Source organism: Leifsonia sp. 22587, assembly GCF_052044215.1.
In the GTDB taxonomy this organism is placed as follows: Bacteria; Actinomycetota; Actinomycetes; order Actinomycetales; family Microbacteriaceae; genus Leifsonia; species Leifsonia shinshuensis_C.
The window spans coordinates 1,049,254-1,161,038 of the sequence record NZ_JBQENB010000001.1; the positions used below are offsets into that span (position 1 = coordinate 1,049,254).

General features: G+C 71.3%; 108 protein-coding genes and 1 pseudogene (1 of these 109 running past the window's edge). 86 read left to right on the forward strand and 23 right to left on the reverse strand.

The features are described 5' to 3' along the window. Nucleotides 1-30: 30 nt before the first annotated feature. The 5 genes from ACTJI1_RS05060 to ACTJI1_RS05080 all read left to right on the forward strand — a co-directional run bounded on the left by ACTJI1_RS05060 (nucleotide 31) and on the right by ACTJI1_RS05080 (nucleotide 4,331). Nucleotides 31-792 (forward strand): CoA transferase subunit A, encoded by a 762-nt coding sequence (locus tag ACTJI1_RS05060; protein ID WP_440741784.1) that lies wholly within the window; start codon nucleotides 31-33, stop codon nucleotides 790-792. Next, the gene (locus tag ACTJI1_RS05065) at nucleotides 789-1,436 is read left to right on the forward strand and encodes a CoA transferase subunit B (RefSeq protein WP_440741785.1); all 648 of its coding nucleotides are present in this window, start codon (nucleotides 789-791) and stop codon (nucleotides 1,434-1,436) included. The genes ACTJI1_RS05060 and ACTJI1_RS05065 overlap by 4 nt, the downstream gene beginning before the upstream one ends. Beyond that, complete coding sequence (locus tag ACTJI1_RS05070; RefSeq protein ID WP_440741786.1) at nucleotides 1,436-1,978, forward strand: MaoC family dehydratase; 543 nt, start codon at nucleotides 1,436-1,438, stop codon at nucleotides 1,976-1,978. Before ACTJI1_RS05065 ends, ACTJI1_RS05070 begins: the two co-directional genes overlap by 1 nt. Before the next feature lie 35 nt (nucleotides 1,979-2,013). Continuing rightward, nucleotides 2,014-2,847, forward strand: coding sequence for an HpcH/HpaI aldolase/citrate lyase family protein (locus ACTJI1_RS05075; protein WP_440742178.1), 834 nt, complete (start codon nucleotides 2,014-2,016; stop codon nucleotides 2,845-2,847). A gap of 164 nt (nucleotides 2,848-3,011) precedes the next feature. Beyond that, complete coding sequence (locus ACTJI1_RS05080; protein ID WP_440741787.1) at nucleotides 3,012-4,331, forward strand: aldo/keto reductase; 1,320 nt, start codon at nucleotides 3,012-3,014, stop codon at nucleotides 4,329-4,331. Nucleotides 4,332-4,684: 353 nt separating this feature from the next. Here the strand turns inward: ACTJI1_RS05080 and ACTJI1_RS05085 are convergent, their stop codons facing one another. After that, complete coding sequence (locus tag ACTJI1_RS05085) at nucleotides 4,685-5,269, reverse strand: TetR/AcrR family transcriptional regulator (protein WP_310130020.1); 585 nt, start codon at nucleotides 5,267-5,269, stop codon at nucleotides 4,685-4,687. Nucleotides 5,270-5,407: 138 nt separating this feature from the next. On the opposite strand from ACTJI1_RS05085, the gene ACTJI1_RS05090 reads away from it, so the two are divergent. Both ACTJI1_RS05090 and ACTJI1_RS05095 read left to right on the forward strand, forming a co-directional pair. Beyond that, nucleotides 5,408-6,766, forward strand: coding sequence for a M16 family metallopeptidase (locus tag ACTJI1_RS05090; protein ID WP_440741788.1), 1,359 nt, complete (start codon nucleotides 5,408-5,410; stop codon nucleotides 6,764-6,766). Nucleotides 6,767-6,805: 39 nt separating this feature from the next. Then, nucleotides 6,806-7,408, forward strand: a complete 603-nt coding sequence (locus tag ACTJI1_RS05095) for a histidine phosphatase family protein (protein ID WP_310130017.1) — start codon at nucleotides 6,806-6,808, stop codon at nucleotides 7,406-7,408. Nucleotides 7,409-7,429: 21 nt separating this feature from the next. Here the strand turns inward: ACTJI1_RS05095 and ACTJI1_RS05100 are convergent, their stop codons facing one another. Continuing rightward, nucleotides 7,430-7,924 carry a GNAT family N-acetyltransferase gene (locus tag ACTJI1_RS05100; RefSeq protein ID WP_440741789.1) on the reverse strand — a complete coding sequence of 165 codons (495 nt, stop codon included), beginning with the start codon at nucleotides 7,922-7,924 and terminating at the stop codon, nucleotides 7,430-7,432. A 68-nt stretch (nucleotides 7,925-7,992) separates the two neighbouring features. Here ACTJI1_RS05100 and dapB point away from each other — a divergent pair, with 68 nt between their 5' ends. Together dapB and ACTJI1_RS05110 are read left to right on the forward strand one after the other, a co-directional pair. Next, entirely contained in the window at nucleotides 7,993-8,799 is an 807-nt protein-coding gene (gene dapB, locus ACTJI1_RS05105) for a 4-hydroxy-tetrahydrodipicolinate reductase (protein WP_440741790.1), read from the forward strand. Beyond that, nucleotides 8,796-9,251 (forward strand): tetratricopeptide repeat protein, encoded by a 456-nt coding sequence (locus ACTJI1_RS05110; protein WP_310130013.1) that lies wholly within the window; start codon nucleotides 8,796-8,798, stop codon nucleotides 9,249-9,251. The genes dapB and ACTJI1_RS05110 overlap by 4 nt, the downstream gene beginning before the upstream one ends. Here ACTJI1_RS05110 and ACTJI1_RS05115 read toward each other — a convergent pair. Further along, nucleotides 9,248-10,033 (reverse strand): annotated as a pseudogene (locus tag ACTJI1_RS05115) (TIGR01777 family oxidoreductase); the annotation flags it as partial. The gene ACTJI1_RS05110 and the pseudogene ACTJI1_RS05115 overlap by 4 nt on opposite strands. Nucleotides 10,034-10,159: 126 nt before the next feature. Beyond that, nucleotides 10,160-10,585: an OsmC family peroxiredoxin gene (locus tag ACTJI1_RS05120; protein WP_440741791.1), complete on the reverse strand. Its 426-nt coding sequence runs from the start codon at nucleotides 10,583-10,585 to the stop codon at nucleotides 10,160-10,162. 178 nt (nucleotides 10,586-10,763) lie between these two features. Here ACTJI1_RS05120 and dapA point away from each other — a divergent pair, with 178 nt between their 5' ends. The 13 genes from dapA to dapF all read left to right on the forward strand — a co-directional run bounded on the left by dapA (nucleotide 10,764) and on the right by dapF (nucleotide 24,700). Then, complete coding sequence (dapA, locus tag ACTJI1_RS05125; RefSeq protein WP_310130008.1) at nucleotides 10,764-11,741, forward strand: 4-hydroxy-tetrahydrodipicolinate synthase; 978 nt, start codon at nucleotides 10,764-10,766, stop codon at nucleotides 11,739-11,741. Between the two features lie 82 nt (nucleotides 11,742-11,823). Further along, nucleotides 11,824-13,500 (forward strand): ribonuclease J, encoded by a 1,677-nt coding sequence (locus ACTJI1_RS05130; RefSeq protein ID WP_440741792.1) that lies wholly within the window; start codon nucleotides 11,824-11,826, stop codon nucleotides 13,498-13,500. Between the two features lie 65 nt (nucleotides 13,501-13,565). Beyond that, nucleotides 13,566-14,057 (forward strand): GNAT family N-acetyltransferase, encoded by a 492-nt coding sequence (locus ACTJI1_RS05135; protein ID WP_310130005.1) that lies wholly within the window; start codon nucleotides 13,566-13,568, stop codon nucleotides 14,055-14,057. Nucleotides 14,058-14,126: 69 nt separating this feature from the next. Next, nucleotides 14,127-17,006 carry a DNA translocase FtsK 4TM domain-containing protein gene (locus tag ACTJI1_RS05140; protein WP_440741793.1) on the forward strand — a complete coding sequence of 960 codons (2,880 nt, stop codon included), beginning with the start codon at nucleotides 14,127-14,129 and terminating at the stop codon, nucleotides 17,004-17,006. Between the two features lie 5 nt (nucleotides 17,007-17,011). After that, nucleotides 17,012-17,635, forward strand: coding sequence for a CDP-diacylglycerol--glycerol-3-phosphate 3-phosphatidyltransferase (gene pgsA, locus ACTJI1_RS05145; RefSeq protein WP_440741794.1), 624 nt, complete (start codon nucleotides 17,012-17,014; stop codon nucleotides 17,633-17,635). Further along, entirely contained in the window at nucleotides 17,622-18,131 is a 510-nt protein-coding gene (locus ACTJI1_RS05150; protein ID WP_440741795.1) for a CinA family protein, read from the forward strand. Before pgsA ends, ACTJI1_RS05150 begins: the two co-directional genes overlap by 14 nt. Before the next feature lie 158 nt (nucleotides 18,132-18,289). Next, entirely contained in the window at nucleotides 18,290-18,601 is a 312-nt protein-coding gene (locus ACTJI1_RS05155; RefSeq protein ID WP_310129998.1) for a helix-turn-helix domain-containing protein, read from the forward strand. Nucleotides 18,602-18,685: 84 nt separating this feature from the next. Next, nucleotides 18,686-18,910, forward strand: coding sequence for a DUF3046 domain-containing protein (locus ACTJI1_RS05160; RefSeq protein ID WP_440741796.1), 225 nt, complete (start codon nucleotides 18,686-18,688; stop codon nucleotides 18,908-18,910). Nucleotides 18,911-19,085: 175 nt separating this feature from the next. Then, entirely contained in the window at nucleotides 19,086-20,159 is a 1,074-nt protein-coding gene (recA, locus tag ACTJI1_RS05165) for a recombinase RecA (protein ID WP_310129995.1), read from the forward strand. 31 nt (nucleotides 20,160-20,190) lie between these two features. Continuing rightward, nucleotides 20,191-21,072 carry a regulatory protein RecX gene (locus ACTJI1_RS05170; RefSeq protein ID WP_440741797.1) on the forward strand — a complete coding sequence of 294 codons (882 nt, stop codon included), beginning with the start codon at nucleotides 20,191-20,193 and terminating at the stop codon, nucleotides 21,070-21,072. A 121-nt stretch (nucleotides 21,073-21,193) separates the two neighbouring features. Further along, nucleotides 21,194-22,837, forward strand: coding sequence for a tRNA (N6-isopentenyl adenosine(37)-C2)-methylthiotransferase MiaB (miaB, locus tag ACTJI1_RS05175; protein WP_440741798.1), 1,644 nt, complete (start codon nucleotides 21,194-21,196; stop codon nucleotides 22,835-22,837). Nucleotides 22,838-22,860: 23 nt separating this feature from the next. Further along, complete coding sequence (gene miaA, locus ACTJI1_RS05180) at nucleotides 22,861-23,811, forward strand: tRNA (adenosine(37)-N6)-dimethylallyltransferase MiaA (RefSeq protein WP_440741799.1); 951 nt, start codon at nucleotides 22,861-22,863, stop codon at nucleotides 23,809-23,811. 10 nt (nucleotides 23,812-23,821) lie between these two features. After that, complete coding sequence (gene dapF / locus ACTJI1_RS05185) at nucleotides 23,822-24,700, forward strand: diaminopimelate epimerase (protein ID WP_440741800.1); 879 nt, start codon at nucleotides 23,822-23,824, stop codon at nucleotides 24,698-24,700. A 113-nt stretch (nucleotides 24,701-24,813) separates the two neighbouring features. On the opposite strand, the gene ACTJI1_RS05190 is transcribed toward dapF, so the two are convergent. Further along, nucleotides 24,814-25,425 carry a class I SAM-dependent methyltransferase gene (locus ACTJI1_RS05190; protein WP_440741801.1) on the reverse strand — a complete coding sequence of 204 codons (612 nt, stop codon included), beginning with the start codon at nucleotides 25,423-25,425 and terminating at the stop codon, nucleotides 24,814-24,816. A 65-nt stretch (nucleotides 25,426-25,490) separates the two neighbouring features. Between ACTJI1_RS05190 and hflX the strand changes: the two genes are divergently transcribed. The 4 genes from hflX to ACTJI1_RS05210 all read left to right on the forward strand — a co-directional run bounded on the left by hflX (nucleotide 25,491) and on the right by ACTJI1_RS05210 (nucleotide 31,085). Next, entirely contained in the window at nucleotides 25,491-27,038 is a 1,548-nt protein-coding gene (hflX, locus tag ACTJI1_RS05195) for a GTPase HflX (protein ID WP_440741802.1), read from the forward strand. 240 nt (nucleotides 27,039-27,278) lie between these two features. Then, the gene (locus ACTJI1_RS05200; protein ID WP_440741803.1) at nucleotides 27,279-28,259 is read left to right on the forward strand and encodes a methylenetetrahydrofolate reductase; all 981 of its coding nucleotides are present in this window, start codon (nucleotides 27,279-27,281) and stop codon (nucleotides 28,257-28,259) included. Next, nucleotides 28,256-30,604, forward strand: a complete 2,349-nt coding sequence (metE, locus tag ACTJI1_RS05205) for a 5-methyltetrahydropteroyltriglutamate--homocysteine S-methyltransferase (protein WP_440741804.1) — start codon at nucleotides 28,256-28,258, stop codon at nucleotides 30,602-30,604. The genes ACTJI1_RS05200 and metE overlap by 4 nt, the downstream gene beginning before the upstream one ends. A 133-nt stretch (nucleotides 30,605-30,737) precedes the next feature. Then, entirely contained in the window at nucleotides 30,738-31,085 is a 348-nt protein-coding gene (locus ACTJI1_RS05210; RefSeq protein ID WP_440741805.1) for a metallopeptidase family protein, read from the forward strand. 7 nt (nucleotides 31,086-31,092) lie between these two features. On the opposite strand, the gene lexA is transcribed toward ACTJI1_RS05210, so the two are convergent. Then, complete coding sequence (lexA, locus tag ACTJI1_RS05215) at nucleotides 31,093-31,770, reverse strand: transcriptional repressor LexA (RefSeq protein WP_310129979.1); 678 nt, start codon at nucleotides 31,768-31,770, stop codon at nucleotides 31,093-31,095. A 246-nt stretch (nucleotides 31,771-32,016) separates the two neighbouring features. Between lexA and ACTJI1_RS05220 the strand changes: the two genes are divergently transcribed. The 11 genes from ACTJI1_RS05220 (at nucleotide 32,017) to ACTJI1_RS05270 (ending at nucleotide 42,149) form a co-directional block, all read left to right on the forward strand. After that, entirely contained in the window at nucleotides 32,017-32,397 is a 381-nt protein-coding gene (locus tag ACTJI1_RS05220) for a LysM peptidoglycan-binding domain-containing protein (RefSeq protein WP_396427071.1), read from the forward strand. Nucleotides 32,398-32,458: 61 nt separating this feature from the next. Continuing rightward, nucleotides 32,459-33,604: a histidinol-phosphate transaminase gene (locus ACTJI1_RS05225; protein ID WP_440741806.1), complete on the forward strand. Its 1,146-nt coding sequence runs from the start codon at nucleotides 32,459-32,461 to the stop codon at nucleotides 33,602-33,604. Next, nucleotides 33,601-34,203, forward strand: a complete 603-nt coding sequence (gene hisB, locus ACTJI1_RS05230; RefSeq protein WP_440741807.1) for an imidazoleglycerol-phosphate dehydratase HisB — start codon at nucleotides 33,601-33,603, stop codon at nucleotides 34,201-34,203. Before ACTJI1_RS05225 ends, hisB begins: the two co-directional genes overlap by 4 nt. Next, nucleotides 34,200-34,841, forward strand: coding sequence for an imidazole glycerol phosphate synthase subunit HisH (gene hisH, locus ACTJI1_RS05235; RefSeq protein WP_310129972.1), 642 nt, complete (start codon nucleotides 34,200-34,202; stop codon nucleotides 34,839-34,841). The genes hisB and hisH overlap by 4 nt, the downstream gene beginning before the upstream one ends. A 60-nt stretch (nucleotides 34,842-34,901) precedes the next feature. Beyond that, nucleotides 34,902-35,648: a bifunctional 1-(5-phosphoribosyl)-5-((5-phosphoribosylamino)methylideneamino)imidazole-4-carboxamide isomerase/phosphoribosylanthranilate isomerase PriA gene (gene priA / locus ACTJI1_RS05240; RefSeq protein ID WP_440741808.1), complete on the forward strand. Its 747-nt coding sequence runs from the start codon at nucleotides 34,902-34,904 to the stop codon at nucleotides 35,646-35,648. Continuing rightward, complete coding sequence (locus ACTJI1_RS05245) at nucleotides 35,632-36,579, forward strand: SseB family protein (protein ID WP_440741809.1); 948 nt, start codon at nucleotides 35,632-35,634, stop codon at nucleotides 36,577-36,579. Before priA ends, ACTJI1_RS05245 begins: the two co-directional genes overlap by 17 nt. A gap of 24 nt (nucleotides 36,580-36,603) precedes the next feature. Then, on the forward strand, nucleotides 36,604-36,822 hold the full coding sequence (locus tag ACTJI1_RS05250) for an SCO4848 family membrane protein (protein WP_440741810.1): 219 nt from the start codon (nucleotides 36,604-36,606) through the stop codon (nucleotides 36,820-36,822). 4 nt (nucleotides 36,823-36,826) lie between these two features. Then, a complete protein-coding gene (locus ACTJI1_RS05255; protein WP_440741811.1) occupies nucleotides 36,827-37,393 on the forward strand; it encodes an HhH-GPD-type base excision DNA repair protein in 567 nt (188 codons plus the stop codon). 317 nt (nucleotides 37,394-37,710) lie between these two features. Beyond that, entirely contained in the window at nucleotides 37,711-41,097 is a 3,387-nt protein-coding gene (locus ACTJI1_RS05260; RefSeq protein WP_440741812.1) for a TM0106 family RecB-like putative nuclease, read from the forward strand. Between the two features lie 115 nt (nucleotides 41,098-41,212). After that, complete coding sequence (locus ACTJI1_RS05265) at nucleotides 41,213-41,617, forward strand: helix-turn-helix transcriptional regulator (protein ID WP_440741813.1); 405 nt, start codon at nucleotides 41,213-41,215, stop codon at nucleotides 41,615-41,617. A 109-nt stretch (nucleotides 41,618-41,726) separates the two neighbouring features. Then, complete coding sequence (locus ACTJI1_RS05270) at nucleotides 41,727-42,149, forward strand: VOC family protein (protein ID WP_310129959.1); 423 nt, start codon at nucleotides 41,727-41,729, stop codon at nucleotides 42,147-42,149. 12 nt (nucleotides 42,150-42,161) lie between these two features. Here the strand turns inward: ACTJI1_RS05270 and ACTJI1_RS05275 are convergent, their stop codons facing one another. From ACTJI1_RS05275 to ACTJI1_RS05285, 3 genes are read right to left on the reverse strand one after another with little or no spacing between them, the layout of a single operon-like run. After that, nucleotides 42,162-43,061, reverse strand: coding sequence for a sucrase ferredoxin (locus ACTJI1_RS05275; protein WP_440741814.1), 900 nt, complete (start codon nucleotides 43,059-43,061; stop codon nucleotides 42,162-42,164). After that, on the reverse strand, nucleotides 43,058-44,464 hold the full coding sequence (locus tag ACTJI1_RS05280) for a cupin domain-containing protein (RefSeq protein WP_440741815.1): 1,407 nt from the start codon (nucleotides 44,462-44,464) through the stop codon (nucleotides 43,058-43,060). The genes ACTJI1_RS05275 and ACTJI1_RS05280 overlap by 4 nt, the downstream gene beginning before the upstream one ends. Further along, nucleotides 44,464-44,730 carry a BatC protein gene (locus ACTJI1_RS05285; protein ID WP_310129953.1) on the reverse strand — a complete coding sequence of 89 codons (267 nt, stop codon included), beginning with the start codon at nucleotides 44,728-44,730 and terminating at the stop codon, nucleotides 44,464-44,466. Before ACTJI1_RS05285 ends, ACTJI1_RS05280 begins: the two co-directional genes overlap by 1 nt. A 224-nt stretch (nucleotides 44,731-44,954) precedes the next feature. Here ACTJI1_RS05285 and ACTJI1_RS05290 point away from each other — a divergent pair, with 224 nt between their 5' ends. From ACTJI1_RS05290 to ACTJI1_RS05300, 3 genes are read left to right on the forward strand one after another with little or no spacing between them, the layout of a single operon-like run. After that, entirely contained in the window at nucleotides 44,955-45,902 is a 948-nt protein-coding gene (locus ACTJI1_RS05290; protein WP_440741816.1) for a MetQ/NlpA family ABC transporter substrate-binding protein, read from the forward strand. After that, nucleotides 45,902-46,966, forward strand: coding sequence for a methionine ABC transporter ATP-binding protein (locus ACTJI1_RS05295; protein ID WP_310129950.1), 1,065 nt, complete (start codon nucleotides 45,902-45,904; stop codon nucleotides 46,964-46,966). The genes ACTJI1_RS05290 and ACTJI1_RS05295 overlap by 1 nt, the downstream gene beginning before the upstream one ends. After that, on the forward strand, nucleotides 46,963-47,622 hold the full coding sequence (locus tag ACTJI1_RS05300) for a methionine ABC transporter permease (RefSeq protein WP_310129948.1): 660 nt from the start codon (nucleotides 46,963-46,965) through the stop codon (nucleotides 47,620-47,622). The genes ACTJI1_RS05295 and ACTJI1_RS05300 overlap by 4 nt, the downstream gene beginning before the upstream one ends. A gap of 25 nt (nucleotides 47,623-47,647) precedes the next feature. Here ACTJI1_RS05300 and ACTJI1_RS05305 read toward each other — a convergent pair whose 3' ends face one another. Next, nucleotides 47,648-48,919, reverse strand: a complete 1,272-nt coding sequence (locus tag ACTJI1_RS05305; RefSeq protein WP_440741817.1) for a citrate/2-methylcitrate synthase — start codon at nucleotides 48,917-48,919, stop codon at nucleotides 47,648-47,650. 6 nt (nucleotides 48,920-48,925) lie between these two features. On the opposite strand from ACTJI1_RS05305, the gene ACTJI1_RS05310 reads away from it, so the two are divergent. Next, the gene (locus ACTJI1_RS05310; RefSeq protein ID WP_440741818.1) at nucleotides 48,926-50,098 is read left to right on the forward strand and encodes a citrate/2-methylcitrate synthase; all 1,173 of its coding nucleotides are present in this window, start codon (nucleotides 48,926-48,928) and stop codon (nucleotides 50,096-50,098) included. A gap of 13 nt (nucleotides 50,099-50,111) precedes the next feature. Here the strand turns inward: ACTJI1_RS05310 and ACTJI1_RS05315 are convergent, their stop codons facing one another. After that, nucleotides 50,112-51,662, reverse strand: coding sequence for a bifunctional phosphatase PAP2/diacylglycerol kinase family protein (locus tag ACTJI1_RS05315; protein WP_440741819.1), 1,551 nt, complete (start codon nucleotides 51,660-51,662; stop codon nucleotides 50,112-50,114). A gap of 56 nt (nucleotides 51,663-51,718) precedes the next feature. Between ACTJI1_RS05315 and ACTJI1_RS05320 the strand changes: the two genes are divergently transcribed. Continuing rightward, nucleotides 51,719-52,162 (forward strand): hypothetical protein, encoded by a 444-nt coding sequence (locus ACTJI1_RS05320; protein WP_310129941.1) that lies wholly within the window; start codon nucleotides 51,719-51,721, stop codon nucleotides 52,160-52,162. 119 nt (nucleotides 52,163-52,281) lie between these two features. After that, nucleotides 52,282-53,565, forward strand: coding sequence for an MFS transporter (locus tag ACTJI1_RS05325; RefSeq protein WP_440742179.1), 1,284 nt, complete (start codon nucleotides 52,282-52,284; stop codon nucleotides 53,563-53,565). Nucleotides 53,566-53,586: 21 nt separating this feature from the next. Here ACTJI1_RS05325 and ACTJI1_RS05330 read toward each other — a convergent pair whose 3' ends face one another. Then, nucleotides 53,587-56,079, reverse strand: a complete 2,493-nt coding sequence (locus tag ACTJI1_RS05330) for an ATP-dependent DNA ligase (protein WP_440741820.1) — start codon at nucleotides 56,077-56,079, stop codon at nucleotides 53,587-53,589. Nucleotides 56,080-56,167: 88 nt separating this feature from the next. On the opposite strand from ACTJI1_RS05330, the gene ku reads away from it, so the two are divergent. Both ku and ACTJI1_RS05340 read left to right on the forward strand, forming a co-directional pair. Further along, a complete protein-coding gene (gene ku, locus ACTJI1_RS05335; protein ID WP_440741821.1) occupies nucleotides 56,168-57,127 on the forward strand; it encodes a non-homologous end joining protein Ku in 960 nt (319 codons plus the stop codon). Continuing rightward, nucleotides 57,124-58,095, forward strand: a complete 972-nt coding sequence (locus ACTJI1_RS05340; protein ID WP_440741822.1) for a DNA topoisomerase IB — start codon at nucleotides 57,124-57,126, stop codon at nucleotides 58,093-58,095. Before ku ends, ACTJI1_RS05340 begins: the two co-directional genes overlap by 4 nt. Before the next feature lie 10 nt (nucleotides 58,096-58,105). Here the strand turns inward: ACTJI1_RS05340 and ACTJI1_RS05345 are convergent, their stop codons facing one another. Beyond that, the gene (locus tag ACTJI1_RS05345; protein ID WP_310134935.1) at nucleotides 58,106-59,524 is read right to left on the reverse strand and encodes an MFS transporter; all 1,419 of its coding nucleotides are present in this window, start codon (nucleotides 59,522-59,524) and stop codon (nucleotides 58,106-58,108) included. 313 nt (nucleotides 59,525-59,837) lie between these two features. On the opposite strand from ACTJI1_RS05345, the gene ACTJI1_RS05350 reads away from it, so the two are divergent. Next, the gene (locus ACTJI1_RS05350; RefSeq protein ID WP_310129933.1) at nucleotides 59,838-60,749 is read left to right on the forward strand and encodes a sigma-70 family RNA polymerase sigma factor; all 912 of its coding nucleotides are present in this window, start codon (nucleotides 59,838-59,840) and stop codon (nucleotides 60,747-60,749) included. Nucleotides 60,750-60,836: 87 nt separating this feature from the next. Here the strand turns inward: ACTJI1_RS05350 and ACTJI1_RS05355 are convergent, their stop codons facing one another. Continuing rightward, nucleotides 60,837-61,178, reverse strand: a complete 342-nt coding sequence (locus tag ACTJI1_RS05355) for a DUF7882 family protein (RefSeq protein WP_310129932.1) — start codon at nucleotides 61,176-61,178, stop codon at nucleotides 60,837-60,839. 92 nt (nucleotides 61,179-61,270) lie between these two features. Between ACTJI1_RS05355 and ACTJI1_RS05360 the strand changes: the two genes are divergently transcribed. Continuing rightward, nucleotides 61,271-62,800 (forward strand): SDR family oxidoreductase, encoded by a 1,530-nt coding sequence (locus tag ACTJI1_RS05360; protein ID WP_440741823.1) that lies wholly within the window; start codon nucleotides 61,271-61,273, stop codon nucleotides 62,798-62,800. On the opposite strand, the gene ACTJI1_RS05365 is transcribed toward ACTJI1_RS05360, so the two are convergent. Next, a complete protein-coding gene (locus ACTJI1_RS05365; RefSeq protein ID WP_440741824.1) occupies nucleotides 62,739-63,407 on the reverse strand; it encodes a MarR family winged helix-turn-helix transcriptional regulator in 669 nt (222 codons plus the stop codon). The two genes, ACTJI1_RS05360 and ACTJI1_RS05365, sit on opposite strands and share 62 nt — an antisense overlap. Before the next feature lie 73 nt (nucleotides 63,408-63,480). On the opposite strand from ACTJI1_RS05365, the gene ACTJI1_RS05370 reads away from it, so the two are divergent. The 6 genes from ACTJI1_RS05370 to ACTJI1_RS05395 are packed head-to-tail and all read left to right on the forward strand — an operon-like array spanning nucleotide 63,481 to nucleotide 68,749. Beyond that, nucleotides 63,481-64,614 carry a polyprenyl synthetase family protein gene (locus ACTJI1_RS05370; protein ID WP_440741825.1) on the forward strand — a complete coding sequence of 378 codons (1,134 nt, stop codon included), beginning with the start codon at nucleotides 63,481-63,483 and terminating at the stop codon, nucleotides 64,612-64,614. After that, entirely contained in the window at nucleotides 64,611-65,597 is a 987-nt protein-coding gene (locus tag ACTJI1_RS05375; RefSeq protein ID WP_440741826.1) for a phytoene/squalene synthase family protein, read from the forward strand. Before ACTJI1_RS05370 ends, ACTJI1_RS05375 begins: the two co-directional genes overlap by 4 nt. Beyond that, complete coding sequence (gene crtI, locus ACTJI1_RS05380) at nucleotides 65,594-67,186, forward strand: phytoene desaturase family protein (protein ID WP_310129922.1); 1,593 nt, start codon at nucleotides 65,594-65,596, stop codon at nucleotides 67,184-67,186. The genes ACTJI1_RS05375 and crtI overlap by 4 nt, the downstream gene beginning before the upstream one ends. Continuing rightward, nucleotides 67,183-67,554 carry a lycopene cyclase domain-containing protein gene (locus ACTJI1_RS05385; protein WP_440741827.1) on the forward strand — a complete coding sequence of 124 codons (372 nt, stop codon included), beginning with the start codon at nucleotides 67,183-67,185 and terminating at the stop codon, nucleotides 67,552-67,554. Before crtI ends, ACTJI1_RS05385 begins: the two co-directional genes overlap by 4 nt. Next, nucleotides 67,551-67,874, forward strand: a complete 324-nt coding sequence (locus ACTJI1_RS05390; protein WP_440741828.1) for a lycopene cyclase domain-containing protein — start codon at nucleotides 67,551-67,553, stop codon at nucleotides 67,872-67,874. Before ACTJI1_RS05385 ends, ACTJI1_RS05390 begins: the two co-directional genes overlap by 4 nt. Further along, nucleotides 67,838-68,749: a prenyltransferase gene (locus ACTJI1_RS05395; RefSeq protein WP_440741829.1), complete on the forward strand. Its 912-nt coding sequence runs from the start codon at nucleotides 67,838-67,840 to the stop codon at nucleotides 68,747-68,749. The genes ACTJI1_RS05390 and ACTJI1_RS05395 overlap by 37 nt, the downstream gene beginning before the upstream one ends. Nucleotides 68,750-68,777: 28 nt before the next feature. Here ACTJI1_RS05395 and ACTJI1_RS05400 read toward each other — a convergent pair whose 3' ends face one another. Then, complete coding sequence (locus ACTJI1_RS05400) at nucleotides 68,778-69,158, reverse strand: glyoxalase superfamily protein (protein WP_310129915.1); 381 nt, start codon at nucleotides 69,156-69,158, stop codon at nucleotides 68,778-68,780. A 149-nt stretch (nucleotides 69,159-69,307) separates the two neighbouring features. On the opposite strand from ACTJI1_RS05400, the gene ACTJI1_RS05405 reads away from it, so the two are divergent. Both ACTJI1_RS05405 and ACTJI1_RS05410 read left to right on the forward strand, forming a co-directional pair. Further along, entirely contained in the window at nucleotides 69,308-70,255 is a 948-nt protein-coding gene (locus tag ACTJI1_RS05405) for a DnaJ domain-containing protein (RefSeq protein ID WP_310129913.1), read from the forward strand. A 58-nt stretch (nucleotides 70,256-70,313) separates the two neighbouring features. Next, nucleotides 70,314-70,703 (forward strand): VOC family protein, encoded by a 390-nt coding sequence (locus ACTJI1_RS05410; RefSeq protein WP_440741830.1) that lies wholly within the window; start codon nucleotides 70,314-70,316, stop codon nucleotides 70,701-70,703. Between the two features lie 28 nt (nucleotides 70,704-70,731). Here the strand turns inward: ACTJI1_RS05410 and ACTJI1_RS05415 are convergent, their stop codons facing one another. Beyond that, nucleotides 70,732-71,025, reverse strand: coding sequence for a hypothetical protein (locus ACTJI1_RS05415; protein ID WP_440741831.1), 294 nt, complete (start codon nucleotides 71,023-71,025; stop codon nucleotides 70,732-70,734). A 96-nt stretch (nucleotides 71,026-71,121) separates the two neighbouring features. On the opposite strand from ACTJI1_RS05415, the gene ACTJI1_RS05420 reads away from it, so the two are divergent. Further along, nucleotides 71,122-71,955: a DUF1295 domain-containing protein gene (locus ACTJI1_RS05420; RefSeq protein ID WP_440741832.1), complete on the forward strand. Its 834-nt coding sequence runs from the start codon at nucleotides 71,122-71,124 to the stop codon at nucleotides 71,953-71,955. Here ACTJI1_RS05420 and ACTJI1_RS05425 read toward each other — a convergent pair. Next, complete coding sequence (locus ACTJI1_RS05425) at nucleotides 71,877-72,383, reverse strand: hypothetical protein (RefSeq protein WP_310129905.1); 507 nt, start codon at nucleotides 72,381-72,383, stop codon at nucleotides 71,877-71,879. The genes ACTJI1_RS05420 and ACTJI1_RS05425 overlap by 79 nt on opposite strands. Before the next feature lie 32 nt (nucleotides 72,384-72,415). Here ACTJI1_RS05425 and ACTJI1_RS05430 point away from each other — a divergent pair, with 32 nt between their 5' ends. From ACTJI1_RS05430 to ACTJI1_RS05460, 7 genes are all read left to right on the forward strand, one after another. Beyond that, a complete protein-coding gene (locus ACTJI1_RS05430; RefSeq protein WP_440741833.1) occupies nucleotides 72,416-72,898 on the forward strand; it encodes a hypothetical protein in 483 nt (160 codons plus the stop codon). Nucleotide 72,899: 1 nt separating this feature from the next. After that, entirely contained in the window at nucleotides 72,900-73,298 is a 399-nt protein-coding gene (locus ACTJI1_RS05435; RefSeq protein ID WP_440741834.1) for an RNA-binding S4 domain-containing protein, read from the forward strand. Beyond that, nucleotides 73,298-74,146 carry a DUF72 domain-containing protein gene (locus ACTJI1_RS05440; RefSeq protein WP_440741835.1) on the forward strand — a complete coding sequence of 283 codons (849 nt, stop codon included), beginning with the start codon at nucleotides 73,298-73,300 and terminating at the stop codon, nucleotides 74,144-74,146. Before ACTJI1_RS05435 ends, ACTJI1_RS05440 begins: the two co-directional genes overlap by 1 nt. A 9-nt stretch (nucleotides 74,147-74,155) precedes the next feature. Next, nucleotides 74,156-74,788, forward strand: a complete 633-nt coding sequence (locus ACTJI1_RS05445) for a CDP-alcohol phosphatidyltransferase family protein (protein WP_310129897.1) — start codon at nucleotides 74,156-74,158, stop codon at nucleotides 74,786-74,788. Continuing rightward, nucleotides 74,781-75,287 carry an FHA domain-containing protein gene (locus ACTJI1_RS05450; RefSeq protein WP_310129896.1) on the forward strand — a complete coding sequence of 169 codons (507 nt, stop codon included), beginning with the start codon at nucleotides 74,781-74,783 and terminating at the stop codon, nucleotides 75,285-75,287. Before ACTJI1_RS05445 ends, ACTJI1_RS05450 begins: the two co-directional genes overlap by 8 nt. Next, nucleotides 75,287-75,976 carry a transcriptional regulator FtsR gene (gene ftsR, locus ACTJI1_RS05455; protein WP_440741836.1) on the forward strand — a complete coding sequence of 230 codons (690 nt, stop codon included), beginning with the start codon at nucleotides 75,287-75,289 and terminating at the stop codon, nucleotides 75,974-75,976. The genes ACTJI1_RS05450 and ftsR overlap by 1 nt, the downstream gene beginning before the upstream one ends. A gap of 133 nt (nucleotides 75,977-76,109) precedes the next feature. Then, entirely contained in the window at nucleotides 76,110-76,661 is a 552-nt protein-coding gene (locus tag ACTJI1_RS05460) for a MerR family transcriptional regulator (protein ID WP_310129892.1), read from the forward strand. A gap of 151 nt (nucleotides 76,662-76,812) precedes the next feature. On the opposite strand, the gene ACTJI1_RS05465 is transcribed toward ACTJI1_RS05460, so the two are convergent. Next, nucleotides 76,813-77,622, reverse strand: a complete 810-nt coding sequence (locus tag ACTJI1_RS05465) for a ParA family protein (protein WP_310134934.1) — start codon at nucleotides 77,620-77,622, stop codon at nucleotides 76,813-76,815. Between the two features lie 79 nt (nucleotides 77,623-77,701). Here ACTJI1_RS05465 and ACTJI1_RS05470 point away from each other — a divergent pair, with 79 nt between their 5' ends. From ACTJI1_RS05470 to ACTJI1_RS05490, 5 genes are all read left to right on the forward strand, one after another. After that, nucleotides 77,702-81,106, forward strand: coding sequence for a pyruvate carboxylase (locus ACTJI1_RS05470; protein ID WP_310129891.1), 3,405 nt, complete (start codon nucleotides 77,702-77,704; stop codon nucleotides 81,104-81,106). 109 nt (nucleotides 81,107-81,215) lie between these two features. After that, a complete protein-coding gene (locus ACTJI1_RS05475) occupies nucleotides 81,216-82,577 on the forward strand; it encodes a nucleotide-binding protein (RefSeq protein ID WP_440741837.1) in 1,362 nt (453 codons plus the stop codon). Nucleotides 82,578-82,719: 142 nt separating this feature from the next. After that, entirely contained in the window at nucleotides 82,720-83,211 is a 492-nt protein-coding gene (gene def / locus ACTJI1_RS05480) for a peptide deformylase (protein ID WP_310129888.1), read from the forward strand. A 24-nt stretch (nucleotides 83,212-83,235) separates the two neighbouring features. Further along, nucleotides 83,236-84,081, forward strand: a complete 846-nt coding sequence (locus ACTJI1_RS05485; protein WP_440741838.1) for an NAD-dependent epimerase/dehydratase family protein — start codon at nucleotides 83,236-83,238, stop codon at nucleotides 84,079-84,081. Between the two features lie 460 nt (nucleotides 84,082-84,541). Then, nucleotides 84,542-85,324 carry an endonuclease domain-containing protein gene (locus tag ACTJI1_RS05490; RefSeq protein ID WP_440741839.1) on the forward strand — a complete coding sequence of 261 codons (783 nt, stop codon included), beginning with the start codon at nucleotides 84,542-84,544 and terminating at the stop codon, nucleotides 85,322-85,324. A 149-nt stretch (nucleotides 85,325-85,473) separates the two neighbouring features. Here ACTJI1_RS05490 and ACTJI1_RS05495 read toward each other — a convergent pair whose 3' ends face one another. After that, nucleotides 85,474-87,297, reverse strand: coding sequence for an AMP-dependent synthetase/ligase (locus tag ACTJI1_RS05495; RefSeq protein ID WP_310129882.1), 1,824 nt, complete (start codon nucleotides 87,295-87,297; stop codon nucleotides 85,474-85,476). A gap of 144 nt (nucleotides 87,298-87,441) precedes the next feature. Here ACTJI1_RS05495 and ACTJI1_RS05500 point away from each other — a divergent pair, with 144 nt between their 5' ends. The 3 genes from ACTJI1_RS05500 (at nucleotide 87,442) to ACTJI1_RS05510 (ending at nucleotide 90,547) form a co-directional block, all read left to right on the forward strand. Further along, the gene (locus ACTJI1_RS05500; RefSeq protein WP_440741840.1) at nucleotides 87,442-88,392 is read left to right on the forward strand and encodes an ROK family glucokinase; all 951 of its coding nucleotides are present in this window, start codon (nucleotides 87,442-87,444) and stop codon (nucleotides 88,390-88,392) included. A gap of 27 nt (nucleotides 88,393-88,419) precedes the next feature. After that, the gene (locus ACTJI1_RS05505; RefSeq protein ID WP_310129879.1) at nucleotides 88,420-89,109 is read left to right on the forward strand and encodes a lysophospholipid acyltransferase family protein; all 690 of its coding nucleotides are present in this window, start codon (nucleotides 88,420-88,422) and stop codon (nucleotides 89,107-89,109) included. Nucleotides 89,110-89,218: 109 nt separating this feature from the next. Then, nucleotides 89,219-90,547: a class II 3-deoxy-7-phosphoheptulonate synthase gene (locus ACTJI1_RS05510; RefSeq protein WP_440742180.1), complete on the forward strand. Its 1,329-nt coding sequence runs from the start codon at nucleotides 89,219-89,221 to the stop codon at nucleotides 90,545-90,547. 110 nt (nucleotides 90,548-90,657) lie between these two features. Here ACTJI1_RS05510 and pknB read toward each other — a convergent pair whose 3' ends face one another. Both pknB and ACTJI1_RS05520 read right to left on the reverse strand, forming a co-directional pair. Beyond that, nucleotides 90,658-92,559 (reverse strand): Stk1 family PASTA domain-containing Ser/Thr kinase, encoded by a 1,902-nt coding sequence (gene pknB, locus ACTJI1_RS05515; protein WP_440741841.1) that lies wholly within the window; start codon nucleotides 92,557-92,559, stop codon nucleotides 90,658-90,660. Nucleotides 92,560-92,645: 86 nt separating this feature from the next. After that, entirely contained in the window at nucleotides 92,646-93,764 is a 1,119-nt protein-coding gene (locus ACTJI1_RS05520; protein WP_440741842.1) for a LysM peptidoglycan-binding domain-containing protein, read from the reverse strand. A 151-nt stretch (nucleotides 93,765-93,915) separates the two neighbouring features. Between ACTJI1_RS05520 and ACTJI1_RS05525 the strand changes: the two genes are divergently transcribed. Then, nucleotides 93,916-94,257 carry an Rv2175c family DNA-binding protein gene (locus ACTJI1_RS05525; protein WP_310129874.1) on the forward strand — a complete coding sequence of 114 codons (342 nt, stop codon included), beginning with the start codon at nucleotides 93,916-93,918 and terminating at the stop codon, nucleotides 94,255-94,257. Nucleotides 94,258-94,272: 15 nt separating this feature from the next. Here ACTJI1_RS05525 and ACTJI1_RS05530 read toward each other — a convergent pair whose 3' ends face one another. Next, a complete protein-coding gene (locus tag ACTJI1_RS05530; RefSeq protein ID WP_440741843.1) occupies nucleotides 94,273-95,403 on the reverse strand; it encodes a polyprenyl synthetase family protein in 1,131 nt (376 codons plus the stop codon). A 78-nt stretch (nucleotides 95,404-95,481) separates the two neighbouring features. Here ACTJI1_RS05530 and ACTJI1_RS05535 point away from each other — a divergent pair, with 78 nt between their 5' ends. The 14 genes from ACTJI1_RS05535 to ftsZ form a co-directional block, all read left to right on the forward strand. Then, the gene (locus ACTJI1_RS05535) at nucleotides 95,482-95,862 is read left to right on the forward strand and encodes a DUF3040 domain-containing protein (RefSeq protein WP_310129871.1); all 381 of its coding nucleotides are present in this window, start codon (nucleotides 95,482-95,484) and stop codon (nucleotides 95,860-95,862) included. A gap of 239 nt (nucleotides 95,863-96,101) precedes the next feature. Beyond that, nucleotides 96,102-96,533: a division/cell wall cluster transcriptional repressor MraZ gene (mraZ, locus tag ACTJI1_RS05540; protein ID WP_440741844.1), complete on the forward strand. Its 432-nt coding sequence runs from the start codon at nucleotides 96,102-96,104 to the stop codon at nucleotides 96,531-96,533. Between the two features lie 117 nt (nucleotides 96,534-96,650). Then, nucleotides 96,651-97,637 (forward strand): 16S rRNA (cytosine(1402)-N(4))-methyltransferase RsmH, encoded by a 987-nt coding sequence (gene rsmH / locus ACTJI1_RS05545; protein ID WP_440741845.1) that lies wholly within the window; start codon nucleotides 96,651-96,653, stop codon nucleotides 97,635-97,637. Then, nucleotides 97,634-98,290 carry a hypothetical protein gene (locus tag ACTJI1_RS05550; RefSeq protein ID WP_310129866.1) on the forward strand — a complete coding sequence of 219 codons (657 nt, stop codon included), beginning with the start codon at nucleotides 97,634-97,636 and terminating at the stop codon, nucleotides 98,288-98,290. Before rsmH ends, ACTJI1_RS05550 begins: the two co-directional genes overlap by 4 nt. Before the next feature lie 17 nt (nucleotides 98,291-98,307). Further along, a complete protein-coding gene (locus ACTJI1_RS05555) occupies nucleotides 98,308-100,050 on the forward strand; it encodes a peptidoglycan D,D-transpeptidase FtsI family protein (protein WP_440741846.1) in 1,743 nt (580 codons plus the stop codon). A 26-nt stretch (nucleotides 100,051-100,076) separates the two neighbouring features. Continuing rightward, entirely contained in the window at nucleotides 100,077-101,621 is a 1,545-nt protein-coding gene (locus ACTJI1_RS05560) for a Mur ligase family protein (RefSeq protein ID WP_440741847.1), read from the forward strand. Then, nucleotides 101,622-103,064, forward strand: coding sequence for a UDP-N-acetylmuramoyl-tripeptide--D-alanyl-D-alanine ligase (locus ACTJI1_RS05565; RefSeq protein WP_440741848.1), 1,443 nt, complete (start codon nucleotides 101,622-101,624; stop codon nucleotides 103,062-103,064). After that, a complete protein-coding gene (mraY, locus tag ACTJI1_RS05570; RefSeq protein WP_310129859.1) occupies nucleotides 103,061-104,176 on the forward strand; it encodes a phospho-N-acetylmuramoyl-pentapeptide-transferase in 1,116 nt (371 codons plus the stop codon). Before ACTJI1_RS05565 ends, mraY begins: the two co-directional genes overlap by 4 nt. After that, on the forward strand, nucleotides 104,173-105,738 hold the full coding sequence (gene murD, locus ACTJI1_RS05575; RefSeq protein WP_440741849.1) for a UDP-N-acetylmuramoyl-L-alanine--D-glutamate ligase: 1,566 nt from the start codon (nucleotides 104,173-104,175) through the stop codon (nucleotides 105,736-105,738). Before mraY ends, murD begins: the two co-directional genes overlap by 4 nt. Next, nucleotides 105,701-106,981 carry a putative lipid II flippase FtsW gene (gene ftsW, locus ACTJI1_RS05580; RefSeq protein ID WP_440741850.1) on the forward strand — a complete coding sequence of 427 codons (1,281 nt, stop codon included), beginning with the start codon at nucleotides 105,701-105,703 and terminating at the stop codon, nucleotides 106,979-106,981. The genes murD and ftsW overlap by 38 nt, the downstream gene beginning before the upstream one ends. Beyond that, nucleotides 106,978-108,048, forward strand: a complete 1,071-nt coding sequence (locus tag ACTJI1_RS05585) for a UDP-N-acetylglucosamine--N-acetylmuramyl-(pentapeptide) pyrophosphoryl-undecaprenol N-acetylglucosamine transferase (protein ID WP_440741851.1) — start codon at nucleotides 106,978-106,980, stop codon at nucleotides 108,046-108,048. Before ftsW ends, ACTJI1_RS05585 begins: the two co-directional genes overlap by 4 nt. Nucleotides 108,049-108,114: 66 nt before the next feature. Then, the gene (murC, locus tag ACTJI1_RS05590) at nucleotides 108,115-109,560 is read left to right on the forward strand and encodes a UDP-N-acetylmuramate--L-alanine ligase (protein ID WP_440741852.1); all 1,446 of its coding nucleotides are present in this window, start codon (nucleotides 108,115-108,117) and stop codon (nucleotides 109,558-109,560) included. A 13-nt stretch (nucleotides 109,561-109,573) separates the two neighbouring features. After that, nucleotides 109,574-110,620 carry an FtsQ-type POTRA domain-containing protein gene (locus ACTJI1_RS05595; RefSeq protein ID WP_440741853.1) on the forward strand — a complete coding sequence of 349 codons (1,047 nt, stop codon included), beginning with the start codon at nucleotides 109,574-109,576 and terminating at the stop codon, nucleotides 110,618-110,620. Nucleotides 110,621-110,763: 143 nt separating this feature from the next. Beyond that, nucleotides 110,764-111,785, forward strand: the 5' portion of a protein-coding gene (gene ftsZ / locus ACTJI1_RS05600) for a cell division protein FtsZ (protein WP_310129849.1). It continues 157 nt past the right edge of the window; only the first 1,022 of its 1,179 coding nucleotides appear in the window; the start codon lies at nucleotides 110,764-110,766; the stop codon falls past the right edge of the window.

The following is a 111,785-nucleotide window of genomic DNA, read 5'->3' on the forward strand; positions in this document are numbered from 1 at the left end:
GCCGCGCGACCTCGACGAGGAGGAGGACGGATGATCGACAAGACGGTGGCGACGGCCGCGGAGGCGGTCGCCGACATCCCGGACGGCAGCACCCTGGCCGTCGGCGGATTCGGGCTGTGCGGCATCCCGAGCGCGCTCATCCAGGCGCTGCTGGAGTCGGGGACGACCGACCTGGAGGTCGTGAGCAACAACTGCGGTGTGGACGACTGGGGTCTCGGGCTGCTGCTCGCCGAGCACCGCATCCGCAAGATGATCAGCTCGTACGTCGGCGAGAACAAGGAGTTCGCCCGGCAGTTCCTCTCCGGCGAGCTGGAGGTGGAGCTCACCCCGCAGGGCACGCTCGCCGAGAAGCTCCGCGCGGGGGGCGCCGGCATCCCGGCCTTCTACACACCGGCGGGCGTCGGAACGCAGATCGCCGTCGGCGGCCTGCCGCGCCGCTATGCGCCGGACGGGTCGGTGGCGGTCGCCAGCGAGCCCAAGGAGGTGCGCACCTTCGACGACGCCGAGTACGTGCTCGAGCACTCGCTCCGGCCCGAGTTCGCGCTGGTGCACGCGGCGAAGGGGGACCGGCACGGCAACCTCGTCTTCCACGCCGCGGCCATGAACTTCAACCCGCTGGCCGCGATGGCCGGCCGCATCACCATCGCCGAGGTGGAGGAGCTGGTCGAGCCGGGCGAGCTCGACCCCGGCCAGGTGCACTGCCCGGGCATCTTCGTGCAGCGCGTCGTCCACGCGCCCGACGTGGAGAAGCGGATCGAGCGGCGCACCGTCGCCGGAGGGAGCGCACGATGAGCCTCACCCGCACCGAGCTCGCCGGCCGCGTGGCGAAGGAGCTCCGCAACGGCCAGTACGTCAACCTCGGCATCGGGATGCCGACGCTCATCCCGAACTACATCCCGGAAGGCGTCGAGGTCATCCTGCACTCGGAGAACGGCGTGCTCGGCGTCGGCCCGTACCCCGCCGACGACGCCGTCGACCCGGACCTCATCAACGCGGGCAAGGAGACGGTCACCGTGAACCGCGGCGCCGCCTTCTTCGACTCGTCGCTGTCGTTCGGGATGGTGCGCGGCGGCCACGTCGACCTGGCCGTGCTCGGGGCGATGGAGGTGTCCGAGACCGGCGACCTCGCCAACTGGATGATCCCCGGCAAGATGGTGAAGGGGATGGGCGGCGCGATGGACCTGGTGTTCGGCGCGAAACGGCTCATCGTCATGATGGAGCACGTCGACAAGGAGGGGCGGCCGAAGATCCTGCGCGAGTGCACCCTCCCGCTCACCGGCACCGGATGCGTGGACCGGATCATCACCGACCTCGCCGTGATCGACGTCACCGACGACGGGCTGGTGCTGCGCGAGACCGCGCCGGGTGTGACGGTGGATGAGGTGGTCGCGGCGACCGGAGCGCCGCTCCGCGTGGACCTGGAGGAGGCGGCCTGATGCGCGAGATCGAGCAGCGCGGGCTCTACTACGAGGAGTTCGAGCCGGACACGCGCTACCTGCACCGGCCGGGCCGCACGGTGACGGAGGCCGACAACGTCCTCTTCACCACCCTGACGATGAACACGCAGGCGCTGCACCTGGACGCCGCCTGGTCGGCCCGCCAGCCGTTCGGGGAGCGGCTGGTCAACTCCATGTTCACGCTGGCGACGATCGTCGGCGCCTCGGTGACCCAGCTCACGCAGGGCACGATCGTCGCGAACCTCGGCTTCAGCGAGGTGAGCTTCCCGCATCCGCTCCACCACGGCGACACGCTGTACTCGGAGACGGTCGTGCTGGCCAAGCGGCTGTCCGCATCCCGCCCAGGCCAGGGCATCGTGACGCTGGAGCACACCGGGCGCAACCAGGACGGGGTGGTCGTCGCGACGGCGACCCGCCAGGTCATGGTGTGGTGCCGGGATGCGGCGTCGGTGCCGTCGGACCCGGCGCGCGACGCGGACGCCCTCGACCCGGGCGCGGCGGAGCCGGACGGGATCCTGTGACGGGGGAGGGGGCGGCGTTCGCTGCGGGCGGGGGCGTGCCGGGCGCGGATGGGCCGGGCGCGGCGCGGCCGTTCCCGTGGGGGCCGGCGCTGCTGTTCTGCCCGGCCGACCGGCCCGAGCGGTACGCCAAGGCGCTGGAGCGCGCGGATGCGGTGATCCTCGACCTCGAGGACGCCGTCGATCCCGCCCGGCGCGCGGACGCCCGGGAGGCGCTGGTCGCGTCGGACCTGGACCCGTCGCGGGTGATCGTCCGCGTCAATCCCGCGAGCAGCGACGACCACGCCGCCGACCTCTCGGCACTGGCGGCCACACCGTACCGCGCCGTCATGCTCCCGAAGGCCCAATCGGTCGCCGACCTCGCGGCCCTCGACCGCTACGACGTCATCGCGCTGTGCGAGACGGCCGCCGGAGTGCTCGCGGCCCCCACGCTCGCTCGGCAGCGGTCCGTTCTTGCACTGATGTGGGGCGCGGAGGACCTCGTCGCCTCGCTCGGCGGAACCTCCAGCAGGCACGCGGACGGGACGTACCGCGATGTCGCCCGCCACGCGCGGTCGTCGGTGCTGCTCGCGGCGGGCGCCGCCGGCATCCACGCCGTCGACACGGTCCATCTCGACATCGCGGACCCGGCCGGTCTCGCGGCCGAGGCGGAGGATGCGGTGGCCGTCGGATTCGCGGCGACCGCGTGCATCCACCCCGGTCAGGTGGAGACGATCCGCGCCGCGTACCGGCCCGATCCGGACGAGGTGGAGGCCGCCCGCGCGCTGCTCGCGGCGGCCGAAGAAGCGGGCGGGGGAGTGTTCCGGTACGACGGCCGGATGGTCGACGGACCGGTGCTCGCGCACGCCCGGGCGGTGCTCCGCCGTTCGTGATGAAACTGTGACCAAGGTTTCCTCCGAGGTTCACCCGTTTCGTCCTTCCCACGTCGGTGGCATGACGTAATCTGCAAGTGTTCACTAGGGAATCGAACGGTCTCGAATCGATTCGAGTGAGCACTGAGGACGAGGCGAGACGGGTACGTCGGGGAGGGGGAGAGATGCCACAGCTGCTTCCCCTGCGCCTGCTCGAGTCGGTCGGGTTGCGGAGTTCGGAGAGCCGGCGGGCTGCGGCTGCCGCGGCCGCATCCGTGGCCGCATCCGCATCCGCTGATGCCGACGCGTCGGCGGTCGACGCTGCGTCTGTTGCCTCCGCACCTTCTGCCGCGCCCGCTGTCGGGGGCGTCGCGGATGGTTCTGCTGCCGCGGCTGCTGCCGCGCCCGCTACCGATGTCGCCGCGGCCGGTTCCGCCGCCGCGTCCGCACCCACTCGGACGGTCGCCCGCCCGAAGGCCCCCGCGGCGCCCTCGCGGCGCGAGCTGGCCCGCTCCGGCACGGCCGAACCGCCGACCGGCGTGATCGACGTCGACCCGGCGATCGAGAGCACCGGCCCGCTGTCCATCATCGCCAAGCGCCGCATCGGCGAGAGCGACATGGCTGTGTACCCGCTGTCGCTGGGCGCGAGCGTCTTCGGCTGGACGGCCGACGGCGACACCTCGTTCGCCATCCTCGACCGCTTCGCCGAGCTCGGCGGCGACTTCATCGACACCGCCGACAGCTACGTCGGGGGCCGCAGCGAGCTGCTGATCGGTTCGTGGATGCGCGAGCGCGGCAACCGCGACCGCGTCGTCGTCGCCACGAAGGTCGGACGCCACCAGGAGAACCCCGGCCTCGGCTCCGTCAGCATCGTCCGCGCCGTGGAGGCGTCGCTCGAACGGCTGAAGACGGACCACATCGACCTGCTGTACTTCCACGACGACGACCCCGAGACGCCGCTGGAGGACAGCCTCGCGACGGCCGAGTGGCTGATCGAGAGCGGCAAGGTGCGCTACCTGGCCGCCTCGAACTTCAGCGCGGACCGCCTGATCGAGGCCCGCATCCTGGCGTCCGCCGGTCTGCCGAAGTTCGTCGCCATCCAGAACCAGTACAACCTGATGCACCGCACCGAGTTCGAGAGCGCGCCGCGGATCGTCGCCGCCGCCCAGGGTCTCGCGGTGATGCCGTACTACGCGCTGGCGAACGGCTTCCTGACGGGCAAGTACCGCACGAAGAGCGACCTGACGGCCGGCGCCCGGAGCGTGCGCGCGTCCGCCTACGTGAACCGTCGCGGCCAGCGCGTCCTGGCCGTGCTCGACCGCATCGCCGCCGAGCACCGCGTGGCACCCGCGAGCATCGCGCTCGCCTGGCTGCTCGCCAAGCGCACCATCGTCGCCCCCGTCGCGAGCGCCAGCCGCCCGGACCAGGTGGACGCCCTGATGGCCGCCGCCGGCATCCGCCTCACCCGCTCCCAGATGCTCGACCTCGACCGCGTCTCCGAGTAGCGCGGCGCGCCGCCCCGCACGGCCGCCGGCGCGTCTGCGCCCGTCCGTAACGTCTGCGCCCGCGTGCCGCGCCGCACACGTTCCGCAACGCCGCAGTCGCGCCGCCCCGCGCATCCCGCCCAGCCGTCTCGCGGCGCATCCCGCGATCGAGGGGCGCGACACGCCGTTATGCGGCGGCCGTGACGGCGAGTTGCGACCCTCCGTTCGCGATGCGGAGGAGCGGCGGATGATGTGGGCGCGTTTGCCCACGTTTGTAACGTCTGCGGCTGCGCGACGGGGCGCAGACGTGACGCAGCGCCGCAGTCAGCAGCGCGGGCGGCGGGCGGCGGGCAGCGGCGGCAGCGCCGCGGTCCCTACGCCTCGCCGAGGATGCGGTCGAGCGCGCGGTGCAGGGCGGCGCCGGCCGCGATCGGGTCGCCGACGTAGCCGCCGGCGAGGGCGCCGTCGCGGGCGAGGATGAGGTCGTCGGCCGCGTCGCCGGGGCGGGGGTGCCCGATCTGGCGGAACAGCTCCTCGATGCGGTCGGCGTACCAGTCGCGGTGGGCCGTGACGGCGACGCGCACCGGGTCGGTCTCGTCGGAGAACTGCGCGGCGGCGTTGATGAAGGGGTCGCCGTGGAAGCCGGGGCGGACCGCCTCGTCGTTGATCGCATCCACCAAGGCCCGGGCGATGTCGCGCGGGTCCTGGTACTTCGTCTCCGCCTCGGCGAACCACTCGCGCACCTGACGGTCGCGGCCCTCGACGTAGGCGATGATGAGCAGGTCCTTCGAGCGGTAGTGCTTGTAGAAGGTGGCCTTGGTGACGCGGGCTCCCGCGATGATGCGGTCGACGCCGACCGTGTGGATGCCCTCCTGGTAGAAGAGCTCGTCGGCCGTCGCGAGGATCTTGACCTTCGACGGCGCGGGCGGCCGGATGGTCGCTCGGGCACTTACGACCATCCGGACGACTCCTTCTGCTGGGGGAGGCGATAGCGCCTCCGGGCTGCGTGTGATCCGAGTATACAGTAGACAGAAGAGTCTGTTTGTCCTCTTTTTCTCAGGCGGGCCGCGGCGGCCCGCTGGCGTAGGGTGGAGGGGATGAACAGCGCAGTCGACCTTCCCCTCGGTGTGGCCGACCTGACGTTCGCCGCATCCGGCGAGGCTCTCGTCCGCCGGACCGTCCTGCCGAGCGGCGTCCGCATCCTCAGCGAGCAGGTGCCCGGCGCCCGCTCCGCGACCCTCGGCTACTGGGTCGCCGTGGGCTCCCGGGACGAGACCGACGGCACGCCGGGGCATCCCGGATCCCTCGGCTCCACCCACTTCCTCGAGCACCTGCTCTTCAAGGGCACGCGGACGCGCACGGCGCTCGACATCGCGGTCTCGTTCGACTCGGTCGGCGGGGAGCACAACGCGATGACGGCCAAGGAGTACACCTGCTACTACGCCAAGGTGCAGGACCGCGACCTCGCGATGGCCGTCGAGGTCATCGGCGACATGCTGACCTCGTCGGTGCTCGACCCGGCCGAGTTCGAGAACGAGCGCGGCGTCATCCTGGAAGAGCTCTCGATGGCGGAGGACGACTCGGGCGACGTCGCGAACGAGCGGATGTTCCAGGCCGTGCTGGGTGCGCATCCCCTCGGCCGGCCCATCGGCGGCCGCCCCGACACCATCCACGCCGCGACGCGCGACGGGGTCTGGGAGCATTACCGCGCCAACTACCGGCCTCAGGATCTGGTGGTCACCGCCGCGGGAGCCGTCGACCACGACCTCCTGGTCGCGGGCGTCGAGAAGGCCCTCGTCTCCGCCGGCTGGGATCTCGACCTCGCCGCGCAGCCGGTGGACCGCCGCGCAGGCGGCGCCGCCGAGATCACCCGTGGCAGCGCGATCGTGACCGTGCAGCGTCCGACCGAGCAGGCCAACCTCTTCGTCGGGATGCCCGGCATCATCGCGACCGACGAGCGCCGCACCACGATGAGCGTGCTCAACTCGGTGCTGGGCGGCGGGATGTCGAGCCGGCTGTTCCAGGAGGTGCGCGAGCGTCGCGGCCTCGCCTACGCCGTCTACTCGTTCTCCGGCTCCTACTCCGACGCCGGCGTCTTCGGCCTGTATGCCGGATGCGCCCCCGCGAAGGCGCGCCAGGTCACCGAGCTGATGCTCGACGAGCTGCGCCGCCTCGCCTCCGACGGTGTGACGCCCGACGAGCTGCGGCGCGCGGTCGGCCAGCTGTCCGGGGGCGCCGCGCTCGCGCTGGAGGACTCCGACACCCGCATGTCCCGGCTCGGCCGGGCCGAGATCACCCTGGGCGAGTTCGCCGACCTGGATGAGAGCCTCCGCCGCCTGCACCTCGTCACCGCCGACGATGTGCGCGACCTCGCCGCCGATCTGGCGGGACGGCCGGTCTCCGTCGCCGCGGTCGGGAGCGTGACCGACGACGTGTTCGCCGGTCTCGCTCCCTGAGCCGCCCCCTTCTGTTCCGTCTTCCGAAAGGTCCCATCCGTGCCCCACTACCTCTACCTCGTGCGCCACGGCGAGCAGCAGGATGCCGAGCACGGCCTGCCGGACGGCCCGCTCTCGCCGCGCGGCAAGCGCCAGGCGCAGCTCATCGCCGAACGGCTCAGCGGCATCCCGTTCACCTCGATGTACCACTCGCCGCTGAACCGCGCGGCCGAGACGGCCGCGATCATGGCGGAGCGGATGCCCGCGCTCGAGCCGCAGCCGTCCAGCCTGCTGTTCGACTGCATCCCGTCGGGGCCGACGCCGGACATGCCGAAGGCGTTCGAGTCGTTCTTCGGTCCGGTCACCGAGGCCGAGATCGAGGCGGGGCGGGCGCAGATGGACGACGCCGTCCACGAGTTCCTCACCCCGGCGATGGGCGACCGGCATGACCTGCTGGTGACGCACAACTTCGTGATCGGATGGTTCGTGCGGCACGTCTTCGACGCCCCGGATTGGCGCTGGCTGGGCCTCAATCAGGCCAATTGCGGTCTCACGATCATCCGCGTGCGCTCGGCGAAGCCCCCGGTGCTCGTCGTGCACAACGACCTCGGGCACCTGCCCGTCGAGCTGCGCACCGGACTGCCGGAGCTCCAGCCGGTCTAGGCCCGGAATGGCCGCGCGGCGCTACGCGAGCCGCTTGCGGAACCAGTCGGTCGCGTTCGGATTGTCGTTGTAGGGCTGGATGCTCTCATAACCGTGGGACCGGTAGAGGCCGCCGGCCGCCTCCAGGCTCGCGTTGGTGTCGAGCACGACCTCGGTCGCGCCGAACCCGCGCGCCCGCTGCTCCAGCTCGGAGAGGATCGCCCGGCCGTAGCCGTTGCCGCGACGGGCGGGGGCGACCCACAGGTGCTTGATCTCGTAGCGGACGATCGGCGCGGCGTCCTCGGTCTCCGCCAGCGGCACGCGCAGCTCGCGGACGCCGCCGCAGCCGACCTCGACGCCCTCGTCGTACGCGAGCAGGAACACCCCGTTCGGCGCCACGAACTGGCCCGGGTCGGGGAAGGCCGTGCGGTACGCGCCCTGCACCGAGGGGAAGGTCTCGGCGCGCTCGGCGAAGTAGTCGGAGAGCATCCGGTGGGCGGTCGCGTCGGTGACGGCGACGTCTGCGAAAGACACCATCGACCCAGGGTATAGCCGCCCCACCGGTCACGGCGTGAAGGCGCAGCCCCGACGGTAGGCTGGGGGACGTGAGCATTCGCGTGGCCGTCGCCGGAGCGACCGGAAAACTGGGAAGCGTGGCGGTGCGCCTCATCGAGCAGGCCGACGACCTGGAGCTGGTGGCCCGGCTCGACTCCCGCTCACCCCTCGACGACATGCTCGGCGCCGACGTGCTGGTCGACATGACCCTGCCGCAGGTGAGCCCGGGCATCGTGGCCTTCGCCGTCGACCACGGGCTCAACGTCCTCGTCGGCACCTCGGGCTGGTCGGCGGACCGCATCCTCGACCTGGAGCGCCGTGTCGCCCAGCACGAGGGCCGGGGCGCGGTCGTCATCCCGAACTTCTCGCTGGGATCCGCTCTGGGAACGGCGTTCGCGACCGTCGCCGCGCGCTTCTTCGACTCGATCGAGATCGTGGAGATGCATGGTGCCGGCAAGGTCGACTCGCCCTCGGGCACCGCGGTCCGCACGGCCGAGCTCATCGGAGCGGCCCGCGCCGCGAAGGGCCCGGTGGAGGCGCCGCACTCGGACCAGCGGGCCCGCGGCCAGCAAGTGGCCAGCGTGCCCATCCACAGTCTCCGGATGCGCGGCGCCGGCGCCCAGCAGCAGGTGATCTTCGGCGGTCCGGGGGAGCAGCTGACGATCCGTCACGACGCCACCGGCGGCGAGGCGTACGAGCGCGGCATCCTGCTCGCGCTGCGTGCCGCGGCGACCGCGACCGGGGTGACGGTGGGCCTCGACCAGCTCATCGACCTCGGTATCGCCGAGCCGAGCGGCGAGCCCCCGCGCCCGACCGTGCGCGACGCCGGCGACGACGGCACCGACCCCACGCGATGAGGAACCGCCTCGCCGCGCTGCTGATGGCGCTGCTGCTCCTCGTCTACCTGGTGCTGGTGACCCAGCGCGCCGTGCTGCTGATCGCGACCGGGGAGCCGGTCGGCGTCGCGATGGGGATCGCGCTGTTCGTGCTGCCGGTGATCGCCGCGTGGGCGATCGGCCGGGAGCTGCTGTTCGGGATGCGCACCGAGCAGCTGGTCAAGCGGCTGGACGCCGAGGGCGGTCTGCCGGTCGAGGACCTGCCGACGCGCGCGAGCGGCCGGCCGTTGCGGGACGCGGCGGACGAGCAGTTCCCGCAGTACCGCGCCGAGGTGGAGGCTGCGCCCGAGAGCTGGCGTGCCTGGTTCCGGCTGGGGCTCGCCTACGACGCCTCGGGGGACCGCCGACGCGCCCGCGAGGCGCTGCGCCAGGCCATCCGGCTGGAGCGCGCGGAGGCGAAGGCGGCGCGCTAGGCCGCGCGCACCTCCACGAGCCGGTCCATCGCATCCTGAACCGTCACGTCGCGGAAGACGAAGCCGTCGTCGAGCAGCTTGCGCGGCACGACCAGCTGGTCGGCGAGCAGCAGCTCCCTGCCGGCGTCCTGCAGGGCGAGCTCGATCGCGAACCGCGGCACGGGGACGAAGTACGGCCGCCGGACCGCTTCCGCCAGCGCTCGGACCAGCTCGCCGGCCGTCGCCGGTGTCGGTCCGGCGATGTTGACCGGCCCCTCGAGCGCGGAGCCGAGCAGGTGCACGAGGGCCGCGGCCTCGTCGTGCAGGCTGACCCAGGGCCAGTGCTGACGGCCGCTCCCCAGCGGACCGGCCAGCCCCGCCTTCGCGATCGGGAGGAGCGGCTTCATCGCCCCGCCGCGTCCGACGACGACGCCGGTCCGGGCGAGCGCGACGCGCGTCGCGGAGGGCGCGAGCCGGGCCGCCGCCTCCCACGCGTCGACGACGTCGGACAGGAAGCCACGGCCCTTGCCCGCGGACTCGGTGAGCTCCTGGCCCGGCCGGTCGCCGTAGTAGCCGACCGCCGAACCGCTGACGAAGACGGCGGGCGGGCTGTCGGCGCGGCGCATCCCCTCGGCGAGGGTGCCGGTCGCCTGAAGGCGGGAGGAGAGGATGCGGCGCTTGGTCGCGCGCGTCCACGGCAGGTGCTGCAGCGAGGCCCCCGACAGGTTGATCACACCGTCCGCCCAGTCGAAGAGGGCGCTGTCGACGGTACGGGCCGCCGGGTCCCAGCGGAACTCGTCGGGGGCGGACGGCTCGCGGCGGACGAGCCGCCGCGCCTCGTGACCCGCCTCGGCGAGCTGCGCNCGCGCAGCTCGCCGCCGATCATGCCGGACGCGCCGGCGAGCAGCACCTTCATGGCCGGGCGGCGATCAGGCGAGCGTCGCGTCGAGGGTGATCGGGATGCCGACCAGGGCGCGCGAGACCGGGCAGGTGCTCTTGGCCTCGTCAGCGAGCCGCTGGAAGTCGTCCTCCGAGAGCCCGGGCACGGTGGCCGTGACCCGCAGATGGCTGCCGGTGATGCCCTGTGCCGGGTCGAAGGTGACGGCGGCGGTCGTCCGGATGCTCTCCGGCGCGTTGCCGAACTGCGCCAGCACGTTGGAGAACGCCATGGAGAAGCAGGCCGCGTGCGCGGCTCCCAGAAGCTCTTCGGGGGTGGTGACCTCGGCGCCGCCCTGCGAACGCGCCTTCCAGTTGACGGCCAGCTCGGCGGCGTGGGACGAGTCGAGGGTGACCGTGCCCGATCCGCTCGTCAGATCGCCGTTCCAGACGGTGGTGGATTCGCTGGTGACTGCCATGGAGACCTCCTCGAGACGCCGGGCCGCCGTGTGCGGCCGGGCGCGACCCACACTACTGACGGGCTCCGACACCGTCACCCCGTGCTGGCCGGATTCCCCACAGGTACGCAGTTACGCCCTCTTTCCACAGACCTGGCGGAAGTGTCGCCCCGCGACGGCGAACCGATAGCCTGGTGCCATGTCATCCCCCGCGAACCCGTTCGGCCAGGTGCTCGTCGCCCTGGTCACACCGTTCACCGCCGACGGCGAAGTGGACTGGGCCGCGGTCGAGAAGCACATCGACGACGTCATCCAGGCGGGCGCCGACGGCATCGTCGTCACGGGCACCACCGGCGAGACGTCGACGCTGACCGACCCGGAGAAGCTGCGGCTGGTCGAGGTCGGCAAGTCGGTGGCCGACGGGCGCGCCAAGATCATCACAGGCGGCGGCTCCAACGAGACCGCGCACGCCATCCAGCTCTACCAGCAGAGCGAGAAGGCCGGGGCGGACGGCGTCATGGTCGTCACCCCGTACTACAACAAGCCGACGCAGGCGGGCATCCTGACCCACTTCCGGATGATCGCCGACGCGACCGACCTGCCGGTGATCCTCTACGACATCCCGGGCCGCACGGGCGTGCCGATCCGCTACGAGACCATCCTCCGCATCGCCAAGCACCCCAATGTCCTGGCCATCAAAGACGCGAAGGGCGACTTCAGCGAGGTCAGCCGCGTGCTGAACCAGACCGACCTGATGTACTTCTCGGGCGACGACGCCAACGTCCTGCCGCACCTGTCGATCGGTGCGAGCGGCCTGATCGGGGTCACCGCCAACATCGCGGCGACTCCGTACCGGCAGATCGTCGACGCGGTCAACGCCGGCGACCTCGCCACCGCGACCGCCGCCCACAAGAAGCTCGAACCGCTGGTGCGGGCGGTCATGACCCACGTGCCGGGCACCGTCGCGGCCAAGTACATCCTCCACGGCCTCGGCCGCATCTCCAGCCCGCGCGTGCGACTGCCGCTCGTAGGCCCGGAGGAGTGGGAGGCCGCCCAGATCGAGGACGAGCTCGACCTGGTGAAGGACATCCCCGGCGTCGACTTCTCGAACTTCCGTCCCGACCGCAACGCGGCTGCGGGCGGCGCGCTCCCGAAGATCGCCGGGACCACTCGCTGACCGCCGCCGCAGGCGGCTGAAGACATTCGCGGGAGCACGAAGCCCCGCACCCACACGCAGAAACACAGAAAGAGGAGGGCACATGCCCAATCCCGTCGCCGAGCCGCCCGCGCTCGAGCCAGGAACGCTCCGCATCATCCCGACGGGCGGTCTCGGCGAGATCGGCCGAAACATGACCGTCTTCGAATTTGAGGGCAAGCTGCTCATCGTCGACTGCGGCGTGCTGTTCCCCGAGCAGGACCAGCCCGGGGTCGACCTGATCCTCCCCGACTTCGCCCCCGTCCGCGACCGGCTCGACGACGTGGTGGGCGTCGTGCTCACCCATGGGCACGAGGACCACATCGGCGCGGTGCCCTACCTGCTGAAGCTCCGGCGCGACATCCCCCTGATCGGCTCCGGTCTGACCCTCGCGCTCGTGGAGGCGAAGCTCAAGGAGCACCGCATCCAGCCGTACACCTTCACGGTGAAGGAGGGACAGGTCGAGCAGCTCGGTCCGTTCTCGCTCGAGTTCGTCGCGGTCAACCACTCCATCCCCGACGCGCTCGCGGTCGCGATCACCACGCCCGCGGGCGTCGTGCTGCACACCGGCGACTTCAAGATGGACCAGCTGCCGCTCGACGACCGGCTCACCGACCTCCGTGCGTTCGCCCGGCTGGGCGAGAAGGGCGTCGACCTCTTCCTCGCCGACTCGACCAACGCCGACGTTCCGGGGTTCACCCCGCTGGAGCGCTCGATCGGACCGGTGCTCGACACGGTGATCGCCCGCGCCCCGCGCCGGGTGATCGTCGCGAGCTTCTCCAGCCACGTGCACCGCGTGCAGCAGGTGCTCGACGCCGCCGCCGCGAACGGCCGCCGGGTGGCACTCCTCGGCCGCTCCATGGTCCGCAACATGACGATCGCCGCCGAGCTCGGGTACCTCAAGGTGCCGGAGGGCGTGCTGATCGACTACAAGAAGGCGGCCGACCTCCCGGACGACGAGATCGTCTACATGTCGACGGGCTCGCAAGGCGAGCCGATGGCCGTCCTGGCGCGCATGGCGAACCTCGACCACCAGATCGAGGTCGGCCACGGCGACACCGTCATCCTCGCCTCCAGCCTGATCCCGGGCAACGAGAACGCCGTGTACCGCGTCATCGACGGCCTGACCAAGCTCGGCGCCAACGTGGTGCACAAGGGCAACGCCAAGGTGCACGTCTCCGGTCACGCGGCCGCGGGCGAGCTGCTCTACTGCTACAACATCCTGAAGCCGCGCAACGTCATGCCGGTGCACGGCGAGTACCGTCACCTGGTCGCCAACGCCCGGCTTGCGATGGACACCGGCGTGCCGGAGGAGAACACGATCCTCGCCGAGGACGGCTCGGTCGTCGACCTCCGCGACGGCGTCGCCCGCGTGGTCGGCCAGCTCGACCTCGGCTTCGTCTACGTCGACGGCTCCAGCGTCGGCGAGATCACGGACGCCGACCTCAAGGACCGCCGGATCCTCGGCGAAGAGGGCTTCATCTCCATCATCGTCGTCGTCGAGGCGGCCTCCGGGCGCATCGTCACCGGGCCCGAGGTGCACGCGCGCGGCTTCGCGGAGGACGACGCGGTGTTCGACGACGTCAAGCCGAAGATCGCCGCCGCCCTCGCGGAGGCCGCGCACAACGGCGTCCGCGACTCGCACGCGCTGTCGCAGGTCGTGCGCCGCACCGTCGGCCGCTGGGTGAACACCAGCTACCGCCGCCGTCCGATGATCGTGCCGCTCGTCATCGAGGCGTAGCGGGCACTGCGGGTGTCCGGCCGGACGTAACCCGCCGGAAACACGGAGGCGCGTAGCGTTCGTGCATGAACGCGTTCCGCATCCGCCCGGCCGTCGGCCAGGATGCCCGCGTGCTGGCCGACATGCTGGTCGAGGCCGCCAACTGGAACCCGGTGCGCTCCCGCACGCGGGTCACGGTGATGGAGGACCCGACCGTCCTGCACTACATCGCCGGCTGGCAGCGTCCCGGCGACTTCGGCTGTGTGGCCGAGGACGCCCGGGGTGTGGCGGTCGGTGCGTGCTGGGCGCGGTTGTTCCCCGCCGACCGGCCGGGCTACGGATTCGTGGCGCCCGGGGTGCCCGAGCTGACCCTGGGCGTCTACCCGCCGTGGCGCGCGCAGGGCGTCGGTCGGGCGCTGCTCCGCGAGCTGTCCCGGGAGGCGGCCGCCCGCGGTCATGCCCGGCTGAGCCTGAGCGTCGAGCGCGAGAACTTCGCGCAGCGGCTCTACGTCAGCGAGGGGTTCGTGACGGTGGCCGCGGGGGAGCGCTCCGACACGATGGTGCGCACAGTCCGCTGACGGAGCGGATTTTCCACATGCAGGCGCGGGATCCGCGCGATGACAGGGGCACGACGTACCGTTGAGCCCATGGCCACGAGCACCAAGTCGAGTTCCCGCGACCGGAACTCCGGCCGCGGCGGATCGACCGCGCGCAAGCCGGCGTCGAAGACCGCGCAGCAGAAGACGGTCGCGTCCCCGGCGGCCGACGCCGGTCCGAGCCCGCTCATCCGCGCCTGGATGGGGCTCGCCCACCTGACCGGCGCCGCCTTCCGCGCCCTCGGTCCCGAGAAGCTGAGCAAGGAGGAGCGGCGCGACGGCTTCCCGTTCTTCCTGGTCCTGCTCGCGATCGCCGGTGCGGTCGTCGAGTGGTTCCTCATCAACGACCAGGTCGCCCGCACGCTCGACGCCTGGACCTTCGGGGGCCTGTTCGGCCGGGTGGCGTTCGCGCTGCCCGTCGTGATGGTGCTGTTCGCCGCCTGGCTCTTCCGCCATCCCAGCTCCGTCCACGACAACACGCGCATCGGCATCGGCCTCAGCATCCTGCTGCTCATGGTCTCCGGGCTGTGCCACCTGTTCAGCCCGCATCCGTCGCCGAGTGACGGGATGGCGGCCCTCGCGCAGGCGGGCGGCGTGCTGGGGTGGCTCATCGCCGCGCCGCTCTCGCTGGTGATCACGCCGTACGGCGCGGGCGCCGTGGTGATCCTGCTCCTCATCCTGAGCCTGTTCATCATCACGAAGACCCCGCCGAACAAGCTCCCCGCCCGCATCCGGGAGCTGTACGCCTACCTCTTCGGCGCGCAGCTGCCGACGGAGGAGGAGCGCCAGGAGGCCAAGGCGGCCGCCAAGGAGAACACCTCGAAGCAGGTGGAACTCGACGGCCTCGATGACGACGAGCCGGAGGCCCAGGGGAATCTGCCCTGGTGGCGGCGCAACAAGTCCCAGCGCGAAGAGGACCCGGAGTTCGACCCCGCAGCCGACGGCCTCACCGACGTGTTCGGCACGCCGCAGCGCGGCAAGGGGGAGTTCGCCACGCCCCTCGAGCCCGACCCGTCGAGCGACCACTACAACACCGAGGTGCTCAGCGAGCTCGCGCACGCCGAGGATGCGCTGCAGCGCTTCACCGGGGAGCAGCCGCCGACCGCCGTCGCACCGCTGCCCTCGCCGGGCGTCCCCGGCGCCGGTGCGGTGCTGCCCGGCTTCCAGGCCGGCGCCGACGACTTCGACGAGGAGGCGGCGGCCCCCGCCCTTCCGCAGCCCGCCGCGCCCTACAACCTGCCGTCCGCGTCCATGCTGTCGGCGGGAACCCCCGCGAAGACCCGGTCGGGCGCCAACGACGAGATCGTCGCCGCCATCACCGAGGTGCTCACCCAGTTCGGTGTGGATGCGAAGGTGACGGGCTACTCGCGCGGCCCGACAGTGACCCAGTACGAGATCGAGCTCGGACCGGGCGTGAAGGTCGAGCGCGTGACGGCGCTCAGCAAGAACCTGTCGTACGCGGTCGCGAGCAACGAAGTCCGCATCCTGTCGCCCATCCCGGGCAAGAGCGCCATCGGCGTCGAGATCCCGAACACGGATCGCGAGATCGTCTCCCTCGGCGACGTGCTCCGCTCGCCGGCGGCCACCAAGAGCGTCCACCCGATGACCATCGGCGTCGGCAAAGACGTCGGTGGCGGCTACGTCGTCGCCAACCTCGCCAAGATGCCGCACCTCCTGGTGGCCGGCTCGACCGGCTCCGGAAAGTCCAGCTTCGTGAACTCGATGATCACGAGCGTCCTCATGCGGGCGAAGCCGTCCGAGGTGCGGATGGTGCTCATCGACCCGAAGCGCGTGGAGCTGACGATCTACGGCGGCGTCCCGCACCTGATCACCCCCATCATCACGAACCCGAAGAAGGCCGCGGAGGCCTTGCAGTGGGTCGTGAAGGAGATGGACATGAGGTACGACGACCTGGCGAGCTTCGGCTTCCGCCACATCGACGACTTCAACCGCGCCGTCGTCAACGACGAGATCGTCCTCCCGGCCGGCAGCGAGCGGAAGCTGAAGCCCTACCCGTACCTGCTGGTCGTGGTGGACGAGCTCGCCGACCTGATGATGGTCGCCCCGCGCGACGTCGAGGACTCGATCGTGCGCATCACGCAGCTCGCACGCGCATCCGGCATCCACCTCGTGCTCGCGACGCAGCGGCCGTCGGTCGATGTCGTCACCGGCCTCATCAAGGCCAACGTGCCTTCGCGCCTTGCGTTCGCCGTTACGAGCGTCACCGACTCGCGGGTCATCCTCGACCAGCCCGGCGCCGACAAGCTGATCGGGCAAGGTGACGCCCTGTTCCTCCCGATGGGCGCCTCCAAGGCCGTGCGCGTGCAGGGCGCGTGGGTCAACGAGGAGGAGATCCAGAAGGTCGTCGAGCACGTCACCCGCCAGGCGCGGCCCGAGTACCGGCAGGATGTCACCGCCGGCGCGGAGAAGAAGCAGATCGACTCCGACATCGGCGACGACCTCGAGCTGCTGCTCGCCGCGGCAGAGCTCGTCGTGTCGTCGCAGTTCGGGTCCACCTCGATGCTGCAGCGGAAGCTCCGCGTCGGCTTCGCCAAGGCGGGCCGCCTGATGGACCTGCTCGAGTCGCGGGAGATCGTCGGCCCGTCCGAGGGGTCGAAGGCCCGGGACGTGCTGGTGACCGCCGAGCAGCTGCCGCAGGTGCTCGCCCGGCTGCGCGGCGAGGAGCCGCCGGCGCAGGCGTCCGCCGCCCCGTCGGGTGCCACGTCCAGCGCTTCTGCGGCCGCTTCGTCGGTCGCGGGCGGAGCTGTCGCCGGCGGAGCCGTCGGCGCGGTGCCGGGCCCCGTCTCCGGCTACGAGGACGGCGGCCACGACCGCTACGGAGTCGATCCTGTGGCGGAGATGACCGCGGGCTATCCTGAGGTCGAGGGCGACTCCGACGAGGACGCCTGGCAGCTGACCGACAGGGAGTAGACCGCATGTCGGTGCCCGAAACGCCCCCGCCCGCAGCGGCGGACGGCGGATCCCCGCGCGTGAGCAACTGGAACCTGCCCAACGCGATCACGGTGGCGCGCATCCTGCTCGCCCCCCTCTTCGTGTGGATGCTGCTGGCGGACGACGGGCAGGACGGCTGGCTGCGGTGGGCCGCCGCCGTGCTCTTCATCGTCGCGATCGCCACGGACGGCGTGGACGGCGCGCTCGCGCGGCGCAACGGGCTGGTGACCGACCTCGGCAAGCTGCTCGACCCCATCGCCGACAAGGTGCTGACCGGCGGCGCCCTCATCGCCCTGTCGATCCTCGGCGAGCTGCCGTGGTGGGTGACGGTCGTCATCCTGGTGCGGGAGGTCGGCATCACGATCTACCGGTTCGTCGTCATCCGTCAGGGCGTCATCGCCGCCTCCCGCGGAGGCAAGATCAAGACCATCGTGCAGTCCGTGGCGATCTCGTTCGCGCTGGTGCCGCTCTGGACGGTCTTCGGCGACTGGATCTACTGGGTCAACGGTGTCCTCATGACGGCCGCTGTCATCCTCACCGTCTGGACCGGATTCGACTACCTCTGGCAGGCGTGGAAGGGCCGGAGGGCGAAGCGTGCCCTCGCCTGACGGTACCGCGTCCACGGTCGCCGTCGTCCGCGCCCTCATCGACCGCGGGCTCACCGTGGCGGTGGCGGAGTCGCTGACCGGCGGCCTGCTAGCGGCGGAGCTCACCAGCGTGCCCGGTGCGTCCGCCGTGGTGCTCGGGGGAGCGGTGGTCTACGCGACCGAGCTGAAGCACGCGCTGCTGGGGGTGGACGGTGCCCTGCTCGATGCGGAGGGCCCGGTGCACCCGGAGGTGGCGCGCCAGCTGGCGGCCGGGGTGCGGGAGCGGCTGGCCGTCGGCGGTCGTCCCGCCGACCTCGGCGTCTCGACGACGGGCGTGGCCGGCCCGGACCCGCAGGGCGGGCGGCCGGTCGGGACCGTGTTCATTGGCATCTCGTCGTCGACCGGGACGCGCGCGGTGGCGCTCGAGCTCTCGGGGGACCGCGACGCCATCCGCCGCCGGACCGTTCGGGACGCGGTCGCGGCGCTCGCGGACGAGCTCGGCATAACGGCTGGTTGAAGATGGCGTATTACCGCGGGAATACGCGGTGTTTCGGTCTCGTTACACCTGCTGCATTCACAAGAAAAGCCCAGTAGCCCTCGATATCGTGAAGCTCAGGGATGCGGTACATTCGTATCCCATCGATACGTCGGCAGGGATAGAGAGGGAGGCTCCGAATGATTCTTGTACGTCAGGAAATCGGCGACGTGCTCAGGGACTTCCGCCTGCAAAAGGGTCGTACGCTCCGTCAGGTCGCGAGCAAGGCGAGCGTCGCGCTCGGATACCTCAGCGAGGTCGAGCGCGGACAGAAGGAGGCGTCGAGTGAGATCCTCGCCTCCGTCGCAGACGCGCTGGAGACGCCGGTCTCGGTCATCATGCGCGAGGTCGGGGACCGCATCGCGGTTCTCGAGGGCCTCGAGCCGGTGATCCCGGACACGGTTCCGGACGAGTTCGTCCAGGCGATGGACACGGACCTGGTCGCCCGCTGATTCCGAACAGACTCGAGGACGCCCCGCCCAGCGCGGGGCGTCCTTCGTTTTCCCCCTTCGTCTTCCCACCCGAAGTAAGGACCCATGAAGCTCAGTGAGTTCCAGCGCGCCGTCTCGGACGAGTTCGGCAGCTCCTACGGTCAGACGCTGCTGACCGACCTCGTGCTCGGCGAGCTCGGGGGCCGCACGGCCAACGAGGCCATCGCCGCGGGACTCCCCCCGCGGGAGGTCTGGATCGCGCTGTGCAAAGAGACCGGCGTGCCGCAGTCGCGCTGGTACGGCGCCGGGAAGCCCGCGCCCAAGCGCTGATCCCGGCCTGCGACACGCCGGTTCCGCTCTCTCGAAGATATGTTCGGAACTGGCTACACTTCTTCACAACGGCAGTCGAAAACCGGTTGTCCACAGATCGCGCGTCCCTCGCTTCAGTGTCGGACGTCACTCCTAGAGTCGAACCGTAGCGAAGCCCACGAAGGAGAACCGCAAAATGCCATCACCCGCAGACCGCGAGAAGGCCCTGGAGACAGCCCTCGCGCAGATCGACCGTCAGTTCGGCAAGGGCTCCGTCATGCGACTGGGCAGCGACGAGCGCGCCCCCGTCGAGGTCGTCCCCACCGGATCGATCGCCCTCGACGTCGCGCTCGGCATCGGCGGCCTCCCGCGCGGCCGCATCGTCGAGATCTACGGTCCGGAGTCGTCCGGTAAGACGACCCTGACCCTCCACGCGATCGCCAACGCCCAGCGGGCCGGTGGCATCGCCGCCTTCATCGACGCGGAGCACGCGCTCGACCCCGAGTACGCCCGCAAGCTCGGCGTCGACATCGACGCCCTGCTGGTCTCCCAGCCCGACACGGGTGAGCAGGCGCTCGAGATCGCCGACATGCTCGTCCGCTCCGGCTCCATCGACCTCATCGTCATCGACTCCGTCGCCGCCCTCGTGCCGCGCGCCGAGATCGAGGGCGAGATGGGCGACTCGCACGTCGGTCTGCAGGCCCGCCTCATGTCGCAGGCGCTCCGCAAGCTGACCGGTGCGCTCAGCCAGACGAACACCACGATGATCTTCATCAACCAGCTGCGTGAGAAGGTCGGCGTGTTCTTCGGCAGCCCCGAGACCACGGCCGGCGGTAAGGCGCTCAAGTTCTACGCCTCCGTGCGACTCGACATCCGTCGCATCGAGACGCTGAAAGACGGCACCGACGCGGTCGGAAACCGCACGCGCGTCAAGGTCGTCAAGAACAAGATGGCGCCGCCCTTCAAGCAGGCCGAGTTCGACATCCTGTACGGCGTCGGCATCTCCCGCGAGGGCAGCCTCCTCGACTTCGGTGTCGAGCACACGATCGTCAAGAAGTCGGGTGCCTGGTACACCTACGAGGGCGACCAGCTCGGTCAGGGCAAGGAGAACTCGCGCAACTTCCTGATCGCCAACCCGGACATCGCCGCCGAGATCGAGCAGAAGATCAAGATCAAGCTCGGTATCGTCGCCGACCCGAACGCGGTGGCCGAGGCCCCGTCGAACGTCGGATCGATCGAAGACAAGCTGCAGGCCCGTAAGGGCGCCTGACGGTGCCCGACACCACCCGGAGGAGCCTCGCGTGGTCGTGAGATTCCCATCGTCGCCCGACGGCGGAACAGGCGAAGACCTGGCGCACGGACCGTCCCGCGAGGGGGCGGCCGGCGCGGGTGACGCAGCTGAGGAGACGGAGCGTCTGGCTCCGGTCACCCCGCTGCGTCGCCCGAGCGCCGGCGCGGACTCCTCACGACGGCGTTCGGGTGGTGACCACCCGTCGCGGAGGAGTGCCCGTGCTCGCGGGGATTCGCCGGTCGTCGCCGAGCCGGTGGAGTTCCCGACGCCGGCGAACGGCGGCTCCCGTGGCTCCCGCGAGCCGAGCGGCACCGGAGCCGGAGGGTGGAACAACACGTGGGGCGCGGAGCCGCAGGCGGCCGCGCCCGTGGTCGAGGAGATCGACGAGGAGACGGAGCGTCAGACCCGCAAGACGACGGGTCTCGCCATCCGGCAGCTCGCTCGGCGCGGCATGTCGCGCTGGGAGCTCGAGCAGGTGCTCACCCGGCGCGAGATCGCGCCCGAGGTGTACGGTCCCGAGCTCGACCGTCTGGAGGCGATGGGCGTGATCGACGACGCATCCCTCGCCGTCTCGCTCGCCTTCACGCAGCACAGCCGGAAGGGGCTGGGCCGGACGGCGATCGAGCAGGAGCTGAAGCGCCGGCACATCGATCCCGAGCTCATCGAGGCGGCGCTGGCCGACATCGGCCAGGACGACGAACTCGAGCGGGCGACGGAACTCGCGATCAAGCGCATCGGGCAGCTCTCCTCGTATGACGACGAGACGGCGCGGCGGCGGCTGCACGGGTTTCTCGCGCGCAAGGGCTACGCCTCCGACGTGGTTCGACAGGCCATGGACGCCGCCTTCGCGGGGCGACGGTCGCGTGGGGGATCGGGCGTGCGCTTCCAGTAGCCGCCGCCGGCGGGGCGCATCCGGCCGGATGCGTCCGGTCAGGCACAGCCGGACGAGGACGGCGCGTGGGCACCGATCATGTCGTCGCGCGCGACCTCGAAAACGTAGACTGGTCGCCATCATGAGCATCCTGGAACAGCGCAGCGTCATCGAGCCCTCCGAGGCGGCGGTCCGGCCCGACGGCCGAGCGCGCACGTACGAGGTGCGCACGTTCGGCTGCCAGATGAACGTGCACGACTCCGAGCGGCTCAGCGGGTCCCTCGAAGCGGCCGGCTACGTCCCCGCGAACGGCGAAGAGGCCGACATCGTGGTCATCAACACGTGCGCCGTGCGCGAGAACGCCGACAACAAGCTCTACGGCAACCTCGGCCACCTCGCCAACGTGAAGCGGCGGCACGAGGGGATGCAGATCGCCGTCGGCGGGTGCCTCGCCCAGAAGGACAAGAACGTCATCCTCGAGAAGGCGCCCTGGGTCGACGTCGTCTTCGGCACCCACAACATGGGCTCGCTGCCCAGCCTCCTCGAGCGCGCCCGGCACAACGACGCCGCGGAGATCGAGATCCTCGAATCGCTCGAGACGTTCCCGTCGACGCTGCCGACCAAGCGCGACTCCTCCTACTCCGGATGGGTCTCGATCTCCGTCGGGTGCAACAACACGTGCACGTTCTGCATCGTCCCGTCGCTGCGCGGCAAGGAGAAGGACCGCCGCCCGGGCGACATCCTCGCCGAGATCCAGGCGCTCGTCGACGACGGCGCCATCGAGGTGACGCTGCTCGGGCAGAACGTCAACTCCTATGGCGTGGAGTTCGGCGACCGTCAGGCGTTCAGCAAGCTGCTCCGCGCCGCCGGTCAGATCGAGGGCCTGGAGCGCATCCGCTTCACCAGCCCGCACCCGGCAGCCTTCACCGACGACGTCATCGACGCCATGGCGGAGACCCCGAACGTCATGCCGCAGTTGCACATGCCGCTGCAGTCGGGCTCCGACCGCATCCTTCGCTCGATGCGACGCTCGTACCGCTCCGAGAAGTTCCTCGGCATCCTCGACCGTGTGCGCGCCAAGCTGCCGGACGCCGCCATCAGCACCGACATCATCGTCGGCTTCCCCGGCGAGACCGAGGAGGACTTCCAGGAGACGCTCCGCGTCGTCGAGGCCGCGCGCTTCGCTTCCGCCTTCACCTTCCAGTACTCGATCCGCCCCGGCACCCCGGCCGCGACGATGGCGGACCAGGTGCCGAAGGAGATCGTCCAGGACCGCTACGACCGGCTGATCGCCCTGCAGGAGCGCATCTCCCTCGAAGAGAACCAGGCGCTGATCGGCCGCGAGGTCGAACTGCTCGTCGCCAACGGCGAGGGACGCAAAGACGCCGACACCCACCGCCTCAGCGGCCGGGCGCGCGACAGCCGGCTCGTCCACTTCGAGGTGCCGGCCGGATCGGACGTGCCGCGTCCCGGCGATGTGGTCACCGTGGGCGTGACGCAGGCTGCGCCGCACTACCTGATCGCGGACTCGTCCGACGGAGCGCCGCTCCGCATCCGCCGCACGCGTGCGGGCGAGGCGTGGGACCGCGCCGAGGCCGAATCCTGCGCCGTCCCGTCGCACGGATCGGCCGGGGCAGCGACGGGCGGTCGCGTGTCTCTCGGGCTGCCCGAGCTGCGCGTCGGCCTCCCGGCGCCGCTCACCCTCACGCCGCGCACCCGCGAGCCGCTCACGTCGCCCGGCGTCGGAACGATGCCGATCTACGACCCGACGGACGGGCAGCGCTGAGCGCGGCACCGCCAGCCGATCCGGTGCAGTCCGTCCCGCTGGTCGCGATCGTCGGACCCACCGGCACCGGCAAGACCGACCTCTCGCTCGCCCTCGCCCGCGCGCTCCAGGAACACGGGCGCGCCGCCGAGGTGGTCAACGCGGACGCGATGCAGCTGTACCGCGGGATGGACATCGGCACGGCGAAGCTGCCGCAGACGGAGTGGGGCGGCATCCCGCACCACCTCTTCGACGTGCTCGACGTGACCGACGAGGCCACCGTGGCGCGCTACCAGCCCGAGGCCCGCGCGACGATCTCCGACATCCTCGATCGGGGCGTCGTGCCGCTGCTGGTGGGCGGATCTGGGCTCTATGTCTCCAGCGTGATCTTCGACCTGGAGTTTCCGGGCACCGACCCGGAGCTGCGGGCGCAGCTGGAGGCGGAGCTCGCCGAGCATGGACCCGGGATGCTGTTCCAGCGGCTGGCGGAACTCGACCCCGACGCGGCCCGGCGGATCGGGTCCCGGAACGGCCGCCGGATCGTGCGCGCCCTCGAAGTCGCGCAGCTCACCGGAACGTCGGTCAGCGGCGCTCTGCCCGAGGAGCCGCGCCCGTGGCACGAGCCGACCGTCGTGATCGGGCTCGCGGCGCCACGCGACGAACTCGTCACCCGCCTCGACGCCCGCGTCCAGGGGATGTGGGACGCCGGCCTGCTCGGAGAGGTCACCGACCTCATACCGCGGGGACTCGACCGCGGCGTGACCGCCCGGCGCGCCATCGGCTACGCCCAGGCCCTGGCGGAACTGCGGGGCGAGCTCGAGCGCGACGACGCCATCGCGCAGACCCAGCAGCTGACGCGCCGCTACGCGCGGAGACAGGTCAGCTGGTTCAAGCGCTACCCGGGCATCCACTGGCTCGACCACGACGACCCGCGGCTGGTCGAGACCGCGCTCGCGCTGGTGGATGCGGCGAGCCGCCCTGCCGCCGATCGCTAGGCTGGTGCGCATGGCGACCATCCACTTCACAAAGGGTCAGGGCACCGGCAACGACTTCGTGCTGTACTCCGACCCGGACGGGCGCCTGCCGCTCACACCCGCCCAGATCGCCGAGATCTGCGACCGGCACTTCGGTGTCGGTGCCGACGGGGTGATCCGCGCGGTGCGGTCCGAGCACGTCGCCGACGGTGCCGCCGCCCTGGCGGAGGACGCCGACGCCACCTGGTTCATGGACTACTACAACGCCGACGGCTCGCTCGCCGAGATGTGCGGCAACGGCATCCGCGTCTACGTCCGCTACCTGCTCGAGACCGGCCTCGCCGAGCTTCCCGAAGGTGGGACGCTCTCCATCGGCACGCGGTCCGGCGTGCGCGACGTGCAGCGCAGCACCAACGGCTTCCAGGTGGACCTCGGCCGCTGGGACCTCGCCGGCGGCGAGCCGCTCGTCCGGGCGAAGGAGCTTCCCGTCGCGCGCCCGGGGCTGGGCATCGACATGGGCAACCCGCACGTCGTTGTCGCCGTCGCGGACGACTCCGAGCTCGACGCCGCCGACCTGTCGTACATCCCGCACCTCGAGCCCGCGCCGGAGCACGGCGCGAACGTCGAGTTCGTCGTGCCGCACGACCCGCTCGTCGTGGACGGCGTCGGCCGCATCCGGATGCGCGTGCACGAGCGCGGCAGCGGCGAGACGCTCTCGTGCGGAACGGGTGCTGCGGCCGCGGCCCTGGCGGTCCGCTACTGGGCCGGCGAGGGCGCCCCGAACCAGTGGCGCGTGGATGTGCCCGGGGGCACCGTGGGCGTCCGCATGTTCCCGACCGAGGACGGCGAGCACGTCGGCCTCTCCGGCCCCGCCGAGCTCGTCTTCACCGGCACGCTCGACCTCGCCTGACCTAGCCCCCCGCCGTCGAGTACACGAAAAGTGCACGCGACGCGCCGTCGAAGCGTGCACTTTTCGTGTACTCGACGGAGGGACGGAACCTGAGGGAGCGAGGACGGCGCGGGTCAGGAGTACGCGCGGGCGCGCAGCACGCGGAAGCCCTTGGCGGTGGCGGCGCGGGTGATCGTCAGGTCCGGGAAGGTCGTCTGCATCCAGCGGTGCAGCGAGTCGCTGCCGAGGTTGCGCTGGACGACCAGCCACGCGTCCGAGCCGGGCTCGAGGCGCGGCAGCCAGCGCTCCAGGATGTTGTGCAGCTCGTTCTTGCCCACGCGGATCGGCGGATTCGACCAGATCGTGGTGAATCGGACGTCATCGGGAAGATTTTCCGGCGTCACCGGGTTTACATTGGTGAGGCCGAGCTTCTGCGCATTCCTGCGCACCACATCCAGCGCTCGGTTGTTGACGTCGACGGCCCAGACCGTCGCATGAGGGGATTCGAGAGCAAGTGTGAGAGCCAGCGGCCCCCAGCCACAGCCGAGGTCGAGAAGCTGACCTCCGGGCGGTGGTGAGGGCACATGGTCCAGCAGCACTCGCGTACCCGTGTCCACGCGCTCGGGGCTGAAGATCCCGTTGGCCGTCACCAGCTCGTACGTCTGTCCGGCCAGGCGTGCGGTGAGCGGCCGCAGGTTCAGCTCGCTCTCCGGCGCCGGGGAAAAGTAGTGATCTCCGCTGGCCATAAGCAGACCGTACAGGACACAGAAGTACAAGACGAACTAGGGTTGACCCGGATCAGGGGAACTGAATGACTGATAACACCGATATCCGCGAACACGACGCCGACGACGTGGTCGCACGCGTGCTCGCGACCGAGCAGAGCCGCGCATCCGTCACGCTTTTCGGCGGCGCGACGTCCTCGCGCGCCCAGGCGCTGCAGAGCGACGCCGACGAGGGCGGCTTCCACGACGGCGAGCAGTTCGACCGTGAGGAGCGCGCGGCGCTGCGCCGCGTCTCCGGTCTCTCGACCGAGCTGCAGGACGTCACCGAGGTCGAGTACCGGCAGCTGCGCCTCGAGAACGTCGTGCTGATCGGCGTGTACTCGCAGGGCTCCCTGCAGGACGCCGAGAACTCGATGCGCGAGCTCGCGGCACTGGCTGAGACGGCCGGGGCCGTGGTGCTCGACGGGATGCTGCAGCGCCGTCCGCACCCGGACGCGAGCACCTACCTCGGCCGCGGCAAGGCGGAGGAGCTTGCCGGAATCGTGGCCGCTCTCGGCGCCGACACCGTGGTGGCCGACACCGAGCTCGCCCCGAGCCAGCGCCGTGCGCTGGAGGACGTGGTGAAGGTGAAGGTGATCGACCGCACGGCCGTGATCCTCGACATCTTCAGCCAGCACGCCAAGAGCCGCGAGGGCAAGGCGCAGGTCGAGCTCGCGCAGCTCGAGTACCTGCTGCCGCGTCTGCGCGGCTGGGGTGAGTCGATGTCCCGCCAGGCCGGTGGCCAGGTGGGTGGCGCGGGAGCCGGAATGGGCTCGCGCGGTCCCGGTGAGACGAAGATCGAGCTGGACCGCCGCCGCATCCACTCGCGCATGGCCCGTCTGCGCAAGCAGATCGCCGGCTTCAAGCCGGCCCGCGAGGCGAAGCGCGCCAACCGCACCCGGCACTCCGTGCCGTCCGTCGCGATCGCCGGCTACACCAACGCCGGCAAGTCCAGCCTGCTGAACCGCGTGACGAAGGCCGGCGTGCTGGTCGAGAACGCGCTGTTCGCGACGCTGGATGCGACGGTGCGCCGCTCGGTGACCGCCGACGGCCGCCTGTACACGCTGGCCGACACCGTCGGCTTCGTGCGCAACCTGCCGCACCAGCTGGTGGAGGCGTTCCGCTCGACCCTGGAGGAGGTCGCCGACTCCGACGTCATCCTGCACGTGGTCGACGGCTCGCACCCGGACCCCGCGTCGCAGCTGGCGACGGTGCGCGACGTCATCGGCGAGGTGGGCGCGCGCGGCATCCCCGAGATCGTGGTCTTCAACAAGGCCGACCTGATCTCGGCGGACGACCGGCTGGTGCTGCGTGGCCTCGAGCCGGGCGCCATCTTCGCCTCCGCCCGCACGGGCGAGGGCATCGACGAGGTGCTCGCCGCCATCGCTCGGCTGCTGCCCGACCCGTCCCTCGAGGTGGAGCTGGTGGTCCCGTACGACCGCGGCGACCTGATCTCGGCCCTGCACGAGCGTGGCCGGGTCATCTCCACCGACTACGTGGAGGAGGGCACCCGCGTGACCGCGCGCATCATGCCGGAGTACCACGCGGCGTTCGAGCCGTTCGAGGTGACGAAGACGGACAGCGCGACGGCGTAGCCGCCGGACGGCGACGCGGCGGGAGACCGCAGCGGACCAGGCCGGACGGGATCGATGTGTCGAACCATGACACGGACGATTCCGTCCGGCCTTTCGCGTTGCTAGATTTCCAGACAACCGCAGCGGGCGACCGCTGACGTGGTGCGACAGCCGAGCCCGGCACCCGCCCGTGCGATCCCGCAGTGTGCTTCCACAGTGCGCGGGTCGTCCCGTGCCGCTGTCCGACCATTCGAGGAGCCCATGAGCTGTACCGAGGCCCGGTACTCCTTCGAGCTGTACCCTCCCCGCAACGAGCGCGCCGCCGCTGCGCTGCCGGCCACCATCGACCGCCTCGCGGCAGTGCGGCCCGACTTCATCTCGGTGACGTTCGGGGCCGGCGGCTCGTCGCGCACGGCGTCCCTGGAGGTGCTCCGCTACATCCTGGAGCACACCGACGTGAGCCCGATGGCGCACCTCACCTGCGTCGGCTCCTCCACGGAGGAGGTCAACCGGCTGATCCGCGAGTTCCTCGACGCGGGCGTGCGCCGGTTCCTGGCCGTGCGCGGCGACCCGCCCGTCGGGCTGCCCGAGGGCGAGGACCCGATCGGCGACATCCGCACGACCGCGGAGCTGGTGCAGCTCATCCACCGCGTCCAGGCCGAGCGCGTGCCGTACGGCGAGCTGCCGGTGCCCGGTCTGCACGCCCGGGCCGTGCTGGAGCACCGCGAGCACGTGCAGATCGCCGTCGCCGCGTTCCCGAACGGGCATCCGTCGTCACGATCCGTGTCGCAGGACATCGACGCCCTGCTCGCGAAGCAGGCGGCGGGCGCGAACCTCGGGATCACGCAGCTGTTCTTCCACGCCGAGGACTACTTCCACTTCACGCAGCGCGCCGCCGAGGCCGGTGTGAACTTCCCCATCCTGCCCGGGATCATGCCCGTCACGAGCCCCGCGCGGCTGAAGCGGATGCTCGAGCTCAGCGGCGAGGACCTCCCCAGCGACCTCGCGATCGAGCTGGAGGTCGAGCCCACCGACGAGGGCCGCCGTGAGATCGGCATCGCCTGGGCGGCCCGCCTGGCGCAGCGCCTGCTCGACGGCGGCGCCCCCGGCCTCCACCTGTACACGTTCAACCAGCACGAGGCGGTCCTGTCTGTGCTGGACCGGATCGGCGCGCTCGCTGACGCGGACCGCCCTGCACGCCCCACCCCCGAGAAATCGGCCACCGAAAAGGAACCAGCATGACCGACACCACCCGCGCCGCCTTCCCGGCGGGCACGATCATCGGCTACCCGCGCATCGGCCGCCGCCGCGAGCTGAAGAAGGCCGTCGAGGCGTTCTGGGCGGGCAGCATCACCGCCGACGAGCTGGAGCAGACCGCTGCCGGCCTCCGCTCCGCGACCCGCGAGCGTCTCGCGTCGCTCGGCCTCGGCCGTACCGACGCGTCCATCCCGGAGAGCTTCAGCTACTACGACCAGGTGCTGGATGCGGCGGTCACCGTCGGCGCGCTGCCCGGGCGGTTCGCCGGGCCGGCGGGCGCGGACGGTTCCGTCGACCTGGCCGGCTACTTCACGATCGCCCGCGGCGAGGGGGAGAACCCGCCGCTGGAGATGACGAAGTGGTTCGACTCGAACTACCACTACCTGGTGCCCGAGATCGGCCCGGAGACGGACTTCCGGCTGGCTTCCGACCGCATCGTCCGCGAGTTCGAGGAGGCGCGTGAGGCGGGCTTCGTGACCCGCCCGGTCGTCGTCGGCCCGGTCACCTTCCTGCTGCTCAGCAAGCCGAGCGACGACGCCCCGGAGGGCTTCCGTCCGCTCTCGCGCCTGGCCGACCTCCTGCCGGTCTACCGCGAGCTGCTCGCCCGTCTGGCGGCCGCAGGCGCGCCGTGGGTGCAGCTGGACGAGCCGGCCCTGGTGAGCGAGAGCATCGACGAGCCGCGGGATGCGGTGCTCGCCGCCGTGAGCACCGCCTACGCCGACCTCGGCTCGGCGGCGGAGCGGCCCGCGATCTTCGTCGCGGCGCCCTACGGCAGCCTGGACGACGCACTCGCGCCGCTCGCGGCCAGCCCGGTCGAGGCGATCTCCCTCGACCTGGTGCGGGGCAGCATCCCCACCGGCCTCGACGCGGCCACGGCCTCCGCCCTCGCGGGCAAGACCCTGGTCGGCGGCGTGATCGACGGCCACAACATCTGGCGCGGCGACCTCGACGCGGCCTTCGGCAAACTGACCGAGCTGCTGGCACTGAGCCCCGACGTCGCGGTCTCGACCTCCACCTCGCTGCTGCACGTCCCCCACGACGTGGATGACGAGCCGGACCTGGATGCGCGACTCAAGACCTGGCTCGCGTTCGCCGACCAGAAGGTCGCCCAGGTGGCGGTGCTCGCCCGCGGACTCGTCGACGGTCACGAGGCCATCCAGGACGAGCTCAGCGCTGCGACCGCCGCCCTCGCCGACCGTGCGTCGGCGCCCGGCGTGCGCGTGCCTGCCGTGCGGGAGCGCGAGGCCGCCCTCACCCGCGCCGACTTCCGTCGCGGCGACTACACCGCTCGCCAGGCGGCGCAGGACGAGGCGCTCGGCCTGCCGTTCCTCCCGACCACCACGATCGGCTCGTTCCCGCAGACCGCGGACATCCGCCGGTCGCGTGCCCAGCTGGCGAAGGGCCTCATCACCGAGGCCGAGTACCTGGGCCGGATGCGCGACGAGATCAAGCGGGTCGTCGACCTGCAGGAGGAGATCGGCATCGACGTCATCGTGCACGGCGAGCCCGAGCGCAACGACATGGTGCAGTACTTCGCCGAGAACCTGGACGGCTTCGCGGTGACGCAGAACGGCTGGGTGCAGTCGTACGGCTCGCGCTGCACGCGCCCATCGATCCTCTGGGGTGACGTGTCGCGTCCGGCGCCGATCACGGTCGACTGGTCGGCGTACACGCAGAGCCTCACCGAGAAGCCGGTCAAGGGCATGCTGACCGGGCCGGTCACCATCCTCGCCTGGTCGTTCGTGCGCGACGACCAGCCGCTCGGCGAGACCGCGCGTCAGGTCGCGCTCGCGCTCCGCGACGAGATCGCCGACCTCGAGGCCGCGGGCATCCGCGTCGTGCAGGTCGACGAGCCCGCCCTGCGCGAGCTGCTGCCGCTGAAGAAGTCGGCGCAGGACGAGTACCTGGAGTGGTCGGTCGGCTCGTTCCGGCTGGCGACCTCCGGCGTCGCCGACCGCACGCAGATCCACACGCACCTCTGCTACTCGGAGTTCGGCGTGGTGATCGACGCGATCCGCAACCTGGATGCCGACGTCACCAGCATCGAGGCCGCGCGGAGCCGCATGGAGGTCGTGCACGACATCCAGCGGTCCGGGTTCGAGCACGGCATCGGGCCGGGCGTGTACGACATCCACTCGCCGCGCGTTCCGTCGGTCTCCGAGGTCACCGAGCTGCTGGAGACGGCGCTGAGCGCGATCCCCGGGCGTCAGCTCTGGGTGAACCCGGACTGCGGGCTGAAGACCCGCGGCTACGACGAGACGGTCGCGTCGCTGCGGAACATCATCGAGGCCACGCGCGGAGTGCGGGAGCGGGCGGCGGTCACCGCCTGACGTTCCCGTCATCAGCAGAACGGCCCTCGGCCCCGGTACGCGCACAGCGAACCGGGGCCGGCGCCGTTTCCGGCATCGCCGGTTTCGGCCTCCCTGCGTGTGAGGATGGGCGCATGGTGCGGCGGTGTCGGCGATGAGGATCGCGGACGACGAGTTCGAGCGGATGGTCGGCGAGATCTTCGACGAGCTGCCGGACGACATGGTGGGGCCGTTGGAGAACGTCGCCATCCTGATCGAGGACCAGCCGCCGGGCGCGCGCCCGCGGCTGTTCGGGCTGTACAGCGGGCGGCCGCTGACGCGGCGGTCCGTCTACGGATTCGGGGAGCTGCCGGACCGGATCACGCTGTTCCGCAACAACCTGGAGGCGTCGAGCTCGAGCGTCGAGGAGTTGCGGGCGCGCGTCCGCGTCACCCTCGTGCACGAGATCGGGCACTACTTCGGCCTGTCGGACGACCGCCTCCGCGAGCTCGGCTGGGCCTGACTCCCCGTCAGACCGCGCGGAGGACCGCGACGACCTTGCCGAGGACGGTGGCGAAGTCGCCCAGGATCGGCTCGAAGTTGGAGTTGCGGGGCAGCAGCCAGGTGTGGCCGTCGCGCTGGCGGAAGACCTTCACCGTGGCCTCCTCGTCGAGCATGGCCGCGACGATGTCGCCGTTCTCCGCTGTGTTCTGCGCGCGGACGACGACCCAGTCGCCGTCGCAGATGGCCGCGTCGATCATGGACTCGCCGACGACCTTCAGCATGAACAGCTCGCCGTTGCCGACCAGCTGGCGGGGGAGCGGGAACACCTCGTCGACCTGCTGCTCCGCGGTGATCGGGATGCCGGCGGCGATGCGGCCGACGAGCGGCACCATGGCGGCGTCGCCGACGGGCGTCTGGTTCTCGTAGTCCGGGGTCGGGCCCGACGACGGCAGGTCGATGAGGATCTCGAGCGCACGCGGACGGTTCGGGTCGCGACGCAGGTAGCCGCTCAGCTCCAGTTGGTTCAGCTGGTGGGTGACCGAGGAGAGGGAGGAGAGGCCGACCGCGTCGCCGATCTCGCGCATGCTCGGCGGATAGCCCCGCTGGCTCACCGAGCGCTGGATCACGTCGAGGATCGCGAGCTGCTTGTCGCTGAGGTTCTTCCGGCGGCGGGTGCCCCCGCGGGCCTGGTTCTCGTTCGACACGGGCGTCCTCTCCTGGCGTCGGCGTCGTCCGGGGGTGCTCCCGGTACGAATGTCGGTGGTCCCTGATCTGATGTCCTCAGACAGTCGAAACTGTATCCGCGTCGGAAGGGGAAGACAAACATGTGTTCGAGTGTGTCGCGAACTTCGTCCCTGAATTCCTCGTCCGAGGGCGCCTTGCGGATTCGGACATTCGAAGATACATTCGGAACACAGCTTCGCACCCGCGAGTCTGAGGAGGTCACGGCCATGAGTGCAGTACTGATGAGCGAGTCGGTTCCCGCCCTGCGTGCGGTCCCGCCCCTGCCCGAGGGCGCCCGCGTCCGACTGCGCCTCACCCGTCGCGGCCGCGCGGTCCTGTCCGCACTCGTCGCCCTTCCCCTCGTCATCGGCGCGCTGGTCTTCGCCCTCAACGGCGGCGGAGCGGTCGCGAACGGCGAGCAGACCCACGTCAGCTTCCAGTACGTGACGGTCGAGTCCGGCGACTCGCTCTGGTCGGTCGCCGAGCGCGTGGCCCCGAACGCGGATCCGCGCGACGTGATCGCCGACCTCGTCTCGCTCAACGGCCTCGAGTCCGCCGTGGTGTCGCCCGGCCAGCAGCTCGCGATCCCGGCGAAGTACGCGCACTGAGCGCGCGCGAGCGGCCCGTCATCGGGCGTAGCGCATCCATCGCCCTGGCTACGATTGAACGGTGACTTCTCTCTCCGAGCTGCCGATCCGCGACGACCTCCGTGGTCGTTCGCCGTACGGCGCGCCTCAGCGTCCGGTTCCCGTCGCGCTCAATGTGAATGAGAACACGCATCCGGTGCCCGAGGACGTCGCCTCGGACATCGTCGCTCGCGTCGCGGCCGCCGTCGGCGGAGTCAACCGGTACCCGGATCGGGAGTTCACCGAGCTCCGCGAGGCGTTCGCCCGCTACCTCGGGCACGACCTCACGCCGGAGCAGATCTGGGCGGCGAACGGCTCGAACGAGGTGCTGCAGCACATCCTTCAGGCGTTCGGCGGTCCGGGGCGCACGCTGCTCGGCTTCGCCCCGACCTACTCGATGTACCCGCTGCTCGCGGCCGGGACCGGCACCGAGTACCTGGCTGGCACCCGCGACGCGGACTACGAACTCACACCGGAGACGGCCGCGTCGCAGATCCGCGACCTCGACCCGGACATCGTGATCCTCTGCTCGCCGAACAACCCGACCGGCACGCCGCTCGGCATCGAGACGATCGAGGCGGCGTACGCCGCCGCCCGCGGCATCGTCGTCGTCGACGAGGCCTACGCCGAGTTCTTGCCCGACGGTGTGCCGTCCGCGCTCACCCTGCTGCCCGGGCGACCTCGCCTCCTGATCTCGCGGACCATGAGCAAGGCGTTCGCGTTCGCGGGCGCCCGCGTCGGCTATCTCGCCGCCGACCCGGCCGTGGTCGACGCGCTGCGGCTGGTCCGCCTCCCGTACCACCTGTCCGCACTCACGCAGGCGGCGGCGCTCGGCGCGCTCGCTCACGCGGACGAGATGCTGGCCACCGTCGGCGAGATCCGCACACAGCGCGACCGGCTCGTCTCCGAGCTGCGCCGCCTCGGCTACACGCCGCACCGCTCGGGCAGCAACTTCGTGCTGTTCGGGGGTGTGAGCGACCCGCAGGCGACCTTCGAGGCGCTGGCCGAGCGCGGCATCCTGATCCGGGATGTCGGCATCCCGCACCACCTGCGGGTCACCGCCGGGACGGAAGCCGAGACCACCGCGTTCCTCGAGGCGCTGGCCGCGCTCGGGCGTCCGGGCGCCGCCGCCGCCCAGGATGAGGCGCCGGAGCGGTCGCAGGGCGCCCCGGTAGACTCGGACCTATGACGAATCGCGCCGCCACGGTCACGCGGGAGACGAGCGAGTCGAGCATCGAGCTGAGCCTCGACCTCGACGGCACCGGCACCTCCGACATCGAGACGAGCGTCCCGTTCTACGACCACCTGCTGACCGCGTTCGCCAAGCACTCGCTCACCGATCTGCGCATCCGCGCGACCGGTGACACCGACATCGACGTGCACCACACGGTGGAGGACGTCGGCATCGTGCTCGGGCAGGCCATCCGGCAGGCCCTGGGCGACAAGTCGGGCATCTCCCGCTACGGCGACGCGCTCGTTCCGCTGGACGAAGCGCTCGTGCAGGCGGTCGTCGACATCTCGGGCCGCCCCTACCTCGTGCACAGCGGCGAGCCCGCCGGCTTCGAGCTTCACCTGATCGGCGGGCACTTCACCGGGTCGATGGTCCGTCACGTCTTCGAGGCGATCTCGTTCAACGCCGCGCTCACCACGCACATCACCGTGATCGGCGGCCGCGACCCGCACCACATCGCGGAGGCGGAATTCAAGGCGTTCGCTCGCGCGTTCCGCCAGGCGAAGGCGCTCGACCCGCTGATCAGCGGCATCCCCTCGACGAAGGGCGCGCTGTGACCGACGGGCGCGCTCCGAAGGTCGTCGTCTTCGACTACGGGTCGGGCAACGTCCACTCGGCCGTCAAGGCGCTCGAAGCCGCAGGCGCCGACGTGGAGCTGACCGGCAACCGCCGCCGTGCGCAGGAGGCCGACGGCCTGCTCGTCCCCGGCGTCGGTGCGTTCACCGCCGTCGCCGAGGCGCTGCGCGCCTCGCACGGGGACGAGGTCGTCGACCGGCGCCTCGCCGGAGGGCGGCCGGTGCTCGGCATCTGCGTCGGGATGCAGGTCATGTTCGACCGCGGTGTCGAGCACGGCATCGAGACCGAGGGGCTGGGGGAGTGGCCGGGCACGGTCGACCTCCTGCGCGCCGACGTGGTGCCGCACATGGGCTGGAACACGGTGCGGGCTCCGGAGGACTCCACGCTGTTCGCCGGCCTCCAGGACGAGCGGTTCTACTTCGTCCACTCCTACGCGGTGCAGGACTGGACGCTCGCCCCCGAACCGCCGTTCCCGTCGCCCGTCGTGACATGGGCCGACCACGGCACGCCGTTCGTCGCCGCCGTCGAGAACGGACCGCTGAGCGCCACGCAGTTCCACCCGGAGAAGTCCGGGCAGGCCGGGCTGCAGCTGCTGCGCAACTGGGTCCGCTCGCTCTGACCGCCGCAGCATCCCACCGCTCCATCCCGTCCGCAGCGCCGGACCGACACGAGGAACCACATGACCGACTTCATCAGCACGCCCCGGCTCGTCCTGCTCCCCGCGGTGGATGTCGCCGATGGCAAGGCCGTCCGGCTCACCCAGGGGGAGGCGGGCAGTGAGACCAGCTACGGCGACCCGGTCGACGCGGCCGCCGAGTGGGCCGACGCGGGTGCGGAGTGGATCCACCTCGTCGACCTCGACGCGGCGTTCGGCCGCGGTGAGAACCGGTCGCTGCTGAAGCGCGTCATCCACCAGGTGCACGGCGTCAGCATCGAGCTCTCCGGCGGCATCCGCGACGATGCGTCGCTCGCGCAGGCGCTCGAAGCGGGCGCGACGCGGGTCAACCTCGGCACGGCGGCGCTGGAGAACCCGGAGTGGGCCGCCAGTGCCATCAGCACCTACGGCGAGGCCATCGCCGTCGGCCTGGACGTGCGCGGCACGACGCTTGCGGCCCGCGGCTGGACGCGCGAAGGCGGCGACCTCTGGGATGTGCTCGCGCGCCTCGAAGACGCCGGCTGCGCCCGCTACGTCGTGACCGACGTCACCAAGGACGGCACGCTGCGCGGCCCGAACCTCGACCTGCTGCGTCAGGTGCTCGACCGCACCGAGCGCCCGGTCGTCGCCTCCGGCGGCATCTCGAACCTCGACGACATCGCGGCGCTGCGCGAGCTGGTGCCGCTCGGGCTCGAGGGCGCGATCGTCGGCAAGGCGCTGTACGCGGGCGCGTTCACCCTGCCCGAGGCGCTGGATGTCGCGGGACGCTGACCGCGGAGACCGGGCCGATCCGTCGGGCCGCTCGGCGGGGGACGGGGACGCCGCTCGCGAGCGCGCGGAGCAGGCCACGGACGCGGGACCGACCGCCGCGGGGCCGACCGACGCGGGGCCGACCGCCGCACGCCCCAGCGAGACCGGGGCCGCGCGTCTCGCCGGCTTCGCCGCCTCCCTCGCCGATTCGGCGGGTCAGCCGTGGGAGGGCCGCTCCTTCGACGACAACCCGTTCGGCGACGACGACGGAACGGCGCCTCCGGCCCTGCTGGGCGCCCTGGTGGCCTTCCGCGCGGGTGACGCCGGCGCCGAGGCGGTCGTGGATGCGCTGCGCGAGTCCCGGCTGCTGATCCCGCTGATGGCCGAGCTCGGCGAGCACGAGGAGAACGCCGCAGGTCTGCTCGTCGACAAGTCGCAGGAGCTCTCGATCGTGACCGTCGCGGGTCCCGACGGGCGCACGGTGCAGCCCGTCTTCTCGTCGGTGACGGCGCTGCAGACCTGGAACCCGTCGGCCCGGCCCGTGCCGGTCGAGGGCCGGCGCGCCGCCCTGGCCGCCGCGGCCGAGGGGACCGAGCTGATCGTGCTCGATCCGACGTCGGAGACCGAGTTCGTGCTGCGGCGCCCGGCGGTGTGGGCCGTCGCGCAGGGCACCCGGTGGCTGCCGAGCGACCGCGATCCCGAGGTCGAGGCGGCGTTCCGCGCATCCATCGGCTCGGAGCTCGGCGTGCATGACGTCGAACTCGTGTCCGGCGACCCGCAGAGCCGGCTCGCCGGGGAGGAGCTCGTGGTCCGGCTGGCCCTCGCGGCGGGCCTCACGCGCGAGGAGCTGGACGCCATCCTGGCGCGCCTGGCGCAGCGCTGGGCGGCGGACGACGTGATCGCCACCCGCGTCGACTCGCTGCGGGTGCAGCTCGTCTCGTCCGGCGGCTGAACCCCGGCTTAGGCTGGACGCATCATGACCGTTTTCGCCGCCATCGTGCTGTTCCTCAATGCGCTGTTCAACGTCTTCGCCTGGCCGCGGTTCTTCGCGCGGGTCCGCAAGGACGCACGCGCCCGGGACGCGGCGGGGCGCGCGACGCCGTTCCTCGTCGTGCACGGCGTGCTGCTCGGTGTCGCCCTGCTGCTGGCGGTGCTGTCCGCAGTGGCGGGCGTCCTGCTGCTGGTGGCAGGCTGAGGCCATGGCACTGAACATCACCGGCGACGCCGAGGCCGACGCCCTGCTCGACGAGTCCCCGTTCGCTCTGCTGACCGGGATGCTCCTCGACCAGCAGGTGCCGATGGAGACCGCGTTCGCCGGTCCGGCGAAGCTGCGCGACCGTCTGGGCGCTCTCGACCCCGCCACGGTCGCCGGCATGGACCCGGACAAGCTCGCCGAGGTGATGAAGCAGAGCCCCGCCGTCCACCGCTTCCCGGGGTCCATGGCCGGCCGTGTGCAGGCGCTCGCGGCGGCGATCGTCTCCGACTGGGGAGGCGACACCGCGGCGATCTGGACGCAGGGCGATCCGGACGGCGCCGAGGTGCTGCGCAGGCTGAAGGCACTCCCCGGCTTCGGCGAGCAGAAGGCGAAGATCTTCCTCGCCCTGCTCGGCAAGCAGAAGGGGCTCGAGGCTCCGGGATGGGAGCAGGCGGCCGGCGATTACGGAACGCCCGGCTACCGCTCCGTGGCCGACATCGTCGACGCCGACTCCCTCACGCGCGTGCGGGAGCACAAGCGGGCGGCGAAGGCGGCGGCCAAGGGGCACTGACGGCGAACGGTGCGGATCTTTCCGTGCGAATCCCTCCACAAGCCGGGACGCGCGGGTGAGGCCGGACCGATCCTGTGGACGGCCACGTGCTGTCGGTGGTCGCCGATACTCTCGGAGTACCGGGTCGACCCCGGTCGGCTGATGAGAGAAGGGAGGCCGCCGTGTTCCTGCTCGACGGAGTGATCGTCACCAGCGCCAGCGACCTCACCGAGGCCTCGAAATGCGAGTTCGCCTTCCTGCGCGCGCTCGACGTGAAGCTCGGCCGCCTCGAGAAGACCGAGCAGATCGAAGACCCGATGTACGTGCGGTCGTCCCGGATGGGCGACGAGCACGAGCACCGCATCCTCGAGCGGTACCGGGAGCGGTTCGGCAGCGGCGTCGCCGAGATCGAGCGGCCGGCCCAGCTGACGGCGGACTCGCTGGCCGAGGCGGTCAGGCAGACGGCGGCCGCATTCGCGTCCGGTGCTGACGTCGTGTTCCAGGCGACGTTCTTCGACGGTGGTTTCGTGGGATTCGCCGACTTCGTGGTCCGGCTCCCCGACGGGCGCTACCGGGTCCAGGATTCCAAGCTCGCCCGCAGCGCGCGCGTGACCGCCCTGCTGCAGCTCGCCGCCTATGCCGACCAGCTGCGCCGGATGGGAGTGGATGTCGACGAGACCGTCGAGCTCCTGCTCGGCGACGGGTCGGTGAGCGAGCACGCGCTCCACGACATCGAGCCGGTCTACCGCAAGCGGCGGGCACGGCTGCTGTCCATCATCTCGCAGCACGTCGCCGATGACGGTCCGGTCGCGTGGGGCGACCCGCGCTTCACGGTGGACGGACGATGCGACACCTGCGACGCCGAGGTGCAGGCCACGCGCGACGTGCTCCTCGTGGCGGGGATGCGCGTGACGCAGCGCGAGCACCTGCTGGCCTCCGGCATCGCCACCATCGACGCTCTCGCCGCGTCGACCGAACCGGTCGACGGGATCCCGGATGGGACGCTCGACGGACTGCGCGAGCAGGCGCGACTGCAGCTGCAGGCGGTGCCCGACAGCCCGCCGCCCGCGCGCGTGTTCAACGCGCCGGTGCTCGCGGTGCTCCCGGAGCCCGACCCGGGCGACCTGTTCTTCGACTTCGAAGGCGACCCGCTCTACACCGAGGGCGCGGGGGAGCGCTGGAACCTCGACTACCTGTTCGGCATGGTCGACCAGGAGGAGGAGTTCACCGCCTTCTGGGCGCACGACTTCGCGGCGGAGCGCGTGGCGCTCGAGGCGTTCCTGGCGTTCGTGCGGGATCGGCGGGAGCGGTTCCCGCGCATGCACATCTACCACTACGCGGCGTACGAGCAGACACACCTGCTCGCGCTCGCCGCTCGGCACGGGGTCGGCGAGGAGGAGGTCGACGCGCTGCTGCGCGAGAACGTGCTGGTCGACCTCTACCCGCTGGTGCGCAAGGCCGTCCGCGTCGGGTCGCGGTCGTACTCCATCAAGAAGCTGGAGCCGCTCTACATGGGCGACGAGCTCCGGCAGAGCGAGGTGACGAACGGCGCCGACTCGATCACCGAGTACGCCAACGCGCGCGATCTCATCGCTCTCGGCCGGCTCGACGAGGCCCAGCCGCTGCTCGATGCACTCGGTGAGTACAACCGCTACGACTGCGTCTCGACCCTGCGGCTGCGCGACTGGCTGCTCGCCCGTGCGGCCGAGAACCGCATCCCCATCGGCGCCGCTCCGGCGGAGGAGGCCGAGCTGGCGCCGGACGAGTCACCGCTGCGCGCGGGCCTCCTCGCCTTCGCCGGCGACCCCCTCGACCCGCACCGGTCGGGTGACCGGCAGGCGATGGCGCTCGCCGCGGCCGCGATCGACTTCCACCGGCGGGAGCAGAAGAGCTTCTGGCAGTCGCACTTCGCCCGGCTGATCCAGCCGATCGAGGAGTGGGCCGAGACGCGCGACGTGCTGGCGGTGGAGACCGCCGTCGTGCTGCGCGACTGGTATCTCGACGAGGGTCAGCGGGTCGAGCGTCGCGAACTGCTGCTCACCGGGCAGTGGGGAGCAGGCAGCTCCGTGCGTGTCAGCGAGCGGACAGGGCCGTACCTGCTGTACGAGTACCCCGGCCCGTTCCGGCAGCCGCGGGCGCAGCCCGGTGCGCGCGCTGCGCGCACGGTCGCCGTCATCGAAGCGCTCGACGACGGGTCGGTCGTGGTGCGCGAGACCCTGCCGCCGGAGGTTCCGCCGTACCGCGATCTGCCGAGCGCCCTGACGCCGGCGGCACCGCCCGACTCCCGGCGTCTCGCCGAGGCCATCCGGGAGTGGGGGACCGCACTGCTGATCGCCCGCCACCACGAGACGTGGCCGGTGGATGCGACCGTCGACCTGCTGCGCCGGACGCCGCCGCGGACGCGCTCCGGTGCGCTTGTGCCCGACCCCACCGCCCTCGGCGGCGACGGCGACGGACGGATCGACGCCGTCGTGGCGAGTCTCCTCGACCTCGACCGCTCGTATCTGGCGGTCCAGGGGCCGCCCGGGACGGGAAAGTCCCACTTGGGCGCCCACGTCATCGCCCGGCTGGTCGCCGACCACGGGTGGCGCGTCGGGGTCGTCGCCCAGTCGCACGCGGTCGTCGAGAACCTGCTCGACCGCGTGGTGGATGCGGGGCTCGACGCCACGATGGTCGGCAAGACGCCGAGCGCGAGCTCGGGTGCGGGCGCCGGCGCTCCCTCCGACGAGCCGGGCGAGGCCGCCGAAACGGTCCACCGGTTCACGGCGCTCCCGACGAACGGACACCTCGAGTTCGCCGGTGCCAACGAAGAGCGCGGCTTCGTGCTCGGCGGCACGGCCTGGGACTTCGCGAACGCCGCGCGCGTCCCGCGCGGCAGCCTCGACCTGCTCGTGGTGGACGAGGCGGGCCAGTTCTCGCTCGCGTCGACGATCGCGATCGGGGTCGCCGCGAAGAACCTGCTGCTGCTCGGAGACCCCCAGCAGCTGCCGCAGGTGAGCCAGGGGCGGCATCCCGAACCGGTGGACGGGTCGGCGCTCGGCTGGGTGAGCGACGGGCACGACGTGCTCCCGCCGGAGCTCGGCTACTTCCTCGCCGAGACGCGGCGGATGCACCCGGACCTGGCCGCGGCCGTCTCGCGGCTGTCGTACGAAGGCAAGCTCCGTGCGCACGAGTGCGCGGCCGAGCGCGAGCTGGGCGGCGTCATGCCGGGCCTCCACCCCGTGCCCGTGCTGCATGTCGGAAACTCGACCGCGTCGCCGGAAGAGGCCCGTTCCGTGGTGGAGCTCGTCGACGATCTCCTCGGCCGGTCGTGGAGCGACCCCGCCGCCGGTCGTGACGACTCGCCGCTGGGGGAGGACGACATCATCGTGGTCACCCCGTACAACGCGCAGCTGGCCGAAGTGCGCGCTCTGCTCGACGCCGCCGGGCACCGCGGGGTCCGGGTCGGCACGGTGGACAAGTTCCAGGGCCAGGAGGCCGCCGTCGCGATCGTCAGCCTGGCCGCGTCGTCGGCCGTCGACGTCCCGCGCGGGATGTCGTTCCTGCTGATGAAGAACCGGCTCAACGTCGCGATCTCGCGCGCCAAGTGGGCGGCCTACCTGGTCCACTCGCCGGAGCTGACGGAGTTCCTCCCGACGACGCCGGCGGGAGTGGGCGAGCTGAGCGCGTTCATCCGGCTGGTGGAGGGCGCGGACGAGACCGCCAGCCTGCCGGTCGGGTCCTGACGCTGGCTCGCCGTTGCCGGGGGTCCGGCCTGGCGGACGGGCCCCGCCACCCGCCTGGTTCCGGCCTCGTGGACGGGCCTGCCGCCGCGCTGGGGGCCGGTGTTACGCTCGACGCGTGTCACCGGAGGAGCTGCAGACGCTCGCGCACCTGCGCCGCGCACGGGACCTGATCGATCGCGACTACGCCAAGCCGCTCGACGTCCCGACGATGGCGGCGCGCGCGTTCATGTCGCCGGCGCACTTCTCGCGGCAGTTCCGCGCCGCCTACGGCGAGACGCCCTACAGCTACCTCATGACGCGGCGCATCGAACGGGCGATGGCGCTGCTCCGCGGCGGCATGAGCGTCACCGACGCGTGCATGACGGTCGGCTGTACCTCGCTCGGCTCGTTCAGTTCGAAGTTCACCGAGGTGGTCGGGATGACGCCGACGCAGTACCGCACGCGGGAGCACGCGGCCGTCCGCGCGATGCCGGACTGCATCGCCAAGCAGCGCACCCGTCCGGTCCGGTCGCGCGCCTGAGAGTCGGCGGCCGGTGCCGAAAGTGCGCACAACCGGTACGTGCACCGGCTTCTCCACAGAAAGCAGTTTTGGAGAAGCGACGCCGGGCCGCCGTTCCTAGAGTCGACTCATGACCGTTTCACTCCAGTACTCGCAGATCACCGTCCTCGACCCCGAGGAGTCGCTCGCGTTCTACCGCGACGCCCTCGGGCTCGACGTCATCCAGGATGTCCGCTCCGGCGAGCACCGCTGGATCACCCTCGGCGTCGCCGGAGACGACGGCGCCGCCGTCGTGCTCAGCGATCCGCACGCCGGCCGCTCCCAGGCCGACGGCGACGCCCTTCAAGAGCTGGTCGTCAAGGGCTCGATGAGCCCGATCGTGTTCCGCACCGACGACCTCGACACCGCGTTCGAACGCGTCCGCGCGGCCGGAGCGGAAGTGCTCCAGGAGCCGATCGACCAGCCGTGGGGGCCGCGCGACTGCGCCTTCCGCGACCCGTCCGGCAACATGGTGCGCATCCTGCAGTCGGCACCCGCGACGCAGAACGCCTGACGCCCGGCGCCGTCAGGCCGGGTCCACCGACACGGGCACGAACTCGCGCACCGGGTGGGCGATCGTCGCGGCGCAGGTGCTCAGCAGCGGCTCCGACAGACGTTCGCCCACCTCGACGGTGAGCGTCTCGTCGCCATGGCGGAGGTCGACGCGCCAGCCGTGCGGATGCGGGTGCTCGTCGAGCACGCGGAAGGCATCGATCCGATCGTCGCCGGTCGCCGTGCGGGCGGACGCCTCCGCCGCCTGGGCGACCGTCGTCAGGGCGGTGCGTCCGCGCAGCAGGCCGGGGACCACCCGTCCCTCCGCGTGCCGCTCCACCACCGTCTCGACGTCCTCCGCGAGCACCCGCCCGTAGAGGAGGCCGTGCGGGAAGGCGATCATCGTCGCGGCGAACCGGTCGCCACCGAGGTGCGAGCACTCCCACGTCAGCTCCGGATGCGAGGCGGCCAGCGCCTCCACCACCGGCCGGCCGCGCACGGCGCAGCACTGGTCGTGGCGGGCGTGGGTGCAGACGGCGTAGATCGGCGCGTCGCTCGGCTCGCCGGCGCTGCCGTCGAGCGGGAGCGTCAGCAGCTCGGCCGGGTCGTCCACGCGCCCCCAGCGGATGGACTCGCGACCCGGACGGCAGTCGACCAGCGCCCAGCGCCACGACGACTGGTCCCGGCGTTGCGGAGCGCGCAGCCGGGTGCGCCGGATCGCGAGCGGGCGCATCCCGGCCTCCTCGGCGCGCGAGACGATCGCGGCGCCGAGGGCCGGGTCCAGGTCGGAGTCGAAGAACGCGTGGCGTCCCCAGCCGCTCTCGATCTCGACGAGCAGCCAGCGCTCGCCGAGACCGGCCGTGCCCGGCAGCGGGTCACCCCGCCCGATGGCCCGGTCGCTGCACGGCAGCCAGCCCGGGACGGTGTCCGTCACGTGGCGGTCGCGGTTCCGAAGTCGGCGGTCGCGCTGCGCTCGCCGTCCGACGAGACGCCCGCCTCGTCGGCCGGGTCGACGTCCGCGAACTCGGCACCGAGGTCACCGGCGTCGGCACCGCCCGCACCGGCGTCGGCAGCCCAGACACCGTCAGCGCTCAAGGCCCCCACGACGACCCCTTCCCGCAGCAGACGCCGCGCCACCACGACCGCCGACCGCTCGTCCAGCGGCAACTCTCCGACCGCCACCGGCCGGCCGTCGAGCAGCCGCTCCACGGCCTCCCGCGCGGCGATCGGCAGCGCGATCTTCTTCGTCGGGAGCCGCACCGTCACCGTCTCGACCTCCACGGTCACGTCCGCGTCGAGCCCCGGACGCGCGCGCACCAGCGTCGACGGCCCGATCGTCTCCGCGGTCGCGATGGTCGCGAGCGGACGGACGGGCGCCGGAGGCGAGTCCGAGCGCCGGCGGCGCCGCAGGCGGTCGGCGACCGCGGCCGCGACGTCCGCACGGGCCGCCGGATCCGCCAGCGCCTCCACCAGGGCGTCGACCGTCTCGCCGACCACCGCGGCCACCGCCTCCGCGTCCGACGGATCGAACCCCAGAGGCAGGGACGCCCGCAGCGCGGCCGTGTCCGCGGCCCGGGCCACCGCCTCCCGTACGACGTCGTGCCGCGTGTACGCCGCGACGCCGATCGTCAGGTGCACGGAGACGCCGCCGAGCGCCTCCGCCGAGTGGATCCAGCCCCGCGGCAGGTACAAAGCGTCGCCGGGCCGGAAGGTCTCGTCGATCGCGGGCGTCTCCTGGGCGCGCGCCGCGACCTCCTGCCGGTGGTCGCTCCACGGCTGGTCGCGCAGCGGGTCCTGGTGCACCGGCTCGTGGATGCGCCAGTGCTTCTCGCCCGCGATCTGCAGCACGAACACGTCGTGCACGTCGTAGTGCGGGTCGAAGCCGCGCGAGGACGCCGGCGTGATGTACGCGTTCACCTGCGCGGGATGCCCGAGTTCCGCCGCCAGGCGCCGGGAGAACTCCGCGATCGCAGGCCAGGTGCGGTGCAGCCCTTGGAGCACGAGGGTGGCGCCGTCCGCGAACTCGGCCAGCACCTTCGCCGAGTCGAGCTGGTCGCCCACCTCGGCGCCGAAGCCTCCGGGGCCGGTGAACCCGGACGGCGGCAGCACGTCGCCCTCCTTCGCCATGCGCACGAACGGCGTCCGCAGCGCGCGCGACGAGACCAGCTCATCCACCGCATCCGTGCTGAACAGATCCGAGAAGTCGCGGGGCAAGTCCGCCGCGCGCGTGAAGACCGGACGCCGTCCCCAGTGCTCCGCGGCGAAACGCTCGCGATCGACCGGCACGCAACGCGAAAGCGCGGGCCGGTCGCCCGGCCCGCGCCCATCCGTCGTCATCAAGCGGACCCGTCGGCTCCGCCGTCGTGCCCGCCCGCATTGGCGCCGCCATCGGCCGGCCCCTCGCCGCCCGAACCGGCCGAGCCGTCCGCTCCGCCGTCGTGGCCTCCGGGGTTGGCGCCGCCGTCCGCGGGGCCCTCGCCGGTGCCGCCGGCCGAGCCGTCGGCTCCGCCGTCGTGGCCGCCGGGGTTCGCTCCGCCGTCCGCGGGGCCCTCGCCGCCGCCGACCGCGTCGGTGCTGATGTCGTCGTCGTTGATGTCGCTCATGCTTCTCCCGTCGTTCCGTCACGCTCGATGCGTCGCCGTGCGTCCCGCACGCCGACGAGCTTCACACTACGCGCGGCCCCGTCCCGTCGTAAGAGCGGCCGGGTGAACGCGAGGCGTCACATTTCGCAAGACGTTTTGACCCGCTGGGCCGCTCGGGGGAGGCTCGTTGTGGCCGCCGACAGTGCCGGCCCACCCCCACCACCACCTTCACGAGAGGCACAGCCATGTCCGACGCCACCCCGTCCACCCCCGCGCTGCCGGAGAAGCCGAAGCGCTCCCGCACCGGCTGGTTCGTCGGCATCGGCATCGCCGTCGTGGCCGTCATCGTCGCCGTCGTGCTGGTGGTCGTGAACCTGACCGGCTCCGGAGCCGCGACGGCCAAGACCGTCACCGTCAAGATCGGCACGACCGAGGCGTCGTCGCCGTACTGGGGCGTGCTCAAGAAGGAGGCGGCGAAGGAGGGCATCGACATCCAGACCGTCAACTTCCGCGACTACACCCAGGCCAACCCGGCGCTCGCCGACGGCCAGCTCGACCTGAACCTGTTCCAGCACCTTCAGTTCCTCGCGAACTACGACGTGCAGGCCAAGCAGGACCTCGTGCCGATCGGCGCGACGCTGGTCGTCCCGCTGCCGCTGTACTCGACCAAGCACAAGAGCCTGAAGGACATCCCGCAGGGTGGGACGATCGCCATCCCGAACGACGCCACCAATCAGGCGCGCGCCCTGCTGGTGCTGCAGAAGGCGGGACTGCTGAAGCTCAAGAACGGCGGCAGCACCCTGGCGACCCCGGCCGACATCGACGCCTCCGCGTCCAAGGTGACGGTCATCCCGGTGGATGCCGCCCAGACGGCTCCCGCGCTGAGCTCCGCCGACGGCGCCATCATCAACAACAACTTCGCGCTCACCGCGGGCATCGACCCGAAGTCGGCGCTGTTCCAGGACGACCCGAAGTCGTCGACCGCCGAGCCGTACATCAACGCCTTCGTCGCCCGCGCCAAGGACAAGGACAACAAGACGTACCAGAAGGTCGCCGAGCTCTACCACACCAAGGCCGTCACGGATGCGGTGCTCGCGGAGTCGAAGAACACGGCCGTGATCGTCGACCGTTCGTCGTCCGACCTGATCGGCATCCTGGACAAGCTGAAGAAGACCATCCAGGCGGCCCAGTAGTGGCAGACCGCACGACGGACCGGACCGGTCGCGACACCGATGCGCCGATCATCGAGTTCCGCGGCGTCACCAAGAGCTTCGGCTCGGGTGACGCCGCGGTCCCGGCGGTCGACAGGCTCGATCTGACCATCGGCCGCGGCGAGATCTTCGGCATCATCGGCTACTCGGGCGCGGGCAAGAGCACCCTCGTGCGGCTCATCAACGCGCTCGAGCATCCGACCGCCGGCTCGGTGATCGTGGACGGACGCGACCTCACGACCTTGAAGGAGCGCGAGCTCCGGCGGGTGCGGGCGGGGATCGGGATGATCTTCCAGCAGTTCAACCTGTTCCGCTCGCGCACGGTGTTCGGGAACGTCGCGTACCCGCTCAAGGTGGCGGGATGGCCGGCCGACGATCGCAAGAAGCGTGTCGCCGAGCTGCTGGCCTTCGTCGGGCTCACCGACAAGGCGTGGAGTTACCCCGACCAGCTCTCGGGCGGCCAGAAGCAGCGGGTGGGCATCGCCCGCGCGCTCGCGACGAACCCCGACATCCTGCTCGCCGATGAGGCGACGAGCGCGCTCGACCCGGAGACCACCTCCGACGTCCTCGCCCTGCTGAAGCGCGTGAACCAGGAGCTGGGCGTCACCATCGTGGTCATCACGCACGAGATGGAGGTCGTCCGCTCCATCGCCGACCGCGTCGCCGTGCTCGACGCCGGACGGGTGATCGAGACCGGGAGCGTCTTCGAGGTCTTCTCGGCGCCGCGCACCCCGACGGCGCAGCGGTTCGTCGGCACGGTGCTGCGCAACCAGCCGGGGGAGTCCGACATCGAGCGGCTCCGCGGCAAGCACAGCGGGCGGATCGTGTCGGCCCGCATCCACGACGACGGCCGCCTGGGCTCCGTGCTGTCGGACGCGGTGGGCCGCCACAACGTCCGCTTCGAGATCGTCTACGGCGGCATCTCCGCGCTGCAGGGCCGCTCGTTCGGCAGCCTGACCCTGGAGCTGCTCGGTGAGCCCGCCGACGTGGATGCGCTGATCGCCGACCTCCGCACGGTCACCGAGGTCGAGGAGGTGGCCGCATGACCGACTGGTCGACCCTGTGGCCCGTGTACCTGCAGTCCATCGGGCAGACGCTGTGGATGGTCGTGGCGACGCTCGTGCTCGGCGGCATCCTGGGCCTGGCGCTCGGCGTGCTGCTCTACACCACCCGCCGCGGCGGCCTGCTGGAGAACCGGACGCTGTCCACCGTGCTCAACGTGCTGGTCAACTTCATCCGGCCCATCCCGTTCATCATCTTCATGACGGCGATCGCGCCGCTGACGCAGCTGGTGCTCGGGACGTTCCTCGGCACGCCGGCGGCGATCTTCCCGATGACGATCGCCGCCACCTTCGGCATCTCCCGCATCGTGGAGCAGAACCTGGTGACCATCGAGCCGGGCGTGATCGAGGCGGCGCGGGCGATGGGTTCGAGCCCGTGGCGGATCATCACGACGCTGCTGATCCCGGAGGCGCTCGGCCCGCTCATCCTGGGCTACACCTTCATCTTCGTCGCGATCGTCGACCTGTCGGCCATCGCGGGAAGCATCGGCGGCGGCGGCCTGGGCGACTTCGCGATCTCGTACGGGTACCAGCGCTACAACTGGGCGGTGACGTGGATCGCCGTGATCACGATCGTCGTGCTGGTGCAGGCCGCGCAGTTCCTCGGCAACTGGCTGGCGCGGAAGGCGCTGCGGCGCTGAGCGGCGCCCCGCTCGTCGGCCGGACTCACGGCCCCGTGTAGCGCCCCACCGGCCGCAGCCGCAGCGGTGCGCGGCCGTACTCGTCGAGGGCGTGCACCAGCCAGCCGACCGTGCGCGCGGTGGCGAACACGACCTCCCCGGCGTCGTCCGCCATCCCGCACGCGAGAGTGACGGCGGCGAGTGCGAGGTCGACGTTCGGATGCGCGCCCGTGCGGTCGCGCATGACGCCGGCCACGGAGTCCGCCGCGTCGACCACCTCCGCGTGCCGCCCGCTCTCGGCGAGCATCCGGAGGAGGATGCGCGCCCGCGGATCGCCCGCGGGGTAGAGCGGCTGCCCGAATCCGGGCACGGGCCCGTGCGTGGTGAGCACGGAGTCCGAGACGACGCGGGCAGCGTTCTCCCCGGCGGCCACCCGGGCCAGCAGCCGGTGGGCGGCGCGGCTGGCGTTGCCGTGCAGGGGCGAGTCGAGGGCGCCCAGTCCCGCGATGACGACGCCGTAGGGCGTCGCCCGGGCCGACGCCGCGGCGCGGGCGGCCAGCGTCGAGACGGCGATGTCGTGGTCGAGGAGCAGCACGAGGGCGGCGTTGAGCAGCGCCAGATCGGCGTCGTCCGGCGGGGTGGACGCCAATCGGGCGTACAGCCGCTCCACGAGCGAGGCCCGGGATGCGCGAGGGCCCGTGCCCGGGCCCGCGCTCGCAGAACGCAGCGGCAGCACCTCCACCATCCCCGCGACCAGCCGCTCCCCGGCGGTCGCGACCACGGACGGGTCGAGGGAGGCGCGCAGCGGGTCCGCCGCGGCGAGGGCGGTGACCGCCACCAGCTGACGGTCCCGGTCTCCCGCGGCCGCGGGGAGGGCCGCGCCGGCCGCGCGAGCGGGCTCCAGGTCGGCGGCCGGCGCCAGCCGCGCCTCGGGGTCCCACTCGCCGGTGAGCGCCCAGTGCGCCACGGTCTCGAACGGCTCGGTCGCCAGCTCGTCGACCGGCCGCCCGCGGTACGACAGCTCTCCGTCGTCGATGAGCGCGAACCCGGTCTCGATCACCATCAGGGGCGAGCCCTCCGAGCGGGCGGCGGCGCCTGGACGCCGTCGGCGCGAGGCCGCGAACCGCTCCACCTCGAGCGGATCGAAGGTCGAGCCGTCCGCGGTCCGCTCGCGCGACAGCCGACCGCGGGCGACGTAGGCGTAGAGGGTCTCGAGCTTCACGCCGAGACGCTCGGCCGTCTGGTCGGCGGTGAGGCGGGGGAGCGCATCCATATTGATCCGATCAACGTTGACGAGCGATTCGATCCAGTTCACCATACCGGTATGGACAGGATGGACGACACACTCATCGACGTTCCCCGCGGCCTCACCAACGTGGTCGCGGCGCGGACCGCGCTCGGTGACGTGCGCGGGCACGAAGGCTTCTACCACTACCGCCAGTACTCGGCGGTGGACCTGGCGCGCGAGCGCACCTTCGAGGAGGCGTGGTACCTGCTCCTGTTCGGCGAGCTCCCGACGGCCTCCGAGCTGGACGACTTCCGCGCCCGGATCGTCGCCGCTCGCCGCATCCCGGACGAGGTGCGCCCGCTGCTGCCCGCGATCGCCCGCCTCACGGCCGGCGGCGACGCGCTGGCCGGCCTGCGCATGGCGCTGACGGCGGTGGCCGCCGCGGACCGAGTGCGGCCGCTCTACGACGAGACGCCGGATGCGCGGCTGGAGGACGCCATCCGGGTCGCCGCGGTGACGCCGGTGCTGCTCGCGACCCTCCACGCGCTCGCCGACGGACGCGAACCGCTGCCGCCGAGGGACGACCTGGGTCACGTCGCCGGCTCCCTGCACCTGGTGACCGGGCGCATCCCGACCGCCCAGGAGGAGAGCGCCCTCAGCGCCTACATGACCGCCGCGATCGATCACGGCTTCAACGCCTCCACCTTCACGGCACGGGTGATCGCGTCCACCGGCGCCGACCTGACGTCGGCCGTCGGCGGGGCGCTGGGGGCGCTCGGCGGTCCGCTGCACGGCGGCGCCCCGAGCCGCGCGCTCGACACCCTCGACGAGATCGGCACGCCCGATCGCACCGACGAGTGGGTGCGCCGCACCCTCGCCGAGGGCGGACGCGTCATGGGGTTCGGCCACGCCGTGTATCGCACGGAGGACCCGCGATCGCGCATGCTCCGCGAGTTCGCCGAGGGGTTCGGCGGTCCCCGGGTGGCGTTCGCCGTCCAGGTGGAGCGGCGGGTGCAGGAGCTGCTGGCCGAGCTGAAACCGGGACGCGAGCTGCACACCAACGTCGAGTTCTACGCGGGGGTGGTGATGGAGCTGTGCGGTGTGCCCCGGTCGATGTTCACCCCGACGTTCGCCGCCGCGCGCGTCGTCGGCTGGACCGCGCACATCCTGGAGCAGGCGGCCGACGGCAAGATCCTCCGGCCGTCGTCGCGCTATACGGGTCCGGCTGCGCCGCAGCCGCTGCCCGCGCGGGTGCCGGCCGCGTCCTGACGGCGGCCCGGCCTCACGCCGGAGGCGAGTAGACCCGCAGAGCGGAGGCGCGCATCCGGAGAGTCAGTCGCTTAAGCTCGCCCGGCGTCTCGGTCGACGCCTCGCCGTCGTGCGCGTAGCCGGGGTCGTCCCCGTCGGCCTCGATGGTGATCTCCTCGACCGTCCGCGCGTCGAGCGCGGGCGGACCCTGCAGGAACGGCAGGCGCGCGACCAGCGCGTCGGCCCGTCCGCCGAAGGCGAGCGCGACGGCGCCGCGCGTGCGCGGACGGCCGCCGGCGAACAGGACGCGCACGTCGAGCAGGTGGTCGTCGAGCCTGCGCCGCTCGATGGGGGCGACGGCGACCGGGTAGTAGCGGTCCACGCCGACGAACACCGACCACACCGCGCGACGCTCCCCGTCGATCCGCACCTGCAGCGGGTCGCCGCGGCGGATCACGCGGATCGCCGCCAGCAGTGCCGCGATCGGCTTGCCGAGCCGCTTCTCGTGCTTCTCGCGCTCCTCGACGAACGACGGGTAGAGGCCGACGGACGCGGTGTTCAGCACCGTGACCTCGTGCCCGTCGCCGAACTGCAGGTCGGCGACGTCGACCTCCCGGCCGTGTCCCGCCGCGAGGGCGGAGAGGGTCGCGTCGACGCTGTCAAGCAGGGCCGCCTTGGCGAAGTGGTTGAACGTCCCGCCCGGGAAGACGAGCAGCGGGAGGTCCTCCGCCAGCGCCTGCTGCGCGACGGCGGAGACCGTCCCGTCGCCGCCGTAGGCGCCGAGCACCGTGGGCGGCCGCTCGGAGCGGAGCTCGCGGCCGATCAGCTCGGCGATGTCGTCGCCGTCCTGAAGCTCGTGGATGCGCGCCTGCGGCAGCTTCTCGCGCAGCAGCGGACCGGCCTCCGGCCGGCCGAGGCCGCGCCCGGAACCCGGGTTCACCACGACGAACACGCCCTCGCCGGTGTCGGTGGCCGGGAGGTCGACCATCCGCGCGGTGGGCGGATCACGGGGGACCGTGCGCTTGAGCGCCGGCACGGCGGCCTTGAGAGCGAGCGCCGCGCCCGCGCCGATGGCCGCGCCGCCCGCGACATCCGACAGCCAGTGCGCGCCGGTGTGCAGGCGCGAGTAGCCGACCCCCGCCGCGAGCGGCGCCAGCGCGGCGCCCGCGGCAGGCCACTCCAGTGCGACCCCGGTGGCGAAGGCGGCGGCGCTCGCGGTGTGCCCCGACGGGAAGGACGGCGAGGTCGGCGTCCGCTGCAGGCGGCGTGACACCGGGATGGACGTGAGCGCCGGGCGTTCGCCTCCGACCAGCCGCTTGCCGACCAGGTTCGCGACGAGGCTGGCGAGCCCCAGGGACGCCAGCCCGCGCGCTGCGGCACGCGGACGGCCCAGCGCGACGAGCACCGCGGCGACGGCGAACCACAGCTTCCCGTGGTTGGCCGCGCGGGTCAGCCCCCGCCAGAAGCCGTCGACCGCGGGGCCCGTCGTGCGTTCGTTCACCCGTGCGGCGACCTGCGCATCCAGGCGTCGGATGCGGGCGGGGAGCGGGATCCGAGAGCGTGCTCGGCGACGGGATGCGGCCATGCCGCCCAATCTACGCCGCGGGTCCGGGGCGCCTCCGCTGCGCTAGGATCGACGGCGTGAGCACGCACGTCATCTCCCAGCCCAACGAGCACCAGCGCGAGGTCGTCGGAAGCGACGAGCAGGGCACGCTCGTCCGCAGCCTCAGCACCACCCTGCCGACCGCGCTCGGCAACCTCCTCGCCACCCTCGTGGTGCTGGTGTCGCTGGTGGTCGGCATCTGGAGCCTGGTCGCGACGTGGACCGGCAACGCCGACTCGTTCCTCCCGTTCTTCCAGGTGACCGTCGCGGCCACCGTGGTGTCGCTCAACGCGCTCTACGCCCGCCGCACGTTCAGCTACGTGATCACGCTGATCGGCGCCATCCTCTGGCTCTGGGTCTCGGTCACGCCGTTCACCCCCTTCTTCCAGGTGCTGCTCCAGGCGATCACGGTGACGATCATGCTGGCGGGCGTGGTGCTCTCCACCGCGGCCGTCCGCCTCAGCAAGCAGCCGCGGTTCTGAGCGGGGACCCGGCGGACCGCACCGCCGACCCCTTGGCGCCGGCCGACCCGCTCGCGCCGGACGCCGACCCGAGCGCGCAGCGCGACCCGCTCGAGGCGCCGCCCGCGCGCCAGCGGCACATGGTCGACCTGTCGCCGCTGCGCGAGTCGCCCGCTTTCGCCCGGCTGTGGATCGGCGGGGCGATCTCGGGCATCGGGTCGCAGATGACGATCGTCGCAGTCGGCCTGCACATCTTCGACCTGACCCATTCGACGCTCGCCGTGTCGCTGGTGGCGCTCTTCGCCCTGGTGCCGATGATCGTGTTCGGGCTCTACGGCGGTGTGCTCGCGGACGCGTTCGACCGCCGCAAAGTGGCTCTGGTGACCGCCGTCGTCGCGTGGCTCTCGACCGCGTGCCTCGCGCTGCTCGCCTGGGCGCACATCCCGGTCGTCTGGCCGCTCTACGTGCTCACCACCATCAACGCCGTCGCCGGCGTGATGATCGGCGCGACGCGTCAGGCGATCACGCCGCGGCTGCTGCCGACGCGGCTGCTCCCGGCCGCCAGCGCGCTCGGCGGCATCAGCATGGGCGTCATGGTGACCGTCGGGCCGGCGCTCGCCGGACTGCTGGCGGCGACCGTCGGCATCCCCTGGACCTACACGGTGGATGCGGTGCTCTTCACCGCCGCGTTCCTCGGCATCTTCACGCTCCCCGCCATCGTGCCGGAGGGGGAGCGGCAGGGCGCCGGGCTCGCCTCGGTGCTCGAGGGGCTGCGCTTCCTGCGCACCGCCCCCAACCTCAGCATGACCTTCGTGCTCGACGTGATCGCCATGACCTTCGGCCAGCCGCGCGCGCTGTTCCCGGCCGTCGGCGCCCTGCTGATCGGCGGGGGACCGCTGACCGTGGGCATCCTCACCGCGGCCGGCGCCGTCGGCACGCTCCTGTCGAGCGTGTTCTCGGGCAGGCTCGGCGGGGTGCGCTGGCAGGGGCGCGCGGTCGGGCGGGCGATCATCGTCTACGGCGCGAGCATCCTCGGCTTCGGCGTGGTGCTGGCGGTCGTCGCGCTGACCGGCACGGCGGGCGGGGGAGCGTCCTTCGCAGAGGCCAACCTCCCGGCGTTGCTGGCCGCGACCGTGCTGCTCGCGGCCTCGGGCGCCGCGGACAACGTGAGCTCGATCTTCCGGATGACGATCCTCCAGGCGTCGGCGCCGGATGTGATGCGCGGCCGCCTGCAGGGCGTGTTCACGGTCGTCGTGACCGGCGGCCCGCGCCTCGGCGATCTCTACATCGGCATCCTCGCGCTCACCGGCGCGCTGTGGTTCCCGCCGCTGCTCGGAGGGCTGCTGATCGTGGTGCTCGTCGCCGTGATCGTGCGGGTGCAGGGCAGCTTCGGCCGGTACGACGCGCTGGCGCCGACCCCGTAGCGCCCGCGGGCGCCGCGGCGCTCAGCTCTCGCGCACGACCTGGTCCGGCCGCTTGTCCGGGCGCAGCCCGCGCCACGACGGCTGCCGGAGCCGGCCCGGCCCGGTCCACTCGGCGAACTCGACCTCGCCGACGATGTCCGGCCGCACCCAGTGCGCTCCGCGCGCATCCGCCGACGGCACCCCCTCCAGCGGGCTCGTCTTCCGCTCGTGGCGGGCCAGCTTCGCCGTCAGATCGTCGAGCGCGCGGTCGCTGAAGCCGGTGCCCACCTTGCCGACGTAGCGCAGGGTGTCGCCGTCCGGGATGCCGAGCAGCAGGGCGCCGATCGTGTTCGCCCGGCGGCCGTTGCCGGGCGTCCAGCCGCCGATCACGACCTCCTGCGTGAGGTGGTGCTTGATCTTGATCCAGGAGCGGGAGCGGCGCCCGGTCGCGTAGGTGCTGTCGCGGCGCTTGGCCATCACCCCTTCGAGCCCCAGCTCCTTGCTGGAGGCGACCGCGTGGGCCAGATCGCCGTCGAACGCGGGCGGCACCTGCACCGGGTCGCCACGGCCCGGCTGCAGCACCTCCCGGAGCAGCTCACGGCGTTCGTCGTACGGGTCCTTCGTGTGCGACGTCCCGTCGACCTCCAGCACGTCGAACACCATGTAGTGGGCGGGAGCCCTCGTGAGCGCGGACTGAACGTCGGCCGGCCGGGTCAGTCCCATCCGTGTCTGCAGCAGCCCGAAGTCGGGGCGCCCCTTGGGGTTGAGGGTGACGATCTCGCCGTCGAGGACGAGGTCGTGGTCGCCGGCGAGGCCGACCAGCCCGGCGAGGTCGGGGTAGGTGACCGTCACGTCGTTGCCGTTGCGCGTCGTGAGCCGCAGCTGTCCGCCGCGGATCTCCGCCACCGCCCGGATGCCGTCCCACTTCATCTCGAACGCCCACTCGTCCTCGTCCGAAATGTCGGCCGCGGAGCCCAGGGTGGCGAGCATGGGGGAGACGGGGGTGCCGGAGGGGCGCTCGGCCGCGGGCGGGCGCTTGCCGCCGCGCTCCACCTTCGCGGGCGCCTCCGCCTTCGCCGGCGTCTCCGCCTTCGCCGATGCCTCCGCCTTCGCCGGCGTCTCCGCCGCCTCCGCATCGTCGAGCTTCATCCGATGGATCAGCCAGTTCTTCTCGTCGCCCCCTTGGGCGGTGCGGATCAGGGCGAACTTCTGCGGCACCCCGCCCAGACCGCCGTCCGGCTGGCCGTGCAGCGTCGCGATGACCTCGTCGTCGCGCCACTTCTCCAGGTCGTAGTCGCCGTGGTCCCAGATGTCGACGTGCCCGGCGCCGTACTCGCCGTGCGGGATGTCCCCGGCGAAGCTCCCGTACTCCAGCGGGTGGTCCTCGGTGTGCACGGCCAGGTGGTTCTGCTTCGTGTCGGTCGGCGTGCCCTTCGGCAGCGCCCAGCTGACCAGCACCCCGTCGTTCTCGAGCCGGAAGTCCCAGTGCAGGCGGCGGGCGTGGTGCTCCTGGATGACGAACGAGCGTCCGTCGCGCGCGGCCGGCCGCTCGGCGGGCACGGGTTCCGGCGTCTTGCCCGCATCGCGCATGGAGCGGTACGTGGAGAGCCGGTCCGGTTCCGACGCGTGCGCGCCCGCGCCGTGCGCGTCGAGGTCGGCCAGGAGGTCGCCGCGGCGCTTCACGCGCTGCATGACCTCGCGGTAGTCGAGGTGCCGCAGATCCTTCGACGCGAGCTCGCGCCAGGTGCGGGGGGCCGCGACGGTCGGCTGGAACCGGCCGCGCAGCGAGTACGGCGCGATCGTCGTCTTGGCCCCGTTGTTCTGGCTCCAGTCCACGAGCACCTTGCCGGCCCGCAGCGACTTCTTCATGTCGCTCACGACGAGGTCCGGGTGGTCCGCCTCCAGCGCCCGCGCCAGCTCGTGAGCCACGGCCGAGATTCGGTCGCTGGTCTGCGAACCGTCGAGCGCTGCGTAGAGGTGGATGCCCTTGGAGCCGGAGGTCACCGGGTACGGCTCCAGCCCCATGTCGGTGAGGATGGCGCGCGCCAGGCGGGCGACCTCCGCGCAGTCCGCGAGGGTGACGCCCTCGCCGGGGTCGAGGTCGAGCACCAGGCGGTCGGGGTTGCCGCGCTCGCCGCGGCGGTCGACGCGCCACTGCGGCACGTGGATCTCGAGGGACGCGATCTGCGCGAGCCAGATCAGCGTCGCGCGGTCGTTCACCAGCGGGTAGGTGTTGGTGCTCGTCTTGTGCGTGACGGCCGCCTGCTTCACCCAGTCCGGGGTGGATGCCGGGTCCAGGTTCTTCTGGAAGAACACCTCCGCCGGGTCGTCCGGCGTCCCGACGCCGTGCACCCAGCGCTTCCGGGTGGCGATCCGGTCCCGCACGTGCGGGATCATCGCCTCGGCGACGGCGTCGTAGTACCCGAAGATGTCGGCCTTCGTCGTCCCGGTCTCGGGGTACATGACCTTGTCGAGGTTGGTCAGCTTGAGGCGGCGGCCGTCGATCTCGACGACCTCGGAGTCCTGGGCGGCCATAGCCACACGGTACGCCCGGGCCGCCCGGTTCCGGTGCATTCCCTGATCAATGCTTGAAAAGGGGCTGATCCCCGGACACGATGGGCTCATGAGGGCCATTTGGACGGGCGCCATCACCTTCGGACTCGTGAACGTCCCGGTGAAGGTGTACAGCGCAACCGAGGATCACGACGTCCCACTGCACCAGGTGCACGACGAGGACGGCGGACGCATCCGCTACCAGCGACGCTGCGAGATCGACGGCAAGGTCATCCCGTACGAGCACATCGCGAAGGCGTACGACGACGGGGAGCGGACGGTGATCCTGACCCCGGAGGACCTCGCGTCGCTCCCCTCGGAGCGCAGCCGCGAGATCGACGTGGTGGAGTTCGTGCCCAACGACCAGCTCGACCCGCTGATGTTCGACCGCAGCTACTACCTGGAGCCCGACTCCAAGTCGCTGAAGGCGTACGCCCTCCTGCGCAAGACGCTGGAGGACGAGGAGCGGACCGCGATCGTGGAGTTCGCCCTCCGCCAGAAGACGCGGCTCGCCGCACTGCGGGTGCGCGGCAACGTCCTCGTGCTGCAGACGCTCCTGTGGCACGACGAGATCCGCGAGGCGGACTTCCCGTCGCTCGACCAGACGCCGCGCATCTCCGACCGCGAGCTGCAGCTGTCCAGCGCCCTGATGGAGAGCTTCGCCGGCGACTTCGAGCCGGAGAAGTTCAGCGACGAGTACCAAGAGGAGCTCCGCAAGCTGATCGACGCGAAGCTGGAGGAGGGCGACAGCGTCGACACCGCCGCCACCTTCGGCGAGGAGGAGGAGGCGAAGAAGGGCGGCGGCGAGGTGATCGACCTGATGGAGGCGCTGCAGCGCAGCGTCGAGCGGAGCCGGTCGTCGAAGTCGTCGTCGTCGTCGAAGTCCTCGTCCTCGAAGTCGTCGTCGTCGAAGTCCGCCTCGAACGCGTCGGAGAAGAAGCCCGCCGCCCGCAAGACGTCCTCCACCTCCAGCTCCTCGACCACGACACGTAAGGCCCCGGCCAAGAAGTCTGCAAAGAAGCCCGCGTGACGCGCCTCAAGCGCAGCAACCCGTCCGGTCCCGGCTACCACCGGACGATGACGGACAAGGGGCCGGTGTACGAGGACGAAGCGGGCAACCGCATCGTCGACGAGCGCGAGCTGGAGCGCATCCGCTCGCTCGTGCTGCCGCCCGCCTGGCAGGACGTGTGGATCTCGCCCGACGCGCGCGGGCACATCCAGGCCGTCGGCACCGACCAGGCCGGACGGCGCCAGTACCGGTACCACGACGCGTGGCGCCTCAACCAGGACCGCCTCAAGTTCGAACGCGCCGCACAGCTCGCCGAGACCCTGCCGTCGGCCCGGCGCAAGGTGACGATGGACCTGCGCGAGGAGGGCTTCGGCCGCGACCGCATCCTGGCCGCCGCCTTCCGGATCATCGACCTCGGCAGCGTGCGCATCGGCAGCGAGGAGTACCTGCACGCGAACGGCAGTCGCGGGCTGACCACGCTGCTCTGCCGGCACGCCGTCATCGACGGCGACGACATCACGCTGACGTTCCCCGCCAAGTCGGCGCAGAAGTGGACGAGCACCATCCGCGATGCCGACCTCGCCGAGCTGCTGCGCCAGGTCCAGGCGCTCCGCGGTCAGCGCTCGCGGTTGCTGTCGTGGAAGGACCGCACCTGGCACACGATCCGTCCCGCCTCGCTCAACGAGTACATCCGCCGCCAGACGCGTGGCGAGTTCACCGCGAAGGACTTCCGGACGCTGCACGGCACCATCGTGGCGGCGGAAGCGCTCGCCGACCTCGGCGTGGCCGGCAGCGACTCGCAGCGGAAGAAGCGGGTCAGTGCGGCGGTGAACGAAGCCGCTGCGGCGCTCGGCAACACTCCGGCGATCGCCCGCAACAGCTACATCGACCCGCGCATCTTCGACCGTTACCGCAACGGCGAGGTCATCGACACCTCCGGCGGACGCGCTCCCGAGGCCGCCCTGCTGGAACTCCTCGCGGACGAATAGCCGACCCCGCTCAGCGCGTGGGCCGCTGGGCGGGGGTCTCCGACGAGAGCGGCGCCGCGATGTCCTCGAGCGACTTGCCTTCCGCGTCGACGCCCAGGAACAGCTCCACGAGTCCCGCGGCGATCATCAGTCCGGCGCCGATGTAGTACCCGATGGCGACCGCGTGACTCCCGCTCTCGATGAGGCGGCCGAACAGGATGGGCCCGGTGATGCCACCGATCGCGGTGCCGATCGCGTAGAAGAAGGCGATCGACATCGCGCGGGTCTCCATGGGGAAGATCTCGCTCACCGTCAGGTAGGCGCTGCTCGCGCCGGCCGACGCGAAGAAGAACACGACCATCCAGCACGCCGTCAGCCAGAAGGCGTCGAGCAGGCCCGCGTCGAACATGATCGCGGTCCCGACGAGCAGCACGCCGCTGCCCACGTACGACAGCGTGATCATGAAGCGTCGCCCGACCGAGTCGAACAGGCGACCGAGCAGCAGCGGGCCGAGGAAGTTGCCGATCGCGATCGGGACGAGAGCCCACGGGGCCACATCGTCCGGCACATGCAGCAGCTTCGTCAACACCAGCGAGTAGGTGAAGAAGACGGCGTTGTACAGGAACGCCTGGCCGATGAACAGCGACAGCCCGAGCGTGAACCGCTTCGGATACCGGGTCACGGCCGTGCGCACGATCTCCCCGAAGCCGGTCGAACGACGCTGGTGGATGGTGATGCCCTTGTCGTCCGGCACGGTCGCGAGGCGCTCGTGCGTCTGCTCCTCGATGTCGTGCTCGATGGTGCCGACCAGTTCTTCCGCATCCTCGTCGCGACCGTGGATGAACATCCACCGCGGCGACTCGGGCACGTTGCGGCGCACCAGGAGGATGACCAGACCGAGCACGGCACCGAGGCCGAACGCGATGCGCCAGCCGATGTTCGGGGGGAAGATCGCGGTGTTCAGGAGGAAGACGGTCAGCACGGCGCCGAAGGCGGTGCCGAGCCAGTACGAGCCGTTGATGGCGAGGTCGACCAGTCCGCGGCGTCGTGCCGGGATGAGCTCGTCGATCGCCGAGTTGATCGCAGCGTACTCGCCGCCGATGCCCGCCCCGGTGAAGAACCGGAACACGAAGAACATCCACGGAGTGACCGAGAAGGCCGTCAGCACCGTCGCCAGCAGGTAGAGCCCGAGGGTCAGGATGAACAGCTTCTTCCGGCCGAAGCGGTCGGTCAGGTAGCCGAACACCAGCGCGCCCGTACAGGCGCCGGCCACGTAGATGGCCGCGGCCAGACCGACTTGGGCGGTGGTGAGCCCGAGGCCGCTGTCCGGCTCGGTGAGCCGGCTGCCGATGGCTCCGACGATGGTGACCTCGAGACCGTCGAGGATCCAGACGGTGCCGAGGCCGACGACGACGAGCCAGTGGAACTTCGACCACGGGAGGCGGTCCAGCCGCGCCGGGATGGTCGTGCGGATCGTCTTCAGCGACGATGCGCTCTGCGATGAGGAAGAAGTCTGCGCACTCACTCGGCAGACTGTATTGGGCCTGTGCGTCGCCCCATAGAGCCTTGACAAACGCGGTTTTGTGCGCTTTACGAACGGCTAGCCTACGCGATGCGCAACTGTCAACCCCTTGTTGGGAGGAGGGGGGCATTGCTTATCGTGGCTAACGACCGGGAGGACTCCACAAGAGCCCGAACGGACACCCGAACTGAGAGCACCAACGGCTGTGCCCGTGAGTACACGGGCTGAATGGGATGACACGATGACGACGCTCGAAGTGACCAACGACCCGGTACGCGATTACCTGAACGCGATCGGCCGCACCCGCCTCCTGACCGCCGACGAGGAAGTCGCGCTGGCCAAGCGGATCGAGGTGGGAGTGCTGGCCGGGGAGCGCCTGGCGGTCCGCCCCGGACTGACGCCCCGCGAGAAGCGCGAACTGCAGTACCTCGCCGACGACGGCAAGCGTGCGTTCGAGCGCTTCATCGAGGCCAACCTGCGCCTGGTGGTCAGCATCGCCAAGCGCTACGCCGGCCGCGGGCTGCCGGTGATGGACCTGATCCAGGAGGGCAACCTCGGCCTGGTGCGCGCGGTCGAGAAGTTCGACTACCGCACCGGAAACAAGTTCTCCACGTACGCCACCTGGTGGATCCGCCAGTCCATCCTGCGCGGCATCGCCGACACGGCCCGCCTGATCCGCATCCCGGTGCACACCGTGGAGAAGATCGACAAGCTGGACCGCATCCGCCGCGACCTCGGCGGAGAGCTCGGCCGCACGCCCACCCTGGAGGAGATGGCCGAGGCGTCGAACCTCGACCCCGCCGAGGTGCACAAGCTGCAGATGAGCGACTCCGAGACGGTCTCGCTGGCCGTGCCGGTCGGCGAGAACGAGGGCGCCGAGCTCGGCGACCTGATCGAGGACGACGACTTCCCGGGCCCGCCGGAGGCCGTCGAGGTGGAGTTCCGCCACCGCGACCTCGAGGAGCGCCTCCGCGAGCTGCCGCCCCGCGACGCCAAGGTGGTGCGCATGCGCTTCGGCCTCGACGGCCAGAAGCCGATGACGCTCGACGAGGTGGGCGAGGTCTACGGCATCACCCGCGAGCGCGTCCGCCAGCTGGAGACACGCAGCCTCAAGCGCCTGCGCTGCCCGGAGCTGCTGGAGTACCTCCGCTGACACCGGAAGGCTGACGACCGGGAAGGCCCCGCACCGAACGGTGCGGGGCCTTCCTCTGTTCGCGGTCGTCTCGGGATGCGGCAGCGGTCAGCGGCCGACGCCGGAGTCCGCATCCACCTCGTCGGCGCCGAGCGCTCCGATCTCCTCGGTCAGCTGCAGGCCCTGCGAGCTGTTCGACGACAGCGTCAGCTGCTCGAGCCACGCCTTGTTGATGCGCGGCGGGCGGCCTCCGCTGTAGCGGAACAGCAGGGGGATGGCCGGGTCGATCCAGATGGCGCTGCGGCCGTCGCCCACGCTCTGCTCGTCGCGCCAGGAGAAGAAGAACCCCTCCTTGCGACGAAGCTTCAGCCCGATCACGATCTGCAGGTGCGCCAGGACCCGGTCTTCGAAACCGATCTCGGTGGTCCCGCCGTAGATGAGCTTGCCCATGACGAAAAACGTACCTGACGTTCAGGGAATCCCCGTACCGGCGTTCGCTGCGCGAACACCGTTTCACCGGGAGGCGGGCGTAGGGTACGGCCATGTCTCCCTCACGCGTCCTGGTCACCGGTGCGACCGGCTACATCGGCGGGCGGCTCGTGCCCCGGCTGCTGGCCCGCGGCCACACGGTGAGGGTGCTGGCGCGCTCGCCGCAGAAGCTGACCGACGTGCCCTGGGCGGGCGACGTGGAGGTCGTCGAGGGCGACCTGCACGACCCTGCCGCCGTCGAACGGGTGGTGGCGGACGTCGACGTCGTCTACTACCTCGTGCACTCGATGCGGGCGCGTGGCGACTTCGACGAGGAGGAGGCGGACGCCGCGCGGACCGTCGCCGGGGCGGCCCGCGCCGCCGGGGTCCGGCGGATCGTGTACCTCGGCGCGCTGCATCCCGACGGCGAGCTCTCGCGTCACCTGCGCTCCCGCGTCGCCGTGGGACGCATCCTGCTCGACTCCGGAGTGCCGACGATCGTGCTGCAGGCCGGCGTGGTGATCGGTTCCGGGTCGGCGTCGTTCGAGATGATCCGGCACCTCACCGAGGTGCTGCCCTACATGCCGGCGCCGCGCTGGGTGCGCAACCGCATCCAGCCGATCGCCATCCGCGACGTGCTGCACTACCTCCTCGCCGCCGCCGACCTGCCCCCGGAGGTGTCGCGCGCCTTCGACATCGGCGGCCCCGACATCCTGCGCTACGGGCAGATGATGAACGCCTACGCCTTGGAGGCGGGCCTTCCGCAGCGTCCGATCGCCTCCCTCCCGGTGTTCACCCCGTGGCTGGCGTCGCAGTGGGTGAACCTGGTGACACCCATCCCGCGCAGCCTGGCCGTGCCGATCATCGAGTCGCTGCAGTACGACTGCGTGATGCGCGACCACGACATCGACGCGGTCATCCCGCCGCCGCCCGAGGGGCTGACCGGCTACCGGCGATCGGTCCGGCTCGCTCTGGCGCGGGAGCGCTCCGGCGACGTGGAGACCAGCTGGCAGGACGCCTCGGTCGCCGGCGCCCCCAGCGACCCGCTGCCGAGCGACCCGGACTGGTCGGGGCACACGGTGTACACCGACCTGCGCGAGCGCGACTCCACGGCCGACGCCCAGCTGCTGTGGCGGGTGGTGGAGGGCATCGGCGGCGAACGCGGCTGGTACTCCTTCCCGCTCGCCTGGGCGCTGCGCGGCTGGGCGGACAAGCTGGTCGGCGGCGTCGGGCTCCGCCGCGGGCGGCGCGACGCCGACCACCTCAACACCGGCGACGCCCTCGACTGGTGGCGCGTGGAGCGGATCGAACGGGGGAGGAGCCTGCGGCTGCGCGCCGAGATGCGGGTGCCCGGGCGCGCGTGGCTCGAACTGTCGGTGCGGCCGCGGGAGGGCGGCGGCTCGGAGTACCGCCAGCGCGCGGTGTTCTTCCCGCGCGGGCTCTCCGGCCGGCTCTACTGGTTCGCGATCCTGCCGTTCCACGGGATCGTGTTCAACGGGATGGCCAACCGCATCGTCTACGAGGCGGAGCACCCGAGGGCGGCTAGCCGCGTGACGCGTCCGGAGCCGTCTCCGCGGCCGGAAGAGCGGTCGGCTCCGGGGTAGCCGGGAGCGGCTGCTCCTGCAGCGGCTCCGCCGCCAGTGGTTCCGCCGCCTGGGCCAGCGTCGTCGCGCTGAGGTCTTGGAGGAAGCGGGTGACGGTCTCGCGGTCCTTCGGGCTGAGCGAGCGCACCACCTCGAAGCGGCGGGCGTGCTGCAGTCCCATGGTCCGGCGCACCTCGCGGTGCGTCTCCGGCGTGATCTCGACGGTGACCGCGCGGCGGTCGGTCGGGTGCGGCCGGCGCTCGACGTGCCCGGCCCGCTCCAGTCGGTCCAGCAGCTTCGTCGTGGATGCGGTGGAGATGTGGAGGTGGTCGGACAGCGCTCCGGCAGTCACGGGCACCCCGCTGTTCATCGACGCGATGATGTAGCGCAGCGCCCGCATGTCGGTCTCGTTGAGCTTCATGTGCGTGCGGGAGGCGAAACTCAGCCGCTGGTCGGCGTCGCGCCACTCGCGCATCGCGGCGAGCAGCCGCACGATCTGCGCCAGCTCCTCCTCGCTGAGGTCGTCGTGCCGGACGAGCTCCTGGCGTGGGTCGATGATCCGGGGGTCGGTGAGGGATGCGGAGATGCGTCGAGCGTCGCTGTGCGCGTCGTCCCTGGCCGGAGTCATGCCGACATCCTATTCCTGAATGTAAGAAGCGTGCTAAGTTATTTGCTACCCAAGCTAGACAAGGGAGCCCGGCATGACACAGCTGCACCCCGAAACACGGACTCCCGTCGAGCGCGGCCTGGCCCGCGAGGCGCGGACTCCCGCCGCGGCATCGACCATCGACGCGGCGCTCGCCGAGGTCGAATCCCGGCTCTCCGGCTTCTTCGCCGCCCGCATCTCGTCCGCCGCCGCGTACGCGCCCGCGTACCGCACCCTGTGGGAGAGCGCGCGCGACGCGGCCGACGGCGGCAAGCGCATCCGCCCCCGCTTCGTGCTCACCGCCTTCCGCGGACTCGGCGGCACCGACGACGACGCGGCCTGCACCGCCGCGGTCGCCTACGAACTGCTGCACACCGCCTTCCTGCTGCACGACGACGTCATCGACGGCGACACCATGCGTCGCGGGCGCCCCAACGTCGTCGGCGCGTTCGCCTCCGACGCCACGTCGCGCGGCGTGGAATCCGTCCGTGCCCGCCGCTGGGGCGAGGCCGGCGCCATCCTCGCCGGAGACCTGCTGCTGCACGCCGCCGCCTCGGTTCTCGCGCGCGTCGACGCCGACGAGTGGACGCGGGAGCGGCTGCTCGAGATCCTCGACCACGGCGTCTTCGTCACCGCGGCCGGCGAGCTGGCCGACGTGGCGCTCGCCGAGCGGATGGGGCCGGAGTCGCCGTCGCTGGACGACGTGCTGGCCATGACCGAGCACAAGACGGCCGCCTACTCCGTCGCCGGACCGCTCATGACCGGCGCGCTCCTGGCCGGCGGCGGCGAGGACCTCCTGGCGCCGCTCGCCGAGTACGGCCGCCTGGTCGGCATCGCCTTCCAGCTCGGCGACGACCTGCTCGGCGTCTTCGGCAGCGAGGACGTGACCGGCAAGAGCATCGTCAGCGACCTGCGCCAGGGCAAGGAGACCTCGCTCATCGCATTCGCGCGCGGCACAGCCCGCTGGGAGGACGTCACCCCGTCGCTCGGCCGCTCCGATCTCGCCCCGCACGAGGCCGCGCGTCTGGCGTCCGTGCTCGAGGAGTGCGGCGCCCGGGCGTTCGTCGAGCGCCTGCTGGCCGACCACGTCGACCGCGCCATCGCGCTGCTGCAGAGCCCGTCCATCCCGGCCTCGCTATCGCAACCCCTGACCGACGTGGCACGCTCGTGTATCGGGAGGATCGCATGACTCGCGCACCGGAAGCCCCGGCGGGCACACCGCCGACCGACCTCACCACCTACACCGGTGCGGCGCACGCCGGTGCGGCCACCATCATCCACGCGTACTCGACCTCGTTCGGGATGGCCACCCGACTGCTCTCGCAGCGCATCCGCCCGCAGGTCGAGGACGTCTACGCCCTCGTCCGGGTCGCCGACGAGATCGTCGACGGCGCCGCGGCCGAGGCGGGCCTCAGCGTCGACGACCAGCGCGAGCTGCTCGACGCCCTGGAGGCGGACACCGAGCGGGCGATGCGCACCGGTTACAGCGCCAACGTCGTGGTCCATTCGTTCGCCGTCACCGCCCGTGCGTCGGGCATCGGGGTCGACCTCACCCGTCCGTTCTTCGCCTCCATGCGCCGCGACCTCAGCCCGGTCGACTTCAGCGCGGACGAGTTGCGCGACTACGTCTACGGCTCTGCCGAGGTCATCGGGCTGATGTGCCTCAAGGTGTTCCTCGCCGACGCGCCGGTCCCGGACGACGTGCGGCTCCGGCTCGAGGCGGGTGCCCGGCGGTTGGGCGCGGCCTTCCAGAAGATCAACTTCCTGCGCGACCTCGCGGTCGACTGGTCGGAGCTCGGGCGCAGCTACTTCCCGGGCATCGACCCCGCACGCCTGACCGAGCGGCAGAAGCTGGCGCTGGTCGTGGACATCGACTGCGACCTCGGGGCCGCCGCCGACGTCATCCCGGAGCTGCCGGGCAACTGCCGGCGCGCGATCACGGCGGCGCACGGCCTGTTCTCCGAGCTGAGCGACCGCATCCGCGCGACGCCCGCGCCCGAGCTGCTCACCCGCCGGGTGAGCGTGCCGACGCGGGTCAAGCTGGCCATCCTCGCCCGCGCCACCGCGGCCGCCGCCGTGCCGCGCGGTTCCGCGTCGGCGGGACGCGTCGCCGCCATCGTCCCCGCCTCGGCCGCCCGGCCGGAGGCGCACGACGCCGGGCCGACATCATGACCGGGCAGCGCGTCGTCGTCGTCGGCGGCGGCATCGCCGGCCTCGCGACCGCGGCGCTGCTCGCGCGCGAGGGCTACGCCGTCACCATGCTGGAGCAGAACCGCACGCTGGGTGGACGCGCGGGGTCCTGGGAGCACGACGGCTTCCGCTTCGACACAGGGCCCTCCTGGTACCTGATGCCGGAGGTCTTCGACCACTTCTTCCGGCTGATGGGCACCTCGACCGCCGAGCAGCTCGACCTGGTCACGCTCGACCCCGGATATCGCGTCTTCTCCGAGGACGGCCGCCCTCCGCTCGACATCCGCGCCGACGGCGTGGCCAACCGCGCCGTGTTCGAGAACGAGGAGCCGGGGGCCGCCGCGGCGCTCGACCGCTACCTGGCGGGCGCCGAGGACACGTACCGGATGGCGGTCGACCGCTTCCTCTACTCGACCTTCGCGGACCTGCGCCCGCTGTTCGCCCCCGACCTGCTCCGCCGGCTCCCGCGCCTGGCCCGGCTGCTGCTGGAGCCGCTCGACCGCTACGCGGCGGGCTTCGTCCAGGACAACCGCCTCCGCCAGGTGCTCGGCTACCCGGCCGTCTTCCTGGGCACGTCGCCCGGCAAGGCGCCGAGCATGTACCACCTCATGAGCCACCTCGACCTCGACGACGGCGTCCGCTACCCGCTGGGCGGGTTCACCGAGCTGATCGACCGGATCGCGGCACTCGCCGAGGAGGCCGGCGCCCGAATCGTCACGGGTGCGCGGGTCACGGCCATCCGCACCGCGCAGGACGGCAAGCGGGCGCACGCCCGCGGCGTGGACTACCGGGATGCGGCGGGCGCGCAGCACACGCTCGACGCCGACATCGTCGTCTCCGCCGCCGACCTGCACCACACCGAGACCCAGCTGCTCCCGCCGTCGCTGCGGACGCATCCGGAGAACGCGTGGGAGCGGCGCGACCCGGGCCCCGGCGTCGTGCTCGCGTACCTCGGCGTGCGCGGTCGGCTGCCGCAGCTGACGCACCACAACCTGTTCTTCACCACCGACTGGGAGGCCAACTTCCAGACGATCTACGGCCCCGACCCGGGCATCCCGGACCCGGCGTCCCTGTACGTCTGCATGCCGAGCGAGACCGACCCGGAGGTCGCCCCGGAGGGGTACGAGAACCTGTTCGTGCTCATCCCGGTTCCCGCCGACGTGTCGCTCGGCGCGGGCGGGATGGACGGTGCGGGCGACCGGGCGATCGAACGGGCCGCGGATGCAGCCATCCGGCAGATCTCCGCGTGGGCGGGCATCCCGGACCTCGCCGACCGCATCGTGCTGCGCCGCACCGTGGGCCCGGAGGACTTCGCCTCCGAGTTCAACGCGTGGCGCGGCGGCGCCCTCGGGCCCGCGCACACGCTCCGCCAGAGCGCCTTCTTCCGGCCCGGCAACGCCTCGAAGAAGGTCGACGGGCTGCTGTACGCCGGGTGCTCGACCATCCCCGGCATCGGCCTGCCGATGTGCCTGATCAGCGCGGAGCTCGTGGTCAAGCGGCTCCGCGGGGACGGCAGCGGCGGCCCGCTGCCCGAGCCGCTCCCGACGCCCCAGGCGGAGCGCGTGTCGTGAGCATCGTCTACCTGGCGTGCCTCCTGGTCGCGCTGGGGGCGATGGTGCTGCTCGACGCGCGGTTCCGGCTGGTGTTCTGGCGGGATGCGCGGCGCGCGACGATCGTGCTGGCGCTGGGCCTGGTGTTCTTCCTGGCGTGGGATGTCGCGGGCATCGCCCTCGGCGTGTTCGCACGCGGCGGCTCCCGGTTCATGACCGGCATCGTCGTGGCGCCCGAGCTGCCGCTCGAGGAGGTCTTCTTCCTGCTCTTGCTCTGCTATCTGACGCTCGTGCTGATCTTCGGCGTCCGCCGGCTGCTCGACCGGCCCGCGCCCGGGAGCACCGACGCCGTCGACGCGTCGCCCGTCCGGCGGGGGAGCGGCGGATGACCTACCTCCTGCTCAGCCTGGTCTTCCTCCTCGTAGCGGTGGCCGTGCTGGCCGTCGCGCTCGCCCTGGCGCCGGACCGCGCCCGGCTGGTGCGCCGCTGGTGGGCGCCGGTCGTCCTGGCGGGCGTCGTCGTGCTGGTGCTGACCGCCGTCTTCGATAACGTCATGATCGTGGCCGGATTCATGACCTACGCGGATGCGCAGATCGCCGGCGTGAAGCTGGGGCTCGTCCCGGTGGAGGACTTCTCGTACCCGCTGGCAGCGCTTCTCCTGCTGCCCGCGCTGTGGCTGCTCACCCGCCGACGCGGGAGCAGGTCGTGACCGACGTGGCTCCGGCCCCGTTCCGGCAGCTGCTGCTGGTCTCGCGCCCGCTCAGCTGGATCAACACGGCCTTCCCGTTCGCCGCCGCGTACCTGCTGACGACCGGCCGGATCGATGTCACCTTCGTCGTCGGCACGGTGTTCTTCCTCATCCCGTACAACCTGGCGATGTACGGGATCAACGACGTGTTCGACTACGAGTCCGACCTGCGCAACCCGCGCAAGGGCGGCGCGGAGGGCGCGCTGCTCGACCGCTCCTCCCACCGGAGGACGCTGATCGCCGCCGTGGTCACCACGGTCCCGTTCGTGATCTACCTCGTCGCCGTCGGGTCGCCGCTCTCCTGGCTGGTGCTCGCCGTCTCCCTGTTCGCCGTCGTCGCGTACTCGGTGAAGGGTCTGCGGTTCAAGGAGATCCCGTTCCTCGACTCGGTGACCTCCAGCACCCACTTCGTGAGCCCCGCGCTGTACGGCCTGGTGCTCGCCGGCGCCGTGTTCACGCCCGGCCTGTGGCTGGTGCTGCTCGCGTTCTTCCTGTGGGGGATCGGCAGCCACGCCTTCGGTGCGGTCCAGGATGTCGTCCCCGACCGGGAGGGCGGCATCTCGTCCGTCGCGACCGCCATCGGAGCGGCGGCGACGGTCCGGCTGGCGATCGCCGCCTGGGCGCTCGCGGGCGTCGCGATGCTGTTCACGCCGTGGCCGGGCCCGCTGGCCGCGGTGCTCGCCCTGCCCTACATCGCGACGGCCGCCCCGTTCTGGTCGGTTCCGGACGAGCGGGCGAGCGAGGCGAACCGCGGCTGGCGGCGCTTCCTCTGGATCAACTACGCCTGCGGGTTCCTCGTCACGCTGCTGCTCATCCTGTACGCGTCGCTGCGCTGACCCGGTCCGGGATGCGCGCGCCGCTGCGCTAGTCGCGCTTCGGCAGCTGCTGCAGCGTCCAGGCGTTGCCGTCGGGGTCGGCGAAGTCGACGAAGCGGCCCCAGGCGAGGTCGGCGACTCCGCGCGCCTCGATGCCGCGCTCGGTGAGGTGCGCGAGGGCGGCGTCCGCATCCGGGACCACGATCTGCAGGCCCTTCATGGTGCCCGGGGTCATGTCGGTCAGCCCCTGGCCGAAGGCGATGGAGCACGCCGACCCGGGAGGGGTCACCTGCACGAAGCGCAGCTCGGGCGAGACCCGCTGGTCGTGGTCCGCGTTCCAGCCGAGCGCGTCCACGTAGAACGCCTTCGCCCGGTCGACGTCGGTGACGGGGAGGATGATGAGCTCGATGCGCCAGTCGCTGATGGTCATGATCGGTGCCTTCCTGTTCGGTGTGACTCCAGGCTACGAGCGCTTGCGGTCAGTTTCCGGCCGCAATCGGAATTCGGCGATTTCGCGGATCGGCGCGCTAGGGTCGTAAATCCCACCGGCCCACTGGAACCGAAAGCGATCACCGCGCGATGAGCGACTCACCGGCCTCGCCCACCCCGTACGAGGTGCTGGGCGTGCGCCCGGACGTCAGTCACGACGACCTCCGCCGTGCCTACCGTCGGCTGCTCCGCGAGACGCACCCGGACACCGGCGGCACCGCGGCGGCGTTCCAGGCCGTCCAGCACGCCTGGGAGCTCATCGGCGACCCCGAGGACCGCGCCCGGTACGACCGCGGCGAGAGCATCACGGTGGACGCGGTGGCCGGCGACTCGGCCGGCGGCGGCTTCAGCGCGACCGTGCACACCTCCCGCGCCGGCTCGGGCGGACCGTCCGTGCGCGCCCGCAGCTACGGGCACCCGGGCGGTCGCGCCCGCGAGCGCTTCCTCGGCCTCATGCGCGAGTGGATGGGGCGCGGCACCGACGACCGTGATCCGTACGACCCGGCGCTCGTGCGCTCCGCGCCGCTGGAGATCCGGCGGCTGCTGGCGGAGGCGCTCGCCGAGGAGGCGACGGCCCGGGCCGTGACCGGGCTCGGGATCGGCTTCACGATCTGGAACGACGTGGCCGTGCATCCCAGCACCGACGCCAAGCTCGACCACATCGTGCTCGGGCCGGCCGGGCTGTTCGCGGTCCGCTCCGCCGACTGGGGAGCGCCGGTCAAGCTCGCAAAGGGCGACCTCGTCGGCCCCGGCATCGCGCCGGACGAGGAGCCGTTCCACGATCTCTACCACGCGGCGAAGAGCTTCGGCCGCCAGGCGGGCGTCCGCTTCACCGGCCTCATCGTCGTGGTGCCGGACGCCGACCTCGACGTGCCGTTCGACGTCATCCGCCGCGGCCGGCTGAACGGCGCCATGGTGGTCCGCCGCTCGCTGCTGCCGCGCGTGCTGCGCGACGGCGCGAACGCCGCCGGACGGGAGAGCGTCGACCGAGCGTTCGAACTGCGCGTGCGCCTGCAGGAGGCCGTGCGCTTCGTCTGAGCCTCACAGGAGCGCAGCCTCTAGACGCGGCCGCTCCCGCACGAGCAGAGTGGACGCCATGGTCACCCCACTCGACATCTTCAGCGGCTTCAGCGTGAACGACCTCGCCGCGGCGAAGTCCTTCTACGGCGAGACGCTCGGTCTCCGCATCTCCGACGGCCCCATGGGCAACCTCGACCTCGAGCTCCCCGCCGGTGGTCACGTGTTCATCTACCCGAAGGACGACCACGTGCCCGCGACCTTCACGATCCTCAACCTCGTGGTCGACGACATCGACCGGGCGGTGGACGACCTCAACGCGAAGGGCGTCGCGACCGCGATCTACGACGACCCGGCGCTGCCGACCGACGCCAAGGGCGTGCTCCGCGGCCGGTCGCAGAACCGCGGCCCCGACATCGCCTGGTTTCGCGACCCCGCGGGCAACGTGCTCTCGGTGCTGCAGGAGTGACGCCGTCCCTCGAGACGGCGGCGGGGGATCAGGCGCGCGATCCGTCGCTGTCGTCGAGATCCCAGGAGGAGCCGCGCGGGTCCGACACGTCCTCGGTCGACCGGGGGATGGTCGACACGAGCCGGTAGGTGGCCTCCTCCGGCCATCCGCGTTCGTCGGCCAGCTCAAACACCTCGAAGGCGGACGCGCCGGCGAAGTCGGCGGGCACGCGGATGCGGTTCGGGGGCACATCCACTTCGGTCGGCAGCGTCAGGACGCGCGGCACCTGTCCATCGTCTCGCAGCAGCACCGCCCGGAACGTCCGGGCCTGGAAATCGGACACGTCAGTACGGTAGGCGCTTCCCGCACCCGCGTCGAGCGGAATACGGGAATTCCCCGGTGCGCATTCGACGGACACCCAGCGCCCTAGGATGTGCCTGTGGAGCCCTTCATCGTCTGTCTGTGGATCCTCGCCGCCGTCTGCGCGGCGACGTGGGTGCTCTCGCTCATCACGGGGGAGCACTCCTGGGTCGACCGCATCTGGTCGATCGTGCCGGTCGTCTACGTCTGGGTCTTCGCCGGAGCGGCGGGGCTCGCGGATGCGCGCCTCGACCTGATGGCGGTGCTCGTCACGCTGTGGGGTGCGCGCCTCACCTTCAACTTCGCGCGGAAGGGCGGGTACGCGCCCGGCGGCGAGGACTACCGCTGGGAGGTGCTGCGCGGCCGGATGAAGCCCGCCGCCTTCCAGCTGTTCAACCTGTTCTTCATCGTCATCTACCAGAACGTCCTGCTGCTGCTGATCGCCCTCCCCGCGTGGACGGCGTACCAGCACCGCACGCCGCTGTCCGCGCTCGACATCGTGCTGGCCGTCCTCTTCCTCGGCCTCCTCGTCGGCGAGACCGTGGCCGACCAGCAGCAGTGGCGGTTCCACCAGTGGAAGAAAGCGGAGACGGCGGCCGGCCGGACCCCGGAGCCGCGCTTCCTGCAGACCGGACTGTTCCGCTACTCCCGTCACCCCAACTTCTTCTTCGAGCAGGCGCAGTGGTGGGTCGTCTTCCTCTTCGGGTGCGCCGCCGCCGGCTCGGTGCTGCTGTGGACCGTGATCGGCCCGCTGCTGCTCACCGGGCTCTTCATCGGCTCCACGGTGTTCACCGAGAGCATCTCGCGCTCCCGGTACCCGGAGTACGCCGAGTATCAGGCGCGCACGTCGCCGGTGGTGCCCTGGTTCCCGGGCCGCGGGAACACCGCCCGCATGTGGTCCGAGTCGAGGTAGTCGGCCACGCCGATCAGGATGAGGCTGAACACGATCTGCTCGGTCACCATCCACAGCGGGTACAGGCCCGGGATCGCGGCGATCACCAGCGTGACGACCGGGAAGATCTTGGCGAACAGCCGGAGGCGCGAGTACGCCCAGTAGTAGCCCTTCTGCGCCCGCCACGAGAAGTAGAACAGCGTGACCGTCATCCCGAGCACGATCACCGACCGCATCCACACCGGGAACGCCACGGTCACCCCGTCCAGCGTCAGCACGACGGCGACGACGACGGCGGACAGCCCGATCACCAGCTCGGCGGCGAGCAGCCAGCCGACCACCGCGAAGGCGCGCCGCGTGCGCGGGTGCGCGCGGCCCTCGTCGGGCACGGTGTAGGCGGCGTGGCGGCCTCCCGCGATGCGGTCGAGCCGCGCGAGGAGAGTTTCCATGCAATCACGGTAACCCGGGCTACGGTGGGAATATGTCGTGCATCCGCTTCAACACCCCCGCCCAGCGCCAGGCCATGCGCAGCCAGCGGCCGGCGATGCTCACCGCCGAGGAGGCCGCGGCGCTGCACCCGGCGCCGGAGATGACGGAGAGCAAGCTCCGCCGCCTGCGCCTCCTCGCCGCCGACCCGAACCCCAAGATCCGCGAGGCGGTCGCGAGCAGCTACCACACCCCGGAGGACCTCTTCCTCACGCTCGCTCGGGACCCGGACGAGGGCGTCCGCGGCTGCGTCGCGAAGAACGAGGCGACCCCGTGCGACATCCTGCGGATGCTCGCCGACGACCGGTCGGAGACCGTGCGCGGCTGGGTGGCGGTCAACTACTTCGTGCCGGCGGATGTGATGGAGAAGCTGGCGAACGACCGCAGCCGCACCGTCCGCGGCCTGGTGAAGTGGAAGGCGTCCCTGTCGGAGGACGCCGTGGAGCCTGCCGCGGCGAAGGCCCCCGCGGCGGTCTGACGTGCCCGGCACACCGGCGGCGGGCCCGCAGGGCGCGAGCTCCAGCGTCCGCGTCGACTCCTGGGCGTGGGCCGTCCGCCTGTTCAAGACGCGGTCGGCGGCGTCGGATGCGTGCAAGGCCGGCCACCTCAAGGTCAACGGCGAGCGGGCGAAGCCGGCCACGCCGGTCCGCGTCGGCGACGAGGTCCGCGCCTTCGCCGGCGGCACCGAGCACATCTACATCGCGCGGCGTCTGATCGTGAAGCGCGTCGGGGCCTCGGTCGCGGCGGACTGCTTCGAGGACCGCACCCCGCCTCCGCCGCCGCGCACCGAGACCCCGGCGACCGTCACCCGCGAGCGCGGCGCCGGCCGGCCCACCAAGCGGGAACGCCGGCTGCTGGACCAGCTCCGGGGCCGCTGATGGCGCTCGCGCGCATCGGGATCTCGGGATGGACGTACGCGCCGTGGCGCGGCGTCTTCTACCCGCCCAAGCTGCCGCATCGGCTCGAGCTGGAGTACGCGTCCGAGCGGCTGGACTCCATCGAGATCAACGGTTCCTTCTACTCGCTGCAGCGCCCCTCCAGCTACCGCACCTGGGCGGAGCACACCCCCGAGGAGTTCGTGTTCGCGGTCAAGGGCGGCCGCTACATCACGCACATTCTGCGACTGAAGAACGCGCGGACCGCCGTCGCCAACTTCTTCGCGTCCGGAGTGCTGGCGCTGGGACCGAAGCTCGGCCCGCTGCTCTGGCAGTTGCCGCCGACGCTCCAGTTCGACGCGGAGTCGGTCGACGCGTTCCTCGGGATGCTGCCGCGCACCACCACCGAGGCCGCGGCGCTGGCCGGGGAGACGACCCTCGACGAGGACCGGACGCACACGGCCGCCGGCGCCGAACGGCCGCTGCGGCACGCGGTCGAGGTGCGCCACACCTCCTTCGACGTCCCCCAGTTCGCCGAACTCGCCCGCCGCCACGGCGTCGCGATCGTGCTCGCCGACACCGCCGGCCGCTATCCCGTGATCCGCACGCTGACCGCGGACTTCGCGTACATCCGCCTGCACGGGGACGAGGAGCTCTACACCAGCGGCTACACCGACGAGTCCCTCGACCGCTGGGCCGCGGAGCTCGGAGAGGTGCTGGAGAACGGGATGGACGTCTACGCCTACTTCGACAACGACGTGAAGGTCCGGGCGCCCTACGACGCCATGGGACTGCGCGACCGGCTCGCCGCCTGGACGCCCCGTCCACACGCGCTGGGAGACGCTCACTAGACTCGGAACGTGGAGGGTGGCAGCGCGGTCGTGAGTTCGCGGGTCTGGACGGTCCCGAACGTCCTCAGCTTCTTCCGCCTCGCACTGGTCCCGGTCTTCCTGTGGCTCATCGTGGCGGGGGAGGACGGGCTCGCCCTGCTCGTGCTCGTCGTCTCCAGCATCACCGACTTCCTCGACGGCTGGCTGGCCCGGCGGCTGCACCAGGTGTCCCGGCTCGGGCAGCTTCTCGACCCGGCCGCCGACCGGCTCTACATCTTCGCGGCCCTGATCGGCCTCTGCTGGCGCGAGGTCATCCCCTGGTGGCTCTTCCTCGTGATCATCGCGCGGGATGTGATGCTCGCCGTCCTCGGCGTCATCCTGGCCAACCACGGCTTCGGCCCGCTCCCCGTGCACCACCTCGGGAAAGTGGCCACTTTCTGCCTGTTCGTGGCCCTCCCGCTGCTGATGCTGGGGGAGGCGTTCGCCCCGATCGCGCCGTTCTCGCTGCCCCTCGGCTGGGCCTTCGCGCTGTGGGGCGCCTTCCTCTACTGGTGGGCCGGAGTGGTCTACATCCGGGAGACCGCGCGCGTCATCCGACTTCCGGCCGATGACAGGGGCGCTCCATCGGATACGCTGGACCGCAAGGAGGTTGACGGTGCCTGAAGACATTGACCCGAACGCTGCAGCCGGCGGAGCCGACGACGCCGCCCGGAACCCCCTGCGGGACGCGGCGGGCAACGAAGACACGACCGCGCGGTTCGGCGAGGAATTCATCTCGAAGATGTACCCGTCGGGCGAGGTGTCGCCGGAGGAGCAGGAGGCCATCGCCGCCCTGCCGTCCGGTTCCGCCCTGCTGATCGTGCGGCGCGGCCCCAACGCGGGCGCGCGGTTCCTCCTCGACGCCGACGTTACCTCCGCGGGCCGCCACCCGAACGCCGATATCTTCCTCGATGATGTGACCGTGTCGCGTCGTCATGCGGAGTTCACGCGCCGTGGCACCGCCTTCGAGGTGCGCGACCTGGGGTCGCTGAACGGCACGTACTACGACGGCGTCCGCATCGAGAGCGCGCAGCTCGCCGACTCCGCCGAGGTGCAGATCGGCAAGTTCCGCCTCACGTTCTACGCGTCGCGTCACGACCTCGCCGCAGCGGCGAACGGCTAGTGGCCCGGCCGGCACAGCGTGCCGCCGGCGACGCTCCTGCCCTTCTCAGCATCGGCCAGGTCCTCGCGCGGCTCACGCCCGAGTTCCCCGACCTGTCGTCGTCGAAGCTGCGCTTCCTCGAAGAGAGGGGCCTGGTGTCGCCCGCCCGCACGGCGTCCGGCTACCGCAAGTTCTCCCCGGCCGACGTCGACCGGTTGCGCGCCGTGCTCGGCATGCAGCGCGACCACTACCTCCCGCTGAAGGTCATCAAGAAGTACTTCGCCGACCTGGATGCGGGGCTCGACCCGGCGTTCCCCGGCACCGTGCCCGCCGGATCCATCCTCGGGTCGCGGCACTACCGTCGTGACGAGCTGCTGCGCGAGGCCGGCGCCGACGCCGAGCTGCTCCAGGATGCGGTGAGCGCCTCCCTGCTCCCCGCCGCCGACATGTACGGCGACGAGGCTCTGACCGTCCTGCGCGCGCTGGCGGAGCTCCGCCGCAGCGGCATCGAGCCGCGGCACCTCCGCGGGTTCCGCGCGGCCGCGGAGCGCGAGATCGGCCTGATCGAGACGGCCCTCGTCCCCATCGCGCGCCGGAACGACGTCAGCAGCAAGGCCCGCACGGCTGAGCTCGCCCGCGAGATCGCGGCGCAGCTGGATGTGGTGCGCGGCAGCATCATCCGCTCCTCCATCGCGCGGCTGCGTCCGTGACGCGGCTCCCCGGCCTCGACACGCCGGAACCGAAAGAGCGGATGTCGTTGCCCGGCGACCGCCGCATGGGTACCGTGGATGAAGCGGCGCGGTTGCGACGCGCGATCCACTACCCGGGTGAGAGGCGAACATCATGAGCGAACTGAGTCGTGACGACGGTGTCGCCCGCTACGACCTCGGACTCCTGTTCACCGACGGCCTCCCCGAGATGGACGACGTGAACGGCTACCGCGGAGCGGTCGCCGCCCGCGCCGCCGGGATCTCCTACCGCCAGCTCGACTACTGGGCCCGCACCGGACTGGTCGAGCCGACCGTCCGCGGCGCCGCCGGCTCCGGCTCGCAGCGCCTGTACGGCTTCCGCGACATCCTCGTGCTCAAGCTCGTGAAGCGCCTCCTCGACACCGGCATCTCGCTGCAGCAGATCCGCACCGCGGTGAACCAGCTGCGCGAGTCGGGCGTCAGCGACCTCGCCCAGACGACGCTCATGAGCGACGGCGCGAGCGTCTACCTCTGCACCTCCAACGACGAGGTCATCGACCTCGTCAGCCGCGGCCAGGGCGTCTTCGGCATCGCGGTCGGCAAGGTCCTCCGCGAGGTCGAGTCGAGCCTCGTCGAGCTGGACACCCAGTCCGACGCCATGGACGAGCTCGCCGCCCGCCGCGCCGCCCGCACCCGCGCCTCCTGACGCGCTCCGCGCGTCCCGCGCCTCCCGCGCGTCCCCTCTCGGGGTCTCCGGTCTCCTAGGCGTTCCGCCCACCGTCGAGTACACGAAAAGTGCACGGATCGACGGCGCGCCGCGTGCACTTTTCGTGTACTCGACGGAGGGGCGGGGGAGTTCAGGACTGGACGGTCGCGTACTCGCCGAGGCGGGCGGTGCGCAGCACGCGCTCCAGCAGCAGGTCGAAGTTGTGCGCCATCTCCTGCGCGCTCTCGCCCGGCCACACGTGCAGCGGCTTCGCCGCGCCCTGCGCCTGCTGCAGCGACGTGCGCTCCGGCAGCTGAGGGGAGAGCACGAGCGGACCGAACATGTCGCGCAGCTCCTTGATGCGGAACTGGTGCTCCAGCGACTGGACGCGCGCGCGGTTCACGATGATGCCGAGCGGCTGGAGGCGCGGCGACAGACCGCGGCGGATCTCCTCGATCGCGCGCAGCGCGCGGTCGGCGGCGGCCACCGAGAACAGGCCGGGCTCCGTCACGACCGCGACGCGGTCGCTGGCCGCCCAGGCCGTGCGGGTCAGCGCGTTGAGCGACGGTGCGCAGTCGATGAGCACGAGCTCGTAGTCGTGCTCGACGTTGGCGAGCGCCTCCTCGAGCTTCCAGATGTCGCGGATGCTCGGGTGCGGGCCGTCGAAGTTGATGGCGGACGGGCTGCCGATCATGACGTCGATCGTGCCGCTGCGGCCCTTCGTCCAGCCGGACGGGGCGATCGCGGCGCGGACGATCTTCTCCTTGGGGGAGGCGAGCACATCCGCGACGTTGAGGTGGCCGGCGACCTGGATGTCCATGCCGGTCGACACGTCGGATTGGGGATCGAGATCGACCACCAGCGTCCGCAGGCCTTTGGCGAACGCCGCCGACGCCAGCCCGAGCGTCACCGTCGTCTTTCCGACACCGCCCTTGAGGGAGCTAACGCTGAGTACGTGCACGAGAGCCACGTTACCTTCACTAGTCTTAGAGAACCTAACCGTTTGCTGTGTGGTGTCGACCCCTGCTCGAAAGGTCCCCATGTTCCGAAAGATCCTCGTTGCCAACCGCGGTGAAATCGCCATCCGAGCCTTCCGGGCCGCGTACGAGCTGGGTGCTCGCACGGTCGCCGTCTTCCCCTACGAAGACCGCAACTCGATGCACCGGCTGAAGGCGGACGAGGCCTACCAGATCGGCGAGCCGGGCCACCCCGTCCGCGCCTACCTGGACGTGCAGGAGATCATCCGCGTCGCGCAGGAGTCGGGCGCCGACGCCATCTACCCCGGCTACGGCTTCCTCTCGGAGAACCCCGAGCTGGCCGAGGCCGCCCGCGCCGCGGGCATCGCGTTCATCGGCCCGCGCGCCGAGGTCCTCGAGATGGCCGGCAACAAGGTGACCGCCAAGGAGCACGCGATCGCCGCGGGCGTCCCGGTGCTGAAGTCCACCCCGCCGTCGCGCGACATCGAGGAGCTGCTCGCCGGCGCCGACGAGATCGGCTTCCCGATCTTCGCCAAGGCGGTCGCGGGAGGCGGCGGCCGCGGGATGCGCCGGGTCGCCACCAAGGCCGATCTGCGCCCCGCGCTCGAGGAGGCCATGCGCGAGGCCGACAGCGCCTTCGGCGACCCCACCATGTTCCTGGAGCAGGCCGTGCTCCGCCCGCGTCACATCGAGGTCCAGATCCTCGCCGACGGCACCGGCGAGACCATGCACCTGTTCGAGCGCGACTGCTCCGTGCAGCGCCGCCACCAGAAGGTCGTCGAGATCGCGCCGGCGCCGAACCTCTCCGAGGACATCCGCCAGGCGCTGTACCGCGACGCGGTCGCCTTCGCCCGCTCCATCAACTACGAGAACGCGGGGACCGTGGAGTTCCTGCTCGACACCGCGGGGGAGCGCGCCGGCCAGCACGTGTTCATCGAGATGAACCCGCGCATCCAGGTCGAGCACACCGTGACCGAGGAGATCACCGACGTCGACCTCGTCCAGTCGCAGATCCGCATCGCCGCCGGCGAGACGCTCGCCGACCTCGGCCTCAGCCAGGAGACCGTGCACATGCGCGGCGCGGCGCTGCAGTGCCGCATCACCACCGAGGACCCGACGGCGAACTTCCGTCCGGACACGGGCAAGATCACGACGTACCGCTCGCCGGGCGGCGCGGGCATCCGCCTCGACGGCGGGACGATCAACCCGGGCGCCCAGATCAGCCCGCACTTCGACTCGATGCTCGCGAAGCTCATCTGCCGCGGCCGTGACTTCCCGGCCGCCGTGCTGCGCGCCCGCCGCGCGCTGGCCGAGTTCCGCGTGCGCGGCGTCGCCACCAACATCCCGTTCCTGCAGGCCGTCATGGAGGACCCGGACTTCATCGCCGGCAACGTCTCCACCTCCTTCATCGAGGAGCGTCCCGAGTTGTTCAAGGGCCGCGCCTCCAAGGACCGCGGCACCAAGGTGCTCAACTGGCTCGCCGACGTCACGGTCAACCAGCCGAACGGCCCGCGCCCGCTGAGCGCCGACCCGGCCGAGAAGCTCCCGAAGATCGACCTCTCGGTCCCCGCTCCCGCGGGGTCGCGTCAGCGCCTGCTCGAGCTCGGCCCGGCCGGCTTCGCCGAGGCGCTGCGCGCCCAGAAGTCGCTGGCGGTCACCGAGACGACGTTCCGCGACGCCCACCAGTCGCTGCTCGCGACCCGCGTCCGCACCCGCGATCTGCTCGCCGTGGCACCGTACGTCGCCCGCATGACGCCGGAGCTGCTCTCGGTCGAGGCGTGGGGAGGCGCGACCTACGACGTCGCCCTCCGCTTCCTCGGCGAGGACCCGTGGGAGCGCCTGGCCGCGCTGCGCGAGGCCCTGCCGAACATCAACATCCAGATGCTGCTGCGCGGCCGCAACACCGTCGGCTACACGCCGTACCCGACCCAGGTGACCGACGCGTTCGTGCGCGAGGCCGCATCCACCGGTGTCGACATCTTCCGCATCTTCGACGCGCTCAACGACGTGTCGCAGATGCGCCCGGCGATCGAGTCGGTGCTCGCCACCGGTTCGTCCATCGCCGAGGTCGCCGTCTGCTACACCGGCGACCTGCTCGACCCGGCCGAAGACCTGTACACGCTCGACTACTACCTGCGCCTCGCGGAGCAGATCGTCGAGTCGGGCGCGCACATCCTCGCCATCAAGGACATGGCCGGCCTGCTGCGCCCGAGCGCGGCCGAGAAGCTCGTCTCCGCGTTCCGCGAGCGGTTCGACCTGCCCGTCCACGTGCACACGCACGACACCCCGGGCGGTCAGCTCGCGACGCTGCTCGCGGCGTCCCGCGCCGGTGCCGACGCGGTGGATGTGGCCAGCGCCCCCATGGCCGGCACCACTAGCCAGCCCAGCGCCTCCGCCCTCGTCGCCGCGCTCGCCCACACCGAGCGCGACACCGGCATCTCGCTGAGCGCGGTCGAGGACCTCGAGCCCTACTGGGAGGCGGTCCGCCAGGTCTACCGGCCGTTCGAGTCGGGCCTGCCCGGTCCCACCGGCCGCGTCTACAAGCACGAGATCCCGGGCGGCCAGCTCTCCAACCTGCGCCAGCAGGCGAAGGCGCTGGGGCTCGCCGAGGACTTCGAGCTGGTGGAGGACATGTACGCCGCGGCCAACCGCATCCTGGGCCGCATCCCGAAGGTGACGCCGTCGTCGAAGGTCGTCGGCGACCTCGCTCTGCACCTGGCCGCCGTGAAGGCCGACCCGGACGACTTCGCCGAGAACCCGCAGAACTACGACATCCCCGACTCGGTCGTCGGCTTCATGGCCGGCGAGCTGGGCGAGCTGCCGGGTGGATGGCCGGAGCCGTTCCGCACGAAGGTGCTGGCGGGCAAGACGGTCAAGGTCGGCGTCGAGGACCTCTCGGCGGACGACGCGTCGGCCCTCGAGGGCGACAGCGCCGAGCGCCGTGCCACCCTGAACCGGCTGCTGTTCCCCGCCCCGACCCGGATCTACGAGCAGATGCGCGAGCTCTTCGGCGACCTCTCGGTCGTCGACACGCTCGACTACCTCTACGGTCTGGCGCAGGGCGGAGAGCACGTCATCGAGTTCAGCCGCGGCGTCCGCCTGTACATCGGGCTGGAGGCCATCGGCGAGGCGGACGAGAAGGGCATGCGCACGGTCATGACCACGCTCAACGGCCAGCTGCGGCCGGTGTTCGTGCGCGACCGCAGCATCGTCGTGGAGTCGAAAGCGGCCGAGAAAGCGGACACGGCCAAGCCCGGCCAGGTCGCTGCGCCGTTCTCAGGCGTGGTCACCCTCCAGGTGAACGTCGGCGACGCGGTCGCCGCCGGCCAGGCGGTGGCCTCGATCGAGGCGATGAAGATGGAGGCGGCGATCACCGCACCGGTCGCCGGAACCATCGAGCGGCTCGCCATCCCGAAGACCCAGCAGGTGGATGCGGGCGACCTGATCGTGGTCATCCAGCCCTCCTGAAACGGCGCCGTCTACCGGCCCCGTGACCGTCCCGCCGCCGCTCCGGCGGCGGGACGGCCTACAATGACGATTCGCGGGACCCGCCCGCAGCAGAAGGAGAACGCACGCCGTGGCGAATGGTCATGACGCCGACACCCCCGAGCCGCGCTCGCCGCGCGAGCTCGTGCCGGCCGACGACGAGCTGACGCCGGCCGACGCCTTCCAGCCGGTCCCGTCGCTCGAGGTCGACTCCACCCTCAGCATCGCCGTCGACCTCCCGCCGGCGCCCCCGCCGGAGATCCCGGAGGACGAGGCCGCCGTGGCGATCGACGAGGTCCCGGTCGACCCGGGCTTCGTCGCCTCGCCGACCGAGCCGACGACCATGTCGGTCGCGATCGTCGCCTCGCGCCTGGCGACCACCCCGCCCGAGGCCGCCGACGGCGCGGACGCGACCCGCGCCGCGGACAGCCCCGACGCCGCGCCGCTTCCGGCCGGCGAGCCGTACGCCGGCTCCCGCCGCGACCGCCTGCGCGGCGAGCACTCCACGCAGCCGGAGCCCGCCGCGATGCTGACCGCCGACCGCCTGCTCGAGGTCAACCGCAAGACGCGCCCCGGCCCCGAGGGCCCGTGGCAGCGCTTCGTCTACAACGTCACCTTCCGCACGGTGAACCTGGGCGACTCGGCCAAGGTGCGCGCCCGCAAGGAGCTCGACCACCGCATCCAGAAGCACTTCGAGGGCGGCGCCCGCTTCGTGCCGGTGCTCACCCGCAAGGGCGGCGTCGGCAAGACCACCGTGACCACGCTGCTCGGGATGGCCCTGGCCTCCGCCCGCGAGGACCGCATCATCGCGATCGACGCCAACCCGGACCGCGGGACGCTCTCCGAGCGGGTGCCGCGGCAGACGCGGTCGACGGTGCGGGATGTGGTGCACAAGGCCGCGAGCATCGGCGGCTTCACCGACTTCTCCTCGCTCGTCTCGCGCGACGAGACGCGGCTCGACATCCTCGCGTCGGATACCGACCCGATGCTGTCCGAGGCGTTCGACGAGAACGACTACAACGTCGTCGCCGACCTCTCGGCCCGGTTCTACTCGATCGTGCTCACCGACTGCGGCACGGGCATCGTCCACTCCGTGATGCGCGCGACGCTGCAGCGCGCCGACTCGCTGGTCATCGTCTCCGGCGGCAGCGTGGACGAGGCGCGGCTCGCCTCCGAGACCCTCACGTGGCTCGAGGCGAACGGCTACGGCGACCTGGTGCGCAACGCCGTCGTGGCGCTGAACACGGCGACGCACGCCACCAACCTGGTGAAGCTCGAGGAGATCGAGGCGCACTTCCGGTCGCGGGTGCGCGAGATCGTCCGCGTCCCGTACGACCCGCAGCTCGCCGCCGGGTCCGTGGTGTCGTGGAAGGACCTCAAGCCGCTGACGCGCCTCTCGGCGCGGACCCTGGCGGCCCTCGTGGTCGAGGGTCTCCCGGCGGAGCGCGACTGAGGAGCCGTCCGGCCTGTTGACCTGCCTCTCCGCCCTGCCGACCGATCCGCCCATCCACTGACCCGCCCATCCACTGACCCGCCCATCCACTGACCCGCCCATCCACTGACCCGCCCATCCGCCCGTTCATCGAGGAGTACCCGTGACCGAACGCCAGATCCGCCTGTTCGGCGACCCCGTGCTGAAGACGCCGTCCGACCCGATCGGGGAGATCGACGACGGCGTGCGCGGACTGGTCGAGGACCTGGTGGACAGCGTGCTCCCGCCAGGACGCGCCGGGGTCGCCGCACCGCAGATCGGCGTGAACGAGCGGGCCTTCAGCTACAACGTGGACGGCGAGGTCGGCTACGTGATCAACCCCGTGCTCGCCGAGGTGTCGGGGGAGCCGGAGCTGGTCGACGAGGGCTGCCTGTCCGTGCCCGGGCTGTGGTTCAAGACGCTGCGCTACCCGTTCGCGCGCGTGACGGGCATCGACCTGGACGGCAACCCGATCGAGGTGTCCGGCACCGGCGTGCTCGCGCAGGCGCTCCAGCACGAGACCGACCACCTCGACGGCGTGCTCTACCTGGACCGGCTCGACAAGGAGAGTCGTCGCGAGGCGATGAAGCAGGTGCGCGAGTCCGACTGGTTCTAGCCGCGTCCGCCTAGACTGGGCGGTATGCGAATCGCGGTCACCGGAGGATCGGGCAAGCTCGGACGCACTGTCGTGCGGGAGCTGCGGAAGACAGGGGACGAGGTCATCTCCCTCGATGCGGCGGGGGAGCGTGGTCCCGGCTTCGTCCGGGTCGACCTGACCGACTTCGGCCAGACGATCGACGCCATCCTCGGCGTGAACGACAAGCACGACGGCTTCGACGCGATCGTGCACCTGGCGGCCATCCCCGCGCCGGGCATCCTGAGCGACGTCGCGACGTTCCACAACAACATCCGCGTCACCTACAACGTCTTCCAGGCGGCGCGTCGCGCCGGAATCCGCAACGTCGTCTACGCGTCGTCGGAGACCGTCCTGGGCCTGCCGTTCGACGTGCCGCCGCCGTACATCCCGGTGGATGAGGACTACCCGGCCCGCCCGGAGAGCACCTACTCGCTGGTGAAGCACCTCGAGGAGCAGATGGCGATCGAGCTGGTCCGCTGGGACCCGGCGCTGAAGATCGTCGCGCTGCGCTTCTCCAACGTGATGGACCCGGAGGACTACGCCGCCTTCCCCTCCTTCGACGACGACCCGCGCGCACGCAAGTGGAACCTGTGGGGCTACATCGACGCGCGCGACGGCGCCCAGGCCATCCGCCGCGCCCTGGAGTGGGACACGACCGGCTTCGACCGCTTCATCATCGCGGCGGCCGACACCGTGATGAGCCGCCCCAACGACGAGCTCGTCGCCGAGGTCTTCCCCGGCGTCCCGCTGAAGCGTGACCTCGGCGTCAACGACACCCTCCTCTCGATCGACAAGGCCCGCCGCATCCTCGGCTACGCCCCCGAGCACTCCTGGCGCGACGAGGTCTGACCCGCGCCTCCCCGTCCCCGTCGCCTCGTGGTGATGCCGGGGCGACATTCGTGCCGAATGTCGCCTCCCCGGCCCGCGTAGCGCGCATTCGTGACGAATGTCGCCGAGCCTCCCCGACGACATTCGTGCTGAATGCGCCCTCTCGCCGCGTCGATGGCGACATTCGTCACGAATGTCGCCTTGCGGATGTGCGCACAGGGAGTCGTGCGGCGAGGGCATCCACAGATCTTGGCGAGCGGGACTGCGGGGGCGGTGAACCGAGCACCATCAGGGGATGCGCACTCCATCACCCCTGCCCCCACCGTTGGTCGGGGTCCCGTTCACGACCTCGCACGCGCGGAGGTATGGCGTCACCCGCTCACGGCTGCAGAGCCGTGATCTCGACCACCCATTCCACTCCGTTCACACGACCGCACCGGCGTCTGACGTCCGTCGGCTGTGCGAGGCTTATCTTCCGGTGATGCCGGAGGGCGCATTCTTCAGCCATGTGACCGCTGCAGAACTCCTCGGCGTCCCTCTCCCGGCCCAGGATGGTCCTCGGGTGCTGCATGTCGCGGTGCCGTTCCCCCGGACGCCTCCGCGTGCCCGCGGGGTGATCGGCCACAGTCTGTCGCACGTATCCGGCGGACCGGTCGACGGGCTGCCGGTCTGCGCTGCCGCGCAGGTGTGGTGCCAGCTCGCCGGCGAACTCTGTCGCGAGGACCTCGTGGCCGCTGGTGACCACCTGGTGGGTGCGCGGCGGCGACCGCCGCTTGTCGATGAGACGGAGCTTTCGGCGGCGGCTCTCCGGTTTCGCCGCACGAAAGGGGCGGACGCGCGGGCGTGGGCTCTGCCTCGAATCCGCCCAGGGGCCGATTCGCGTCCCGAGACCCTGCTGCGGCTCTTCCTCGAGGACTGTGGCGTCGACGGCTTGGAGGTCAATCGTCCGGTGCCCGTCCTCGCCGGCGCGTTGGCGCTCCACCCTGACCTCAGCATCCCGCAGAGCAGGATCGCGTTCGAGTACGAGGGCGACGGCCACAGGATGGACCGGCGTCAGTGGCAACGCGACATCGAGCGCCGTGAGCTCATGGAGGCGGAGGGATGGCGCGTCATCCGGGTCACCGCCAGGGACCTCTTCACCGATCGCGACGCGTTCCTCGCCCGCCTGTTGCGATTCGTGCCGAATGTCGAGTTCGCCGCTCGCCCTTCCCACGCTGTCGCAGGTGTGACATTCATGCCGAATGTGCCTCAAGCCGCGTCGTGAGGGTGCATTCGGCACGAATGGTCGCGATCGTCGGTCCCGGTCGGCGCGCGTCGCTCAGCACCATTCGTGCCGAATGTGGGGATTCAAGTGACCAGAAGGTGCATTCGGCACGAATGAGCGCGAAGCCGGCGCGTACGCGACGCACCCGCTCAGTGCGCCAGCGAGAAGCCCTCCGTGCGGGGGTTGTCGCTGTAGATGCCGTCGATGACGTCGGCGAAGTCGGCCAGGATGACGTTGCGCTTGATGCTGAGCTTGGGCGTCAGGTGACCGCTCGCCTCGCTCAGCTCGGTCGCGAGCACCACGAACTTGCGGACGCTCTCGGCGCGCGAGACACCGGCGTTCGCGTGGTCGATGGCGCGCTGGATCTCCGCGTGCACGGCCGGGTTCACGGACGCCTCGGCGAGCGTCATGTCCTTGTCCTCGCCGTTGTTCGCCAGCCAGGTCGGCAGCATCTCGGTGTCGAGGGTGACCAGCGCCGAGATGAACGGCTTCTGGTCGCCGACGACGATGACCTGCGAGACCAGCGGATTGGCGCGGATCGGGTCCTCGAGCGCGGCGGGGGAGACGTTCTTGCCGCCCGCCGTGACGATGATCTCCTTCTTGCGCCCGGTGATCGTGAGGAAGCCGTCCGCGTCGAACGAGCCGAGGTCGCCGGTGCGGAACCAGCCGTCGTCGAACGCGGCGGCGGTCGCCTCCGGGTTCTTCCAGTACTCCTTGAACACGTTGATGCCGCGCACCTGGATCTCGCCGTCGTCGGCGAGGCGGAGGTCGACGCCCGGCAGCGCGGGGCCGACGGTGCCGATCTTGAAGGTGTCGGGACGGTTCACGGTCGCGGGCGCCGTCGTCTCGGTGAGGCCGTAGCCCTCCAGGATCTTGATGCCGAGGCTGTGGTAGAAGTGCCCGAGGTGCGAGCCCAGGGGAGCGGAGCCGGAGACGGCGAACTTGACCCGGCCTCCCAGCGCAGCGCGGAGCTTCGAGAACACCAGCCGGTCGTAGAGCGCGAACTTCAGCTTGAGTCCGAACGGCACCGAGCCGGCCTCGACGGCCTTCGAGTGCTCGACGGCCACCTCGGCGGCCGCCCGGAAGATCTTGCCGCGTCCGCCGGCCTCGGCCTTCTGCTCGGCCGAGTTGTAGACCTTCTCGAACACGCGCGGCACGGCCAGGAGGAACGTCGGCTTGAAGCTCGCGAGCGCGGGCAGCAGCTGCTTCGTGTCGGCCTGGTGGCCGACCTTGACGCCGCCGGTGACGCACAGCACGGCGATGAAGCGCGCGAACACGTGCGCGGTGGTGATGAAGAGCAGAGTGGAAGCTCCGTCCTGCACGACCTCCTTCAGCGCCTCCGCCGAGTTGCGCGAGAGCTCGACGAAGTTGGAGTGGGTGAGCACGCATCCCTTCGGGCGTCCCGTCGACCCCGAGGTGTAGATGAGCGTCCCGATGTCGGCGCCCGTGGCGATACGGCGGCGGCGCTCGATCTCCTCGTCCGGAACGTCGACCCCGGCCGCGGCCAGCTTGTCCAGGTCGCCGAGGTGCAGCTGCCACACGGTCCCGACCAGCGGGAGCTCCGGGTGGACCTCGTCGAAGCGCGCGTGCATCTCCGCGTTCTCGAGGAACACCGCGATGGCTCCGGAGTCGGACATGTTCCACTGGATCTGCGTGGGGGAGGAGGTCTCGTAGATCGGCACCAGCACCGCGCCGGCGAACCAGGTGGCGAAGTCGATCAGCGTCCACTCGTACCGGGTCTTCGACATCAGCCCGATCTTGTCGCCGGGCTGGATGCCGGCCGCGACCAGTCCCTTCGCCAGCGCGATCACCTGGCGGTGGAATTCGGCGGCCGTGACGTCCCTCCAGCCGTCGCCGTCCGGCAGGGCGAACAGCGGCAGGTCCGGGGTCTCGGCCACCCGCTGCACCAGCAGATCGGTGGCGTTGGCCTCCGGGTCGGCGGGGACGACGACGGGCGTTTCGATCACATTCACGGTAGCTCCCTCGGTACCGGGCGGGCGGGCGTCCGGCCGAATGGCTTCGGCCGGAAGGGTTGATTACACTCTAGATGGTCCTGCCGGGGGCCACTCGCGCCCCGGGGGCCGCATCCCCCGCCCCATCCCGCAGGAAGGCACCACGTGCACGCGATCGGCATCGACATCGGTGGGACCAAGATCGCGGGGGCCGTCGTCGACGAGCTCGGCGTGATCGTCCGCGAGGACCGGGTCCCGACCGACGCCAGCCGTCCGGAGGAGATCGAGAACGCCGTCGTCGAGATGATCGAGCGGCTGTCCGACGGTCCGGAGGAGATCGCCGGTGCGGGCGTCGCCGCCGCGGGCTTCATCGACGCCGCGCAGTCCACCGTCTACTACGCGCCGAACATCAACTGGCGGCACGAGCCCTTCCGCGAGAAGCTCGAAGCGCGCATCGACCTCCCCGTGCTGATCGAGAACGACGCGAACGCGGCGGGATGGGCGGAGTTCCGCTACGGAGCGGGCCGCCTGGTCTCCGACATGGTCGTCCTCACCATCGGGACGGGCGTCGGCGGCGCGATCGTCAGCAACGACCGGCTGTTCCGTGGCGGCTTCGGCGCCGGCGCCGAGATCGGGCACATGCGCGTCGTCCCCGGCGGTCTGCCCTGCGGCTGCGGCGCTCACGGCTGCATCGAGCAGTACGGCTCGGGACGCGCGCTGCAGCGGATGGCGAACGAGCTGGCGGACGCCGGCGGCATCGGCCAGGGCCTCGCCGACGTGCGCGCCCGCACCGGCCTCCTGACGGGTGCCGACATCAGCGCCCTCATCACCGCGGGCGACCCGGGCGCCCTGGCCGCCCTCCGGCAGCTGGGGGACTGGCTCGGCCAGGCCTGCGCGAGCCTCGGCGCCATCCTCGACCCGCAGCTGTTCGTGTTCGGCGGCGGCGTCGCCCAGGCGGGCGAGCTGCTGCTCGAGCCGATCCGGCAGGCGTACCTCGAGAACCTCCCGGCCCGCGGGTTCCATCCCGAGCCCGAGTTCGCGATCGCCGAGCTCGTCAACGACGCCGGCGTCGTGGGAGCCGCCGACCTGGCGCGGCTCCACGCCTCCTCGATCTGAGCGCCCGGCGGGGATAGGCTTCGAGCGATGTTCTACTGGCTGATGAAGTACGTGGTCGTGGGGCCGTTGCTCCGCGGCATCTTCCGGCCGTGGGTCGTGGGGCTGGAGAACATCCCGGCCGAGGGTGCCGTCATCCTGGCGAGCAACCACCTCTCGTTCATCGACTCGATCTTCCTGCCGCTCGAGGTCGACCGGCACGTGTCGTTCCTCGCGAAGAGCGACTACTTCACCCGCCGGGGGCTGAAGGGATGGGCGACCAAGGCGTTCATGAACGCCACCGGCCAGCTGCCCATCGACCGCTCGGGCGGCAAGGCCTCCGAGGCGTCGCTGAACACCGGCCTCGCGGTGCTGGCCCGCGGCGAGATCCTCGGCATCTACCCGGAGGGCACGCGCAGCCCCGACGGCAAGCTCTACCGCGGCCGCACCGGCGTCGCGCGCATGATCCTGGAGGCCGGTGTCCCGGTCGTCCCGGTGGCGATGGTGGACACGGCCAAGATCATGCCGATCGGCACGCGTCTGCCGAAGATCGGCCGCATCGGCATCATCATCGGGGAGCCGCTCGACTTCTCCCGGTTCGACGGCATGGAGGGCGACCGCTTCATCCTGCGCTCGGTCACCGACGAGATCATGTACGAGCTGCAGCGACTGGGCGAGCAGGAGTACGTGGACGTGTACGCGACGACCGTCAAGGAGAAGCGGGCGACGCTGTCACAGTAGGACGGCCCCGAAGGCTTTCGCGGTAGGCTCGGATATCCCATCCATCCCCGAGTGAGCGGAAGACCCAGTGCTACAGACCACCGATCCCGTCGTGCGACCTGACGAGTCCGTGATCGAGGGCCTGGAGTATTGGCGCACCCTTCCCATCAAGCAGCAGCCGGCGTGGCCGGACCCGGAGGCGGCCGCCGCCGCGTCCGCCGAGATCGCCACGCTGCCGCCGCTCGTTTTCGCGGGCGAGGTCGACCAGCTCCGCACCCGGCTGGCGCGCGCCGCCGAGGGCGAGGCGTTTCTGCTGCAGGGCGGCGACTGCGCCGAGACCTTCGCCGGGGCCACGGCGGACGCCATCCGCAACCGCGTCAAGACGGTGCTGCAGATGGCGGTCGTGCTCACGTACGGCGCCTCCGTCCCCGTGATCAAGATGGGCCGGATGGCCGGCCAGTTCGCCAAGCCGCGCTCGAGCGACACCGAGACCCGCAACGGCGTCACCCTTCCCGCGTACCGCGGCGACATCGTCAACGGCTACGACTTCACCCCGGAGTCCCGGCAGGCGGACCCGCGCCGGCTGGTGCAGGGGTACCACACCGCCGCATCCACGCTGAACCTCATCCGCGCGTTCACCCAGGGTGGTTTCGCCGACCTGCGCCAGGTGCACAGCTGGAACAAGGGCTTCGCCGCAAACCCGGCCAATCAGCGCTACGAGGGCCTCGCCCGCGAGATCGACCGTGCCATCAAGTTCATGGAGGCGGCGGGCGCCGACTTCGACGAGCTGAAGCGGGTGGAGTTCTACTCCAGCCACGAGGCCCTGCTGATGGACTACGAGCGGCCGATGACCCGTATCGACTCCCGCACGGGCACCCCGTACAACACGTCCGCGCACTTCGTCTGGATCGGCGAGCGGACGCGCGACCTCGACGGCGCGCACGTCGACTTCCTGTCGCGGGTGCGCAACCCGATCGGCGTGAAGCTCGGCCCGACCACGTCGCGCGACGACATGCTGCGCCTGATCGACAAGCTCGACCCGGAGCGCGAGCCCGGCCGCCTGACGTTCATCACGCGCATGGGCGCCGGCACGATCCGGGATGCGCTGCCCCCGCTGCTCGAGGCGATCAAGCGGTCCGACGCCAAGCCGCTGTGGGTCACCGACCCGATGCACGGCAACGGGCTGACGACGCCGACCGGCTACAAGACGCGTCGCTTCGACGACGTCGTCGACGAGGTGAAGGGCTTCTTCGAGGCGCACCGCGCCGCCGGGACCAATCCCGGCGGCATCCACGTCGAGCTCACCGGCGACGACGTGACGGAGTGCCTGGGCGGGTCCGAGCACATCGACGAGGCCACGCTCGCGACGCGCTACGAGTCGCTGTGCGACCCGCGGCTGAACCACATGCAGTCGCTGGAGCTGGCGTTCCTGGTCGCCGAGGAGCTGTCCCAGCCCTGATCCCGGGCCGAGCCCTCATCGAAGGGTCGCAACACGCCGTTATCCGCCACGGATAACGGCGTTTTGCGTCCCCTGGATGTCGGAACCGGTCGGACGCCGGCCGGAACCGGTCAGAACCCGGCGAAGTTGACGGTGATGGTCGAGCCCTTGGGCTGTTGCGTCCCGGCGGCGGGCGAGATCTTCGAGACCACGAACGCCGGCGGTGCGACGTCCGCGATCGCGCTGTACTTGAGCTTGAATCCCGCGTCCGTCAGCGCCTTCTTGGCGTCGGCCCAGCTCTTTCCGACGACGTCGGGGACGGTGACCGGCTCGGGGCCCTTCGACGTCTCCAGCAGCAGCGTGTCGCCCGGACGCACCGGGTCGTGCTGCGGCTGCGCCGAGATGACGTCGCCCTCGGCGACCGTGTCGCTGTAGCTCTGCGGGCCGGCGGAGGTCAGCAGTCCGACCTTGCCCAGGATCGCGGAGGCGTCGGAGACGGACTTGCCCGCCACATCCGGGATGGGGCCGGCCGAGACGACGAGGTTGACCGCGGCCGCCTCGAAGTACTGCCCGCCGCCGGAGATGTCCGCGCCGGTGTCGGCCCGGGTCGCTGAGATGACGGTGTCGGCCGGAACCTTCGCGTCGAACTGCTTCGCGATGTCGCCCACCTTGGCGCCCGCGCCCGTGATGGCGCTCTTGGCCGCATCCGTGCTCTGACCGGCGAGAGCGGGGATGGTGATCGGCTTGGGACCCTGCGAGATGCGGAGCGTCACCTTGCTGCCGCGCGCGGCGGGGATGCCGGCCGCCGGGTCGGTGCTCGACACCATCCCCTTGGCCACGGTGACGCTGTACTCGGGCGCCTGCGCAGCGGTGAAGCCCAGCTTCTGCAGTTCGGCGGTGGCGGCGTCGGGCGTGGCGTTGACGACGTTCGGGACGGCGACGAGTGACCCGGGGCCGGAGCCGAAGTACCAGCCGGTGCCGGCAGCGACTCCCGCGAGCAGGATGACGAGCGCGAACAGCCACCAGCCCTTCGAGCGGCGCTTGGTGGCGGCGGCGCTGAGCGTGGCCGTGGCCGCGGGCGTGCTCGAGGCGACCTGCTGGCGGATGGCGGGGTTGATGATCTGCGTGTCGCCGTCATCGAGATCGAGGGCGGGCGGCAGCACCATGGTGGGCTGCAGCACCGCCTCGCCGCGCAGCGACTTCTCCGCCTCGAGCAGGCGGTCGAGCATCTCGCGGGCGTCGCGCGGCCGGCGCTCCGGGTCCTTCTCGGTCGCCCACAGCACGAGCTCGTCGAGCTCGGCGGGGACGGCCGGGTTCTTCGCGCTCGGCGCCGGGACCGCGTCGTTGGCGTGCTGGTAGGCGATCTGCATCGGCTGCTCGCCCTGGAAGGGCTGCTGGCCGGTCAGCATCTCGTACATCATGATGCCGAGCGCGTAGATGTCGCTGCGCGCGTCGGCGACGCCGCGCGTGACGAGCTCGGGGGAGAGGTAGGCGATCGTGCCGAGGAGCGCCTGTCCGGTCGCGGTGTTCGCGCTCGCGGCCCGGGCGAGGCCGAAGTCGCCGATCTTGATGCGGCCGTCGTCGGCGAGCAGTACGTTCTCGGGCTTCAGGTCGCGGTGGACGATCCCGGCCTTGTGCGCGGCCGCGAGACCGGAGAGCACGGCCTCCATGATGTCGATGGTCTGCTCGGGCGTGAGCTTGCCGTAGTCCTTGAGCAGGTCGCGCAGCGTGATGCCGGGCAGGTACTCCATGACCAGGTACGCCATGTCGGAGTCCTGGCCCTGGTCGAAGACGTTGACGACATTGGGATGCGCGAGCCGCGCCGCCGAGCGCGCCTCCTGCACGAAGCGGCTCTTGAAGGTGGAGTCGTCGGCCAGGTGGCCGTGCATGATCTTGATGGCGACGCGTCGCTCCAGGCGGAGGTCGGTGGCCAGGTAGACGGTGGCCATGCCACCGCGGGCGATCCGCGAGCGCACCTGATACCGGCCGTCGATGAGACGGCCGATCATCGGGTCGGTCTGGCTCGTGGTCACGAATCGAGTCTAGGGAAAGAGCCGAGGTGGAACCCGGCAAAACACCGGAGGACGCGACGGCTGTGACCCGGCTGTGACATTCGCGCTCAGCCGAGCTGGGCGAGCCAGGCCCGCGCGGACGTCTCCCACTTCGCGTAGGCGTCGGGGAAGGCGGAGAGCTGCACGGCCTGTGCGGCCTGCGTGACGGTCATGCCGGACCAGCCCGGGATGTCGAGGAGCCCGCGCGTGCGCCCGGGGTTGGGGTTCCCGCGGCCGCCGTAGAAGGCCAGCGTCGCGCGGGTCGGGTCGAGCACCTGGTCGGGCGTGCCCCAGCCGGTGCTCGGCCGCTGCTGGAACAGGCCGAGCGAATCGCGGTCGCCATAGCGGACATTCCGCAGGCCGGACTCCTGCGCGGCGGCGGCGAGGGCGATGACGATGCCCTGGTCCGGGACGCCCTGCTGCCGCCCGATCCGGATGATCAGCTGCGCGTTCGCGCGCATCTCGTCGCTGAGCGCCACGACTTTTCCGGCTGCCGCCTGGGGCAGCGGCGCGGGCGCGACCACCGGCGCCGCAGCGACGGGCGCGGGAGCGGACGGGGTGTTCAGCGCCGCCGTCGTCATGCCCGGGATGCGGATCTTCTGACCGGGGAAGATCAGGCTGGATGCGCTGAGGCCGTTGGCGGCGAGCACGGCCCGGGTCGTGACGCCGAAGCGCCCGGCGATGCCGCTGACGGTGTCGCCGCGCGCGACCGTGTACGTGGTGGCCGCCTGCGGGGCGGCGGGAGCGGGGGCCGGAGCCGCGGGGGCTGCCGGCGCCGGAGCCGGAGCCGCGTGCGCCGGTCCCGCCAGCGCGAGCACCTGGCCGGGGAAGATGAGGCTCTTCCAGCTGAGACCGTTCATCGCCAGGACGGCCGCCGTGGACAGTCCGAAGCGGGCGGCGATGCCGGAGACGGTGTCGCCGGACTGCACCCGGTAGGCGGCGGGCGCGGCGGCGACGGAGGTGCGCGCGGGGGAGGCCGCGGAGTCGTGGGCGATCGTGCTCACGACGGTGGAGCGCTGCAGCGCCGTGACCTCGCCGGTGTCGTCGGCGTGGTCGGTGGCGCGCTGCTCCGGTGCGGCGGCCTGGGCCGGGGTGACGAGGTTCAGGGTGACCGCGAGCGAGCTGGCGACGGCGATCGGCACGGTGCCCAGCATCCCGCGGATCCTGCCGGTGTCTGTCAGAGCCATGGGATCCCCCTGTTCGAGTGACACGACGACAACCCACGGTGTCACGGAACGGTTAAGGAGTCAACAGAAGTGACGGATGTGACACGGGTTCACATGATCGTAACAATCGGGACGGCGTGCGCGCCGGCACGAGTCATGGCACGCTGGAGGGGTGAGCGAGCACGTCCAGACCACGGAATGGTTGACCGTCCCCGACCTCGTCGAGCAGTTGGGCCTGAGCGTGAGCCGGGTCCGTCGTCTCATCGAGGACCGCCACCTCGGCGCCAAGCGCATCGACGGGGTCCTCAAGGTCCCCGCGCTGTTCCTCAAGGACGGCCAGCCGCTGAGCGAGCTGCACGGCACGCTGATCGTGCTGGCCGACGACGGCTTCAGCGACGACGAGGCGGTCGACTGGCTGCTCGAGCCGGAGGAGAGCCTGGGCACCTCGCCGATCGAGGCGCTGCGGGCCGGCCGCAAGGCGGAGGTCCGCCGCGTGGCCCAGGCGCTCGCCTGACCGCGTTCGTCCGGCTCAGGCGCTGCGGCGCGTGACGGTCACGGCGAGGTCGCGCAGCTGCGCCTTCGCCGATGCCCCGAGCGGCGCCGACTCGAGCGCCTCGATCGCCCGGTCGACGTTCTGGGCGATCATCCGCTCCACGATGTCGACGGCGCCGGACTCCCGGATCGTCAGCTGCATCGTCCGGATCTGCTCCGGCGTCAGGTCCGGGTCGCCGAGCAGTTCGTCCAGCGTCGCGCGGGCGCCGGAGGGGATGGCCTGCCGCGTGAGCGCGATCAGCACGGTCCGCTTGCCCTCGCGCAGGTCGTCGCCGCTCGGCTTGCCGGTGACGTCCGCGTCCCCGAACACGCCGAGCAGGTCGTCCCGCAGCTGGTAGGCGATGCCGAGGGGGAGCCCGAAGCGGCGCAGCGCATCCAGCTGGCCGATCGTCGCCCCGGCGAGGCTCGCGCCGATGAGCAGCGGCGACTCGATGGAGTACTTGGCCGACTTGTAGACGATGACGCGCTCGGCGCGCGCCAGCTGGTCGGAGTCGGGGCGGCCGGCCCACCCGATCTCCTCGAAGATGTCGAGGTACTGCCCGGCGGTCACATCCAGCCGCATCCGGTTGAACTCGGCGCGGGCAGCGCGCCGGGCCGGTGCGCTGACGAGCTGCGTGAGGCCCTCGTCGAACAGCTCGTCGCTCAGGATGAGCAGCAGATCGCCGAGGAGGGTGGCGGCGCCGGTGCCGAAGGCGGGACCGGACCCCTCCCACCCTTCGCGGTCGTGCAGCGCCTCGAACCGCTTGTGCGCGGCGGGCGCGCCGCGGCGGGTGTCGGAGTTGTCGATGAGGTCGTCGTGCACGAGCGCCGCGGCGTGGAACAGCTCCAGGGAGCTGGCGACGGAGACGACGGCGTCGAGCGCGCCGCCCGCGGTCACCGCGTTCGCGTCGGAGCCGTCGGCCGGCTCGTCGCCCGTCGTGCGTACCGACTGCCATCCCCAGAAGCAGAACAGGGCCCTGAAGCGCTTGCCGCCGCTGAGAAAATCCCTTGAGAACGCCGCGACGGGAGAGAGCTCATCGGCGATCGAGACGAGAATAGAGGCGCGCGCATCGAAGAATCCATCGATTCTGGACTGGATGAGGTCGACGAATCGGATGCTTTCAGACACACGCCTAGCCTAGCCAGACCGGCGAGGCTAGAATCAGGCTCACTTAGCCTCGAACCCGCCAGAAAGAGGGGGAATCGGATGCCGCTTTCGGAACATGAGCAGCGCCTCCTCGAAGAGATGGAACGCAGTCTCTATCAGAACGACGCAGACTTCGTAGCGAAGGTCGGAGGCAAGAGGGCCCGCCCCGCCTACCGGTCCATCGTGCTCGGCATCCTGCTCGCCGTCGTGGGCGTCGTCGTCCTCGTCGTCGGCGTGTGGTTCCGGCAGCCGCTCGTCGGCATCCTCGGCTTCATCGTCATGTTCGCCGGCGTCCTGGTGGCCATCGCCCCGGGCAAGCGCATCGCGGTCGAGCCGGGGGCTCCCGAGCCGAAGGGCGCGAAGGCGCGCGGCGGCCAGCCGGGCTTCATGGACCGCATGAACGACCGCTGGGACAAGCGCAACGACGGCGGAGAGGGCTGACCCTCCACTTCGCTCCACAGACTTCCTGACGAAGGGCCGATCTCCGGATCGGCCCTTTTTTCATGCCCACGGCTGATCCCTGCCGCCCCATTTTCCTCCACCCCGTCTTCCCGCGTGATTTCGGGGCTCCACGTGCCCAGTTCGGGGCAATCTGGCCGCAAAGCAGTGTTTTGTGGATGAGAGTGGAGTAAAGTGGAGGCACACCGCAACCTGGGCCGGGAGAGTGGGGGTGGCAGCCGATGTTCCTCGGTACGCATGCCCCCAAGCTCGACGAGAAGGGGCGCATCATCCTCCCGGCGAAATTCCGGGACGAGCTCGCGTCCGGCCTCGTCCTCACCCGTGGCCAGGAGCACTGCGTCTACGTCTTCTCGCAGCGCGAGTTCGAATCGCTCCACGAGAAGATCCGTCAGGCGCCGGTGACGAGCAAGCAGGCCAGGGACTATCTGCGCGTCTTCCTCTCGGGGGCGAGCGCCGAGGTCCCCGACAAGCAGAACCGCGTGACCATCCCGGCCGCGCTCCGCTCGTATGCGGCACTGGATCGCGACCTGGTCGTGATCGGCGCGGGCAGCCGCGCGGAGATCTGGGACGCCACCGCCTGGGAGACCTACCTGGCCGAGCAGGAAGCGGCGTTCGCGAGCACGGAGGAGGAGGTGATCCCGGGACTCTTCTGAGGCCCGCGTCCCTGACGCCGGACTCCCAGCCATACGCCCTGACACCACTTCCCCGGTGTCAGGTCGGGATGGATGGGGATCCGGAACCAGGGGCGGGGCCCCGGCTCCCGAAACGTCATGAACGACAACGAGCGCATCCACACCCCGGTCCTCCTCGAGCGCTGCATCGAGCTGCTCGGACCGGCCCTCACCAAGCCCGGAGCCGTCTTCGTCGACGCGACGCTCGGGATGGGCGGCCACTCCGCCGGCATCCTCGAGCGCTTCCCGGAAGCGACCCTGGTCGGCCTCGACCGCGACCCCGAGGCCCTGGCCATCGCGGGGGAGCGGCTGGAGCGCTTCGGTCCGCGCGTCCACCTCGTCCACACCGTGTACGACGGCATCCGAGAGGCCGTGGAGGGACTCGGATTCGAGGCCATCGACGGCGTGCTGTTCGACCTCGGCGTGTCGTCGCTGCAGCTCGACCGGGTGGAGCGCGGCTTCTCCTACTCGAAGGACGCACCCCTCGACATGCGGATGGACGGCACGAGCGAGCTGACCGCGGAGACGGTCCTGGCCGAGTACTCCGAGGCCGACCTGCGCCGCATCTTCCGCGAGTACGGCGAGGAGAAGCTCGCCGGACGCTATGCCGCCCGCATCGTGGAGGCGCGCGAGCGCGAGCCGCTCGAGCGTTCCGGCCAGCTCGTGGATCTCATCGTGAAGGCGACCCCGGTCGCTCTCCAGCGCCAGGGGCACCCGGCCAAGCGCGTCTTCCAGGCGCTGCGCATCGAGGTCAACCAGGAGCTCGCGGTGCTGCAGCGGGCCATCCCGGCGGCGATCGACGCCCTCGCGGTCGGCGGACGGATCGTCGTGGAGGCGTACCAGTCGCTCGAGGACCGCATCGTGAAGCGCGAGTTCCAGGCCCGCTCGACCTCCAGCGCCCCGGCCGGTCTGCCGGTCGAGCTGCCCGAGCACCGGCCCGAGCTGAAGCTCCTGATCCGCGGGGCAGAGCTCGCGGACGACGACGAGAAGGCCGCCAACCCCCGGGCCACCCCCGTGCGGCTGCGCGCCGCCGAGCGGGTCCGCCCCGCGAACACCAGCACCGATCAGACGAGGAGGCGCCCGTGAGCACCACCCTGGCAGAGGCCGTTCCGGCGCCCGCCCGCAAGCGGCCCGCCGCACTGTGGCACGGCGGCGCGCTCCCGGCTCCGGTGGAGGAGCCGGCGCGCACCCACCTCGAGGTGGTCCCGACCCGGTCGCAGCGCCGGGCCCGCCCGCGGGCGCTCTACGCGGCGATCGCGGTCGGCACGCTGCTCGTGATCGTCGTGGCGCAGCTCCTGCTCAGCATCGGCATCTCGCAGGGCGCCTACCAGCTGAACGCACTGCAGGCCCAGCAGAACCAGCTGCAGCGTTCCTACCAGGCGGTCTCGGAGGACCTCAACCGGGTCTCGTCGCCGCAGAACCTGGCAGCGAACGCGAACGCCCTCGGGATGGTGTCCAACAGCAACCCGGCCTACCTCCGCCTCTCCGACGGCGCGGTGCTCGGCGCCCCGCTGCCCGCGAACGGCGCGGCCGGAACGGTGACCGGCACGCAGGGCAACCTGGTGCCGAACTCGCTGCTCGCCGGGGTGCCCCTGGTGACCCAGGCGCAGCAGCAGGCGAATTCCTCCACAACCGCTGGACAGGCTGCGAATTCCACGACTCCGGGTGCCGCTACCGCGCCCACGACCGCCCCGACCGTACCGTTGCAGGGAGCGTTGCCGACCCCGGTGACGCACTGACGACGGGACGGGCGCGCATGGTCAGCAAGAAGATGCTGCGGCGGAGGACCGCCGTGACGGTGCTCGCCGTCGCGGCCTCCGTCGGCATCCTCGGAGCCAAGCTCGTCGACATCCAGGTCGTCCGGGCGGACGAGCTGCAGCGGCAGTCGGTCAACGCCAAAGAGGTGTCGACCCCGCTGCTCGGCAACCGCGGCGAGATCGTCGACAGCGACGGCACCGTGCTCGCCACGACCATCTACACGTACACCGCGGCGGCATCGCCGAAGGACGCCATCGCCGGCGGCCGGGAGAAGATGGTCGAGGCGGCGGCGAAGATCGGCGCCCTCACCGGGCAGGGCGGCGACGCGGTCGTCGCGCTGATCGACGCGGCGCTGAAGGAGAACCCGAAGTCGCAGTACGTGCTGATCAAGTCCGGGATGGACGTCGCCACCTTCGACAAGCTCGACAAGCTCCCGTATCCGTGGCTCACCTTCACGAAGAAGCAGGCGCGCAGCTACCCCAACGGCGCCGTCGCGGGCAACCTGATCGGCTTCCTCTCCCAGGGCGGCGACTCGGGTCTCGAAGAGAGTGAGAACGGGTGCCTCGCGGGCCAGGACGGCGAGGAGACGTACCAGCGCGGAGCCGACGGCGTCGCGATCCCGGGCAGCACGGTCGTGCAGAAGCAGGCCAAGGACGGCGGGACGCTCAAGCTCACCATCGACGGCGACCTGCAGTGGTTCGCCGAGCAGACGCTGGCCCAGCAGGTCGGCGCCACGGGCTCGAAGTTCGGCTTCGTGACCGTCGCCGAGGCGAAGACCGGCAAGATCAAGGCGATCGCGCAGTGGCCGGCGCTCGACCCGAACAACATCGACGCGACGGACCCGTCCTACTGGCGCCTGCAGTCGCTGACCGACCCGCGCGAGCCGGGCTCGACGTTCAAGGCGCTGACGGCGGCCATGCTGATCGACCAGGGCAAGGCGACGCCCACATCTCAGGTGCTCGCCCCCTACTCCTGGAAGTCGGGCAACGGGGCCGACCTGCACGACTCCGGGTACCACGACCCGCTGCGCCTCACGCTGACGGGCGTGCTGATGATGTCGTCCAACACGGGCATGTCGCAGCTCGGGCGGGCGCTCAGCGACCAGACGCGCTACGACTACCTCAAGAAGTTCGGGATCGGCGATCCCACCGGCCTCCCGTACCCGAACGAGTCCTCCGGCGAGCTCCACCCGGTGAAGGACTGGGACGACCAGACGAAGTACGCGACCATGTTCGGCCAGGGCGTCTCGGCGACCCAGCTGCAGATGGTCGACGCCTACCAGGCGCTCGCCAACGGCGGCACGCGCATCCCGCTGTCGCTGGTGGAGGGCTGCGAGCACCCGGACGGGTCCGTCACGGACGTGCCGAACACCAAGCCCACGCCGGTCGTCTCGGCCCAGGCGGCCGCCACGACGCTCGGGATGATGGAGTCGGTCGTCACCGATGGCGAGCTCAAGAAGCAGCTGCAGATCCCGGGCTACCGCATCGCCGCCAAGACCGGAACGGCCCAGCAGCCGGACGGCAAAGGCGGGTACCTGCCCTCGTACTACGTCTCGGTGATGGGCGTCGCTCCGGTGGACGATCCGCAGTACGTCGTTTCGGTCAACCTCGGGTTCCCGACTACCATTACTTCGTCGGCAGCCGCCGCTCCGCTGTTCCACACGATCATGAGTCAGGTGCTGAAGACCTACCGGGTGAAGCCGTCGACGACGAGCCCGGCGGGCTATCCGCCCTACTACTAGAAACACCCCTACTGAAAGTGAGCCTCGTGACAGGACCGGCGCCCTCTTCTCTGCGCCCCGAGCATCCCGTCGCCCGCCCGCTCGCCCAGCTGGTAGCGGAGTTCGGGCTGGATTGCCGCGGCGACCTCGACGGCGTCGAGGTGACCGGCGCTGCGCTGGCGAGCTCCGCCGTCGAGCCCGGCGACCTCTACGTCGGCGTGCCCGGACGCAACGCGCACGGCGCCACCTACGCGGCGGCCGCGGCCGAAGCGGGAGCGGTGGCCGTGCTCACCGACGAGGAGGGCGCGGCGCTCGCGGCCGACTCGGGCCTGCCGGTCATCGTCACGCCCGATCCGCGCGCGGCGCTCGGCGCCGTCTCGGCGTGGATCTACCGCACCGACGAGAACTCGGCGACCCTCTTCGGCGTCACCGGCACCAACGGCAAGACCAGCGTGGTGTACCTGCTGAACGCCATCCTCGGGCAGCTGGGGGTCGTGTCCGGCCTCAGCTCGACGGCCGAGCGACGCATCGGCGACACCGTCATCACGAGCAAGCTCACGACGCCGGAGGCCAGCGAGCTGCACGCCCTGCTGGCCCGCATGCGCGAGGAGGGCGTCCGCGCCGCCGCGATCGAGGTGTCGGCGCAGGCGCTGAGCCGTCACCGCGTCGACGGCATCGTCTTCGACGTCGTCGGCTTCACCAACCTGAGCCACGACCACCTCGACGACTACGCCGCGATGGACGACTACTTCGCCGCGAAGCTCGAGCTCTTCCAGCCGGACCGCGCCCGCCGCGGCGTCGTCACCGTCGACTCCGACTGGGGCCGTCAGCTGGTGGAGCGCTCGCGCATCCCCGTCGCCACGCTGTCCAGCTCCCCAGGCTCCGACGCCGAGTGGATGCTGACCGTCACGGAGGAGACGCTCACCCGCACCGCCTTCGCGCTCGAAGGCCCGGACGGCCGTCGCCTCGAGACGAGCATCCCGCTGCTCGGCGCCTACAACGCCGCCAACGCCGCGCTCGCCATCGTCATGCTCGTCGAGTCGGGTTACGACCTCGACGCGATCGGAGCGGCGCTGGAGCGCGACGGCGGGATCGACGCGTACATCCCGGGTCGCGCGGAGCGCCTCTCCGGTGACCGCGGACCGGTCGTCTTCATCGACTACGGCCACAGCCCGGACGCCTTCCTCTCGATGCTCAGCGCGCTGCGCAAGGTGACCGACGGCCGGATCGTCATGGTCTTCGGCGCAGACGGCGACCGCGACACCACCAAGCGCACCGACATGGGCGCGATCGCCGCGCGCGGTTCGGACGCCGTGGTGATCACGGACTTCCACCCGCGCTGGGAGGATCCGGCCACGATCCGCGCCGCGCTGCTCGACGGCGCCCGCACCGCCGTGCCCGACCTCGAGCTCTACGAGGTGCCGGACCCGCGCGCCGCCTTCCGCACCGCGCTCTCGCTCGCCGGCGAGGGCGACGTCGTGCTGTACGCCGGCCCCGGCCACGAGGACTATCAGGAGGTCGCCGGTCAGCGGCTGCCGTACTCCGCCCGCGAGGATGTGCGTCTCGCCCTGCGAGAGGCCGGGTGGCTGTAGATGATCGCCCTGACTCTGGCCGAGATCGCCGCGGCCACGCGCGGCACGCTGCTGCTCGACGGCGTCGTGCTGCCCGATGGCACCCCCGCGACCCCGGAAACCGTCATCACCGGGCTCTCCACGACCGACTCCCGCGAGGTCGTTCCCGGCACGGTGTTCTTCGCCAAGCCCGGAGAGGTGACCGACGGCCACCTCTTCGCCCCGCAGGCCGTCGAGGCCGGCGCGGCGCTGGTCGTCGTCGACCACGCTCTCGACCTCCCGGTGCCGCAGCTGCTCGTGGAAGACACGGTGGTCGCGCTCGGCGACCTCGCGACCGAGGTCATCGCCCGCGTCCGCGCGCTCGGACTCCTGAAGATCGTGGGCATCACCGGCTCCAACGGCAAGACCACGACCAAGAACCTGCTGCGCGCGGTGCTGGAGCAGGTCGGACCGACCATCGCGCCCCGCGCCTCGTTCAACAACGAGGTCGGCGCCCCGGTGACGATGATCCAGGTGACCGAGGAGACCCAGTTCCTGGTCGCCGAGATGGGCGCCAGCGGCATCGGCGAGATCGCGCGCCTGGTGCGCATGGCCCGCCCGGACGTCGGCGTCGTGCTCAAGGTGGGCCTCGCCCACGCCGGCGAGTTCGGCGGCATCGAGAAGACGCTCCAGGCGAAGACCGAGATGGTCACCGACCTGCTCGACTCCGACGTCGCGGTGCTCAACATCGACGACCCCCGCGTCGCCACGATGGCCGGCAAGACCGTCGCGCGCGTGCTGTGGTTCGGACTGGACGAGCGCGCCGACGTGCGCGCCACCGACATCGTGTCCGATCGCCGGGGCACCTCCTTCACGCTGCACCTGCCGCCGCGCGACGGGGGACAGGGCGCCTCGCGCCCGGTGCGCTTCCAGGTGCTCGGCGAGCACCACGTCATGAACGCCCTCGCCGCCGCGGCCTCCGCGCACGTGCTCGACGTCGACATCGACACGATCGTCGCCGCGCTCCAGACCGTGAAGACGGCGGAGCGGTGGCGGATGGAGGTGCTGGGCAACAGCGACGTGACGGTCATCAACGACGCCTACAACGCCAGCCCCGACTCGATGGCCGCCGCGCTCAAGACGCTGGCGCAGATCGCCGAGCCGTCCGGCCGGACGATCGCCGTCCTCGGCGAGATGAGCGAGCTGGGCGAGTTCTCGGGCGAGGAGCACGACCGCATCGGCCTGCTCGCGGTCCGGCTGGGCATCGACCAGCTCATCATCGTCGGCCCCGAGGGCCGCCGCATGCACATCACCGCGATCAACGAGGGCTCGTGGGACGGCGAATCGCTGTACTTCGAGACCCAGGACGACGCCTTCGAGCACCTGTCCGGTGCGCTCCGTCCGGGCGACACCGTGCTGGTGAAGTCGTCCAACTCGGCCGGGCTCCGCTTCCTCGGCGACCGACTGGGAGAATCCTTCTCGTGAAAGCCCTGCTGACCTCCGGTGCGCTGTCCATGGCGTTCACGCTGTTCCTGACGCCGCTGTTCATCCGGCTGTTCCGCCGCCTGCAGTGGGGCCAGTTCATCCGCGACGACGGTCCGCAGAGCCACCACGCGAAGCGCGGCACCGCCACGATGGGCGGCATCGTCGTCATCCTGGGCACGCTGTTCGGGTACTTCACCGCGCTCCTGCTCACCGGCGACGGGACCAGTGTGTCCTCGTTGCTGGTGCTGTTCCTCATGGTCGGCCTCGGCGTGGTCGGCTTCATCGACGACTTCCTCAAGACCCGTCGCGAGCGGAGCCTGGGGCTCACCGGCTGGGCCAAGGTGGCCGGCCAGGTCATCGTCGCGACCGTGTGGGCGTTCCTCGCGATCCGCTTCCCGAACGGCAACGGCTACACGCCGGCGACGATGACGGTGTCGTTCATCCGCGACCTGCCGGCGATCGACTTCGGCTCGATCACCAAGTTCGGCGTCATCGGCGTGCTCGTCGGCTATGGGCTCTACCTGATCTGGATCAACTTCCTGGTCGCGGCGACCTCGAACGGCGTGAACGTCACGGACGGCCTCGACGGGCTCGCGTCGGGCGCCTCGATCCTCGCCATCGGCGCCTACATCATCATCGGCTTCTGGCAGTCGATCCAGTCGTGCGCGAACGTCAAGCTGAGCGTCGAGAACGTCGCCAAGTGCTACGACGTGCGCGACCCGTTCGACCTCGCCATCGTGGCGACCGCGATCGTCGGCGCCGTGGTCGGCTTCCTGTGGTGGAACACCTCGCCGGCGCAGATCTTCCTCGGCGACACCGGCTCCCTGGCGCTCGGCGGCGCGGTCGCCGCCCTCGCCATCCTGAGCCGCACCGAGCTCCTGCTGGTGCTCATCGGCGGCATCTTCGTCATCGAGGCCGGGTCGGTGATCGTCCAGCGGGCGTACTTCAAGCTGACGCACGGCCGCCGCATCTTCCTGATGAGCCCCATCCACCACCACTTCGAGCTGAAGGGGTGGGCCGAGGTGACCGTCGTCGTCCGGTTCTGGATCATCGGCGGCCTCCTCGTCGCCGCCGGCGTGGGCTCCTTCTACCTGGAGTGGCTGGCCACATGAGCGACACCGGCAACGACGCGCTGCAGGAGCGGCTGACGGGACTCACCAGCTGGTACTCCGACTGGACCGGCCTCCGGGTCGCCGTGTACGGCCTCGGCGTCACCGGGTTCTCGGTGGCGGACACCCTCGCCGAGCTCGGCGCGGAGGTGCTCGTCGTGGCGTCCTCGGCCGACGAGGAGCGGCGGATGCTGCTGGAGGTCATCGGCGCCGAACTGGTCGAGCAGGCCGACTTGAGCGCTCCGCCCGCACGCCTCGCGGAGTTCGACCCGGAGCTCGTCATCGCCTCGCCCGGCTTCCACTGGGATCACCCGCTCCTCCTCTGGGCGCAGCAGCGCGGCACCGCCGTCTGGGGCGACATCGAGCTGGCGTGGCGGCTGCGCGACAAGGTCGCGCGCCCCGACGGCGCCGAGGGCCCGGCGGACTGGATCTGCGTCACCGGCACGAACGGCAAGACCACGACGGTGCAGCTGACCGCCACGATGATCCTGGCGGGCGGCAACCGCGTTGCGCCGTGCGGCAACATCGGCGTCCCCGTGCTCGACGCCATCCGCGACCCGGAAGGGTTCGACGTGCTGGTCGTGGAGCTGTCCAGCTACCAGCTGCACTGGGTGAACCGAAACGCCGGGGGAGAGCTGTCGCCCTTCTCGGCCGCCTGCCTCAACATCGCCGACGACCACCTCGACTGGCACGGTTCCCTCGAGGCGTACATCGCGGCGAAGGCGAAGGTGTACGACAACACGCAGGTCGCCTGCGTCTACAACAAGGCCGACGCCGCCACTCTGCGGATGGTCGAGGAGGCCGAGGTCATCGAGGGCGCGCGCGCGATCGGCTTCGGCCTCGGCGTGCCCGGCCCCAGCGACTTCGGGATCGTCGACGGCATCCTGTGCGACCGCGCGTTCCTGGAAGAGCGCCGCAACACGGCGATCGAGCTGACCACGCTCGACGAACTGAACGAGGCCGGGCTCGCCGCGCCGCACGTCGTGGCCAACATCCTGGCCGCCAGTGCGCTGGCCCGCTCGTGGGGCGTCGAACCGCAGACCATCCGCGACGTCCTGACGGCGTTCCGGCTGGATGCGCACCGCATCGAGCTGGTGCGGGCGCAGGCGGGAGTGAACTGGGTCGACGACTCCAAGGCCACCAACCCGCACGCGGCGGATGCGTCCCTCCGGGCGTACCCGTCGGTCGTCTGGCTGGTGGGCGGTCTGCTCAAGGGCGTGGACGTCGACGACCTCGTCGGCAAGCACGTCGGCCGGCTGCGTGGCGCGGTGCTGATCGGCGTCGACCGGGAGCCGCTGCGCGCGGCATTCCGGCGACACGCGCCGGACCTTCCCGTGCTGGAGGTGGAGGCCGACGAGACTGATCAAGTCATGCCGACGGCGGTGCGGCTGGCCGGCGGTATCGCCCGCGAGGGCGACACCGTGCTGCTGGCTCCGGCGGCGGCGTCGATGGACCAGTTCGCCGACTACGCAGAACGCGGCCGCCTGTTCCAGACGGCCGTCCACGAGTACTTGGGAGGTGAGGCGGATGACGACGAGCCCGCCTCGCGCCCCGGGCAGGACTGACCGCGCCCCCAGCACCGGCCGGCCTCACAGCACCGCACGTCCCGAGACCCCGACCCGCCTGGGCGCGCTCACCACGCGCATCCAGCTCGGCCGGTCGATGACGTCGGAGTCGGCCAACTACTTCCTGCTGCTGGGCGTCACCCTCTTCATGGTGGTCTTCGGTCTCGTCATGGTCCTGTCGTCGTCGGCCGTGGAGTCGCACAACGACAGCGACAACTTCTTCTCGCGCTTCTGGTCGCAGGGCGCCTACGCGCTGGTCGGCCTGCCGCTGATGTTCGTGGTGTCCCGCATCCCGCGCACGTTCTGGAAGAAGTCGATCTGGTTCTTCCTCGCGGCGGCCTGCTTCCTTCAGGTGCTGGTGCTGCTCACGCCGCTCGGCATGGAGATCGGCGGCAACCGCAACTGGCTCAAGATCGGCTCCCTCACGGTGCAGCCGTCGGAGGCGATCAAGCTGGCGCTCGTCGTCTGGCTGGGCGTCGTGCTGGCCCGCAAGCGGGACGTGCTCGACCAGTGGAAGCACGTCGCCATCCCCGTGGTCCCGGTGGCCGGTGGAGCAGTCGCCCTGGTGACCCTCGGCGGCGACCTCGGCACGACCATGATCATGGCGGCCCTCATCCTGGGCGCCCTCTTCTTCGCCGGGGTGCGGCTGCGCTACCTGGCAACCGGCGTCGTGTTCGTCGCCATCGCGGCCGTCATCGTCGCCATGTCGAGCGCCAGCCGGCTCGGGCGCATCGCCGCGCTCTTCGGCGGCTCCAGCGCGGCCAACCCGGACGTCAACTGGCAGATCGACAACGGCTTCTACGCGCTCGCCTCCGGTGGCGTGTTCGGGGTGGGCCTCGGCAACTCGCACTCGAAGTGGTCGTGGCTGCCGGCCGCCGACACCGACTTCATCTTCGCCATCATCGGCGAGGAGCTGGGGCTGATCGGCGCGGTCGTCGTGCTGCTGCTGTTCGTGCTGCTCGCGGTCGTGTTCCTGCGGATCATCCACGCGTCCACCGACCCGTTCGCGCGGGTCACGACGGCGGCGATCATGGTGTGGCTGATCGGCCAGGCGTTCGTCAACATCGCGGTGGTGCTGGGCGTGATCCCCGTGCTCGGCGTACCGCTCCCACTGATCTCTGCGGGTGGGACTGCGATGATCAGTTCCATGATCGCCATCGGAATCGTGCTGTCGTTCGCGCGCCAGTCGCACCGCGACTCGCTCGCCACCCAGGATGCCGACCGGGCGGGTGCCCGCCGGTGACGCGCTACCTGCTGGCCGGCGGTGGGACCGCGGGCCACGTCAATCCGCTGCTCGCGGTCGCCGACCGGCTGCGCCGCGATGACCCCGAGGCCGAGGTGCTCGTGCTCGGCACGAAGGAGGGTCTGGAGGCGCGGCTGGTGCCCCAGCGCGGCTACGAATTGGCCACCATCCCGAAGCTGCCGTTCCCGCGCCGCCCGAACGCCGCCGCACTGCGCTTCCCCGGTGAGTACCGGCGCGCCATCGGTACCGTGCGCGACCTGATCCGCGATCGCTCGATCGACGCCGTCGTGGGCTTCGGCGGGTACGCCGCTGCTCCCGCCTACTCCGCCGCACGCAAGGAGGGCGTCCCGCTCGTCCTGCACGAGGCGAACGCGCGGCCCGGCCTGGCCAACCGCCTCGGCGCGCGCTACACGCCGTGGGTGGGCGTCGCGTTCGAAGGCACCCCGCTTCCGCACGCCCGCTTCGTCGGGATGCCGCTGCGGGTCGAGATCGAGCAGCTCGACCGAGCCGCGGCGCGTCCCGCGGCGGCCGCCGAGTTCGGGCTCTCCGCCGACCGGCCGACCCTGCTCGTGACCGGCGGCTCGCTCGGCGCCCGCCGCATCAACCAGACGATCGCCGCGCGCGCCGCCGAGCTGACCGCCGCGGGATGGCAGGTGCTGCACATCCAGGGCGGCCGCGGCGAGATCACCGACCCCGGTATCGCCGGCTACCGCCTGCTCGAGTACTGCGACCGGATGGATCTGGCGCTCGCCATCGCCGACCTGGCCGTGGCGCGCGCGGGCGCCGCCACCGTGTCCGAGTTCGCCGCGCTCGGCGTCCCCGCCGTGTACGTGCCGTTCCCCATCGGCAACGGCGAGCAGCGCTACAACGCCGCCGGCGTCATCTCCGCGGGCGGCGGGATGCTCGTGGACGACGCCGACTTCCAGCCCCCGTGGGTGGATGCGGAGTTGCTCCCGCTGCTCGCCGATCGCGAGCGCGTGGCCGGCATGGGCCGCCGTGCCGCATCAGCCGGGGTCCGGGACGGGTCCGACCGCATGGTCGCGCTCGTCCGGAGCGCCCTCGGCTGATCCGCACCTCGACCGCGTAGCCTCATACTTGATGGAGTCCTTCTCGCGTAACCGAAAGCTGCACCCGTGACGATCAAACCCGACCTCACCCTCGCCCTCCCGGAGGAGCTCGGAAAGCTCCACTTCGTCGGAATCGGCGGCTCCGGGATGAGCGGCATCGCCCGGCTGTTCCTCGAGTCCGGATACACGGTGACCGGCTCGGACGTGCGCCACTCCGCCAACATCGACATGCTGCGCGGGCTCGGCGCCACCGTCGCGATCGGCCACGACGCGGCCAATGTCGGTGACGCCGACACGCTCGTCGTCACCGGCGCCCTGTGGCAGGACAACCCCGAGTACCAGCTGGCCCTGGCGAAGGGCCTCCCGGTGCTGCACCGGTCGCAGGCGCTCGCCTGGCTGATCAACCGCTCGCGGCTGGTCGCCGTCGCCGGCGCGCACGGCAAGACCACCTCCACCGGCATGATCATCACCGGGCTGCTCGGCCTCGGCGAGGACCCGAGCTTCGTGAACGGCGGCGTCATCGCCTCCCTCGGGAAGAGCTCGCAGACCGGCACCGGCGAGCTGTTCGTCGTGGAGGCCGACGAGTCGGACGGCTCGTTCCTGCTCTACGACACCGCCGTCGCGCTGATCACCAACGTGGACCCCGACCACCTCGACCACTACGGCTCGCTCGAGGCCTTCGAGGAGGCGTTCGTCACCTTCGCGCGCGAGGCCGACGAGTTCGTCGTGGTGTCGTCCGACGACCCCGGCGCCGTCCACGTCACCAACCGGTTGCGGGAGCAGGCGCCGGAGAAGCGCATCGTCACGTTCGGCGAGGCGGAGGATGCGGAGGTCCGCGTCCACTCGATCGTCACCGACGGCCCGGTCGCCTTCACGCTCCGCTACCAGGGCGCGGACTACTCCGCCCGGCTGCGGGTGCCCGGCCGGCACAACGCCATCAACGCGGGCGGCGCCTTCGCCGTGCTGACGGGTCTGGGCTTCGAGCCCGCCGCGGCCCTCGCGGCGATCGCCGAGTTCGGCGGCACCGAGCGTCGCTTCGAGCTGCACGGCACGGTAGGTGGCGTGAGCGTCTACGACGACTACGCGCACCACCCGACAGAGGTCGCCGCCGCCCTGTCCGCCGCTCGCACGGTCGTCGGCGACGGGCGGATCATCGCGGTGCACCAGCCCCACCTGTACAGCCGCACCCGCCTCTTCGCGAAGGAGTTCGCCGAGACGCTGGAGCGCTACGCCGACGAGACCGTCGTGCTCGATGTGTACGGCGCGCGCGAGGACCCGGAGCCCGGCGTGACCGGGGCGCTGGTCGCCGACCGCTTCGAGCATCCCGAGCACGTCGCGTTCATCGCCGACTGGCAGCAGGCGGCGGACCACACGGCTCAGATCGCGCGCGAGGGCGACTACGTCATCACCCTCGGCTGCGGCGACGTGTACCGCATCGTGCCTCAGCTGCTCGACGCCCTGCGGCGCGAGCACCCGGAGAACGCCGCCGCGTCGGCCGCCCGCGCGGAGTGACGGGGACCCATCGGTGAAGCGTCCCCAGGGTCACGACCGGACGGCCGTTCCGGCCGCGCCGGCCGCGCCCGCTGCGCGGCGCGAGTCCGGCGACGGGTCCGCGCGGCCCGAGCGCGCCTCCCGACGGCCGGTCGGGACGGTGACCGAGCCCATCCCGGTGCTCGCGCCCCCGGCGGGCTCCGGGCCCGCCAGCGCGCGCGGCGACAGCGGCCCGCGGCCGGACACGGCCGGTCGGCCCGCGTCCACCGGTCACCCCGACACGTCCCCGTACTCGCGCCTGCCCAGCAACCGCGAGATCGACAAGGCCCTCCGTGCCGCCCGGCGGGAGCGCAAGCGCGTGGAGCGCGGCGAGGTCCGCCGGTTCACGAAGCGCTCGAGACGCCGCAGGCTCGCCTGGCTGGCCGCGGCGGGCGTTGTCGCCGCGCTGGTGCTGGCGGTCATGCTCGTGGCGTACTCGCCGCTCCTGGCGCTCCGGCACATCCAGGTCGTCGGCACGTCCCGGCTGGATGCGACCACGGTGGAGAAGAAGCTCTCCGACCAGCTCGGAACCCCGCTCCCGCTGCTCGACCAGGCGGGCATCTCGAGCGACCTGGCCGCGTTCCCCCTCATCCGCAGCTACACGGTCGAGAGCCACCCGCCGGACTCGATCGTCGTGCGCGTGGTCGAGCGGCAGCCGGTCGGCGTCATCCAGCGCGGCGGAGCCTTCACCCTGGTCGATGCGGCCAAGGTGCCGATCTCGAGCAGCGAGAAGCGACCGGACGGTTTCCCGCTCATCGCGGCCGGAGGCGGTGCGGCCGACGTGGATGCGGACTCCGGGTTCGCCGCGGCCGCCGGGGTGCTCAGCGCCCTGCCTCCCGCGGTGCTCGCGCAGGTGGACACGATCTCGGCGAAGACGAAGGACGACGTGAGCTTCACCCTGCGGGGGAGCGGTGCGACAGTGGTGTGGGGCAGCGCCGAGGACTCGGGCCTCAAGGCCGCGGACCTCGAAGCGCTGCTGAAGAGCGCGAAGGGATCGTCCCGTTACGACGTCTCCTCGCCGCACAGCGTGACGACGGGATAGGCGCGTTTGGACCGGACTTTTCCGACACGCGGCCCGGGTTCCCCGGGCGGGGCGTGCGCGCACCTAACGTCGGATCGAGAATTGCATACTCAGCAAGACTTTAAGCCTCAACTTGAGGTTGAGGGTTCCCGTGGAGGCCGGACGTGACAGCACAACAGAACTACCTCGCCGTGATCAAGGTCGTCGGCATCGGCGGAGGCGGCGTCAACGCCGTCAACCGCATGATCGAGCTCGGCCTCCGCGGCGTCGAGTTCATCGCCATCAACACGGACGCGCAGGCGCTGCTCATGAGCGACGCCGACGTCAAGCTCGACGTCGGCCGTGAGATCACCCGCGGTCTCGGCGCAGGCGCCGACCCGGAGGTCGGACGCCGCGCGGCCGAAGACCACGCCGAGGAGATCGAGGAGGCGCTCGCGGGCGCCGACATGGTCTTCGTCACGGCGGGCGAGGGCGGCGGCACCGGCACCGGCGGCGCGCCCGTGGTGGCGCGCATCGCCAAGTCGATCGGCGCGCTGACCATCGGTGTCGTCACCAAGCCGTTCTCCTTCGAGGGCAAGCGCCGGCAGCAGCAGGCCGAGGCGGGCGTCCAGCGCCTGAAGGAAGAGGTCGACACCCTCATCGTGGTGCCGAACGACCGGCTGCTGGAGATCAGCGACCGCGGCATCAGCATGCTGGAGGCGTTCTCCACCGCCGACCAGGTGCTCCTCGCCGGTGTCCAGGGCATCACGGACCTGATCACCACGCCGGGCCTGATCAACCTCGACTTCGCCGACGTCAAGTCGGTCATGCAGGGCGCGGGCTCCGCGCTCATGGGCATCGGCTCGTCGCGCGGCGCCGACCGCGCCATCAAGGCGGCCGAGCTGGCCGTCGCGTCCCCGCTGCTCGAGGCCTCGATCGACGGCGCGCACGGCGTGCTGCTGTCCATCCAGGGTGGATCGAACCTCGGCATCTTCGAGATCAACGACGCCGCCCGGCTGGTGCAGGAGGCGGTGCACCCGGAGGCGAACATCATCTTCGGCGCCGTCATCGACGACACCCTCGGCGACGAGGTGCGCGTGACGGTCATCGCGGCCGGGTTCGACGGCGGCGAGCCGAACTCGCGGCCGGCGGCGGTCGACGCGCGCCGGGCGAGCTTCGTGGAGGCCGGCTCCGAGCAGTCCCAGGT

Coding starts and splice junctions, on each gene's coding strand:
- ACTJI1_RS05060 (WP_440741784.1), top strand. CDS start 31: ATGATCGACAAGACGGTGGCGACGGCCGCGGAGGCGGTCGCCGACATC.
- ACTJI1_RS05065 (WP_440741785.1), top strand. CDS start 789: ATGAGCCTCACCCGCACCGAGCTCGCCGGCCGCGTGGCGAAGGAGCTC.
- ACTJI1_RS05070 (WP_440741786.1), top strand. CDS start 1,436: ATGCGCGAGATCGAGCAGCGCGGGCTCTACTACGAGGAGTTCGAGCCG.
- ACTJI1_RS05080 (WP_440741787.1), top strand. CDS start 3,012: ATGCCACAGCTGCTTCCCCTGCGCCTGCTCGAGTCGGTCGGGTTGCGG.
- ACTJI1_RS05085 (WP_310130020.1), bottom strand. CDS start 5,269: ATGGTCGTAAGTGCCCGAGCGACCATCCGGCCGCCCGCGCCGTCGAAG.
- ACTJI1_RS05090 (WP_440741788.1), top strand. CDS start 5,408: ATGAACAGCGCAGTCGACCTTCCCCTCGGTGTGGCCGACCTGACGTTC.
- ACTJI1_RS05100 (WP_440741789.1), bottom strand. CDS start 7,924: ATGGTGTCTTTCGCAGACGTCGCCGTCACCGACGCGACCGCCCACCGG.
- ACTJI1_RS05110 (WP_310130013.1), top strand. CDS start 8,796: ATGAGGAACCGCCTCGCCGCGCTGCTGATGGCGCTGCTGCTCCTCGTC.
- ACTJI1_RS05120 (WP_440741791.1), bottom strand. CDS start 10,585: ATGGCAGTCACCAGCGAATCCACCACCGTCTGGAACGGCGATCTGACG.
- dapA (WP_310130008.1), top strand. CDS start 10,764: ATGTCATCCCCCGCGAACCCGTTCGGCCAGGTGCTCGTCGCCCTGGTC.
- ACTJI1_RS05130 (WP_440741792.1), top strand. CDS start 11,824: ATGCCCAATCCCGTCGCCGAGCCGCCCGCGCTCGAGCCAGGAACGCTC.
- ACTJI1_RS05135 (WP_310130005.1), top strand. CDS start 13,566: ATGAACGCGTTCCGCATCCGCCCGGCCGTCGGCCAGGATGCCCGCGTG.
- ACTJI1_RS05140 (WP_440741793.1), top strand. CDS start 14,127: ATGGCCACGAGCACCAAGTCGAGTTCCCGCGACCGGAACTCCGGCCGC.
- pgsA (WP_440741794.1), top strand. CDS start 17,012: ATGTCGGTGCCCGAAACGCCCCCGCCCGCAGCGGCGGACGGCGGATCC.
- ACTJI1_RS05155 (WP_310129998.1), top strand. CDS start 18,290: ATGATTCTTGTACGTCAGGAAATCGGCGACGTGCTCAGGGACTTCCGC.
- ACTJI1_RS05160 (WP_440741796.1), top strand. CDS start 18,686: ATGAAGCTCAGTGAGTTCCAGCGCGCCGTCTCGGACGAGTTCGGCAGC.
- recA (WP_310129995.1), top strand. CDS start 19,086: ATGCCATCACCCGCAGACCGCGAGAAGGCCCTGGAGACAGCCCTCGCG.
- miaB (WP_440741798.1), top strand. CDS start 21,194: ATGAGCATCCTGGAACAGCGCAGCGTCATCGAGCCCTCCGAGGCGGCG.
- dapF (WP_440741800.1), top strand. CDS start 23,822: ATGGCGACCATCCACTTCACAAAGGGTCAGGGCACCGGCAACGACTTC.
- ACTJI1_RS05190 (WP_440741801.1), bottom strand. CDS start 25,425: ATGGCCAGCGGAGATCACTACTTTTCCCCGGCGCCGGAGAGCGAGCTG.
- hflX (WP_440741802.1), top strand. CDS start 25,491: ATGACTGATAACACCGATATCCGCGAACACGACGCCGACGACGTGGTC.
- ACTJI1_RS05200 (WP_440741803.1), top strand. CDS start 27,279: ATGAGCTGTACCGAGGCCCGGTACTCCTTCGAGCTGTACCCTCCCCGC.
- metE (WP_440741804.1), top strand. CDS start 28,256: ATGACCGACACCACCCGCGCCGCCTTCCCGGCGGGCACGATCATCGGC.
- ACTJI1_RS05210 (WP_440741805.1), top strand. CDS start 30,738: ATGAGGATCGCGGACGACGAGTTCGAGCGGATGGTCGGCGAGATCTTC.
- ACTJI1_RS05220 (WP_396427071.1), top strand. CDS start 32,017: ATGAGTGCAGTACTGATGAGCGAGTCGGTTCCCGCCCTGCGTGCGGTC.
- hisB (WP_440741807.1), top strand. CDS start 33,601: ATGACGAATCGCGCCGCCACGGTCACGCGGGAGACGAGCGAGTCGAGC.
- priA (WP_440741808.1), top strand. CDS start 34,902: ATGACCGACTTCATCAGCACGCCCCGGCTCGTCCTGCTCCCCGCGGTG.
- ACTJI1_RS05245 (WP_440741809.1), top strand. CDS start 35,632: ATGTCGCGGGACGCTGACCGCGGAGACCGGGCCGATCCGTCGGGCCGC.
- ACTJI1_RS05250 (WP_440741810.1), top strand. CDS start 36,604: ATGACCGTTTTCGCCGCCATCGTGCTGTTCCTCAATGCGCTGTTCAAC.
- ACTJI1_RS05255 (WP_440741811.1), top strand. CDS start 36,827: ATGGCACTGAACATCACCGGCGACGCCGAGGCCGACGCCCTGCTCGAC.
- ACTJI1_RS05260 (WP_440741812.1), top strand. CDS start 37,711: ATGGGCGACGAGCACGAGCACCGCATCCTCGAGCGGTACCGGGAGCGG.
- ACTJI1_RS05270 (WP_310129959.1), top strand. CDS start 41,727: ATGACCGTTTCACTCCAGTACTCGCAGATCACCGTCCTCGACCCCGAG.
- ACTJI1_RS05280 (WP_440741815.1), bottom strand. CDS start 44,464: ATGACGACGGATGGGCGCGGGCCGGGCGACCGGCCCGCGCTTTCGCGT.
- ACTJI1_RS05285 (WP_310129953.1), bottom strand. CDS start 44,730: ATGAGCGACATCAACGACGACGACATCAGCACCGACGCGGTCGGCGGC.
- ACTJI1_RS05290 (WP_440741816.1), top strand. CDS start 44,955: ATGTCCGACGCCACCCCGTCCACCCCCGCGCTGCCGGAGAAGCCGAAG.
- ACTJI1_RS05300 (WP_310129948.1), top strand. CDS start 46,963: ATGACCGACTGGTCGACCCTGTGGCCCGTGTACCTGCAGTCCATCGGG.
- ACTJI1_RS05305 (WP_440741817.1), bottom strand. CDS start 48,919: ATGGTGAACTGGATCGAATCGCTCGTCAACGTTGATCGGATCAATATG.
- ACTJI1_RS05310 (WP_440741818.1), top strand. CDS start 48,926: ATGGACAGGATGGACGACACACTCATCGACGTTCCCCGCGGCCTCACC.
- ACTJI1_RS05315 (WP_440741819.1), bottom strand. CDS start 51,662: ATGGCCGCATCCCGTCGCCGAGCACGCTCTCGGATCCCGCTCCCCGCC.
- ACTJI1_RS05325 (WP_440742179.1), top strand. CDS start 52,282: ATGGTCGACCTGTCGCCGCTGCGCGAGTCGCCCGCTTTCGCCCGGCTG.
- ACTJI1_RS05330 (WP_440741820.1), bottom strand. CDS start 56,079: ATGGCCGCCCAGGACTCCGAGGTCGTCGAGATCGACGGCCGCCGCCTC.
- ku (WP_440741821.1), top strand. CDS start 56,168: ATGAGGGCCATTTGGACGGGCGCCATCACCTTCGGACTCGTGAACGTC.
- ACTJI1_RS05350 (WP_310129933.1), top strand. CDS start 59,838: ATGACGACGCTCGAAGTGACCAACGACCCGGTACGCGATTACCTGAAC.
- ACTJI1_RS05355 (WP_310129932.1), bottom strand. CDS start 61,178: ATGGGCAAGCTCATCTACGGCGGGACCACCGAGATCGGTTTCGAAGAC.
- ACTJI1_RS05360 (WP_440741823.1), top strand. CDS start 61,271: ATGTCTCCCTCACGCGTCCTGGTCACCGGTGCGACCGGCTACATCGGC.
- ACTJI1_RS05365 (WP_440741824.1), bottom strand. CDS start 63,407: ATGACTCCGGCCAGGGACGACGCGCACAGCGACGCTCGACGCATCTCC.
- ACTJI1_RS05370 (WP_440741825.1), top strand. CDS start 63,481: ATGACACAGCTGCACCCCGAAACACGGACTCCCGTCGAGCGCGGCCTG.
- ACTJI1_RS05375 (WP_440741826.1), top strand. CDS start 64,611: ATGACTCGCGCACCGGAAGCCCCGGCGGGCACACCGCCGACCGACCTC.
- crtI (WP_310129922.1), top strand. CDS start 65,594: ATGACCGGGCAGCGCGTCGTCGTCGTCGGCGGCGGCATCGCCGGCCTC.
- ACTJI1_RS05390 (WP_440741828.1), top strand. CDS start 67,551: ATGACCTACCTCCTGCTCAGCCTGGTCTTCCTCCTCGTAGCGGTGGCC.
- ACTJI1_RS05400 (WP_310129915.1), bottom strand. CDS start 69,158: ATGACCATCAGCGACTGGCGCATCGAGCTCATCATCCTCCCCGTCACC.
- ACTJI1_RS05405 (WP_310129913.1), top strand. CDS start 69,308: ATGAGCGACTCACCGGCCTCGCCCACCCCGTACGAGGTGCTGGGCGTG.
- ACTJI1_RS05410 (WP_440741830.1), top strand. CDS start 70,314: ATGGTCACCCCACTCGACATCTTCAGCGGCTTCAGCGTGAACGACCTC.
- ACTJI1_RS05425 (WP_310129905.1), bottom strand. CDS start 72,383: ATGGAAACTCTCCTCGCGCGGCTCGACCGCATCGCGGGAGGCCGCCAC.
- ACTJI1_RS05430 (WP_440741833.1), top strand. CDS start 72,416: ATGTCGTGCATCCGCTTCAACACCCCCGCCCAGCGCCAGGCCATGCGC.
- ACTJI1_RS05440 (WP_440741835.1), top strand. CDS start 73,298: ATGGCGCTCGCGCGCATCGGGATCTCGGGATGGACGTACGCGCCGTGG.
- ACTJI1_RS05460 (WP_310129892.1), top strand. CDS start 76,110: ATGAGCGAACTGAGTCGTGACGACGGTGTCGCCCGCTACGACCTCGGA.
- ACTJI1_RS05470 (WP_310129891.1), top strand. CDS start 77,702: ATGTTCCGAAAGATCCTCGTTGCCAACCGCGGTGAAATCGCCATCCGA.
- ACTJI1_RS05485 (WP_440741838.1), top strand. CDS start 83,236: ATGCGAATCGCGGTCACCGGAGGATCGGGCAAGCTCGGACGCACTGTC.
- ACTJI1_RS05490 (WP_440741839.1), top strand. CDS start 84,542: ATGCCGGAGGGCGCATTCTTCAGCCATGTGACCGCTGCAGAACTCCTC.
- ACTJI1_RS05505 (WP_310129879.1), top strand. CDS start 88,420: ATGTTCTACTGGCTGATGAAGTACGTGGTCGTGGGGCCGTTGCTCCGC.
- ACTJI1_RS05520 (WP_440741842.1), bottom strand. CDS start 93,764: ATGGCTCTGACAGACACCGGCAGGATCCGCGGGATGCTGGGCACCGTG.
- ACTJI1_RS05535 (WP_310129871.1), top strand. CDS start 95,482: ATGCCGCTTTCGGAACATGAGCAGCGCCTCCTCGAAGAGATGGAACGC.
- mraZ (WP_440741844.1), top strand. CDS start 96,102: ATGTTCCTCGGTACGCATGCCCCCAAGCTCGACGAGAAGGGGCGCATC.
- rsmH (WP_440741845.1), top strand. CDS start 96,651: ATGAACGACAACGAGCGCATCCACACCCCGGTCCTCCTCGAGCGCTGC.
- ACTJI1_RS05555 (WP_440741846.1), top strand. CDS start 98,308: ATGGTCAGCAAGAAGATGCTGCGGCGGAGGACCGCCGTGACGGTGCTC.
- ACTJI1_RS05565 (WP_440741848.1), top strand. CDS start 101,622: ATGATCGCCCTGACTCTGGCCGAGATCGCCGCGGCCACGCGCGGCACG.
- murD (WP_440741849.1), top strand. CDS start 104,173: ATGAGCGACACCGGCAACGACGCGCTGCAGGAGCGGCTGACGGGACTC.
- ftsW (WP_440741850.1), top strand. CDS start 105,701: ATGACGACGAGCCCGCCTCGCGCCCCGGGCAGGACTGACCGCGCCCCC.